Here is a 113,414-nt window from a genome sequence, read left to right as displayed (position 1 = left end):
TGGTTTGATATGGTCTGGGAAAATCCTAGTCTCAAACTGCAAAAAAAACAATAATAAGCTAGAAAATCCTACTCTTATTGCATTTATCTGACTTTTAAGATATAATGTTAGGGATTATGATGAAGGAGGTCAAATTTTTGACTGAAAAATCACAAGACAAAGAGAAGAATCTGAGCTTTAAAGAGCAGATTTTGAAAGATTTAGCTGGAGAAAAGGAAGAACAAACTCCCTCTTCAACTAGCCAGTCAGAAGCGGACTCTGCTTCTGCAAAAGAAACAGCAGCTGCGGACGACTTTGAAGCTAGACCGGCTTCGGTAGATGTTTCCTACAAGGTTGCAGAGAATGAAAAGGCTCATCCTCAGGTCTATGGCCGATTGGATGAGGAAGATAAGAAGCCCAATGAGGTCCTATCTCGGGCTAATCGGGCCAACAACACGGTCAAGAAAAAACGTCAAAACACCTTAGCCCGCAGGATTATGACAACGGTTCTGCTGATTGTCCTACTGGGACTTGTGGTTACAGGAGTTGTCGGCTATACTTATGTATCTTCAGCTCTTAAACCTGTTGATGCAAACGCAACAGAATATGTGACGGTTGAAGTACCAGAAGGTTCAAGCTCTAAGCAGATTGGAGAAATCCTTGAGAAAAAGGGGCTGATTAAAAATGCCCAAGTTTTTAGTCTGTATTCCAAGATTAAAAGCTTTAACAATTACCAGTCTGGCTATTACAATCTCCAGAAGAGTATGGATCTAGATACCATTGCTCGGCAGCTTCAGGAAGGTGGAACGGATACGCCACAACCACCAGTTGTTGGTAAGGTTACTATTCCTGAAGGCTATACGCTGGAGCAGATTGCAGAGGCTGTGACGGTTAATGCAGCTGCAACTTCTAAGAAGACTAGTAAGACACCTTTTAGTAAGGACGATTTCCTAGCTAAGGCGCAGGATGAAGCTTTCATTTCCAAGATGGCGGCTAAATATCCACAGCTGCTGGGCACATTGCCAAGCAAGGACAGCGGAGTCAAGTATCGCTTAGAAGGTTACCTCTTCCCTGCCACTTATAACTATGGTGAGGATGCGGATCTGGAAAGCTTGATTGATCAAATGTTGGGCGCAATGAATACCAATCTGTCTTCTTATTACTCTACTATCGAAGCGAAGAACCTAACGGTTAATGAAGTTCTGACTCTTGCTTCTCTAGTGGAAAAAGAAGGTTCAACAGACCAGGACCGCAAAGATATTGCCAGCGTATTTTACAACCGTCTCAATCAAGCGATGCCGCTTCAGAGTAATATCGCTATCCTTTATGCTCAAGGCAAGCTAGGAAAGAAAACGACTCTGAAAGAGGACGCTGAAATTGATACCAATATCGATTCGCCTTTCAATGTCTATAAAAAAGAAGGGCTTATGCCTGGACCAGTTGATAGTCCGAGCCTATCTGCTCTGGATGCTACCATTAATCCAAGTAAGACGGACTACCTCTACTTTGTGGCAAATGTTGAAACAGGCGCTGTTTACTTCGCCAATACTTATGAGGAACACGCCAAAAATGTTGAGGAGCATGTCAACAGCAAGCTCACTCAATCCAGCAGCAGTTCTAATTAGACTGCTATCATTGCAGACGAGAGAAAGCTAGTGCATTTAGTTCTAGCTTTCTCGGTCCTGCTATATAAAAAAGGGACTGATACAGACTTGTCTCAGCCTCTTGTTTTAGTTTAAAAATAAAAGAAAATAAAAGAAAAGAGAAAAAATGGCTGAAAAAACTTATCCTATGACCCTAGAGGAAAAGGAAAAACTAGAAAAAGAATTAGAAGAATTGAAATTGGTGCGTCGTCCAGAAGTGGTAGAACGTATTAAGATTGCCCGCTCATACGGCGATTTGTCAGAAAACAGTGAATACGAAGCTGCTAAGGACGAGCAGGCTTTTGTGGAAGGACAGATTTCTAGTCTGGAAACCAAGATCCGCTACGCTGAGATTGTAAACAGTGACGCTGTAGCCAAGGACGAGGTAGCTATCGGCAAAACAGTTACCATCCAAGAAGTAGGCGAAAGCGAAGAGGAAGTTTACATTATCGTTGGTTCTGCTGGTGCAGATGCTTTCGCAGGCAAGGTATCCAATGAAAGCCCGATTGGACAAGCTTTGATTGGCAAGAAAACAGGTGATACTGCAACAGTCGAAACACCAGTTGGCAGCTACGACGTTAAAATTCTCAAGGTTGAAAAAACCGTTTAATCGATACCAAAAGGAACTGGCTAGAAGACTGGTTCTTTTTTCGTTTCTTTTAAGACAGAGAGTGTAGGCTAGATAAGAAGAGCAGGGGAAAAATAGAGAAAAGACAGATGGTTATGCTATAATGAGAATAAGCTAGAAAAGTAGGAGAACTGTATGCAAGAGCAAGATATTTATGGGAAATACGGCGTCTATCTGCCCAAGATTTTAGATGATCTTAGTCAGCGTATTCAAGAGGCTAATGATCGAGTCAAGCAGGAAACAGGGCAGAAGCTTTTTGAGCATTTTAATGCACGGGTCAAGCAGGCAGCCAGTATGGAAGAGAAATGTCAACGCAAGAATCTGCCTAGGACGCCAGAGTCAGCCCTAAAAGAAATTCGTGATGCGATTGGGATTCGGATTGTTTGCGGTTTTATCGAGGACATCTATCAGACTATTGAGGTGCTTCGTCAGCTGGAGGGCTGTGAGATTGTTCTGGAAAAGGACTATATCCGAGCTGCCAAGCCCAATGGGTATCGCTCCTACCACTTGATATTAGAGGTGGAGACTCCTTATGAGGATTGTCATGGTCAAAATCCCGGCCGCTATTTTGTAGAAATCCAACTTCGGACCATTGCCATGGACTCTTGGGCCAGCTTAGAGCATCAGATGAAGTACAAGCACGAGATAAAAGACAGCAAGCGGATTGTTCGTGAGCTGAAACGCTGTGCAGATGAGCTGGCGTCCTGTGATGTGACCATGCAGACCATCCGCAATTTGATTCGAGAAAGTGAGTGAGATGATGAAGATTTTATTAGCTGAAGATGAGCAGCAGCTGTCTCGTGTCTTGGAAACAGCGATGACCCATGAAGGCTATCAGGTTGATACAGCCTTTGATGGGCAGGAGGCTGTGGACTTGGCCAAGGAAAATGCCTATGATTTGATGATTCTGGATATCATGATGCCGGTCAAGACAGGCATTGAAGCGCTGAAAGAAATCCGCCAAACCGGCAATACGACCCACGTCATCATGCTGACAGCTATGTCAGAGGTGGATGACAAGGTCACAGGGTTGGATGCCGGTGCAGATGATTATCTGACCAAGCCCTTCTCTCTGAAAGAGCTTCTGGCTCGCCTGCGCTCTATGTCCAGACGGGTAGCGACGTTCACCCCCAATTTGCTGCAGATTGGCCAAACCAGCCTCAATGTCGGAGAACATGAGCTCATTAGCTCCAATTCTATTCGCTTAGCTGGTAAGGAATCTAAAATGATGGAATTTCTCATGCTTAATGCCCAGAAGAGTCTTTCTACTCAGGAAATCTTCCGTCATGTTTGGGCTAATGACGAGGATGAGGATTTGGACGAAGGCTTCGTCTGGATTTATATTTCCTATTTGCGTCAGAAGCTGAAGGCTATTCATGCTGATCTTGCTATCTTGGGTGAGGAAGGCGGTAGTTTCACTCTGGTGCCGCTGGAAGGAGATAGCTATGTTTCGGAAGCTTAAAATTCGGTTCATTCTGCTGGCTTCGGCGGCTATTGTCTGTATTTTGCTGACCATGATTGCTGTCTTAAACTCCGTTCGCTTTCTGCAGACCAACGGAGAAATCCAAGCCGTTCTCAATATTCTATCTGCCAATAATGGAGATTTTCCCAGCGTAGAAGAAACAGCAGAGAGCTTGCAAAACGACCGTATCACCATTGATACCATCTACCAATACCGCTATTTCAGTGTGGTCTATAAGGAAGACAAAACACTTTACTCCACCAACTTAGACCATCTTTCCAATCTATCTAAGGAGCAGGCGCTTAGCTACGCTAACAAAGTGATTAAGGACAGTCGTAGCAGTGGAGTTTTTAAGGTAGGCAGTCAATTTTATTCTTACCAGATAACGCAGGATTCCAAGACCAAGCGCTATTTACTGGTGGTCTTAGATTCGACCAATTATCTCGAAAGCCGCAATGACTTTTTCTGGCTGTCTATCCAGTTGTGCTTCTATAGCTTTATTTTCTTTGTCTTGGTCGTGTCTGGATTTTCCAACTTTGCCATCCGTCCCTATATCAAAAACTATGAAAATCAGAAGCGTTTTATTACTAATGCGGGACATGAACTGAAGACGCCATTGGCAATCATTTCAGCCAATACGGAGCTGCAAGAGCTGATGACTGGCGAAAATGAATGGACAGAAAGCACCAAGGACCAGGTCAAGCGCCTCAGTAATCTAATCAATCAAATGGTCGTTCTGGCCCGTCTGGAAGAGCAGCCAGATGTTACCTTGGTGGATGTGAATTTTTCAGAAGTTGTCAAAAAAGTGGCTGGGAACTTCAAGTCTGTCATTGAGAAGGCAGGCAAGAAGTACGAGATCAAGCTGCAGGAAGACATCCATGTCAAGGCAACTGAAGATGAACTTTATGAATTGGTTAGTATCTTGATTGACAATGCCTGCAAGTATTGTGACGAAGATGGGCAAATTTTTGTCACTCTGACCAAGGCCAAGCGCGGGAAACGAGCCCGTTTGACGGTAGCCAATAGCTATGCGGACGGTAAAAATGTTGATTACAGTCGTTTCTTTGACCGTTTCTATCGCGAAGACGAATCGCACAATCAGAAGCAGCCTGGCTACGGGATTGGCCTATCCATGGCAGAAAGTCTGGTTCGGATTTTCAAGGGCAGGATTTGGGTTTCGTATAAGAAAGGCTTGATTGGCTTTACCGTTTTACTGTGATAGAGTTACCTCGTTCATCAGTTATTGCTTTGTTTGCTGAACTTTTTGCATCAGTTACGCTGATTCTTACTCGAGATCGAGATTAAAAAAATTCTTCTAGTATTAGCTAGAAGAATTTTTCTTTATCTTGACCGTTGCTTACCAGCATTGCGGTTCTTTTTCTTTTTGTTCTTTTGCTCAATACCCGGCTGGGCTTTTGGAGTGACATCTTTAGCCCGGCTAGCTTTTTTCAAGCCTTTAGGAGGATTTTTTTCAAATTCCTCTGCTACCTGTTTTCTCAGGCGAGGTCGAATGATGTAGTTGATGATAAATTGCTGGATGATTTGGATAAATCCACCGACTACCCAGTAGAGAGTAACTGCGGCAGGAGAGAGGAACGAGAAACCAACAATCATAATAGGACTCATATAAGAAGCCTGTTTCATGCTGTTTCTTTGAGTTTCATCTTCGATACCATGCAGAGAGAGCACCGACTGGATATAGTAGAGGATACCGACAATGGCAGTCAAAGCCAAGTCGCTTTTGGCTAGGTCTTTAATCCAGAGGAAAGAACTGCCTGCAACCCCTTGAGTATACTGGGCTGCAAAGAAGAGGGCTGAGAAGAAAGGCATTTGGATGAGCAGAGGCAGACAGCCTATACCGCCAAACATGCTGAGTCCATTTTCTTTTTGGGCAGCCATCAGTTCTTGCTGAGCCTGCATCTTCTCTTCCTGAGTTTCAGCATTTTTGATTCGCTCTTGGATTGGGGCAAAAATTGGCTTAAAGTAGTTCATCTTTTCAGACTGAAGCGTTGCCTTCCAAGACTGATAGATTCCCAGCGGCAGAATGATAATCCGCACGATGAGCGTAACAATGATAATCGCCAGACCATAACCCAGACCTGAATTCTTGGCAAAGAATTGGATACCATCCGCCATAGGCTGACCAATCACGTCCCAGATCAGACCAGAAGGATTACCGGCCTTGTCGCGGCCTACACAGCCAGACAGGAAAAGAAGCGCAGCCAGTCCCATACCGGAGAATAAAAAGCGTTTGAAATGTTTCACGAGTTCATATCCTTTGTTTCTAAAAAATAATACCTATCTATTCTACTGTTTTTTTGCAAAATATACAATAGTTCTGCAGACCTAATTTGAAATTTTAAAGTCAGGATAGGAGTCGAAATTAGCCATAGTCACATCCAAATAGCTGACCTTAGAAAAAGGGGTCGGTCCCTTGCGGATTTCTTGGATAAATTTGGCCATCAGAGCTGGGTCATCAGCCTGAGCCAGAATGCCAACAGTACCGTCGTCGTTGTTCCAGACCCTGCCGGTAATACCTCCGATTTCCAGCGCTAGAGAATAAACTCCCCAGCGGAATCCGACCCCTTGTACTCGTCCTTGGGCTATCATTTTTACTTTCTGCATGGCATCCTCCTTTAGTGAGCGGACCGAGGGGATTTAAGCCCTCAGTATGAGTGCAAGTCTGCTAAATTGTGGTATAATGTTCTTATGAATATTATAACCTCAAAAGCCAATAATGTGGTAAAAAAAGCTAAAAAACTTCATCACAAAAAATACCGCAAGGATTCTTATTTGATCGAAGGCTGGCATTTATTTGAGGAAGCTGTCAGCAGCGGGGCAGAGCTGATTCGGATTTTTGCTTTAGCGGAATACGCAGAGCGATTAGCTGATTTTTCTCAGGTGATCTTTGTCAGTCCGGAGATTTTAGCAGATTTGGCTGATAGTAAGACGCCGCAGGGGATTGTCGCGGAAGTGGCTTTTGAAAGGGAAGAGATACCGGCGGAGTTAAGTGGACGTTATCTTTTCTTGGAGGACGTTCAGGATCCAGGTAATGTCGGCACCATCATTCGGACTGCGGATGCAGCTGGTTTTGACGGGGTTTTCATCTCTCGTTTGTCAGCAGATATCTATAACCTAAAAACGCTGCGCTCTATGCAGGGGAGCCATTTTCATCTGCCTGTTTATCGGATAGATACAGCTGATTTTATTAGGCTGGCTCAGTCTTCCAGTCTGCCAATTTTAGCTTCAACCTTGTCGTCAACATCTATCGATTACAGAGAGGTAGACAGCAAAGAGAGCTTTGCCCTAGTTATGGGCAATGAAGGGCAGGGGATTAGTCCAGAAATGACGGCAGCAGCTGATATTCTGGTCCATATTTCCATGAAGGGGCAGGCAGAAAGTCTCAATGTTGCTGTCGCTGCTGGTATTTTAATCTTTCATTTAAGCTAAAAATCAGAAAAAGAGATATAATAGTTGGCAAGGGAGGTGATTCTATGCCTTACAAAAAGGACGAGGAGTTTATGGCCTATGTTGGGCACTTGATTGAAAAGCCCAGTGTGCAGCGCCTGAAAGAAATTCCCCATCATATTCATTCCAATAGACTTGAACATTCCATCAATGTAAGTTATACTAGTTACAGAATTGCCAAAAAATTTGGCTGGAATGCCCGCAGCACGGCACGCGGTGCCCTACTTCATGACTTATTCTACTATGATTGGCGTGTAACCAAGTTTAAGAAGAGTCATGCTTGGGTTCATCCGAGGCTGGCAGTTCGCAATGCTCGTAAGATTACCAAGCTTAATAAAGTCGAAGAGGACATTATCGTCAAGCATATGTGGGGCCTGACTTTGGCACCGCCTCGCTACAAAGAATCATTCGTTGTGACGATGGTGGACAAGTATTGGGCCGTCAAAGAAGCGACGGCACCTTGGAGACGCAAGGGCAGTAATCGCAAGCTCTTTCATCGAAAGATGCTGAAACCGTAAATGTTTTATTATAAAAGGAGTAACTATGAACCATTCTATTATTCAAGATCAATCAGATATTAATTCTTTCTATGCCAAGATTTATTCTATCGTTGGTGTCGGTATTGGAATCTCAGCAATCGTGTCTCTCTTGATGCTATTTGTCTTTCAAGATGCTATTTATACTATTTTGACAAGATCTGTCTGGATCTATTATGCAGCTATTGCAGTTGAGTTTATCCTTGTGTTGGTAGCATCTGGAACTGCTCGGAGCAATAGCCCAGCGGCGTTGCCTATGTTTTTAGCTTATTCAGCCATCAATGGTTTTACCTTAAGTATTATTATGGCGCTGTATCTTCAGTCAGAGGTTCTCTTAGCCTTTCTGACAACGACCGTTATGTTCTTTGCTATGGGCTTCATCGGCAAGGTGACCAAGAAGGATCTTTCTGGAATGGGCAGAGCTTGTATGGCTGGTTTGATTGGTATTATTGCTGCTAGCTTCCTTAATATCTTCTTGAGAAGCAGTGGCTTGGACTTTATTGTAAGTATCGTTGGTGTCATTATTTTCTCAGGACTTATCGCTTGGGACAATCAGAAGATCCGCTATGTTTATGAGCAGACCAATGGCAATCCAGGGAATGGCTGGGCAATTTCTCTGGCTCTGCATCTATATCTGGACTTCATTAATCTCTTCCTCAGCTTGCTGCGTATTTTTGGAAGAAACAAATAATTAGGCTAAATAAGACTAAAGCATTGGGCGCTTGCCCAGTGCTTTTTGTTTCTCCTATGGATTTATGGTATAATAAAGCCAGCAAATAGAAAGCGAGAATAGTATGAAAACTCCTTTTGTCAGTCGTGAAAAGTTAGCTGAGATTACGGATCAGTTTCCAACACCTTTCCATCTTTATGATGAGAAGGGGATTCGGGAAAGAGCGCGTGCCCTGCATGAGGCCTTTTCTTGGAATCCAGGTTTTAAAGAATATTTTGCCGTCAAGGCCACTCCCAATCCTGCTATTTTAAAAATCCTCAAAGAAGAAGGCTGTGGGGTGGATTGTGCCAGCTATGTTGAGCTGCTCATGAGCCAAAAGCTGGGCTTTGCTGGACAGGATATTATGTTTTCGTCCAATAACACACCAGCTGAGGAATTTCAGTTTGCGCGTGACCTTGGAGCGACTATCAATCTGGATGCCTATGAAGATGTTGCTTTTTTGAAGGAGTCAGCGGGTATTCCAAAGATTATTTCCTGCCGTTACAACCCTGGCGGTGTCTTTGAGCTGGGAACCAGCATCATGGATAATCCAGAAGAAGCCAAGTTTGGTATGACCAAGGACCAGCTGATTCAAGCTTTCAAAGAGCTCAAGGAGTTGGGAGCTGAGAAATTTGGGATTCATGCCTTCTTGGCCTCAAATACTGTCATCAATGACTACTATCCTGAACTGGCCCGTCAGCTTTTTGAACTGGCTGTGGAAGTAGTTGCTGAGACAGGAGTTGAGCTGGACTTTATCAATCTATCTGGCGGTGTCGGCATTAATTATCAGCCTGAAGGTGAGGAAAATGACATTGCGGTCATCGGTCAAGGAGTTCGTCAGGCCTATGAAGCTATTCTAACTCCGGCTGGCCTAGGACAGGTCAAGATTTATACGGAGCTGGGCCGCTTTATGCTGGCGCCTTATGGCCTTCTGGTCACCAAGGTTACCCATAAGAAGCAGACATACAGAACCTATCTGGGAGTGGACGCCTCAGCGGTCAATCTGCTGCGTCCGGCTATGTATGGCTCTTATCACCACATTACCAATATGGTTCGACCTGAGGGTGAGACAGAGATTGTGGATGTTGTCGGCAGCCTCTGTGAGAATAACGACAAATTTGCTATTAATCGCGCGCTGCCCGTCAGCCAAATTGGGGATACACTAGTGATTCACGATACAGGTGCGCATGGTTTCTCTATGGGTTATCAGTACAATGCCAAGCTCCGTTCCAGCGAAATTCTCTTGGAGCAAGATGGCAATGTTCGCATGATTCGCAGAGCCGAAAAACCAGAAGATTATTTTGCGACACTGTATGGCTTTGATTTTGAAAAATAGAGAAAATTTGATATAATGAAGAGCAATGTAAAAATGGAAATAGAGGAGTTCTTGATATGAATGTATTTTTAGAGATTATCTTGATTTTAGCGGCATTTGCTGGAGGCGTGATCTTGGGTATGTATCTGCTTCGTCGGCAAGTTGAGAAAGAATTTGCAGAAAATCCGCGTCTGAATGTAGAAGCAGTTCGGACCTTGCTTAGCGCTAGCGGACAACGGCCAAATGAAGCGAAAGTACAGCAAGTTTACCGTCAAATTATCAGCCAGCAGAAAGCTGCGCTTGCTAAGAGCAAAAAGAAAAAATAATTTTCTAGAGGCTGGCTTTTAATACCAGTAGAGAAAATCTATAAAAAAATGGGGATTTGGAATCGGCTTCCAGTCCCTTGTTTTAGAAAGAAGACCTTATGGATAATCGACCAATCGGTTTTTTAGACTCAGGAGTGGGCGGTTTGACTGTAGTCCGTGAGCTCATGCGGCAGCTCCCCCACGAAGAGGTCATTTATATCGGAGATTCAGCGCGGGCTCCTTACGGTCCTAGACCTGCTGAGCAGATTCGCGCTTATACCTGGCAATTGGTCAACTTCCTCCTGACCAAGGATGTTAAGATGATTGTCATTGCCTGCAATACAGCGACTGCTGTTGTCTGGGAAGAAGTGAAGGAAAAGCTGGATATTCCAGTACTGGGCGTGATTCTGCCGGGAGCCAGTGCAGCTATTAAGTCAACTGCCAGCGGCCGTATCGGTGTTATTGGAACGCCAATGACTGTTTCTTCTGATATCTATCGTCAAAAGATTGAAGCGCTCTCGCCGGAGATGAAGGTGGAAAGTTTGGCCTGCCCTAAGTTTGTACCTCTGGTAGAGTCCAATGAACTTCATTCCAGCCTTACCAAAAAAGTGGTCTATGAAACCCTGCAGCCTTTGGCTAGTCGGGTAGATACCCTTGTCTTGGGCTGTACCCACTATCCCTTGCTCCGGCCTATTATTCAAAATAGGATGGGACCAAATGTGAAGCTGATTGATAGCGGGGCAGAGTGCGTACGGGATATTTCTGTCCTGCTCAATTACTTTGAAATCAACCGCAGTCGGGAAAAACAGGAGCTCAATCACCAATTTTACACAACTGCCAATGCCAAAAGCTTTTCGGAGATTGCAGAAAGCTGGCTGGACCTGAAAGTGAATGTGGAGCATGTAAGCTTATGACAAATAAAATTTATGAATACATTGACGAGAACAATTGGTATATCGGAGAATGGACCCGCTTTCGCAAGGCTGGCTACCATTTCAACGACATCCCATACAGGCTCTTGGAGCATATAGATGCAGAGTTGAGTGAGCTGATTGAGCGGGATTTGGATGAAGAATACAACGCCTTTACCACAGTTGTGGTCAAATACGGCTCACCCATGTCCTATATCCAGTTTGTCCTCAATATGATTAACGACCGCCAGGAGCGGGATTTTAAGGCGACCAGTCATAAGGGGGCTATTCTGATTACAGAAAAGGACTTGCTGCGCAAGGTCTTCTTCCTGTCTAAAGATGGAGTTAAGATGACCGACTTTTTTGGTCAGGGGCAGGAGACCGAGATGGCTGTCGGAGATACCATCTTGATTGCGACTCGCAACGAAGGTAAGACAGCAGAGTTTCGCAAACTCTTTGAGAAGTTGGGCTATAAGGTTGAAAATCTCAATGATTATCCTGATTTGCCAGAAGTGGAAGAGACTGGAACTACCTTTGAAGAAAATGCGCGGCTCAAGGCGGAGACAATCAGTAAACTGACCGGTAAAATGGTGCTAGCTGACGACTCGGGTCTGCAGGTCGATGTTTTAGGCGGCTTGCCTGGTGTCTGGTCGGCTCGCTTCGCTGGAGTAGGCGCGACAGACGATGAAAACAACATCAAGCTCCTGCATGAGTTGGCTATGGTTTTTGATGTCAAGGACCGCTCGGCCCATTTTCATACGACCCTTGTGGTGGCTAGTCCTGACAGGGAGTCTCTGGTAGTTGAAGCGGATTGGCCGGGCTACATTGCCCATGAGCCAAAAGGGGAAAATGGCTTTGGCTATGATCCCTTGTTCTTAGTGGGAGAAACAGGAAAAACGTCTGCTGAGCTGACGATGGAAGAAAAAAATGCGCAATCCCATCGGGCTCAGGCAGTTAAGAAATTAGTGGAGGTATTTCCAGCATGGCAAAGCAAACCATTATAGTCATGAGTGATTCTCATGGCGACCGTGCTATTGTAGAAGAAATTAGGAATCATTATATTGGAAAGGTAGATGCGATTTTCCATAACGGAGACTCTGAGCTTCCTTCTGATGATGAGGTGTGGCAAGGGATTCAGGTTGTTGCAGGGAATATGGACTTTTACGACGGCTATCCAGAACGCTTGGTGACGGATTTGGCGGGGACCATTATTGCCCAGACTCATGGACATCTCTTTCATATCAACTTTTCCTTTCAAAAGCTGGATTTGTGGGCGCAAGAGGTTAATGCAGACATCTGCCTCTACGGCCATCTGCATATCCCAGATGCTCGAATGGAGGGCAAAACGCTCTTTCTGAATCCGGGCTCCATCAGCCAGCCACGCGGCCTGATCAACGAACGTCTCTACGCTAAGGTAGAGATTGATAAGGACCGCTTTAAAGTTGATTTCTATACACGAAATCATGAACTTTATCCAAGCTTGTCCAAGGAGTTTAGCCGATGATTGCTAAGGAATTTGAAGACTATCTGCTGCAACATGAAGAAACTTTTTTGACGCCTGGAGAAAATCTGGCGGTTATGATTGACACCCACAATGTGGATCATGCTATCTTATTGCTTAGCCAGATGACATACTCACGTGTACCAGTCGTGACGGCAGATAAAAAGTTTGTTGGCACGATTTCCCTGACAGACATCATGTCCTATCGCATGCGCCATGATTTGCCAGAAGAGGAATTCATGATGACAGACATCGTCCACATGACTAAAATGGACGACTTGACAGTTGGACCAGATTATACTGTATCAGATGTGCTTCATAAGCTGGTCGACGAGTCATTCCTGCCGGTTGTGGGCGAGGATCAGCATTTTTACGGAATTATTACTAGAAAGTCTATTTTGAAAGCTGTCAATTCCTTGTTGCACGGCTTTAGCAAAAAGTACGAAATTCGCAAAAAATGAAAGAATACATTAGACCGTTTTTAAATCAAAAAAACATCTCAGAAAATTCTAAAATTGCCTATTCTTATGATTTGGAGCAGTTTATTGAGGAAGTGCATGGTCGGATTACCGAGACCAATCTGCGGATTTATCAGGCCTCCATCAAGGATTTTAAGGCGGCTGTTCAGAAGCGGAAGCTCTCAGCAGTCAATCAATTTCTCTACTTCCTTTATCAGCAGCAGCTTATTGAGGAGTTCCACCGTTTGGTCCTGCCCAAGGTGTCCGTATCGAAGGAGCAGGAAAATGAACTGCTGGACCTGTCTGCTTTTTGGCAGGAATCAAGCGTTCCCAGGGGACGGCTGATGGCTCTTCTTATCTTGGAAATGGGCTTGCTGCCTAGCGAGATTCTGCAGGTCAGAGTGGCTGATGTCAATCTTGACTTTCAGGTTTTGAAGATTGAAAAGGCCGGTCAGAAGCGGGTCATCAAGATTCCTGAGAGCCTGACGGTTGAGTTAGAAGACTATCTGACAGGGACATATTTATTTGAGAAAAACGGCAAATCCTATTCTCGTCAATGGGGCTTCCGTCAGCTAGAGGCCTTCTTGATTGAGCAGGGACAAGCCAGTCTATCTGCCCAAAGCCTGCGTGAGCAGTTTATTTTGCGCCAGCGGGAGAAGGGGATTGGTCTCTATGATATTGCCCAAGATTTGGGCTTGAAAACCATGATTACACTAGAAAAATACAGATAAAAATGGATATCAAACTAAAAGATTTTGAAGGCCCGCTGGACCTGCTGCTCCACCTTGTTTCTAAGTACCAGGTGGATATTTATGATGTGCCCATTACGGAGGTCATTGAGCAGTATCTGGCTTATGTGGCCACCTTGCAGGCCATGAAGCTGGAAGTGACGGGCGAGTACATGGTCATGGCAAGCCAGCTCATGCTGATTAAGAGTCGCAAGCTCCTGCCTAAGGTGGCGGATAATGCTGAGCTGGAAGATGATTTGGAGCAAGACCTCTTGAGTCAGATTGAGGAATACCGCAGGTTCAAGCTCTTAGGTGAGAAAATGTCGCTCCAACATGATGACCGAGCGCTTTATTATTCTAAGCCCAAGCTAGAGCTGGTTTATGAAGATGCTGAGCTCCTACATGACAAGTCAACGATAGATCTTTTCTTGGCTTTTTCCAAGGTTATGGCCAAGAAGCAAGAGGAGTTTTCTAAGAGCCATACAACCATTGTGCGAGATGAGTACAAGATTGAGGACATGATGGATGTGGTGCGCCAGCGCTGTGCTGGTAAGAGCCGTCTGGCTCTGCAGGAGATTTTTGCAGAGACCAAGGACATGAATGAAGTTATTACTCTCTTTCTGGCGACATTGGAATTGGTCAAGGTGCAGGAAGTGCAAGTCATTCAGGAAGAAAATTTTGGAAATATTTATTTAGTAGGAAGAGGAAATGAGTAAGTTAGCAGAGATTGAAGCCCTGCTTTTTGTGGCGGGAGAAGATGGACTCAAGGTTCATCAATTGGCAGAAATCCTTTCTTTGCCGCCGACCGGAGTTATTCAGAGTTTGGAGAAGTTAGCTGAGCAATATGAAGCCAATCCAGACTCCAGTCTGACCCTACTGGAAACCTCAAAGACATACAAGCTGGTCACTAAACCAGAGTTTGCTGAGATTCTACGGGCCTATTCACGGGCGCCAATCAATCAAAGTCTGTCGCGGGCAGCGCTGGAGACCTTGTCTATCATTGCCTATAAGCAGCCGATTACAAGGGTAGAAATAGATGACATTCGCGGGGTTAATTCCAGCGGTGCTTTGGCCAAGCTCCTGGCTTTTGAACTGGTTCGAGAGGATGGTAAAAAGGAAGTCATTGGCCGGCCAAATCTCTATGTGACAACGGATTATTTCTTAGATTATATGGGAATCAATCACTTAGATGAGCTACCGATTGTCGAAGAAACAGAGCTAGTTGCTGAAGAAAGCCAGCTCTTTATTGAAAGGACAGATATCGATGAGAATCAATAAATACATCGCTCATGCTGGGATAGCCAGCCGCCGTAAGGCAGAAGAGCTAATCAGGCAGGGGAAGGTCAGTATAAACGGCCAAGTGGTGCGAGAGCTGGCGACGAACGTCAAGTCTGGCGACCGTGTGGAAGTAGAAGGCCAACCTATCTACAATGAGGAGAAGGTTTATTATCTCCTCAATAAGCCGCGCGGGGTCATTTCCTCTGTCAGTGATGACAAGGGACGTAAGACGGTCGTGGATCTTTTGCCTCAGGTCAAGGAGCGGATTTATCCGGTCGGTCGTTTGGACTGGGATACTTCTGGCATTCTCATTCTGACCAATGACGGAGACTTTACGGATGAGATGATTCATCCCCGCAATGAGATTGATAAGGTCTATGTGGCGCGTGTCAAAGGATTGGCTAATAAAGAAGTTCTTCGTCCTCTGACTCGAGGTATTGAAATCGAGGGGCGCAAAACCAAGCCAGCAGTTTATGAGATTATTAAGGTTGATCCGGCGAAAAATCGCTCGGTCGTTCAGCTGACCATCCATGAAGGCCGTAACCATCAGGTTAAGAAGATGTTCCAAGCTGTCGGACTGCAAGTGGATAAGCTTTCACGGACTCGCTTTGGTCATCTGGACCTGACGGGCCTCAAGCCTGGTGAGTATCGTAAGCTCAGTAAAAAAGAAGTCAGCCAGCTGCATACACTGGCTGTAACCAAGACCAAGAAATGATAAAGAAACTGCTCATTGCTCCTGTCCGCTTTTATCAGCGCTTCATATCGCCCGCTTTTCCTCCATCTTGCCGCTTTCGGCCCACCTGCTCTAACTACATGATAGAGGCTATCCAGAGGCATGGTGCTAAGGGAGTTTTGATGGGTTTGGCACGAATTCTCCGCTGTCATCCCTGGTCCCAACCAGGAGAGGATCCCGTACCAGACCATTTCAGTTTGAGAAGAAATAATTCAAGAAAAAAGTCACACTAGATAAGTATCTAGTGTGACTTTTTTATACCTATATTCTCCGAATATTTCCTACCTTCTAGACCAAGTCTTAGGTAAGAAGAGCAGGAGAATTGGGTAAATTTCCAAGCGACCGCCAATCATGGCAAAGGACAGCAATAGCTTAGAAAAAGGACTGAAGATAGAAAAAGTATCCGTCGTCCCAATCATAGGACCGATATTGTTGAAGCAGGATAGAACACCACTGACAACTGTCATGAGATTGTTGTTATCCAGGCTGACGATGAAAATCAGTGCCAGCACGATCAAAACATAGGTTGCTAAATATTTGAGGACCTTGTGCTGGGTATCCTTATCTAAGACTGCACCATTAACATGCATGGTTAGGACCCGATTGGGTGATAGGGTAGAGAGAATTTGATTTTTTGCAATGCGGGAAATGATAATCCCCCGAATAACCTTGAATCCCCCAGCTGTTGATCCGGCCGAGCCCCCGATACACATGAGCAGAAGCAGGATGACCTGAGAAAAGAGGGGCCACTTGACCGTATCACCATAGCCGAATCCAGTCGTTGTGATGATATTGGAGACCTGGAAGAAGGAAATCTCCACACTCTTGGCAAAGCCTTGATAGAGATGGAAGACATTAAAGGCAATCAAGGCAGTGGAAAGAAAGACAATCCAGAGATAGCCCTTAAGCTCTTCATCGCCAAAGCAGGCCTTAAACTTGCGAATCAGCAAGTAATAGTAGAGATTGAAGTTGACCCCGAAAGCCAAGACACCAAAGCTGACCAGATAAGTAATCAGTGAGCTATTGTAGTGAGCGATACCGTCATTGTATACGGTGAATCCTCCTGTACCAGCTGTTCCCATGGCAATCACAAGGCTGTCAAAGAGCGGCATACCCGCTAGGAAATAAAGCAGCGCAAAGATAGCAAAGAGAGCCAGATAGATGATATAGAGGATCTGGGCCGTACTCTTGAGCTTGGACACAACCTTGCCAAAGACTGGGCCAGGAACTTCTGCTTTCATGACTTCCAAGTGGCCATTTTTAGCATTGTCCATAATAGCTAGGGCAAAGACCAGTACTCCCATCCCTCCGATTAAGTGGGTAAAGCTGCGCCAGAAGAGCAGCGAATGAGAGAGAACGCCGACATCGTTGAGAATAGTCGCTCCCGTGGTTGTAAAGCCGGAGCTGACCTCAAAGAAGGCATCGATGATGTCCGGTATCTGACCAGAGAAGACAAAGGGTAGGGCTCCGAAGAAGGACCAGAGAATCCAGCAAAGGGCTACAATCAGTACACCTTCCTTGGCGTAGATATGCAGGTCCTTGGGCTTGAAATAAGAGCCTATGCCACCTAAAACTAGCAGGATAGCCATGGTCGCCCCGATAGAGAGAAAGACTTTTAAAGGCTCACCGTAGATTAGAGCGACGATAATGGGTACAATCAGCAGAGCCGCCTCAATCAGTAGTAATTTTGCCAGCAGGTAGCGAATCATAGATCTATTCATGTGGCCTACCTCGCTAACAGATCGTAAATCTGCGTGATATTTTGCAGCAGAGTGGTCACGACAATTTTATCTCCAACTTGCAGATTGTCATCGCCTGTAGGGAAGATAGCTTTACCTTGGCGGATAATGGCCGCTATCAGTACATCTTTCTTTAGATGAAGCTGAGATAGAGGAATACCAGTCATCTTGTTTTCTTCCTTGATTTGGAACTGCAGTGTCTCGATTTGGCCGTTGGCTACATGGTGCAGAGCTTCTAAGTTAGAGAACTGAGCATTGTAGCGACCACGGATAAAGTGCATAACCGTATCAACAGCGATACCTTTAGGAGTCACGATGCTGGCAAAGTCTTGGTTATCAATGATTTCCAACAAACTAGTCCGGTTAACCTTGGTGATGTTTTTCTGCACACCCAGATTATTAAGAAACATGGAAGTAATGATATTTTCTTCATCTACACCAGTCAGGGTAGCGATGGCATCAAAGTTATTGGCGCGTTCCTCCAGTAGGATATCCTTGGCAGTACCATCTCCATGGACGACGTAGAGATCAGGAAATTCCTGACTGAAAAAGGTTGCCCGTTCATGGTTAGATTCAATGACTTTGAGCTCGATTTTACTATTCTTGAGAATATTGAGCAGGTAGTAGGCAATCTTTCCTGCTCCGATAATCATCAGGCTCTTAACAACTCTAGGACGCACCATATTGTGGAATTGAACGATGTCCAGGCGGTTACCTGTGACATAGATCTTGTCGCCGGCATCCAGAGTGAAATCACCGTCAGGGATTTCTAAGTGCCCTTTTCTCTCAATAGCGCAGACAATGATATTTCCAAATTTCTTACGGAATTGGGAAATACTCATCTGGCAGAGATTGCTGTCTTCCTTGAGTTTGAACTCCATCAGTGCCACCCGGCCATTGGCAAAGTGCTCTACTGACAGGGCGTTAGGGAAGTCAATGATATTAGCGATGTAGCGAGCAGTTAGGAGCTCAGGATTGACCACCAGCGAGAAGCCTAGGATGTTCTTCTCCTTAAAGTAAGGGTTGGAGTATTCAGGATTACGCACCCGAACGACGGTTTCCTTAGCGCCCATCCGTTTGGCCAGAACAGCTGAAACCATGTTGACCTCATCATGCTCGGTCATAGAGATGAAGATGTCACAGTGACTAACATCCGCTTGTTCTAAGATTTTGAAGTTAGCTCCATTGCCAGCAATACCGATAATGTCATAGCGCTTGGTAATCTGGTTGAGAACAGCCTCATCCTGCTCAATCAGGATAACATCATGTTTTTCAGCCACTAAGGAGCGACAGAGGGCCGTTCCGACCTTCCCGCCGCCAACAACGATAATTTTCATAAGTTTAGATTCCTCCAAAGTATGTATCTATCATACTCTTTTTTCATTTAAATTTCATCTATAAAATACAGAATAGCTTGCTTATTTATAGAATTGCCAATATTTTTTTACCAAAATGGTATCTTCCTGTGATATTTTTAAAAAAAGTACAACTTTTTGAGCATTTTTTATTGACTTGTAGGCTGAAAGTGTTATACTAAATGAGTACCTTCATTGGTTTACCTCAAACCTGTTGTGATGTAAGTTAATGAAGCCTTAACCACGCTGTTTGCTGAGCTTGACTCCGGGCAGTGTGGCTATTTTTTTATCTAAAGAAAAATACTAGGAAAAATATTCTTATTATGAAAAATCATATCGTTCTTTTTGAGCCTCAGATTCCGCAGAATACCGGAAATATTGCCCGTACTTGCGCCGCGACTAATTCGCCGCTTCACATCATCAAGCCCATGGGCTTTCCCATTGATGACCGCAAGATGAAACGGGCGGGGCTGGACTATTGGGATAAGCTGGACATCACCTATTATGAGAGTTTAGACGATTTTATGGAGCAGATGGACGGCAAACTTTATCTGATTTCTAAGTTTGCAGAGAAGGTCTATTCTGAGGAATATTTTGCAGCAGAAGGTTCGCACTATTTTATGTTTGGTCGTGAGGACAAGGGGTTGCCAGAGGAATTTATGCGTCGTCATCCAGAAAAGGCCCTGCGTATTCCCATGAATGACCAGCATGTCAGAAGTCTTAATGTTTCAAATACAGTCTGCATGATTGTTTACGAGGCCCTGCGTCAGCAGAATTTTGCTGGCCTTGAACTGGTACATGAGTATGAAGCGGACAAGCTGAAGTAGCGGAATGAATGTATCTAAGCAGTTAATTTTCCTAATAGATAGAATACTATTGTTGAAACATTTTTAATTACATCAATCAAATTGCTTGCTCTGGCAGGCTTTTTTTGTTATGATAATGATGTCTTCAGGGCAGGGTGAGATTCCCGACCGGCGGTAATTTTTGGCTTGGAAATGTTTTTTCCTTAATGCAAAATCAAGTCCGCGAGCGCAAGCTGATGTGGTGAGATTCCACAACCGACAGTATAGTCTGGATGGGAGAAGACGAGAGGCAGTGAAGCATTCTTGCCGTTTAATCTTTATTTAAGGGCTGAGCCTTATACTAAATAATCATTAGCTGACAAGCTTTTTTCAGTGGCCTTTCCGGCTTCTCTAATTTTTATAAATTGGAGGAACCTGTGATGACAAATACTCGTAAGTTGGCGATTGTAGCAGTTTTATCTGCTCTATCATTTCTACTCATGCTTTATGAGATTCCTTTGATAACTGAGTTTCTAAAGTTGGATTTTTCAATTATTCCGATTTTACTGGCTTTGGTAGTCTTGGATCTAAAAAGCTCTCTAGCAGTGCTCTTGATTCGCTCTGTCTTAAAGCTAGCTTTGAATAATAATGGCGTAGGCACTCTAATCGGTCTACCCATGAATATACTAGCGGTAGCTGTCTTTGTTTGTGCTTTTTCCCTCTTGTGGAAAAAAAGAAATAGCTTATCTAGCTATGTGAAGGCTTCCTTAGCAGCAACACTTGGTCTAACGATTACTATGATCATTCTAAATGTCATTTATGCTGTGCCTCTCTATGCGAGGTTTGCTGGTTTTGATATTAATAAGGCATTTGGTCTTTCCAAGTATCTGCTGACTATGATTGTCCCTTTTAACCTATTAGAAGGAGTAATCTGGGCTCTCGTCTTTTGGCTAATATACAAACTCTTACAGCCCGTCCTAAAACGCTATGAAAAATAAACAATCTTATCTAACAAAGGGCTCTTTTGCCCTTTTACTTTTCGTCATTCTAGGCTACATGGTCAAGTTTTATCCTGAGCAGCTGACCAGCTTTGACACCCCGATTCAGACCTGGTTGCGGGGAGACTTGCCTGCAGCTTTGACGACTTTTTTCAAACTTGTAACCAGTGTGATTGATCCGATGGGGATTATCATCTGGGTTTCAGCTCTTGTCCTTTTTTTCCTTTACAAAAAATGGAAGCTGGAGGCTGCCTTGCTGGCGGGAAATCTGGTCTTACACGGGATTTTGATTAAGCTGATTAAACTCGTTTACCAAAGAAGTCGGCCTAGTATTTCGCATTTGGTCAAAGAAGGTGGTTACTCTTTCCCGAGCGGACATGCCATGGCGACAGCCATTGTTGTTGGGACCTTGATTATTATCGCTCAGCAACGAATTCAGAACCAAAAAATCAAGCGCTTGGTACAAGGTTTGCTCCTGGTCTATATCTTCACTGTTATGGCATCCAGAGTCTATCTGGGCGTGCATTATCCGACAGATGTTATCGGAGGGGCCTTGATGGGCTTTGCCATTCTCAATATCGAATTTCCCTTTTATGACAAGCTGCGCTTTCAGTGGCGTTTCAAGGGAAAGCAGAAATAGCGTTTACTTTGATAAGAATAATCAATAAGAACAGAGTTACAGAGTCGAAAAATCATTTATGGCATAATTCTTGAGTTTTAGAATTCAAACTTAGTTTTGGATTTACAGTTATCATACACTGGCCGTTAAAAAATGACTTATAATTGAATTGTTGAAAAACACCAAATGGACATGGTAAGTAGTTCATTTGGTGTTTTTTTAAGTTTTAAGCATTTTGAATAATATCTTGAATAGATAGCTTGCAAAGTGATTTGAATTTTTTAGAAAAGACTTCAGGAGATTCTGGAATTGCTTGTGTAATCCATGACTTTATAATTGATAGAGTATAATTAACAAGTAATTCTTCGGTAAACTCTTTAGATAAACCCATTTTACTAGACAGTTGAATGTTTTGGCTGATCCAAGTCTTATATTGTTTCTTTAAAAAAAGTTCCCAATTAGGATCAGCTGCAGTTGAATAAAGATATTTTAGCCAGATTCTATTCTCATAAATTAATGGTATTATTTCAGAAGCAAGGTAGTTAATAAAAAGAGCATTATCGGATTCATTTGAACCTGGTACAAAATCTAGCATTTTTGACATTATTCGTTCGTCGATGTCATGATGAATAGCTTCAATTATTTCGTTAGGAGAGTTGAAATGATTTTTATAGATTGTTTGTCTCGCTATGCCTGCTTCTTCTGCAATCTCAGAAAAAGAAAAGTTAGATTTATCAGGATATTTTTCAGAAAGTCGAAAGAAAGCAGTGATAATATTTTCTCGCGTATCTTTGGTCATTGCCGTTATTCTCCTTGTCAGTCAATATGTAGCCTAGTACTTCTAATGTTATTAGTAAAAAATTATTTTAGTCTAAGTATAATTAATTAGATTCAATACTAACAAAAAAATTACAGTTTGTAAAAAATTTTCTAAATTGCTTTTGATTATTCTGTAAAAGCGAGATATTTTGGCTACATTTTGTAAATTTTTGGTACTGGAAGCAGTATAATGAAAATGTTATTATGTAATTTGTATTGTGTCTATGCTCTTTATCAAAATGGGAAATGTTTTCTAAAAGAGTATATGACTGGAAGAATCTTTAGGAATAGAAAGAGCTTTGAACAAATGAGACATAGTCATGAATAAATTAGAAAATATATCTGTAAAAAAACTGTTAGTTCAACTAATTATTCCCTCATTAGTTACAGCAATAGTAAGTGGGTCTTATAATTTAGTTGATGGCATATTCATTGGACAGACCTTAGGGCTTGAGGGAAATTCCGCTAATACATATACATTTATGATATACGCTTTGGTCTATGCTTTTTCAGCTCTAGCGAGTGAAGGAACAGCATCCTTGTTGACAATCTCACTTGGCAAAAAGGATTACAAAAATGCCCGATTAATTTTAGATTCCTCTATCCAAGTTTCTTTAATTTTATCAATTCTACAGTCGATACTTTTGTGGTTTTCCTTAGAAGGCTTATTGATTATTTTTGGGGCACCACAAGAACTGTATCATTATGTTAAGGAATTTTGCCTTACATTTCTTATTGGAGCGCCTATATATTTTGTCTCACACACTCTTTTGTACTGTTTGCGGGCTCAAGGTAAGATTAAAGAAGTTTTACATATCAATGCTATTTCATTTCTTGTGAATGCAGGGACTGGTGCAGTTCTAATTCTTGTACTTCATACTGGTTTTTTTGGATCAGCTTTATCTACAGTTCTGGCTAATCTTGCTGCACTTATCTTGACATTCAGAGAGTACAATGGAAAATCTAACGATTTAAAAATGGATTTGAAGAGCTTATTATTTATTGATAAAAAACTTATCAATAAAATTATTGCAATGGGGCTGCCATTCTTTCTCACAACTGTCATATCTGTGATATTACTGATATTATATAATAGGGTTGCTTTTGATTATGCTGGTACTTATGGTCTTGCTGCTTTATCTATAACTTCTTCAATCTATCGCTATATTATTTCTTTGATGAATGCTATTACAAATGGAGTTCAGCCTGTAATTAGTTTTAATTATGGTGCAAAAAATTATAGTAGAATAAAGCAATCACTTAGTCTTTCACTAATAATCAGCACAATTTTTTCTCTGTGCTTGTTCCTTGTAATTCAAATTTTTGCAGTGCAAATAGCTACACTTTTTAACTCAAGCGATCCGAAATTTATAAAGTTTTCTAGTACAGCCATAAGACTTGTTATGATTTCGTTACCTGTACAAGGAATCATCAATATCGGAACTAACTATTTTCAATATATTTCTTTCTCGCGGATATCTACTTTTTTAGTTATTCTGAGACAGATCATTTTTCAAATACCTTTAGCGTTATTTTTACCAATTTTGTTTGGAATAACTGGCCTATGGTCCTCTTATTTTATTTCAGATTTTTTGATACTTGTGATTATAATGTTTTGGCTAAAATTTATGATGACTAAATTAAGAAAAATTATGGAGGCATAAAATGACCTATATAGAGATGTGTAATTCTTTTAAACGATATAAATCAGGAGACAGCGAGATTGTCGCTAATAATATAAATTTCAAAATAGATAAGAGAGACGATGTATATCTATAAAGAGATAATTTAATTTTATCTATTCTAGGTTCAGTAGTAAATTTTTGTTTAAAAAACATAAAAATGTTAGAAGCATTAAAATCTGTAGATTGATTATATTTTGTTTTATATATTTTTTGAGTATAATTATATCCCTTTTTCTTTATGGAAGAAGGGATTTTTCGAGTCACTGCCGGATTTTGTGGTAGAATGGAATGTATAAAAACTTATAACCTCTTAAACCTTCATTATTGGAAGTTTTTAGAGAGTTAGCTAATCAATAAAGCTGTAGAAGTAAGTTTCGATTACTACCATCGTAGGAACAATCTTGCCATGGAGTGGAGGTTAAGGAGGCTTTACATCTATAAGTGGAATGGAAGTTGCTCGGAAATGATATGAGTACATCATCAATGAAATAGGTTTAATACTATAGCTTCTAAAACGAAGGGTAGTGTTCCGGCCTTTCTGATCAACTTTGTAAAAAGGAGGGCCATTTCCGTTTTGAATCAAGAACTCATTAATGCTGTTTTGGCATTAGTAGATAGCATTCCCTCTGGGCGCGTGGCGACCTATGGTCAGATTGCTCGTTTGATTGGTCGGCCAAAAAATGCCCGCTTGGTAGGGAAGATTCTCAGTCAGTCTGAGCTTTATGGCGGTAAGCATCCTTGCCATCGGGTGGTCAATGCAGCAGGGCGCCTCACACCTGGCTGGGAAGACCAGAGACACTTGCTCTGGGCGGAGGGAGTGGACTTGAAGGCCAATGGCTGTGTGGATTTGAAAGTCTATTTGTGGGAGCGGTGATTTCCTTCTTTCTTTGTGAAAGAGGGAATTTTTGTTTCTAAGCTATTTTTTGTGGTAGAATGAAAGGTATGAAATCTTACAATTCTTTGAATGATTATTATCGAAAACTTTTTGGTGAAAAAACTTTTAAGGTGCCTATTGATGTGGGCTTTGACTGTCCCAATCGGGATGGTACGGTAGCGCATGGAGGCTGTACTTTTTGTACCGTTTCGGGTTCAGGTGATGCCATTGTGGCGCCGGATGCGCCCATTCGCGAGCAGTTCTATAAGGAAATTGATTTTATGCACCGCAAGTGGCCGGATGTTCGCAAGTATCTGGTCTATTTCCAGAACTTCACCAATACTCATGAGAAGCTTGAAGTGATTCGTGAGCGGTATGAGCAAGCCATTAACGAGCCAGGTGTCGTTGGACTTAATATCGGAACTCGGCCGGATTGTTTGCCTGATGAGACTATTGCCTACTTGGCTGACTTGTCCGAGCGTATGCATGTGACTGTGGAGCTGGGGCTTCAGACTACCTACGAGGAGACCTCAGACCTCATCAACCGTGCCCATTCTTATGAGCTCTATGTGGAGACGGTCCAGCGAGTTCGTAGGCTGGCTCCCAAGGCGGAGATTGTCTCTCACTTGATCAATGGTCTGCCGGGCGAAACCCATGAGATGATGCTGGAGAATGTCCGTCGCTGTGTGACGGACAATGACATTCAGGGAATTAAACTTCACTTGCTTCACTTGATGACTAATACCCGCATGCAGCGGGATTATCATGAGGGGCGACTGCAGCTGCTCAGTCAGGAGGAGTATGTCTCCATCGTCTGCGACCAACTGGAGATTATCCCCGAGCATATCGTCATCCACCGTATCACAGGCGATGCCCCGCGAGATATGTTGATTGGCCCCATGTGGAGCCTCAATAAATGGGAAGTTCTCAATGCCATTGAGGCAGAAATGCGTCGTCGTGGCAGCAAGCAAGGCTGTAAAGCAAAGGAGCAGAGATTCGTATGTTAAGACCCTTACAGATGGCCCATGCCTTTTTGGCAGAAGTCGTGACCAAGGAAGATGTCGTAGTGGATGCTACTATGGGCAACGGGCATGATACCCTCTTTCTAGCTCAGTTGGCTAAGCAAGTCTATGCCTTTGACATTCAGGAGCAGGCTGTGGAAAAGACCCGCCAGCGCTTGGCAGAAGCAGGCTTGGACAATGCTCAGCTAATCTTGGATGGTCATGAGACTATGGACCAATACACGGAACATTTCAAGGCTGCTATTTTTAATCTTGGCTACCTGCCTTCGGCGGACAAGTCAGTCATTACCCGACCTGATACGACGCTGGAAGCTCTGGAAAAGGTCTGTCGAGGCTTGGAAAAAGGTGGCCGTGCAGCGATCATGATTTATTACGGGCATGAAGGTGGTGAAGTTGAAAAAGATGCGGTGCTAGACTTCGTCAGTCAGCTGCCTCAGCAGGACTTTACCGTTGCCCTCTATAAGACTATCAATCAGATTAACAACCCGCCTTTCTTGGTCATGATTGAGAAATTGAGAGAAGGAACTTGAGATACAATAAGGATACAGAGAGAAAAGCCAGACAATAGGAGCTTTCAGTACTGTATCCTTATTTTTTAAATTGTGACACTCAAATAAATAGGTCTAAAAGAAGAGAATTATGATGTGTGTAAATTTAAAGTCTTATATTTTCTTACAAAGAAGATATAAGACTTTTGACATCTTTTAGTTTATATGATAAGCTATGACTGTAAAACCAAAAAACGTCACAGAGTTTTCAGGAGGAAGTTATGGCTACTGCTTTTACTACTGAAGAAAAGGAAGTAATTAGAAAGAAATTACATAAAGTTGCAAAGGAATGCCTTCAAAGATATGGGGTTAAGAAAACCACAGTTGACCAAATGGCAGCAATGGTAGATATTTCCAAAGGTTCTTTTTATAATTTTTATTCCTCAAAAGAAATGTTATTTTTTACGGTCTTAGAAGAATATCAAATAGATGTTATGAATCGCCTGACAGAACAATTAGATATGGAAACCAAGATAGATACAAATCGTCTGGTAGAGTTACTTTATGATTTTTATCAAGATTTTCGCTATTCATTTATGTATACTATATTTAAAAATCATGAAATGGAATTACTCGTAAGAAAATTGCCAAAAGAGGCGATAACAAATCATCATCTGATAGATGATAGGATGGTTAAAAAAATTGTATCCCGAATCAACATTAGAGAAAATGTATCAGTAGAAATCGTCTCTGCTTTATTTAGAACGATTGCTATGACTATATTACACATCGAGGAAATCGGTGAAGAACAATTTGATACTACATTGAAGTTAGTCATACAAGGAGTTGTGGAACAAATTACTAAGGAGGATAGGTAATGGTGAAAGAAGCAATTAGAACCGCAAAGCTTTCTAAAAGATATGGAACAAAAAATGTTGTCAACAACTTGAATCTATCAATAAAACCTGGTGAAATAGTAGGGTTTTTAGGACTGAATGGTGCAGGGAAAACAACGACGATGAGAATGATGCTAGGATTGATAAAATCTACATCAGGAGAATGCTATATTCAAGGAAAAAAGTTAGATCTGAATAATTTAGAACTTCGAAACGAAATAGGTTATATTATTGAGACGCCTTATTCTTATCCGGATTTAACGGTGAGAGAAAATTTAGAAATCGTTGGTAAATTAAGAGGGGTTAATAAAGATAATATTGACTGGGTAATTGAAAAATTAAAACTAAAGCAATATGAACATAAACAGGAGAAGCATCTTTCTTTAGGAAATGTTGCGCGTTTAGGAATTGCAAAAGCGATTATTCATAAACCTAAAATTCTAATTCTTGATGAGCCGACAAATGGATTAGATCCTTTTGGAGTTATTGAAGTGAGAGAACTGTTAAAGGAATTGGCGAATCATCTAGGTACAACTGTTCTTATTTCAAGTCATAATCTAGAGGAAATATCTAAAATTGCTACTAGGATAGTCATTATACATGAGGGCAGACTTATAAGAGAAGTTGAAAGCAATGAATTAGAGCAGTACTTAGAAAAGAAGTTACTAGTAAGTGGTTCTAATAATAAGGCTATGAAAGAAGTATTATCTAACCAGGGCTATCATGTAAACATTCAATCAGACACAGAAAATAATATCAATTTCTTAGAACTAATTGATACAAAATCTGTGGAATGCCCGGAAGATATTGCCACATTGCTAGTCCATGCAGGTTATCCACCTAAAACACTGATTGTTGAAAAAGAAGATTTAGAGCATTATTTCTTAAGAATACTGAATGACTATAATGGAGGTGTTTCGAATGAAAAAGCTTAGTTCCTGTATTTTAATTGAATGGAAAAAGTTAATAAAATCAAAACTTTCCATCGTAACTGCTTGTTCTATCTGTTTAGTTCCTTTTATTGTTGGGCTGTTTGCAACTATGATGAAATATCCAGAGAATTTCAAAAATCTTAGTTTGATTTCTGCAAAAATGGAAATGATGAGGATAACAGACTGGTCGTCGTACTTAATGACCGTATCACAAGTCATTTCTGTTGGGGGATTGCTCATTTTTGGATTTACAGCATCTTGGGTTTTTGGTAGAGAATATTCTGATAAAACGATGATAGACCTATTAGCACTCCCGATAAGAAGAGATACAATCGTATTATCCAAGTTTATCGTTATCGCTCTATGGAGCTATATTCTATCAATTTTTGCACTTTTATTGGGATTATTAGCTGGCAATCTGATTGGACTTGAAGGCGGTAGCTTAACGGTGATTTTCAAAGGTGTACTTACTTTTGGTTTTTGTACTACTCTTACAATCATACTCTCTACTCCAGTAGCTCTTTTTGCTTGTTTAGGCCGGGGATATTTGTCACCATTGGCATTTATCATTTTTACTATTATTTTTTCTCAGCTTGGTTCTGCTCTTAACTTTGGGAAATACATTCCATGGGCAATTCCTGCACTCGCAAGTGGTATTGCAGGAAAAGCACTATTGAATTTTGGGAGCATTGTCAGTTTATTTGGGGTAAGTATTCTAGGTCTTATCGCAACAATAGCTTGGTGGAGGTATGCTGATTACGATTAAAATGAAGTGATGAAAATGCTAATAACACAAAACTAAGTCTTATTCATTTCCATTCAAAACAACCCCTCCTGTTCAGATTGAAAAACAAGAGGGGTTATATTATGACAATCGAAAGTTTTGGGGGAGAGGGGACTATGTGAATATCGTTGGCCTAAATGAAAAGATAGTTTCTAATATACGTGATTGGGAAAAAATGACCTTGTCTTTGATAAGTTAAGTGTCAAACCGTTCTCAGATGGCAGTTTTAGAATAAGATAAAAGCCTGTTTTTACGGGCATTAGTCAAACGAACATAGCATTGCCCCGAGCAATGTTCAGCGAACTTCTTTAGACGTCGCTGGAGGGAAATTGCATATAGCCGGTGTACAAGTTACCTGTTTTCACGGGTGGTTATGACTTCTCAAAATAAGCAAAAAAGCAGTAAACCTTTGTGATTTACTGTTTCTCAAATCGTTATATTCAATTATACAAACTGAGATTTAGATTTTAACCCTTAAGGAAAATAAAATGAGCTATTCTCCTGAAGCATGTTCTATAATATTATGGTTTAATGCAGAGTGTAGCTATATAGTCATTTCCATAACGTGATAATCTATGTCTTTTGTCACACGATTCATAAAAATCTATCATAGCGAGACCATTTTTAAGTTGTCCTCTAATCTGACTTTCTAAGGTATGGCTAAATTCATATCCATATTCTGGATTTATGATTATCTTGCCTTCCTCTTCAAGCTCTTTTGAATTAAAAGGTATTGAAAACTTTAAAAGTAATTCCTCATCAGGCTTGTCCCATACAATGTCAGCATCATACATGTATATCCAAGGGTTCATAAATCCGACCATTAACAGTCCTCCCTTTTTCAATACTCGAGAGGCTTCTTTATACATATTTTCTAAATCTTCTATATATACATTTGAAACTGGATTAAAAATAATATCAAAGGTTTCATTTTCAAATGGAAATGATTTTGTCATATCGCCTTGAATTGTATTGATTTTTAATCCTTCTCTTTTAGCAACCAACTCATCTCTTTCTAATTGTGATTTAGAAAAATCCATTATGGTGACATCATAACCTTTTGCAGCAAAAACGGGTCCCTGCTGTCCACCACCACAAGCTAAACCTAATATCCTTTTTCCGTTGGCTTTTTCAAACCATTCTGTTGGAACTTTTTTCCCAACAGTTAATGCAACAGAAATTGGATTATTTTTAACTTCTTCTAATTCTTCATGTGTCAATGGCTCAGTATAGTCATTTTTTACATTATTCCATCTATCTTCATTTAATTTTATATAATTGTTCATCTTATAATTTCCACGTAATTTTATATTATTTCGATTTAAGTTGAATAGGTTGCCATTACATTTTTCTCACCTCTACAAATTTCTAATTTCTTGAACTATTTTAATCTTGCTTTAATTTTTAATTTTTATTTTATTTGAAACTTTAATTTGTTATGTTTCAAATACAGCACTTTTATAAATTTACAATCTCTTTTCATGTATCAATTTATGTTCTTTGCTGTTCATATAATCTTTATGTTTATGATTATGATTATGCTTTTCCTCTAATATAAAATGACTATGCTCATGTTCATGCGTGATAATATGAGTATGTGTTTTCCCATCATGCGTGTGAACAATTATGTGAGAATGACTATGACTGTGACGTTTAACCATTGTATCATATGCAACAATTACGCTGCCGATTATCATAAAAACAAGACCAATGAAATATACCAAAGTAAGTTTTTCTCCATTTACTATAAATGCTAAAAAAGTTCCTACAAACGGAGCTACAGCATAATATGCACTAGTTTTTGTAGCACCTAAATCTCTTTGTGCTCTGATATACATAAAAATACTGAGCCCATATGCCACAAATCCAAGTAGCAAAGCAGCCATTATATATTTCATTTCAGGAATTCTTTCTCCCAAAATAAGGGCGACTATAAATGCACCGCTACCAGAGAAAAAACCTTTTAGTAAAACAATCTCATAAGTACTTTTATCTGAAATTTTTCTAGTGCAGTTATTTTCAAGTCCCCAACAGCAAGTTGCCAGTATAACAAACAATGAACCTAATGAAAACTTGAAACTTTCAGCCCCTTCAAATGAAAGAACTATACTTGATATTGTGATAAATCCAATAGCAATCCACAACTTTGATGTTACTTTCTCCTTAAATATCAAAAGAGCAATAATTGTTGTTGCTACAATTTCAAAGTTACCTAGCAGTGAAGCATTTGAGGCTGAACCAATATTTATACCAATCATAAGGGATATAGGTGCCGCAATATCAAGGACAATCATTCCAACAGTATAAGGTAAATCTGCCTTATTTAACTTTTCATACTTTTCTTCGACTTTCCTATGAAACAAGTACATAATACCTACACCTGTTCCAGCTCCCAAATATAGAAAAGATGCCATCAATGTCGGTGGAATCTTATTTAAAAGCACTTTAGAAAATGGTGTATTTATTGCATAAAAAATAGCCGCAAGCAATGCTAAAATTACCGCTATAAATTTTCTGCTTTTATCCATATTTAATAAATCAACTCCTTTTAGATAAATTCTCAATTTAACGCACTGTAGATGATCCTCATTTCACATGCTACATCTGAAATGCTGTTATCCAAAAACATATTCCGGCTATAAGTGAAATCGGAGTCATAACATATTTTTCTTTCTTACTTTTTGAAATCATGTTCATAATCGTATTCAAGGATAGGTAAGCGGCAAAGAAGAAACAAATATATTTAGTAACCTTGAAAGACAGCCACAGGGGAATAAAACCTCCGGATTGCAAAATAATGATCACGGCAAAAATTTGAATAGCTACCGAAATGACTGCCGCAAGTCTAAATTTCTTAGGTAAGATTTTATGTTGTCCACCCATTGTAAATTCGCCCAAAGGCAGACCGCAAGCAACAAGAACTGTCATAATTGCTATAATTCCAAATAATACTGCACCTAATATTGAAAACATAAATCACTATTCTCCTTTCGTAAAATACAAAATATTTCAGTTACAAATTCAACTTTGTTTCACTTAATATTCCTATAAAATTATAAGGAATTCTTGTCAAGTGTTCAAGTTTTATAGGTCTTTCTCAAGTTGGTCTTTTGGCTCACCTTTTCCTTTGTTCTTCCACCAATCGCTCAGGTCGACTAAGGATTGAGCGGCGGAAGGGATGAGAAGGAGGACATAGATATAGACATACTGGCTCTTGGTTTCCCAGAAGAAGTGGAAGAGGCCGCCCCCTAATAGAAAGATGAAGGGATAGAGGTCAAAAGGCGTCAGCTTTTCCTCGGCGACGAAAAATTTATGCAGGATAAAGAAACAGGAGAGCAGATAGATGCTGGCTAGCAGGGTCAAGAGCAGGAAATTAACAATCTGATAACCTTTTCTTTCCTCATAAATGCTGCGTAGGATAGTTGGTTTCATGTATTGTTGGCGCTCAATCTGAGGTCCAGTCCAAATAGACTGAAAAGTTGGCTCAGTCCAGGTCGACTTGACCTTTTCGTAGAAGAATTTCAGCGCATAAGCCGGATGCTTACTGAAGTGAATCAAAATGTCCTTCAAATCCCGAGTGGCCATTTCTGTAGCCAATTTTTCATCGTATTTGTTGCGCTTGAGAATCTTGGTATTGTAGGCATCGTACCAGCCTCCCAAGGTCTGCCGATTGGGATCATCCCGCAGGCCCATAGTGATGTAGGCGATTTTTGGGGTACCGACACCAATCTTGCCCCCAATCAGCTGCTCATAGTAGGCCGTCAGACCCTTGTTTGAAAGGACGATACCGGCTAAAATCAGGATGATGGCTAAGGGTTTCTTCCAAGACCATTTATAAAAGATGGACAGGAAGAAGACTCCAATCAGCATGATGGCAAAGATGATGTAGTTGTTGCGCAGGAGGCAGGCCAGACTAATACTGGCCGCTCCCAGCAAGGCATAGAGTAAATTTCCTTTCTGATCCAGCTTGATAAAAGCATAGAGACTGAGCAGACAGAAGAAGAGCCCGGGAATGGTACCGTAGACAAAGAGGATGAAAAAGAGTTGTGGTAGAAAGAGAAAGGTCAGCAGAATCGTGTATTTCTGGATCATTTCTCTGGCATTGAGGAGAGCTGTAATCTTATAAATCAAGAAATGACTGAGTAAAGTCCAGCCGACATTCATGCTAAAGGCAAATTGAGTCGTCGGAGAAATAAAAGTATAAAGTCGCTCCAGAGTCATCAGTCCTAGCTGATGGGGATTACGATACATGTAGCTTCCGACGGTTGTCAGCGAGCTGTAATCTCCTCGGTTAAAGGCTAGGGCTGCATTGAAAACGTGCTTGGCGTCAGCTCGGATGCGGCCATCGTAGGCCGTTATCAGAAAAATCGCTGCTGCTATAAAGATGAGGGACAGAAACCAAAAAAGATGCTTGGTCTGAACCTTTTCCAACAGAGGCCGGATTAAAAAGAGGCTGAGGAGAAAGAGCAGGAGAATAGGGTAGAAATACCAAGGATTACTGACGAATTGGACTCCTTCAGAAATTCTCAAAGGTATGTAAGTATGGGACAGCAGAATCTGCCCTGACAGGAAAAGCAAGGCAATCGCAGTCATGGTCAGAATCAGGAAGTAGCCTAGGTTGAAGATGGTATTAGAAAATTGCTTCATGAGGACCTGCCCTCCACCTTGACGAAATAGCGGTCTTCTCCCAGCTCAATCAGCTCGACTGGCTGGGGATAAAATTGATTCATGACCTCTTTTTGAAGAATGTCTTCTTTAGGACCTTGGGCTATGATTTCTCCTTCTTTTAGGAGCAGGACATGATCCATAGCAGCAGTGATTTCCTCTACATGGTGGGTGACATAGAGGATGGTTGGAGCTTGGTCCATCTGTGTAATCTTACCAATCTGATCCAGCAGGCGCTCGCGGGCAAAGAGATCCAGACCGCTGGTCGCTTCGTCTAAGATAAGCAGTTCTGGTTTTTCCATGAGACTGCGCGCAATCAGCAAGAGCTGCTTTTCCCCTTGAGACAGACTGATGTAGCTTCGGCCAATCAATTCTTGCCCGCCAATGGAAGCCAGCATTTCCCTAGCTTGGTTCAGCTCAGTTTGCCCGTAAGGAGCGTAGAGAATACTGCTTTTATACTTGCCTGTCAGGACGATTTCTTCAGATGTGAGACGGCTGGGCAGGCGTTCAGCAATGAAGGAGCCAACTACTCCAATCCTAGTTCGCAGCTGAGGAATGTCGCCGGCACCAAATTCCGTACCGAGAACCGTCACCTTGCCCTTAGTCTTCCAATGCTCAGCCATGAGCAAGCGCAGGAGAGTAGACTTTCCAGAACCGTTGAGACCGAGGATGGCCCAATGCTCCCCTTTTTTTACCTGCCAGTTGAGATCTTTTAAGATGGTTCGGCCTTGTTTAGCCAAGCTCACATTTTCCAGTTTGATAATCTTTTCCATTTTTACTCTTTCTTTCGTTAAATCTCCTTTATTATAACAAAATTTATGGTAAAATAACTGATAGGAGGAGTCAAATGTTTCATAAAAGTAAGCTGATGTTTTGGACCAGTGAGGTCCTTTTGCTAACGATTATTTTCTTTATCTGGCGCCAAATGGGGGATATGATAACCCCGATTGTTAGCGTTGTGAATACCATCTTGATTCCCTTTCTTGTGGGAGGATTTCTTTACTATATTACGAATCCGCTGGTGAAATTTCTCCAGGAAAAGCTCAAAATCAACCGAATGATTGGGATTCTAATTACGCTCAGCCTTTTATTTGGTTTGATTGCTTTGGGTGTTATTTATCTCTTGCCGATTTTGATTAATCAGCTGAGCAGCTTGATTAATTCAACGCAAGGCCTTTATTGGGAAATTCAAAGTTTTGTCAACCAATTATCTAAAAATCCGCTCTTTCGAAATCTGAATATCCAGTCCACCATCCAGCAGCTCAACCTGTCTTATGTGGACATTCTGCAAAATATTCTCAATAGTGTGACCAACAGTCTGGGCAGTGTTCTGTCAGCAGTTGTCAATACGCTGATGATTTTGATTATGACGCCGATTTTCTTGGTTTACTTCCTCATGGACGGCCATAAGCTTTTGCCCATGCTGGAGCGGACAGTCCTCAAGCGCGATAAGCTCAATATCTCCAGCTTGCTGACCAATCTCAATGCTACTGTTGCCCGCTATATCAGCGGGATTTCAATCGATGCCCTGATTATCGGTGCTCTGGCCTATATTGGCTATAGCGTGATTGGGCTCAAGTACGCTTTGGTCTTTGCTATTTTCTCCAGTCTGGCTAATCTGATTCCTTATGTAGGACCGAGCATCGGCTTGATTCCCATGGTCATTACGTATGCCTTTACCGATCCTCAGAAGATGGTGGCAGCCTTGATTTACATGCTGATTATCCAGCAGGTAGATGGCAATATCCTCTATCCCCGTATCGTTGGCGGTGTGATGAAGGTCCATCCTATTACCATCATGGTGCTCTTGCTCTTATCCAGCAATATCTATGGTGTACTGGGGATGATTGTGGCAATCCCGACCTATTCTATCCTTAAAGAAATCGCCAAATTCCTAGCAAATCTCTATGACAATCACAAGGAAGCCCAGCAGCAGAAGAAGAACGAAGAGTTTGGGATTATTAATAAATAAGTATGAGTTTGGAAATCGATTGATTCCAGAGTCTCAAGACCAGAAAATAAGACGGAAGAAGGGCCTCCCGTCTTATTTTCATTTCCTGTGCACTAAATTTAAAAATATGATATAATCAGATTTACTTATACATTTCGAGGAGAAAGAATCAATGGAAGACCCTGGCAGTCAGAATATTTTATGGCAAGCCTTACTACTGTTTATATTGACTTTGTTAAATGCCTTTTTCTCAGCAGCTGAGATGGCAATGGTATCGCTCAATCGGGCGCGTGTGGAGCAAAAGGCTGAAGAGGGTGACCTCAAGTATATCCGGCTCTTAGCTGTCTTAGAAAGCCCCAATAACTTCTTATCAACTATTCAGGTTGGGATTACTGTTATCAATATCCTGTCTGGGGCCAGTTTTGCGGATAATCTGGGGAAACTGTTCTCTTCTTGGATGGGAAATTCCGAAACAGCACGTGCTATCGGAACTTTCTTGGCTTTGGTCTTATTGACCTATATTTCTATTGTTTTGGGTGAGCTTTATCCCAAGCGCATTGCCATGAACCTGAAAGACAATCTAGCTGTGCGGGCTGCTCCGGTTATTATTTTTCTTGGCAAGATTGTCAGCCCCTTCGTTTGGTTGCTGTCAGCGTCGACTAATCTGCTGAGTCGGATAACCCCGATGAAGTTTGATGATGCAGACGAAAAAATGACTCGGGATGAGATTGAATATATGCTGACCAATAGTGAGGAGACCTTGGATGCAGATGAAATTGAGATGCTGCAGGGGATTTTCTCTCTGGATGAGCTGATGGCGCGTGAACTGATGGTGCCGCGGACGGATGCCTTTATGGTGGACATTCAGGACGATACCAAAGAAATTATCGAAAGCATTCTCAAACAGAGCTTCTCGCGGATTCCCGTTTATGATGGGGATAAGGACAATGTCATCGGTCTGATTCATACCAAGCGACTGCTTAATGAAGGATTCGTCAATGGTTTTGACAATATCGTTCTGCGTAAGATTCTGCAGGAGCCACTCTTTGTACCGGAAACCATGTTTGTCGATGATTTGCTCAAGGAGCTACGTAATACGCAAAACCAAATGGCAATTCTCTTGGATGAGTATGGCGGAATGGCTGGTCTGGTCACACTTGAAGACCTCTTGGAGGAGATTGTCGGTGAGATCGACGATGAGACAGACAAGGCTGAAATCGAAGTCCATGAAATCGGCGAGAATACCTACATCGTATTAGGAACCATGACCCTCAATGACTTTAATGAATACTTTGAAGTCGAAATCGAAAGCGACGATGTGGATACGATTGCTGGTTATTACTTGACTTGTGTGGGGACTATTCCAGATCCGAAAGAACGCATTAGCTATGAAGTCGAAAGTCAGAATAAGCAACTCATTTTAACCAATGACAAGGTAAAAAATGGCCGTGTTACGAAGGTTAAGGTTGAAATTTCAGAAATTGTTGAAGAAGCAGAAAAGGCTGAGAAATAAACTCAGCCTTTTAAGTTTCCTTCAAGTTTTTTATAAGTCTGTCTTAAGTTTCTGGGATTATACTAATAGCATCAAAATAGAAATGAGGACAGTCCAATGACATCTAAAGTTACTCTATATGATAAGCAAGTATTGACATCCTCACAGGCGCAAAAGTAAGAAAGGAAGTAATAAGAATCAGTAACGTTTAAAAAGCAGCAGAAGCCCTTAACTAATTTTTTCATATAAATCTCCTAAAACAAGTAAAAAGAATTTTGAGGCTCTTTGTCGCTCCAAAACAAAGCAGCCTTAGACTACTCATAAAAGAAACCACCTCTGCCAACTGGAAGGCAGAGGTGGTTTTGTGGTCTGGATGGAAATCAAGGTTATTCTTTCTGACGCTTAGCGAAATCCACAAAGCGAAATTTGTCAAGCTTGTGGCGGCTCTCGGTATATTGAAACTGGCGGCCGTCTGCCAGATAGACCTGAGACTTGACAGAGACGACCTGCTGGTCCTTGCCTAGGTCCATGAGAATCTTGTCTCGGTCATTGGCGTGGTCAATGGTAAATTCCTTCTTGGCATAGGCGATGTTGAGCTTTAAGTCATTTTCCAAATAGGCATAAATGGACTGCTCAGCGATTTCCCTTGTCAAGTCAGGGACGATGCCCTTGTCTAAATAGTCAATATCTAAGACAGAGGCGACTTGGTCTACAACACGCTGACGGACGATTCGCCAAACCAGTCGGTAGGGCGGGAAACCAGTGATGTCGGACAGTTTCTGATCCACGGTAATCTTTTCCAAGCTGACAACATTGGTTTTGGACTGCATATTATTCAGCTTGACTACCTCTTGATAGCTGGTCAGCTTAGACACTGGAAAGTCGAACTGTTCCTGCTTGATGATTTTGGAACCCTGTCCGCGAACCTTTTCAATCAATCCTTCTTCCTGCAGCAGAGCCAGAGCCTTGCGCACAGTGTCGCGGCTGACCTGGTAGTCTTCTGTCAGCTGGTGTTCGCTGGGCAAGAAGTCTCCGACTGCATAACGTTCGTCTAAAATATCTTTCTCAATCTGTTTGAACAATTGTTTGTATTTTTTCATCATAAACTCCACTTGTTTTCTTTTTCGCATACAACCTAGAAAATTTTATCAAAAATGAGGGCTTTTTTCAACAAACAACTTGCCTACATCTTTGAAATCGATTACAATAATTTGTAGAGATGTGTTGAAAAACTAACTCGTAAAAAATATAAGGAGAGTGCTGGATTCTCATTCAGCCAGTAGTCAAATGGGAAAATTTGAGAAGGAAGCCAAAGATCTGCTAGACGCAATCGGCGGCAAAGAGAATGTCACAGCAGTTAGCCACTGTGCAACGCGGATGCGCTTTGTACTTGGCGATGATAAAAAGGCAAATGTCAAGGCCATTGAGGCAATCCCAGTGGTCAAGGGAACTTTCACAAATGCTGGGCAATTCCAAGTTATCATTGGAAATGATGTGCCAATCTTTTACAATGACTTCACTGCTGTATCAGGTATTGAAGGAGTATCAAAAGAAGCAGCCAAGTCTGCTGCCAAGAGCAAGCAAAATCCCCTTCAGCGGGTTATGGCCACTCTGGCGGAAATTTTTACACCCTTGATTCCAGCCTTGATTGTCGGAGGGTTAATCCTTGGCTTCCGCAATGTTCTTGAGGGCGTGCATATTGAAGCTTTGGGTAGAAAGATTGTTGACGGAGTTGCACAAGTAAAAAATGGACAGCCGGTTTATAATACAATTGTTGATGTATCTAAATTCTGGAGCAATGTCAACGACTTTCTTTGGCTGCCGGCACAAGCAGTCTTCCACTTCTTACCAGTGGGGATTACTTGGTCTATCTCCCGTAAGATGGGAACCAGTCAGATTCTTGGGATTGTCTTAGGGATTTGTTTGGTTTCTCCACATTTGCTGAATGCTTATGATGTAGCCAATACCTCTAAAGCTGTGATTACTAAAGACTTCACTTGGTATTTTGGGATACTTGAGTTTCACAAATATGGTTACCAAGGTCAGGTCATTCCGGCTCTCTTGTCTGGTCTGTCTCTCTCATACTTAGAAATTTTCTGGCGTAAACGGATTCCGGAAGTGATTTCTATGATTTTTGTTCCTTTGCTTTCTCTGCTTCCAGCTCTGATTTTGGCCCACACGATTTTAGGTCCTTTTGGCTGGTGGGTTGGACAAGGCATGTCTAAGTTTGTATTTCTTGGTTTGACAGGATCGTTCAAATGGTTGTTTGGTGCAGTATTTGGTGCTCTTTATGCTCCGTTTGTGATTACAGGTCTTCACCATATGACCAATGCCATTGATACACAGTTAGCCAATGATTATGGTGGAACAGCTCTTTGGCCTATGATTGCTCTGTCTAATATTGCTCAAGGTTCAGCTGTATTTGCCTACTATCTCATGCATCGTCGTGATGAAAGAGAGGCACAAATTTCGCTTCCAGCAACCATTTCTGCTTACCTAGGAGTTACTGAGCCAGCTCTCTTCGGGGTCAACGTCAAGTACGTTTACCCATTTGTTGCGGGGATGATTGGTTCGTCTATTGCCGGAGTCTTGTCCCTTAGCTTTAATGTTACAGCAACTGGTATTGGTGTCGGAGGCTTACCAGCTATCCTTTCTATTCAAGCAAACTATTGGCTTCCTTTCCTTCTAGTTATGCTTGTAGCAATCCTTGTACCAATGTTCCTGACTTTCTTCTTCCACAAGATAGGCTTCTTGACGAAGACAGAGGAAGATCCAGAATTGCAGGCAGAGTTTGCAGCTCAGGAGGAGGCAGAATTTGCCGGGCCATCCAAAGCCGAGTCATCTCCAGAGGTGCAAGCAGCTGATTCATTGACCCCTGTAACAATCACCAGTCCGCTGGCAGGAGAAGTCAAAGAATTGAGTCAGGCAACGGATCCAGTCTTTGCACAAGGTTTGATGGGGCGTGGAGTTGTCATTGTACCTAGCCAAGGTGAGTTGGTTTCACCAGTTAATGGTAGAGTAACAGTCTTCTTCCCAACCAAGCATGCCATCGGTATCTTGTCAGATGAAGGGGTTGAAATCCTGATGCATATCGGAATGGACACTGTTAATCTGGAGGGCAAAGGCTTTGAAGGTTATGTGTCTCAGGGAGATAAGGTCAAGGTTGGCGACAAACTCATTTCCTTTGATATAGACATGATCAAGAAAGCAGGCTATGTAACAGAAACACCAGTCATCATTACGAACTCAGACAAGTATCAGGTGGAGGTGCTTGAACAACTTCCTCGGGTAGTTGAGCGAGGAAGTCAGTTGATGGCAGCTAATCCACTTTAAAGAAAAATGAAATGACTTATAGAAAGGGACGGTGCTTTAAAATCTGTCCCTTTTCTCAAAAAAGGAGAAAATATGACACTTGATAAAACAAAGGTTGTCTACCAAATTTATCCAAAATCTTTTAAAGACACAACTGGCAACGGTTTGGGAGATTTTCGCGGGATTATTGAAAAACTTCCTTACCTGAAAGAGCTGGGAGTGGATATGATCTGGCTCAATCCTTTCTATCCGAGTCCGCAACGGGACAATGGTTATGATATTTCTGACTATACTGCGGTTGATCCTATCTTTGGAGATATGGCGGATTTTGAAGAGATGGTCAAGGTCGGCCAGCAGCATGGTATTGACTTTATGCTGGATATGGTTCTCAATCATTGCTCGATTGAGCATGATTGGTTCCAAAAGGCACTGGCTGGGGATTCCTACTATCAGGACTTCTTTATCCTGCGAGATGAGCCAACGGACTGGCTGTCCAAGTTTGGCGGCAGTGCCTGGGCGCCATTTGGCGATACGGGCAAATATTATCTGCATCTCTATGATGTGACTCAAGCTGATCTTAACTGGCGCAATCCCAATGTTCGTCAAGAGCTCTTTAAAGTGGTGAATTTTTGGCGGGACAAAGGAGTCAAGGGCTTCCGCTTTGATGTCATCAATGTCATCGGAAAAGATGAGGTGCTGTTGGACTGTCCAGAGCAGGAGGGCAAGCCAGCCTATACTGATAAGCCAATCGTCCATGACTATCTGCGTATGATGAACGAAGCAACCTTTGGTCAGGACGATTCCGTTATGACGGTTGGCGAAATGAGTGCTACGACGATTGAAAATTGCATTCTTTACACGGCACCAGACCGGCAGGAGCTGTCCATGGCTTTTAATTTCCATCATCTCAAGGTGGACTATGAAGCTGGACAGAAGTGGACCCTTAAGGCCTTCGACTTTGAAGAGTTAAAACGCCTCTTCCATACTTGGGGCAAGGAAATGAGTAATCATGAAGGCTGGTCAGCTCTCTTTTGGAACAACCATGATCAGCCGCGAGCTCTCAACCGCTTTGTCGATGTAGAAAATTTCCGCAATGAAGGAGCGACCATGCTGGCAGCCAGTATTCATCTGTCGCGCGGGACGCCTTATATCTACATGGGGGAGGAGATTGGTATGGTGGACCCTGACTACGACTCCATGGAAGATTATGTAGATGTCGAGTCTCTCAATGCTTACCAGACTCTGCTTGCCGAAGGGCAATCGCCAGAGGCGGCCTTCAGGATTATCAAGGCTAAATCTCGTGATAATTCTCGGACGCCTATGCAGTGGGATGATTCGGTCAATGCAGGTTTTACAACAGGAACTCCATGGCTGAAGGTAGGCAAATCCTATCCTCTTATCAATATGGAAAATGAAATCAAGGGACCAATCTTTACCTTTTATCAGAAATTGATTGCCCTGCGTAAGGAACTGCCTATCATCGCAGAGGGCAGCTATCAGCCAGCCTATGAGGACAGTCCTCAGGTCTATGCCTTTGAGCGGGAGTGGCAAGGACAAAAACTTTTAGTCCTTAACAACTTCTATGCTGATCCGATTACGGTGGACATCCTACCAGACTATCAAAGCGGTCAGGTTCTCCTATCCAATTACGGCAAGACTCGGATTGACCATGTGATGACCCTGCAGCCATACGAAACCTTGGCAATCTTAGTAGGGGAAAACTAAAGTCTCGAAAGAATCTGGAAATGTTTCCAGATTCTTTTTTCTGTGTTTGGCCAGCCTAGACAAGTATTTTTGTGAAGAGAGAGAAACTAATACAGAATTTTAAGAAAGCCTTTGCAAATTCTGTGTCTTTTCTTTATAATAAAAATTAAATAGGATAATATACATTTATACAGAAAAGGAGAAGTTCATGAAAAAACAAGTTTCTTACAGGCAGCTCTTTCCCATAGCGGTCTTGCTAGCTGCTTTTCTATCTCTGCTTTTTTCTGTCCAACCAGTCGGAGCAGAAGAAGCGGTAAGTTCGTCGACTTCTGAGGCGGCTGCTCTTACAGAGAATCCGGCTGTAAGTGATGCGTCGGTTGCCAGTCAAGCAGAAAGCTCTCCTGCAGAATCGGGAGAGTCAAGGGCAACTTCTGAAGAGGCAGTGGAAAAGGCAGACCAAGCTCCTGCTGCAGCACAGGCCGCGGTTAGCGGACCTGAAGTTGTACCCAATGTGGGAACAATTCAAGGAGAATCACAAGCCTCTCCCTATGAGGACAAAGAGGTTCAAGTCTCCAATGTAGTTGTGACGAAAACAGACCGTTATGGTTTTTATGTTCAAGACCTGACTCCTGATGGAAATAGCAGGACTTCTGATGCTCTTTATGTTGTTTCTAAAGAAAAAGTTGATGTTGGAGACAAACTTAGTCTTGAAGGACGCGTCAAAGAGGGCTATATGGAAGAGCTCAGCGTTCGTCAGGGGCAAACCTTCAACAAGCCCATTGATAGTTTGACTGTCACCATGCTGATGGCTTCTAAAGTGACCAAGGAAGGGAAAGCTGATTTGCCTGCTCCAGTAGACATCGTGTCTAATATGCCTCAGGATACGGTCGATAAGGATATTAATAATTATCAGCCTCAAAGTGAAGCGTTGGACTACTGGGAAAGTTTGGAAGGAATGTTGACGACGGTGAAGAAACCGCATATTCTGGGACCTCAGTACCGAGGCGATGTTTATGTCTTGCCTGAAGGCTACCAAGCCTTGCCATTAAACAATATCGGCGGTCTCAATCTTCGTCCAAACGCTCAAAATACCGCAACCATTCCAGTCTATGTTGGCAATAAATTCATTGCCAAGGCCAAGGATTATTTCAATGGTGATGTGGTCGGAGTCGTGACCTATCGTGGGAAGATTTATAAGTTGGAGTCAACTCAGCTGCCTGATTTGGTGGACGGTGGCTTGCAGAGACAGGTTTCTCCTATCTATCCAAGCGAGGACAAGCTGACCATTGCTTCCTACAATATCGAGAATTTTTCTGCTAATGCTAAAAAAGGTGAAACACCTGAGGAAAAAGTGACTAGAATCGCTAATTCCTTCATCAATGAAATCCATAGTCCAGATATCATCACGCTCATCGAGGTTCAAGATGAGAATGGCAGTGTCAATGACGGAACGACCAGTGGTGTCAAAAGTGGCGAGAAACTAGCGGCTCGCATCAAAGAACTGGGAGGTAAAACTTACAAGTACACTGAAGTTGCCCCACTTGACGGTCAAGATGGCGGCAAGCCTGGCTCTAATATCCGCGTGGCCTTTCTCTACGATCCAAATCGGGTGAAGTTAGTCGAAAAAGAAGCCGGTATGAGTGACGAAGCAGCTAGCTTCTCCGGTGGCCATTTGGTTAAGAATCCTGCCCGGATTGCTCCAACAAATCCAGCCTTTACCAAGGTCCGTAAATCCTTGGCAACTGAGTTTGAATTTAAGGGACAGCATATCGTTATTATCGCCAATCATTTGAAGTCCAAGATTGGGGATGACGCCGTTTATGGCTCCGCTCAGCCAGCAGTTCAGCATACGCAGGCTGCTCGGATAGAGCAGGCTAAAATTTTAAATAGCTTTGTTCAGGAAGGACTGAGACAAAATCCTAACCTTAAGTTTGTGCTGACTGGTGATTTCAATGATTTTGAATTTTCCGAAACAGCTAAAGCACTGGCGGGCAATGAACTGATTAATCTCATGCAGGAGCATGATGCGGCTGACCGTTATTCCTACTTCTACCGCGGAAGCAACCAAAGCTTAGATAACATTTTCATTTCGAAGAACTTGGCAGGCAAGGCGGTCTTTGCGCCTGTCCATATCAATGCCTCTTTCATGGAGGAACATGGCAGAGCTTCAGACCATGATCCAGTAGTGGTGCAGCTGGACTTTTCTAAGGATGTTGCAGCTTCGTCTTCTGACAGCTCCCAACCGTCTCAATCAACTGGACAATCCTCTGTAGCAGCAGAACAAGGAGCTCCGTCTCAGACCAATCCTCCATCGTCCAATCAAACTGGACAAGGTCAGACTGCTGGCAGCAAGAAGAAGGGACTCCCGCAGACCGGCCAAAATAACAGTGGCTGGGCAGTTTTGGGATTGACCCTGCTAATGTTTGTTTTTACTCTCAAACAGAGAAGCAGAAATTAACTAAAATCAATTTAAAAAGTGAGATCAGGGTGGAATAAAGATTCTGCCCTGATTTTTTGCTTGCCTACAGCTTTCGCCCTAAAGTTTTATCTGTTGTAAAACACTGAAAATGAAACTGAAAAACAGTTTGTTTTCTAAAAAATAGGCAAATTAAGTCTATTTTTGCTTTAATCATGTTATAATATAGTTAGTTATAAAACGTTTTCAGAGTTAAGAGGTTGCGCGATGGTTGAAGAGAAAATTGAAGAAGCAGTTGATTATGGAAAGGTAACGGGCATGGTCCACTCCACCGAAAGTTTTGGAGCTGTTGATGGACCGGGTATCCGTTTTATTGTTTTTTTGCAGGGATGCCACATGCGCTGCCAGTACTGCCATAATCCGGACACATGGGAGATGGAGACCAACAAATCTCAGCTGCGGACAGTGGATGATGTCTTGCAAGAGGCTCTCCGTTATAAGGGCTTCTGGGGCAACAAAGGCGGCATCACTGTCAGCGGAGGAGAAGCCTTGCTGCAGATTGATTTTCTAATTGCCCTCTTTACCAAGGCTAAGGAACTGGGCATCCACTGTACATTGGATACCTGTGCCCTACCTTTTAGAAATACGCCTCGCTATCTGAAAAAATTTGACAAGCTTATGGCAGTGACGGATTTAGTCCTGCTTGATATCAAGGAGATTAATGAAGAACAGCACAAAATTGTGACCAGCCAGACCAACAAGAATATCTTGGCTTGTGCCAAGTACTTGTCTGACATTGGAAAGCCAGTCTGGATCCGCCATGTCTTGGTGCCAGGATTAACTGACCGAGATGATGACTTGATTGAGCTAGGTAAATTTGTAAAGACGCTGAAGAATGTTGATAAGTTTGAAATTCTACCTTACCATACCATGGGAGAATTCAAATGGCGGGAGTTGGGCATTCCTTACAAGCTGGAAGGAGTTAAGCCTCCAACGGCTGATCGGGTCAAGAATGCCAAGGAACTCATGCAGACTGAGTCCTATACAGAGTATATGAATCGGGTGCATAATAGCTAATCTACTTTGAGTATGAATTAATGGGCTGGTGAGCTAACCAGTCCATTTTTCTTAAGAAAATGCCCTTCTGTTTTTGTGAAATGCCTGTAATTGTGGTAAAATAAATGCAATAAACATTATATAAAAGAAGAGGTTTATCATGTCTAAAATTTTAGTTTTCGGTCACCAAAATCCTGATTCTGATGCTATTGGTTCATCCTACGCCTTTGCTTACTTAGCTCGCGAAGCTTATGGCTTGGATACAGAAGCTGTTGCTCTGGGTGAGCCTAATGAAGAAACAGCCTTTGTATTGGATTATTTTGGCGTGGCTGCACCGCGCGTGATTACATCTGCCAAGGCAGAAGGGGCTGAGCAAGTCATCTTGACAGACCACAATGAATTCCAGCAGTCTGTGGCAGATATTGCTGAAGTTGAAGTTTATGGCGTGGTGGACCACCACCGTGTTGCTAACTTTGAAACAGCTAGTCCACTTTACATGCGCTTGGAGCCAGTTGGTTCAGCTTCCTCTATTGTTTACCGTATGTTCAAGGAGCACGGAGTAGAAGTTCCAAAAGAAATTGCAGGATTGATGCTGTCTGGTTTGATCTCTGATACTCTCTTGCTTAAGTCACCAACAACTCATCCAACTGACAAGGTCATTGCACCAGAATTGGCTGAGCTGGCTGGTGTCAACTTGGAAGAGTATGGTTTGGCAATGCTTAAGGCAGGTACAAACTTGGCTAGCAAGTCTGCAGAAGAATTGATTGACATCGATGCGAAAACATTTGAGCTCAACGGAAACAATGTCCGTGTGGCACAGGTCAACACAGTTGACATTGCTGAAGTTTTGGAGCGTCAAGCAGAAATCGAAGCTGCTATTGAAAAAGCAATCGCTGATAATGGCTACTCTGACTTTGTCTTGATGATTACAGATATTATTAACTCAAACTCAGAAATTTTGGCTATCGGAAGCAATATGGACAAGGTCGAAGCAGCCTTCAACTTTGTTCTTGAAAACAACCATGCTTTCCTTGCAGGCGCTGTTTCTCGTAAGAAACAAGTGGTGCCTCAACTGACAGAAAGTTTTAATGCTTAAAGAGCTCATTTGAGGAAATAAGTTACTAGAAGGGGCTATTCCCCTCATACCTAAAAGGAGTCTTGACTCCTTTTTTGATGGGTGAGAAAAATGAAGATTCAAGATTTACAAGATGGAGATTTGATTTTTACAGTCGGATCTTCAGAAATTGTAGCAGCCATCCGAGCAGCAACTGGTTCATATAGCCACGTGGCCATCTTTTTTAATGGTGAGATTTATCATGCAACCCATGAGAATGGTGTTGTCAATCAAGATTTGTCTGATTTTTTACAAGATGAGGATGTTTATGACGTGTACTGCTATCCAGCTATTGAAGCAGAAGCAGTCTTTAAAAGAGCCAAATTACATTTAGGAAAGCCATACAATTTCAGCTTCTATCCGCAGTCCGATGGTTTTTACTGTTCGGAGTATATTGCAGAGATTTTGCCGATTTTTGATACGATTCCCATGCAGTTTGGCGATGAGAAAAATATGATTTCTGATTTTTGGCAGAAATATTATCGGGACTTGGGCTTAGCGGTTCCCCTAGATCAGCCTGGGACGAATCCTAGCCAGTTGGCTCAGTCAAGAACACTCATCTACAAAGGAGAACTCCATGATTAAAATTATCAATCCCAGCCGTTTGACGCACCAGCCTTTTTTTCAGGAGCTGATTGATTATTTGGATCAGCATGAGGAAGTGATTCTGCGGGAGATTAAGCGAGAGTTTGAGGGCGTGGCTAATATTGACCGCTCAATAGAGGACTATATCAAGGCTGGCTACATCAAGCGGGAGAACAAGCGATATTACCTGACGCTGCCTCTTTTGGAAAGTTTGGAGGATGTGCGTTTGGATCAGGAAGTCTTTATTCGTGATGATAGTCCCCTCTATCAGGAACTTTTGGAGCTGCGCTTTGAGACCCAGCTTTCCAATCAGACCAATGCGGCTGTTTTGCTGGAAGAGACAGATTTTCTGCGGGATAAGCTGACCTTGGCTAATTATTTTTACAAGATGCAGCGCCAATATCCGCTGTCTGAGACACAAAAGCCTCTCTATGCTGTTTTGGGCGATGTCAATCCAGAGTATGCACTCAAGTACATGACGACCTTTCTTCTCAAGTATGTCCGCAAGGATGAGCTCATGCAGAAGCGGCGGGACATTTTTGTCGATAGCCTAGTAATCTTGGGCTATATCCGGCAAAACGAAGCAGGCAAGTATGAGTTACAGGCCAGCTTTGATAAGGAGAGATTGACTTTCCAGCTGCACTGATTTTCTCATAGAATGAGCAGAATATTTGACCTTTGAAAAGAAAAAACTTATACTACTGTAAACGGTATCAAATACTGTAAAAAAGAACGGAGGCAATCATATGTCACTAGAAAATAAATTCGATCAAGCTAAGGGCGCTGTTAAAGAAGGCCTAGGAAAAGTTACCGGCGATAACAAGACAAAAGCAGAGGGCGTTGTTGAAAAAACAGTTGCTAAAGCAAAAGAAGTTGCTGAAGATGCTAAAGAAGCTGTAGAAGGTGCTGTAGAAGGAATCAAAAACAGCTTGGATAAATAAAAAACAATCAGTCGATTATTCGGCTGATTATTTTTTTTGCTGATACATAAGGTAGAGGAAGTAGGGGGCTCCAATAATGGAAATCAAAATGCCTGTCGGGACGGAGCTTCCGATGAGGAAGGTTCTTGTGATCGTATCTGCCCCTGTCATGATAAAGGCACCTAGCAGCATGGCGGCTGGAAAGAGTAAGCGATGATCGCTAGGCAGGAATCGTTTGCTGATATGGCTAGCCAACATACCGATAAAGACAATATTTCCAGCTAGGGATAGACTAAAAGCGACGAGAGCACTGGCTAATAACAAGGTTATCTGACGCTCTCTTTTTAGATGAAGCCCTAGGCCTAGAGCTGTTTCATCATTTAGGCTGAGGATATTGAGCTTGTGGGAGCGCAGATAGGTCAGCAACCAGAATAAAAGCAAGAAGGGGCCAGCAATAGCTAGACTTTCCCAGTTATTACCCGTAATCTTACCAGCTAGCCAGCTAACTACATAGGTCAGTTTGTTCTGATTGACACGGCCGGTGATGGCAATCATACTGGAAGACAGAATGGTTGACAAGGTCACACCAGCGATAATGAGCTTGACGGGGCTGATAGCTTGGCCTTTTTGATGTGAGATCAGGTAAATAAGAGCTACTGTCATCATACCGCCAAAGGTTGCGATAAAGGGAAGATAGCGGATATAGAAAGGATCAGTCACTTCTAGCTTGCTGATAGCAAGAGTAATGATAACACCAGCTCCGGCATTTATTCCCAAGGTTCCTGAATCGGCAAGTGGGTTTCGAGTAAAGGTCTGCAGCAGTACACCGCTCATCCCTAGCGAAGCTCCTGCTAGAAGGCAGACCAGAATTCGAGGCAGGCGGATCTGCTCCATGATAAAGGTGCTGCCATCATCTCCTTGCCCCAGCAGATATCGAAAAGCTTCACCGATATTAAATTCCTGATCGCCTGATGATAGAGACAGTAGGAAAATTAGGAAAGTCAGGAGGCTGAGACTTACTAGAACCAAAAGAATTCGTTTTTTATCTCTCATAGAAGGCCCCCTTTCTCATCAGCCATAGGAAGACTGGCAGCGTAACGAGACTGATAATAGAGCTAAGAGGCAGACCGACCATATGACTCGCAGCGAAATCACAGATCAATAGAAAGAGCGCTCCTGTTAGCATCGTCAGTGGCAAGATTTTTTGGTAATTCTTTCCGCTGATGGTTTTGACAAAGTGTGGAATAATCAGTCCGACAAGAGCCAGGCTTCCTACTAGGGCAACGGCTGCCGCTGATAACAGTAGAACAATACTCAGAAAGAACAGGGTTATCTGAGTCGTTCGCTGGCCTAAGCCCTTGGCTACTGTTTCATTGAGGCTGAGAATGGTTAGTTGGTGAGAAAATAGCTGAGCCAGTAAGAGGCCTAATAAGATAAAGGGAGCAATGATTTGCAGCATTTTCCAATTGGTTCCTAGAAGCCCTCCAGCTTGCCAACCGATGACAGCATTGGTCAGGTTGAGGTAAATGGTCAAGCCTTGTCCGATAGCAGTCAGGAGTGTTGTTACCATGGCACCGGATAAGACGAGTCGTAGTTGCCCAAAACCTTTTCTAGGATGGTAGGAGAGACTGAAAACCAGAATACTGGCTAGACAGGCTCCTGCAAGTGAGAGCAGGAGGATGCTACTGTAGTGTATACTCTTAGAAAAGGCATAACCGCAGATGAGCGCTAGACCAGCTCCAGAGTTGATGCCCAAAAGTCCCGGATCAGCAATAGCATTGCGGGTTATCCCCTGCATGATGGCACCTGAAACGGCCAAGCTAGCTCCGACTAGCAGAGCTGCTATTCCTCTAGGTAAGCGCAGATCTATGATGATGTTCTGGGCTGGACTTTCCTTGAAAGGATGGCTCAGCGTTTCTATCAGTTGCCGATGGGAGTAGCTGGGAATGCCAAAGCGCAGGTAGAGATAGAGTCCGCCAATCAGCAGGAGAATGAGGGCGAAAAAAACAAGCCAAAAGATGTTTGGCCTATTTTTTTGAGTAAAGAGTGAATGAAGCGTCATCTGGTATCCTTTATATAGTCGAAAATCAAATAGCTGTCATGAGATATATCGCTTACTAGCAATGTTTTTTACTAGTCTAAGTTCCTGCAAGAAATGGCCTAGTTCATTTTTTCAAGGCCATCTTGAATGGTTTTGAGTTCGTATTCAAGTGTCAATGGATCGTTGAAATAAAAGGCGTTGGCATCCACTTTTAAGACATGGTTCTGTTGGACAGCGGGAATAGATTTCCAAACATCGCTTTCGTAAAGAGCACTGCCTGTTTTATCATCTTCAGCTGCAACCAGGACATAATCGCCAATGTACTCACTCACCGTTTCTTGGCTGACTTGCAAGTAGCCACTTGGGAATACTTCATCCTTCACCTTTTGTGGGGCATCAAATCCCAGAGACTTGTAGATAACTTCTCCGCCTCGTCCCCAGTTGTTACCGAAGAGATAGATTTCCTTTTCATATAGCCCGACAACCGTGAAAGTGACATTTTGTCCCAGCTTTTCTTTTAACTGCTTGCCAATATCAGCTGTTTTGCTCTTCCAATCGGCAATCCATTGATCAGCTTCTTTTTCCTTACCAAAGATTTGGCCAAAGCGATTCAGGATTTCTAAATAGTCATTTTTTCCATAATCGATGGCAATAGTTGGAGCGATTTTCTTTAGTTCATCGATATTTTTGTCACTGGCATCTACCACGATAAGGTCTGGCTTTTGCTTGGCGATAGACTCCAAATCTTCCGGCATCAGGACCTTGGCATTTTTGACTTTTTCTTTGAGGACAGGATTTTTGGCATCATAGGATGTTACAGTGACAGGGTCGAAACCTAGTTGCAGCAAATAGCCTGTGTAGGTAGAGGAGAGGCTGGCGATGCGTTTTGGATTTTTGGGAATATCGCCGTAGTAGTGAAATCCGTCAATTTTTGGCTTGCTGGATAGCTCGACCTTGTCTGAAGAGGCAGAGTTTTCAGATTTAGATGAGCTGCCGCAGGCAACTAAAAGGAAGATGGTGACAGTAAGGGTGGCAAATGATAAAAACTTTTTCATTTTTTCCTCCAATTCTATAAAAAGTTTAGAAGCTGTATTCATGAAGCAATATGGAAAACATATCTATGAATACATGACTTATTTAACGAGCTGATAGCTGAGGCAGAGTGGCTTATCTTGAATAGGATCCCGAATAATCTGGGCTTCAATCTGAAAAATGTCTCTCAGAATATCCGAAGTCATGACCTGCTCAACACTTCCTTGATATCGGATATGCCCATTTTTCATAGCGATCAGCTGATGGGAGAAGCGGGCAGCCAAGTTGATGTCATGCAGAACCATGATAATGGTTTTTCCGCTGAGTCGGTTTAGGTCATTCAGCAACTCCAAGATTTCCAGCTGATGATTCATATCCAGATAGGTGGTCGGCTCGTCCAGAAAAATAGTCTCTGTATCTTGAGCTAAAGCCATAGCAATCCAGACGCGCTGGCGCTGACCTCCAGACAAATCATCCACCTGCCAGTCCGAAAATTCGCTGACCTGAGTTGCTTCCATAGCCCAGCAGATTTTTTCCCGGTCTTCTGTACTGAGCCGCCCCAAGCCAGTTTGATGTGGAAAGCGGCCATAAGAGACCAGATCATAGACGGTGATGCCATCGGTTGCCTCCATGGTTTGGGGCAGCAAGGCAATCTTTTGCGCCACCTCCTTGGTCGGCAGTAGGGCGATGGACTGTCCATCCAGAGTTATGCTGCCGGCTTTTGTCGGCAAAATACGGGTAAAAGCCTTGAGAAGCGTGGATTTACCGCAGCCATTGCTACCGATAATAGTTGTAATCTTTCCCTCGGCGAGTTGGCAGTCCAGTCCGTCAATAATAACCTTTTGATTGTAGGCGACCTGGATACTTGCTGCAGAGATAGTGGACATAGACTTCCTTTCTGGCTGATTCTTCTATCAGAATTACATCTTTTATTATACCATAAAAATTTTTCTAAAAAAGAGTTTTCTGACAATTTAATAAAAATAAAATAAAAAAGTTTTATAAAATTGTAAATAATAAAAATTTAAGCTTTTCATGCTAAGATAGAAATATAAAAAAGAACCTGCAATGATGATATAAATTTACAGGTGGTGAAAGGAGAAATGATGAAATTATTGACAAACCTACGCCCCTCTACGCCTTTGAAAGAGCTGAGGTGGTTTGATATTGCTGTGATTACCCTGCTCATGTTTGGGCAGTTTATTTACCGCTCAACGGAGCTTTATTTAGCTAGCTTTGCACCAGCTTCCAGCACAGGAGCGACTGAAACGGTGACCAATACAGCCACTGAAGGAGCGGCTTTTTCTAGCAATTTCAATTTTCAGCTGCTGATGCTGGTCTTGACCATTCTTTATCTATTGCTCCGGCGCTTTGACTTTAAGCAGCTTCCCATACGTCTGAGCTGGTCGGTTCTCCTCTGGACTCCTCTTATTTTTGTAGCAGTAGGGTTCTTTGGTGACATTGTGACGACGCTGAGCGGCGAGTATAATTACTTTGATCCAACTCTCTGGTCTTATGTAGATGTTCTAGAAATCTTCCGGAAATTTGCTGAACTGACACCTATGGCCATTCTCTACGGACTTCTAAATGGCTTCTATGAGGAATTCTTCTTTCTGGGGCTTATGACCTCTGTTAAGGATAAGTATAAGTGGTGGGCTCTGGCCTACTCTACTATCATTCGGATTTCTTTCCACACCTATCAGGGCATGCTGTGGGCCTTGGTTATCGGAGTGGTGTACGGTCTCTTTTACTATTTCCTTTACAAGTACAAGGTCAAGAACCTCTTGCCTTTCTTTCTCATGCACGCCTTGGCGGATATGTTTGGCTCCAGCTTGATGTACGTTCTGATTAAATGGCGTTAATCTCTACTAAACAAGAATAAAAAGGCGATATGCTCGCCTTTTTTCTTATAAATACTTTTCAGCAAGAGCATAGTCTCCTGGATAGGCTACTTTTTCTCCTTCTACGATTTGGTAAGCATCTGCTCCTTTACCAGCCAGAATGACGGCATCTCCCTCTCGCTCAGTCAGACTGAGAGCTTTTTTGATGGCTTCTTCTCGGTCGGCTATTTTGTCCACTGGATAGGAGATGTAGGATGCGATTTCCTCCGCAATGGCTAGAGGATCTTCATAGTTAGGATCGTCTGCGGTTAAGATAACGGTCAGCTCAGGATGCTGATTAAGTAGGCGACCGAAGTCTTTGCGGCGGCTTTCACCCTTGTTGCCTGTAGCACCTAAGAGGAGGATAATCTTGCCCTTTTGGTGTTCCTCTACCACAGACAGCAGGTTGCTTAGGCTAACACCATTGTGAGCGTAGTCAACGAAGACCTTGGCGCCGTTTTTCTGAGTCAGAACTTCCATACGGCCTGGGACTCGGGTTGCGGCAATTCCTTTTTTGATGTCTTTGAGGCTAGCACCCAGACGCAGACAGGCAAGACCAGCCGCTACTGCATTTTCTTGATTGAAGTGGCCAATGAGCTGGATATCGTAGTGGCCAGCTAACTTACCAGTCGCTTCAAAGCTGAAAGCCCGAGAATCCGTGATAGTGTTACTAGAGCCTGCTCCATAGAAATCGTGTTCCATAGAAGCGACTTGCTCTTTCACGATTTGGAAATGGTCCATGCCGCTATTCACAATAACTGCTCGGCTATTGTCCATCAAAAGCCGTTTATTGTAGAAGTAATCTTCAAAGGTTGGATGCTCAATAGGGCCGATATGGTCTGGGCTGATATTAAGAAAGACACCCACATCAAAGGTTAGGCCATAGACCCGTTTCTTGAGATAAGCCTGACTGGAAACTTCCATGATGAGATGAGTCCGATCATTAGCAAGGGCTTGGGCCATCATTTTAATAAGATCCAGACTCTCTGGTGTGGTCAGAGTTGACTTGAAGAAAGTCTCGCCATCCAAAGTAGTGTTCATAGTCGAGAGCAAAGCAGGCCGATGGCTTTGGGAAAGGATTTGATAGGCAAAATAAGCTGTAGTTGTCTTGCCCTTGGTGCCAGTAAAGGCTAGCAGTTTGAGCTTTTTCTCAGGATGGCCGTAAAATTCCATAGCTAAGAGACTCATGGCCTGCTTGACATCGTTGACCAAGAGGACCGGAATGCCCACTTGAAAGTCTGTCTCGCTGATATAAAAGCGCAGGCCAGCTGAGACGGCTTTTTCTAGAAATTCTTTCTTAAAAGCCTCACCCTTGACAAAAAAGAGGGTAGAGGCATCCGCTTGCCTGCTGTCATAGCTGATACTATCGAAAGTCAAGCCGCTGTAAGAGAAGAAGTATTCTCCGTCTTTGACAATATCACGAAAATTATGGTCTTCTTTTAAAATATCTAATACGGTTTCAATTTTAATCATAAATCTATTGTAAACCTTATGGCTGGGTTTTACAAGAGGCAAGGAAAAGTTTATAATAAAAGAAGAATAAATAGAAGAGGTTTTCTATGAGCCAAGAAACAACAAGCCAGCAGCAGCAGATGCTGCGGGGAACTGCCTGGCTAACTGCCAGCAATTTTATCAGTCGTCTTCTGGGTGCCATCTATATCATTCCTTGGTATATCTGGATGGGCAAGCACGGCGCTGAGGCCAACGGCCTTTTTACTATGGGCTACAATATCTATGCCTGGTTTTTACTGATTTCTACAGCCGGTGTGCCAGTGGCAGTGGCCAAGCAGGTAGCTAAGTACAATACCATTGACAAGGAAGAGCACAGTTTCACTCTCATTCGAGAGTTCCTCAAGTTTATGCTGCTTTTAGGAGCTGTCTTTGCAGTGATTATGTATCTGCTCTCACCAGTTTTCGCTTCTATGTCTGGCGGTGGTTCAGACTTGGTGCCAGTCATGCAGAGTCTGTCTTTGGCTGTTTTGATATTCCCATCAATGAGCGTTATCCGAGGTTTTTTCCAAGGGTTTAACAATCTCAAGCCCTATGCCATCAGTCAGATTGCGGAGCAGGTCATTCGGGTTATCTGGATGCTCCTGACAGCCTTTTTCATCATGAAAATCGGTTCTGGCAACTATGTAGAAGCGGTTACCCAGTCTACCTTCGCCGCTTTTATCGGTATGCTGGCTAGCATGGCTGTCTTAGCCTTCTATCTCTGGAAGACAGGGATGCTGACTTCTATCCTTCATAAGCCTGCTAATGCCGGCGAGATTAACGGCCGTGCCCTGCTCTGGGATACCATTCGGGAGGCCATTCCTTTCATTATCACAGGATCTGCCATTCAGCTTTTTCAGATTATTGACCAAGCTACCTTTATCCATGTCATGGGTTGGATTAGCAAGTACAGCAAATCCGAGCTGCTGGTTCAGTTTGCCTATTTCTCAGCCAATCCTAATAAAATTACCATGATTTTAATTGCAGTGGCTACTTCTATCGGTGGTGTTGGGATTCCGCTTTTGACCGAGAACTATGTCAAAGGTGATTTCCGATCGGCTGCCCGCTTGGTGCAGGATAATCTCAGCATGCTGATTTTCTTTATCTTGCCAGCAACCATTGGTGCTGTTTTGGTAGCGGAACCTCTGTATACTGTCTTCTATGGCAAGCCAGACGGCTTAGCTCTGGGACTTTTCATCTTTGCTATGCTGCAGACCATTATCCTTAGTCTATATACGGTGTTGGCTCCGATGATTCAGGCCCTCTTCCAAAATCGAAAAGCTATTATTTACTTCCTCTATGGAGTAGGAGTCAAGCTGGTGCTGCAAGTACCCTTGATTTATATTTTCAAAGCTTATGGTCCTCTTCTTGCGACGACAGTTGGCTTGATTATCCCAATCCTGCTCATGTATCAGGAAATTCGCAAGGTAACAGGTCTGAATCCTAAGAATCTCTTTAAGCGGAGCCTCCTGTCAGTGATTCTGACAGTTCTGATGATCATCTTTGTCTTGGTGGCAGAGCTGCTCATTGGACTCTTCCTACATCCAAGTGGTCGGATTTCCAGCTTTGTCTATATCGCTCTGATTGGCGGTATCGGTCTTGCTGTCTATGGCGGTCTGGCGCTCAAAGTTCGCCTTATGGATCGCTTTATCGGTTCAAAAGCGGCTAGTCTGCGACGACGCTTTCACATCTATTAAAAAGCCGCAGGGCTTTTTAATTTTTAGATTTGTTTTTCTAAAACTTTAACATTATAGTTTCAAACTATAGCTAGCTCTTGAAAAGAAAAAAGAAAAATGTTTTCAAAAGATGTTACAATAGAGGGTGAAATATTAGCGAAGGATTGGAAGGTTAATATGAGTAAGGACGTAAAATTAAATACACTACTGGCTCAGGCTGGGGTTAAAAAAGATGAAACAACCGGTGCTTTAACAACACCCCTGCATTTTTCAACGACCTACCAGCACCCTGAGTTTGGCCAGTCAACAGGTTATGACTATACTCGAACCAAGAATCCAACAAGGGTTAGCTTGGAAGAGACTCTGGCAGCTATCGAAAGTGCAAATTATGCCCTAGCGACTAGCTCTGGTATGTCGGCTATTGTGCTGGCCTTTAGTGCCTTTCCGGTCGGCAGCAAGGTTTTGGCTGTTCGGGATCTCTATGGCGGCTCTTTCCGCTGGTTTGCTCAGGCTGAAGCGGAAGGGCGCTTTGCTTTTACCTATGCCAATACAGAAGAAGAACTTCTGAATAGTCTAACAGAGGATATAGATATTGTCTATATCGAGACACCGACCAATCCTCTTATGGTAGAGTTTGACATTGCCCGCATTTCCCAAGCGGCTCACGAGCGAGGAGCAGCTGTCATTGTGGACAATACCTTCTACAGTCCTATTTATCAGAGACCGCTGGAGGATGGAGCTGATATTGTTCTGCACTCTGCGACCAAGTATCTGGGTGGACACAATGATGTCTTGGCTGGAGCCATCATGACTAATGATGCTGCTATTTATGACAAGCTATTCTATAACCTCAATACAACTGGGCCGGTCCTGTCTCCTTTTGACAGCTATCTGCTTTTGCGCGGTCTCAAGACATTGGCTCTCCGTATGGAGCGCTCTACTCAGAATGCGCAAGAAGTAGTCGTTTTTCTGAAGCAATCTCCTGCGGTAAAAGAGGTTCTCTATCCAGGCAAGGGTGGTATGATTTCCTTTAAAGTTGTGGACGAAGGGAAGATTCCTCATCTCTTAAATAGCCTGAAAGTCTTTACCTTTGCGGAAAGTTTGGGTGGAGTGGAGAGCCTGATTACCTATCCGACGACCCAGACTCACGCAGACATTCCAATTGAAGTGCGTCATTCTTATGGCTTGACAGATGATTTGCTGCGCCTGTCAATTGGAATTGAGGATAGTCGAGATTTGGTAGACGATTTACGAGCAGCCTTGGAGAATGAATAATATGGGAAGATATAATTTTGAAAAAGCCCCCTGTCGTGTAGGGCATCATACTTATAAATGGAAAGAAGCGGAGAAGGACAAAGAAGTCCTGCCAGCCTGGATTGCAGATATGGATTTTGAAGTCCTGCCTGAAATCCAGCAAACCGTTCATGACTACGCTAATCAGTTGGTCTATGGCTATACCTATGCCAGTGAAGACCTAATCAATGCCGTTCTAGATTGGGAGCGGGATGAGCACGACTATACCTTTGATAGGGAAGCCTTGGTATTTATAGAAGGAGTTGTTCCTGCTATTTCGACAGCTATCCAAGCCTTTACCAAGGAAGGTGATGCCGTTCTAATCAACACTCCTGTTTACCCACCTTTTGCCCGCAGTGTCAAGCTCAATAATCGTCAGCTTATTACCAATTCTCTGATAGAGCAGGACGACCTTTTTCAGATTGACTTTGAGCAGTTGGAGCGGGACATTGCAGACAATGAAGTCAAGATTTATGTTTTATGTAATCCTCATAATCCCGGAGGTCGAGTTTGGGAACGGGAAGTGTTAGAGAAAATTGGCCGCCTCTGCCAAAAGTACGGCGTCCTCCTGGTCTCAGACGAAATCCACCAAGACTTGACGCTGTTTGGCCATGAACATCAGTCTTTCAATACTGTTTCGCCTGACTTTAAGGACTTTAGCTTGATTTTAGCTAGTGCAACTAAGACCTTTAATATTGCTGGAACTAAAAATTCCTATGCAGTGATTGAGAATCCTAGCTTGCGGCATCAGTTTAAAAAACGCCAGCTGGCCAACAACCAGCATGAAATTCCTGGTCTTGGATTTTTAGCGACAGAAGCAGCCTATCGTTACGGTTGGTCTTGGTTGCTGGAGCTCAAGGAAGTTCTTGAGAAGAATGTGAATTTTGTGGTTGATTATTTTGCCAAGGAAGCGCCGCGTCTGCGGGTCATGAAGCCTCAAGGGACTTATCTGATTTGGCTGGACTTTTCAGATTATGGCCTGACAGATGACCAGCTTTTTCAGCTGCTACGAGAAGAGGCAAAGGTCGTCCTGAATAGAGGAAGTGATTTTGGTCAAGAAGGCAAAGGTCATGCCCGCTTAAATGTTGCTGCTCCAGAGACGATGGTTGAAGAAATCTGCTCCCGTATTGCAGAGGTATTGCCAAAATAAATCAAAATATTTTTGAAATTTATCTCAAGCGATAAAAAAAGATTGACAATCCTTCCAAAGAGGAGTATAGTAATAGTGGAAAATCGGTAGGTGAGGCTACCATAAGGATACGGATGACTACCGCAAAGCAGTGGAGACACTACTCGTTGGTCAACAGTCTTGATCGCCAAGGTCAAGACTAAGCTCATTTCATCGCCTTATGGAGTTAAAGCTTGAACGGTAAATGCTTGCTTTATCTGTGCATAAAACAATGAAGCGAATAACCTGACATGCAAACAACTCTGCCGAGAAATTGGCAGGGTATTCTTTTTTGCTGAAAATATTTCAAGAGTGCAAATAGTTGATTGCCTGCCTCTCAAGAAAAAAGAAGGAGGAATAGTGATGAAATTTTGGTATTCTAGTACCAGTCCTTTTGCGCGTAAAGTATATGTTACAATTTTACATCATCATTTAGAGGAGCAAGTGGATATTCAGAAAGTTCAGGTGGCTTTTGATAGAAATTCACCGCACAATCAAGATAATCCTTTAGGTAGAATTCCTGCTTTTCAAGCTTCCAGTGGAGAATGGTTATATGGTAGTGATTTAATTTCTCAATATTTAGACGAACTAGGTCAGGAAGTCTCACTTTTCCCCAATGGAATGGATAAATGGCATGTTTTAAATATACTGTCCATTGCTGAAGGAATTTTGGAAAATACAATGCCGATTGTTGCGGAGAAATTTTTCCATGAAAAAGAACATTGGTGGAAAGACAGACATCAGCAAATTGAAGAGAGAAATATACGGAGTTTGTCTTTGTTAGAGAAACTGGCTACTGAGCAAGGGCTCTCTTTAAATATTGCAACAATCCAAGTAGTTGCTCTTGTAGATTGGTGGAATTTACGTGAAGAAGTTATTGGATTTTCTTTAAAAGAAAATTTTCCAGAATTACAAGATTGGACACAGAAGATGAATGCCACCTTTGATGTCTTGCAGGCATCTTGGGACTTTTAATTGTTTTTATAAATTAAGAAAGGAGACACGCGATGCAAATTGACGATTATCCGGAACCGCACATACACAGCCAATCGCTGATTTGTGTCGTTCTGTCCTTATAAAGTGATTGGTTCCTGTGTATGAAATTTATCAATCATACATCAAGGAGAAACCAATGAAAACAGTAAAAGAAAGATTAGTTGCTGCTCTGCAGCTTCCTGTAAAAGAAACTCTGGCTTTTTACAAGAGTTCTTTTCGTGGCCTGACAGAAGAGCAGGTCGAAGAAAATCGTAACCTCTATGGTGAAAATATCATCACAAAGGGTCAGGAAGACTCTATTCTAAAGAAAATTTACGAGTCTATCATTAACCCCTTTACAGTCATCTTATTGGTGATTGCCCTAGTGTCTTTAGTGACCAATGTTTGGCTGGCTAAGCCTGGTGAGGAAGATCCGACGACTTCCATCATCATTGTTGTTCTGGTGCTGATTTCTGGAGGTATTCGTTTTGTTCAGGAATTGCGGAGCGACCGCGCTGCTAGTAATTTGTCTCGGCTGATTGTCAACACGGCTACGGTTATCCGTGAAGGAGTAGAGCAGGAACTGCCGATTGATGAGCTTGTTGTGGGAGACATCATCAAACTTAGTGCTGGAGACATGATTCCTGCAGATGTGCTGCTACTGGACTCACGTGATTTCTTTGTTCAGCAGTCCGGCCTGACAGGCGAAAGCGATGCGGTAGAAAAGGTCTGTCTGGCCAAGTCAGATGAACAAAAACTTGATAGCCTTTTAGAAACAGAGTCGCTGGCCTTTATGGGAACAAACGTTATTTCCGGAAGAGCTACAGCTCTGGTGCTGGTGGTTGGAGATGAGACCATGATGGGAGCCATTGAGCAGACGCTGAACACCTACGATGAGCCGACCTCTTTTGAGCGCGAGATGAATAGCATTTCCTGGCTCTTGATTCGTCTGATGCTCGTCATGGTTCCAGTCGTGTTCTTCATCAACGGTCTGACAGACGGCGACTGGCTGGAAGCAGGTGTCTTTGCCCTCAGTGTTGGGGTCGGCCTGACTCCAGAAATGCTGCCTATGATTATCACAGCGAGCCTGGCTAAAGGTTCTATTATCATGGCTCAGGAAAAGGTCGTGATTAAGAAGCTGAATGCCATCCAAGACCTAGGAGCTATTGATATCCTTTGTACGGATAAGACGGGCACACTGACCCAAGACGAGATTGTGTTAGAATACCCGCTGGATATTCATGGAGATTTGGACTTAGCAGTGCTCCGTCGTGCTTTTCTCAATTCCTACTATCAAACTGGTCTCAAAAATCTTATGGACCGGGCCATTATCAATCGGACGGAGAAAGAAGCAGAAAAGCATGAGATTGTCCGTAATCTAGACCAAACCTTTAAGAAAATTGATGAACTGCCCTTTGATTTCGAGCGTCGTCGTATGAGTGTCATCGTCAAGGATGATGAGGATGTTATCAGCATGGTGACCAAGGGGGCCTTGGAGGAAATGCTGGCTATCTCTAGCCATGTAGAATACAAGAAACGCATTACGGAATTGACTGAGGAGATTCGTCAGGAAATCCTTGCGGAAGTGGCTCAACTCAATGAGCAAGGGCTGCGCGTGCTTGGTGTTAGCTACAAGTCAGACTTAGAAGAAGATTACGACTATGAAGTCAAGGATGAATCTAACATGATTTTGACGGGCTATCTGGCCTTTCTAGATCCACCTAAGTCATCTGCGGCTCCAGCTATTGAAACCTTGGCTGAGTACGGAGTTGCCACTAAGATTTTGACCGGTGATAATGATAAGGTGACCCAGGCAGTTTGTGAAAAGGTTGGGTTAGATGTAGATAATATCTTACTAGGCTTAGAGGTAGATGCTTTATCAGATGAGGAATTGAGCCAAGCAGTAGAGCATACAACGGTTTTTGCCAAGCTCTCACCTGACCAAAAAGCTCGGATCATTCTCCAACTCAAGGCCAATGGCCACAAGGTTGGCTACATGGGTGATGGTATCAATGATGCACCTTCTATGAAGGTAGCAGATGTGGGTATTTCTGTTGATACAGCTGTCGATATTGCCAAGGAAACAGCAGATGTCATTCTGCTGGACAAGGACCTCATGGTTCTGGAGAAGGGGTTGGTAGAGGGACGCAAGGTCTATGCCAACATGACCAAGTACATTAAGATGACGGTCAGTTCCAATTTTGGGAATATCTTTTCTCTCCTCTTTGCCAGTATCTTTCTGCCTTTTCTGCCTATGGCACCAGTTCATCTGATTGTCCTCAATCTGGTTTATGACTTGTCTTGTATCGCTCTGCCCTTTGATAACGTAGACAGTGAATTTCTCAAGAGACCACGGATTTGGTCTGCTAACTCTATTACCCGCTTTATGGCTTGGATTGGGCCTATCTCATCCGTTTTTGATGTTTTGACCTATCTGGTGCTCTACTTTATTATCGTGCCTATGATAACAGGAGGTAGCTATCAAGCTGGTAGTGGGCAAGCAGAAATCTTTATCACTCTTTTTCAAACAGGCTGGTTCATTGAGTCCATGTGGACCCAGACCATGGTCATCTACATGCTGCGCTCACCTAAGCTGCCATTTGTGCAAAGTCGTCCTGCTTTGTCTGTCATTGTGACGACCATGGCAGCAGCTCTCTTTGTTACTTCCTTGCCATACAGCCTCTTTGCGTCAGTTCTGAAAACTGCCCCGCTGAATGGCACTTATTTCCTTTTTCTTTTCTTGATTATTGTGCTTTATATGGTTAGTGTAACTCTTGTTAAACACCTTTATATCAAGCGCTATAGAGAATGGCTGTAAGGTGTAGAAAATCTTTGAAAAGGCTTGCTTATGGCAAGCCTTTTCACACTTTTTTTGATATAATAAGAAGAATAAATTGAAAGAAGGAAATCCAATCATGGGAAAACTTGAAGTTATCGCTCATCCGCTTATTCAGCATAAATTGTCTATCTTGCGTCGTACAGATACCTCTACCAAGGCTTTTCGTGAATTAGTTGATGAAATCGCAATGCTCATGGGATATGAAGTTTTGCGCGATTTACCACTTGAAGATGTAGAAATTGAAACACCAATTACAAAAACAGTCCAAAAGCAGATTGCAGGGAAAAAATTAGCTATTGTTCCAATCTTGCGGGCTGGTATTGGCATGGTGGATGGACTTCTGAGCTTGGTTCCAGCAGCCAAAGTTGGGCATATTGGAATGTACCGTGATGAAGAAACTCTGAAGCCGGTTGAGTATCTGGTCAAGTTGCCAGAAGATATCGACCAACGTCAAATTTTCGTTGTAGATCCAATGCTAGCTACGGGTGGTTCTGCTATCTTGGCTGTGGATTCTCTGAAGAAACGTGGTGCTAGCCACATTACATTTGTCTGCTTGGTTTCTGCGCCTGAAGGAGTAAAAGCCTTGCAGGAAGCTCATCCAGATGTTGATATTTTCACAGCGGCTCTGGATGACCATCTCAATGATCATGGTTATATCGTACCAGGACTGGGAGATGCAGGAGATCGTCTTTTTGGAACTAAATAAAATGAAAGTAGGAATTTGATATGGCAATTGATTGGGAAGAAATTTTGGGCGAAGAGGAAAACATTGCTGACGCTTACAATAGCCACGTAAGCGAATATATGGATATTTATTTCGATAGCTCGGATTCAAGAAATTATGCTGTTAAAGGAGAGTATATAATTGGTATATGGAACGGTGAAGAGGTGCGCTTTAAGCGTATATGGGGGGGATATGAATTCTCTGAACAAGAAATAACTGATTTATTAAATGGGAAAGAGATTCGTTTTCGATATACTATTAATAAAAACGAACAGGATATTATTGGGAAATTAGCTTATTTAGAATATAAGAACAACTCATATATCGGTTTTTCTCCCTCAAACTGGAAAAAATAAATTTTTAATTTGTGTATAGGACAAATTAAAATGTTGACAATTTGTGAAGAGATTCTGGGAAAAGGAGTTTCTATTTGACCTTTTTTGACCAAAAGGATATAATAGTCTCGTAATTTGAAATTCTATTTTCTAGTTTGATAGAAAATTTTAAAAAGAGAAAGAGAGAAAACTATGATTCCTGTAGTTATTGAACAAACCAGCCGAGGAGAACGCTCCTATGATATTTACTCCCGGCTATTAAAAGACCGCATTATCATGCTGACTGGTCCAGTGGAGGACAATATGGCTAATTCTGTCATTGCCCAGCTTCTTTTCTTGGATGCACAGGACAATACTAAAGATATTTACCTCTATGTAAATACGCCGGGTGGATCTGTCTCAGCAGGTTTGGCAATTGTGGATACTATGAACTTCATCAAGTCTGATGTTCAGACCATTGTTATGGGTGTAGCTGCCAGCATGGGAACAATCATTGCTTCCAGTGGTGCTAAGGGCAAACGCTTCATGCTGCCAAATGCGGAATATTTGATTCACCAGCCAATGGGAGGAGCTGGAAGTGGTACTCAGCAAACGGATATGGCTATTGTAGCTGAGCACTTGCTTAGAACTCGTAATACCTTGGAAAAAATCTTGGCCGAAAACTCTGGCAAGTCCGTTGAGCAAATCCATAAGGATGCGGAACGCGATTACTGGATGAGTGCTCAGGAAACCTTGGAATACGGCTTTATTGATGAAATCATGGAAAATAGCAATCTGAGCTAACAGAGGAGGAGCCAAAAGCGGCTCCTTTTTTGCTTTGAGTCTGACAAGTTACCAAGTTCAGGTGATTTAAGCAGGCCATAAAGCTTTTCAGGGCTAGTTTTTTTGCCCTATCTTTGCTATAATCATCTAAGAACTACATGGACCGGAAAGGAGTTTTATGATAGAAAGAGAAGAAAGAGTGGGCTTGATTGTCTATCTTTACTATAATCGAGATGCCAAAAAGCTGGCTAACTTCGGTGATATCATTTATCATTCTAAGAAGCATCGTTATCTGCATCTCTATGTCAATCAAGAGGACGCCCAGAACTTACAGGAGAATCTGCCCAAGGAACGCTATGTTAAGCAAGTTCGGATATCTCACATAAAAGAACTAGATCAAAACTTTGTTGGAAGCCTGTATAGAGAGCAAGAAAACGTTATCATTTGATAAAATTTCTATAAAGGGTTGACAATTGTCAGATAATTCGATATATTCTTACTATATCATCAAATAAATCACTTAAGGAGATTTCCGAATGAAGAAAAAATTTGCACTATCCCTAGTAGCTTTTGCTAGTGCAGCCCTTCTCGCAGCTTGTGGAGAAGTATCCAATAACAACTCAACAGCAACTGGTACAGAAATTGGCGATACGATTAAATTTGGTTTTAACTTTGAAGAATCAGGTGAAGTAGCAGCCTACGGTACAGCTGAACAACATGGTGCTCAGTTGGCCGTTGATGAAATCAACGCTGCTGGTGGCGTAGATGGCAAGAAGATTGAAGTTACTGATAAGGATAACAAATCAGAAACAGCTGAAGCATCTACCATCACTACTAGCTTGGTTACCCAAAGCAAGGTAAATGCAATCATTGGCCCTGCGACTTCTGGAGCTACAGCTTCAGCTACTGCAAATGCTGCTAAAGCAGGTGTACCAATCATTACACCAAGTGCGACACAGGATGATCTGACCAACAAGCAAGATTATCTTTACCGAGCAACTTTCATTGATAGCTACCAAGGTAAAATCATTTCTAAGTATGTTACTGATAACTTGAAAGCTAAGAAAGTCGTTCTTTACTACGACCAATCTAGTGACTACGCTAAAGGAATGGCGGATGCCTTCAAGAAGGAATTCAAGGGTGAGATTGTAGCAACAGAAACCTTCCAATCCAAGGATACAGACTTCCAAGCTGCTTTGACAAAGATTAAGGGTAAAGAATTTGACGCTCTGGTTGTTCCAGGTTACTATACTGAAGCTGGTAAAATTGTCAATCAAGCGCGTGGTTTAGGTATTGACCAAACAATCGTTGGTCCTGATGGCTTTGGTGATGCTAAGTTCGTTGAGCAAGCAACTCCTGCTGCAGCTACAAATGTTTACTATGTATCTGGCTTTACAACTTCTGGTGAAATGTCAGAAAAAGCTAAGAAGTTTATTGAAGCATACAAAGCTAAGTACAAAGAAGAGCCTTCTATGTTTGCAGCTCTGGCATATGACTCTGTTTATATGGCAGCAGAAGCAGCCAAAGGTGCTAAAACTTCTGTAGATATCAAAGACAACTTGGCTAAGCTTAAAGATTTCGATGGAGTAACTGGTTCAATCACTATTGATAAAGATCACAATCCAGTGAAAACAGCTCTGATGATTGGCTTGAAAGACGGTCAAGTAGATACTGTAGAAACAGTTAAAGCGGAATAATAGTTACGAGGCTGGGGCTATCCCAGTCTTTGACTTGTTTTCTATTTCTAGTTGCTTGAGCAAGTTAGTAGATGATTTCTTTCTTTATAAATCTACGGATTTGAAAGAGTATTGTTTTATAATCTATTCTTCTTCGTTTCTCAATCAACTATTATTCGTATTTTGGGAGTGGGATGATAAAATCACGACCTAGTCTGCTGATTTTTGTCCCATTCCTTATTTTATTATAGAAAGAGTGGTGTCTAATGCTCCAACAATTAGTCAACGGTCTAATCCTGGGTAGTGTTTATGCGCTTCTGGCTTTGGGTTATACCATGGTTTATGGGATTATTAAGCTGATTAACTTTGCCCACGGTGATATCTATATGATTGGTGCCTTTATGGGTTATTACTTGATTAATATCCTGAAGTTTAATTTCTTCCTTTCTCTCATTTTAGCGATGATTGGGACAGCGATTCTCGGTGTGGTTATTGAGTTTTTAGCCTATCGTCCTCTGCGAAATTCGACTCGGATTGCGGCTTTGATTACAGCCATTGGGGTTTCTTTTCTCCTTGAGTATGGCATGATTTTCTTTGTCGGTGCCAATACTCGTTCCTTCCCGCAGGTTATAAAGACGGTACGCTTTAACTTAGGGCCGATTTCTATCTCAAATATTCAGCTGCTGATTTTGGGAATTTCGATTTTCCTCATGGTGGCTCTGCAGTTTATCGTGCAGAAGACAAAGATGGGTAAGGCTATGCGTGCTGTGTCTGTAGATAGTGATGCTGCTCAGCTGATGGGAATCAATGTCAATCGGACAATCAGCTTCACCTTTGCTTTGGGGTCAGCTCTTGCAGGAGCTGCTGGTGTTCTAATTGCCCTTTACTATAATTCATTAGAGCCTTTAATGGGGATGACTCCAGGTATTAAGTCCTTTGTAGCGGCCGTTCTCGGTGGTATTGGAATCATTCCTGGTGCAGCGCTTGGCGGTTTTGTTATCGGTCTTTTGGAAACTTTTGCGACAGCGCTTGGACTATCTGATTTCCGAGATGCCATTGTCTATGCGATTTTGATTGTCATTCTTCTGATCCGTCCAGCTGGTATCCTCGGCAAAAATGTGAAAGAGAAGGTGTAAGGTATGAAAAAGAATTTAAAGATAAATATTTTCTGGCTTGGCCTTGTCTTAATTGGCTACTTGTTGATGACAGTATTGGTTAGTGCCGGTGTTCTCAATGCTTTTTATATTCAAATCTTAGAGCAGATCGGGATTAATATTATTCTGGCTGTGGGGCTTAATCTCATCGTCGGATTCTCAGGTCAATTTTCTCTTGGCCATGCTGGTTTTATGGCAATCGGTGCCTACGCAGTAGCCATTATTGGCTCTAAATCGCCAACTTATGGAGCTTTCTTCATTGCTATGCTGCTAGGAGCTGTCATTGCTGGTATTGTGGCTTTGGCAGTTGGTTTGCCTACGCTTCGTCTTAAAGGGGACTATCTCGCGATTGCGACTCTTGGTGTCTCAGAGATTATCCGTATTCTGATTATTAATGGGGGTACTTTGACTAATGGGGCAGCTGGTATCCTATCCATTCCGCCCTTTACCTCTTGGCAGATGGTCTATATCTTTGTTGTTATCACAACTATTTTGACCTTGAATTTCCTGCGCAGTCCTATCGGTCGCAGCACTCTGTCTGTTCGTGAGGATGAGATTGCTGCCGAGTCTGTTGGGGTTAATACTACTAGAATCAAAGTGACAGCCTTTGTCTTGGGAGCTATCACGGCTTCGATTGCTGGCTCTCTTCAAGCTGGCTTCGTTGGTTCAGTTGTTCCTAAGGACTATTCCTTTACCAACACTATCAATATCTTGATTATTGTCGTTTTTGGTGGTCTAGGCTCTATGACTGGAACCATTGTGGCTGCAGTAGTATTGGGAATTCTCAATATGTTGCTGCAGGATGTATCCAGCATTCGGATGATTGTCTATTCTTTGGCCCTGATCTTGGTCATGATTTTCCGTCCAGGCGGACTTTTAGGAACTTGGGAGCTCAGCCTGTCTAAGCTCTTCAAAAAGAATAAGGAGGTCAAAGAATAATGGCACTTCTTGATGTGAAAAATCTAACTAAAAACTTTGGTGGTTTGACTGCTGTCAGCGATGTGACCTTGGAACTCAACGAGGGCGAGCTGGTTGGTCTGATTGGCCCTAATGGTGCAGGAAAAACGACCCTTTTTAACCTCTTGACTGGTGTTTATGAGCCTAGTGAAGGAACAGTGACACTAGATGGTCATTTGCTCAATGGTAAGGTACCTTACAAGATTGCTTCTTTAGGTCTAGGGCGGACTTTCCAGAACATCCGGCTCTTTAAGGACCTTAGTGTTTTGGATAATGTTTTGATTGCCTTTGGTAATCATCATAAGGCTCATGTGTTGGCTTCTTTCCTCCGCTTGCCAGCCTACTACAAAAACGAAGAAGAACTCAAAGACAAGGCTTTGGAGTTGCTGAAAATTTTTGACTTGGATAAGGAAGCAGAAACCTTGGCTAAGAACTTAGCTTATGGTCAGCAGCGCCGCTTGGAGATTGTTCGGGCCTTGGCAACGGAGCCAAAGATCCTTTTCTTGGATGAGCCTGCTGCAGGGATGAACCCTCAGGAGACAGCAGAGCTGACTGCATTGATTCGACGGATTAAAAACGAATTTAATATTACTATCATGCTGATTGAGCATGACATGAGTTTGGTAATGGAAGTTACTGAGCGAATCTATGTGTTGGAGTACGGCCGCTTGATTGCGCACGGAACACCTGATGAAATCAAGAATGACAAACGCGTTATTGAAGCATATCTAGGAGGTGAAGCCTAATGTCCATGCTTAAAGTTGAGAATCTCTCTGTCCATTATGGCATGATTCAGGCTGTCCGTGATGTCAGCTTTGAAGTAAACGAAGGAGAAGTCGTTTCCCTGATTGGCGCCAATGGTGCTGGAAAAACGACTATTCTCCGGACTATTTCAGGCTTGGTTCGTCCAAGTGCTGGTAAAATTGAATTTGTCGGCAATGAAATTCAAAAAGTTCCTGCTCAAAAAATTGTAGCAGCTGGGCTTTCGCAAGTACCAGAAGGACGTCATGTCTTTCCGGGTTTGACAGTTTTGGAAAATTTGGAAATGGGCGCCTTTCTCAAAACAAACCGCGAAGAAAATCAAGCCAATCTCAAAAAGGTCTTCTCTCGTTTCCCACGCTTGGAAGAGCGTAAAAACCAAGATGCTGCAACCCTTTCAGGTGGTGAGCAGCAGATGCTGGCGATGGGACGGGCTCTGATGTCTACTCCTAAGCTTTTGCTTCTGGATGAGCCCTCTATGGGCTTGGCGCCAATCTTTATCCAGGAAATCTTCGATATTATCCAAGATATCCAGCGGCAAGGGACAACAGTTCTTTTGATTGAGCAAAATGCAAATAAGGCTCTCTCTATCGCTGACCGAGGTTATGTCCTTGAAACAGGTAAAATTGTTCTGTCCGGAACAGGCCAAGAGCTCCTCGCTTCTGACGAAGTCCGCAAAGCATATCTAGGTGGCTAAAAATGTCTGGGAGACATTTTTAGGTTGTTGATAGAAAGTTACGGTAGTAACTTAACAGTTAGAAAAGGTCCAATGGACCTTTTTAAGTTGCAGATAAAGAAAACAAGGTTTTCGTCAAGATGCCCGGGGGATTGTTTCAGGTTGCAGATGGGAACTCGCGAGAGCGAGTTTTCTTTAAAATGTCTGGGAGACATTTTTAGGTTGTTGATAGAAAGTTACGATAGTAACTTAACAGTTAGAAAAGGTCCATTGGACCTTTTTTCTTCTCTTAGATGCTTAAAATAGTATATCTAGCCATTGTCCATCTTCAATTTTTCCAATCGCGGGATTTTTCTAAATTTTGAAAACTTAGGTAAAGGACTTGGAAGCGTTTGAAATCAGCTGCAAAATAAAGTATAATAAGTATAAGAATTATGGATAGGAAGTAGAGGGAACTTTTATGGCAGTTAAAGATTTTATGACGCGTAAGGTGGTTTATATCAGCCCAAATACAACGATTGCTCATGCGGCAGATATGATGCGTGAGCAGAAACTCCACCGTCTGCCGGTGATTGAGAATGACCAACTAGTGGGACTGGTGACAGAAGGAACGATTGCAGAAGCTAGTCCATCTAAGGCAACGAGCCTGTCCATTTATGAGATGAACTATCTTCTCAACAAAACAAAAGTTGGTGATGTTATGATTCGTGATGTGGTCACGATCTCTCAGTTTGCCAGTCTGGAAGATGCGACCTATCTGATGCTGAAAAATAAGATTGGTATCCTGCCTGTTGTAGACAATGAGCAGCTTTACGGGGTTATTACTGACCGTGATATTTTCAAAGCCTTCTTAGAAGTATCTGGCTATGGTGAAGAGGGAGTCCGTCTGCGCTTTGTCACTGAGAATAAGGTGGGGGTTCTTGAGCAGATAATCCGTCTTCTAGTGGAAGAAAATCTCAACATCTCCAATACCGTCAATATCCCACGCAAGGATGGCAAAGTTGTCATTGAAGTACAGTTAGCTGGTAATATAGATACGGCGCTTCTCAAGAAAAAATTTGAGGAGCATGCTATTGAGCTGGCTGAGATTACACATACTTCAGCAAAAGCTTTATAAGCGATAAAAAAAGCCTCATCATTGGATGAGGTTTTTAACGTACAATAGGTTGTTTGTTGGCATCTAAAGTGAAGCCTTCGCCCAAGATCTCATGGGCTTCGGTAATAGTAGTAAAGGCAAATGGATCGACTTGGTTAATGAGTTTCTTCATTTGCTGCATTTCGTTACGGGAAACAACACAATAGACAATCTGGAGATCCTGCTTGCTATAGAAGCCTTGGCCCTTGAGGAAGGTCACTCCACGATCCAGCTTGTTATTGATAGCTTCAGCCAGTTCTGCCGGTTTGCTGGTAACGATAAGGAATCCTTTGCCGGCAAAGCCTCCTTCTGCAATCAGGTCAATGACGCGCGAGGTGATAAAGACAAACATCAGGGTATAAGATACCATGCGTAGGTCTTTGAAAACAAGGAGAACCAAGGTAATGACTACAAAATCAACAGTCAGCATGAGTTTGCCCATGGAAATGCTCGTATATTTATTAAAGATGCGGGCCACAATGTCAGTACCGCCCGTCGTTCCGCCAGCATTGAAGATGATGCCCAGTCCAATCCCCAAAACAATCCCTGTTCCAAGACAGGCCAGTAAGACATCCCCGTCCAGAGCTGAGAGAAAATAGTTTTGCAGGTGTTTGGAGGCAGGTAGGATTTCAAAAATCTTGAGCCAAGCAGATACGGAGAAGGTCCCTAGAATGCTGAGGTAGAGGGTTCGCGAACCCAGTAGCTTCCATGCAATAATAAAGAGAGGAATGTTAATCACTAGGTTGGTCGTCGAGACAGGGATTTTAAATAGATAGTAGGTAATCAAGGTCAGACCCGTTGCTCCACCCTCATACAAATGAAAGGGAATGACCAAATAATGAATCCCAAAAGAAAAAATTCCAGCCCCAAAAATGATGGCCAGTACGTTTTTTAATTTAAACATAAGATCCTCCTAAATCTATTTCCAGAAATTTCTTCTGAATATATTTTACCAAAAATTTAGCCTTTATGAAAGACTTTGAAAAAATTTTTAAAGTCTTTTCTTATGATGGGCTTTTAGCTTTTTTTTTGGTAAAATAAACAATAGATAAAAAAGAGTGGGATGAAAATAATGAGCTGACGAATTCGGCTCTTATCAGGCTGCTCAGCCGTTTGGACATGCTGTAAAAGTAGCTTATATCAAGCTTTAGGGCAAGTCTTATCTGCATTTTCTTATAAAGAACGAAAAATAGAAGTTAGAGATTCAAGGTAAAGATGAAAAATGGTATTTTGATTTCGCTGGAAGGTCCAGAAGGGGCTGGAAAGTCAAGTGTGTTGGAAGCCTTGCTTCCTTTTTTGAAAAATTATGGTACTGGCCTGATTACGACGCGGGAGCCGGGTGGCGTCCAGATTGCTGAGGCTATCCGCGAAGTGATTTTGGAACCTAGTCATACTGCGATGGATGCTAAGACTGAGCTTTTGCTGTACATTGCCAGCCGCCGTCAGCACTTGGCTGAACGGGTTTTGCCAGCTTTAACGCAAGGGAAGCTTGTCTTGATGGATCGTTTTATTGATAGTTCAGTGGCCTATCAGGGATACGGACGGGGTCTGGATGTAGCAGACATTGAATGGCTCAATCAGTTTGCGACAGATGGACTCAAGCCTGATTTGACCCTCTATTTTGATATTGATGTGGAAGAAGGGCTGGCGCGAATTGCTAAGAGTGAAAGCCGAGAGGTGAATCGGCTTGATCTGGAAGGTTTGGACTTGCACCAGCGGGTTCGGCAGGGCTATTTGGCGATTCTTGACAAGGAGCCTGAGCGCTTTGTCAAGGTAGATGCCAGCCAACCTTTGGATAAGGTAGTGGCTGATAGTTTGGCCATCATTCAGGAACGATTTGGGAATCCGTCATGAAGATAAAAGATTTACAGCAAATCCAGCCCAGCTTGTTTGAGCAGTTTCAGCATATTTTGGAACAGGGACGGCTTAGTCACGCCTACTTGTTTACCGGAGCTTTTGGCAGTTTTGAAATGGCCCAAATCCTGTCTCAGAGTCTCTTTTGTGAGAATAAGCAGGGCGTCTGGCCTTGTCAGTCCTGTCGTTCTTGTCGTTTGATTGCAGAAGAAGATTTTTCTGATGTAACGGTGGTGCGACCAGCTAATAACATTATCAAAACAGACCGAGTTCGGGAGCTGGTCCGAAACTTCTCTCAAAGTGGTTTAGAAGGCAGTCGGCAGGTTTTCATTATCTGCGATGCGGATCGGATGCACGTCAATGCAGCCAATTCCTTGCTCAAAGTCATTGAGGAGCCGCAGAGCGAGATTTATATCTTTCTCCTGACTGCTGATGAACAGCTGATTCTGCCGACGATTCGGAGTCGGACTCAGGTTTATCATTTCTTGAAAAATACAGCTGCTCTGCAGCATAGTTTGGAACAGGTTGGCTTGATTAAAAGTCGAGCGGAGCTGATAGCTGCCTATAGTCAGACTCAGTCAGAAGCGGAAAGCTTGGCTCATAATAACGCCTTTTTTGAGCTGGTCAGCGAATGCGAGCGCTTTGTCAAGGATTTTCAGACTCGCTCCAGTCAGGCTTTTCTGCAGGTTTCGCGTCTGGTAAAGCTGGCTGATGATAAGGAGAAGCAGGAACAGGTCTTCAAGCTCTTGGAAGTGTTATTTTATAAGGGCATAGCAACAGAAAACGGTCGACAGGCCTTGGAGCAGCTTTTGCTGGCTCGGACGATGTGGCGGGCCAATGTATCTTTTCAAAATGCTTTAGAATATATGACTTTGAAGGGAAAGTAAAAAGAGGCAGCACAGGAGTATAAAATGGATAAAAAAGACTTATTTGACGCCTTGGATGATTTTTCACAGACGCTTTTAGTGACCCTTGCTGAGGTGGAGGCTGTCAAGAAAAATCTCAAGAGTGTGGTAGAGGAAAATATTGCTCTGCATCTGGAAAATGACAAGCTGAGGGAGCGCTTGGGAGAGGTGGAGAAGGAAGCTCCGACCAAGACCAAGAAAAACCGGGATAATCTGCGTAAGCTTTACTATGACGGCTTTCATGTTTGTACGGATTTCTATGGCCAGCGCCGGGAGAATGACGCAGAGTGTATGTTCTGTGATGAATTGTTATTTAGGGAGTAGCGATGCAGGTTCAAAAAAGTTTTAAGGGCGAAACTGCCTACGGCAAGCTTTATCTGGTCGCGACTCCTATCGGAAATCTGGATGATATGAGCATCCGTATGGTCAATACCCTGAAAGAGGTTGACAGGATTGCGGCTGAAGATACGAGAAATACGGGCCTTCTGCTTAAGCATTTTGAGATTGAGACCAAACAGATCAGTTTTCATGAGCACAATGCTAAGGAGAAAATCCCAGTTCTCTTGGACATGCTTCAAAGTGGAAGTGATATAGCCCAGGTTTCGGATGCTGGTCTGCCCAGTATTTCTGATCCTGGACATGATTTGGTTCAGGCAGCGCTAGAAGCTGGAATTACTGTAGTACCGATTCCTGGTCCTAGTGCTGGAATAACAGCCTTGATTGCCAGCGGATTGGCTCCCCAACCGCATATTTTCTATGGTTTTCTGCCTAGAAAGGCTGGACAGCAGAAGGAATTTTTTACTAGCAAAAAATCCTATCCTGAGACTCAGATTTTCTACGAATCCCCTCATCGGGTTCGGTCTACGATGGAAAATATGCTGGCAGTTTATGGTGACCGCCAAGTCGTCTTGGTGCGCGAGCTGACTAAGATTCACGAAGAGTATCAACGAGGGCTGATTTCAGAGTTGCTGGCCTATACGGCTGAACATCCGCCTAAAGGAGAGTGTCTCTTGATTGTAGCTGGGGCGGCAGAAGATGCTCCACAAGAAATTTCTCAAGAGCAGATCCTAGCTGAGATTGATCTTTTAGTTGAAGCTGGCAGCAAAAAAAATCAGGCCATCAAGGAAGTGGCCAAGAAATACGGCAGGAACAAGAGCGAGCTCTATGCGGTTTATCATGAAAATAAGGATTGATAGAAGCTCAGAAATTTCTCAATACAATCAGTTGTCTGTTTAAAAATTGGAAAAAGCGTAACTCAGCTTTTTAGTAAGACTATCTAATCCTGACCTAAACTCAGGATTTTTTTGTTATCTGGATTAGACGGTTGGTTTCGCTTATCTATATTTCAACAATGTTCGGGAATTGGCTAAAAAAGTGCTAGATTTCTGAAATAAAATAGATATTTTCTAAACTTTGTGATATGATATACAAAATAAATTTTGGAGGTAGGATATGACGATTTACAATTTTTCTGCTGGACCGGCAGTATTGCCCAAGGAAGTCTTGAAAAAAGCTCAGGCTGAGTTTTTAGACTATGCCCAAAGTGGCATGAGTGTGATGGAGCTGTCCCACCGATCCAAGGAATTTGACGATATTATCAAAGAAGCTGAGAGCTTGCTGCGTGAGCTCATGGATATTCCAGACAATTACCGCGTGCTATTTCTGCAGGGTGGGGCTTCTACCCAGTTTAGCATGATTCCCCTTAATCTAGCCCAAGGCGGCAAGGCCTATTACCTAGTGGCTGGATCTTGGGGAAAGAAAGCTTACACCGAAGCAGTCAAACTGTCTAAGTTCATTCCTTTTGAGCCCATTCTCTTGGCTTCATCAGAGGATTTAAATTACACGGAAATTCCTTCTTTTGATGAAAAGGAGATTGATCCGCAGGCGGCTTATGTGCATCTGACAACCAATAATACTATCGAAGGAACGGCTGTTTATGACCTTCCTGCGACTAATGGCGTGCCGATTGTGGCGGACATGTCTTCTAATATCCTTGCTGCTCAATACCGAGTAGAGGATTTTGGTTTGATTTATGCTGGGGCTCAGAAGAATATCGGACCTGCCGGCGTGACAGTTGTCATCATCAGAGAAGACTTGCTGGATGACGAACCAGTTCTATCTAGCATGTTGGATTACCGCATTCAGGCGGACAATGGCTCTCTTTACAATACACCACCGACTTTTGCCATCTATATGGCCAAACTGGTCTTTGAGTGGGTCAAGGAGCTAGGTGGCGTAGCAGAAATGGAAAAGCGCAATCGTGAAAAATCTGGCCTTTTGTACGACTTCATTGAGCAGTCTGACTTTTATCGCAGTCCAGTCCGTTATAAGGAGCAACGCTCAGTCGCCAATATTCCCTTTGTATCACCAACTCCAGAGCTGGATGCCAAGTTTAACAAAGAGGCTGTTGCAGCGGGATTCAAGAATATCAAGGGGCACCGCAGCGTAGGCGGCATGAGAGCCAGTCTCTACAATGCCTTTCCGCTCCAAGGAGTCAAGGACTTGATTGCCTTTATGCAGAAATTTGAAGAAGAAAATTCTTAAGGGAGGGAATCTATGGTCTTTAGTGTTAAAACCTTTAACAACATCAATCAAATCGGGCTTAAGGAGCTGGGCAATGCTTTTCAGATTGACGGAGACAAATCTGACAATCCGGATGCTTATATCCTGCGCAGTCAAAACCTGCATGGACAGGAATTTCCAAGCAAGCTCAAAGCCATTGCGCGGGCAGGCGCAGGAACCAATAATATTCCTGTCGACCAGGCAACAGCTCAAGGAATCGTGGTCTTCAACACACCAGGAGCTAATGCTAATGCGGTAAAAGAAGCAGTCTTGGCTTCTATTCTCCTATCTGCACGTGACTATATCGCAGCTAACAGCTGGGCTAATGGTCTTTCTGGTGCTGATGTTCCCAAGCAAGTGGAAGCTGGTAAGAAGCAGTTTGCTGGGACAGAGATTGCAGAGAAGACTTTGGGAGTCATTGGGCTAGGAGCAATTGGTGGCCGTATTGCTAACGATGCCTATCGTCTGGGAATGAATGTCCTGGGCTATGACCCTTATGTATCCATTGAAACAGCTTGGAATATCTCTAGTCATGTCAAGCGGGTAGCAGACATTAAGGAAATCTTTGAGAAGAGTGATTATATCACTATTCATGTGCCCCTGACTGAGGATACACGCGCTACTTTTGATCAAGCTGCTTTTGGTCTCATGCAAAAGGAAACAACCCTTATCAACTTTGCCCGTGGCGAGCTGGTGGACAATGCTGCCCTCTTTGAAGCTATAGAAGCTGGTGTTATCAAGCGTTATATCACAGACTTTGGTGTAGATGAGCTGCTCCGTCATCCGCAGATTACAGTCTTTCCGCATCTGGGCGGATCGACAGAGGAAGCTGAGCTCAACTGTGCCATTATGGCTGGGAAAACCATCCGCCGCTTCATGGAAACGGGCGAGATTATCAACTCTGTGAATTTCCCTAATGTCCGTCAGGCTCTCTCAGCCCCTTATCGGATTACCCTGATTAACAAAAATGTACCGAATATCGTAGCTCGGATTTCAACAGCGGTTAGTGATTTAAATATCAATATCGACAATATCATCAATCGTTCCAAGGGTGATTATGCCTATACTTTGCTGGATCTGGATGAGTCAGACGAAAGCAAGATTCAGGAGTTGGTTGATAAATTTGAGAATAGCGACAATATTGTGCGCGTGCGTTTGATTAAGAAATGATAAAAAACAGACTATACTTCCCTAGGGGATAAGTCTGTATCAGCCGATAAGCCTTTCGCTTGTCGGCTTTTTCTAATAAGTCTCGGCTTGACAAGAAGGAGCTAGCTGGGCTATTATAGGGACGGAGGAAAAATAATGTTACAATTTATCGAATACCCAAAATGCTCTACCTGCCGCAAGGCCAAGGCTGAGCTCAATCAATTAGGAGTGGACTTTGAAGCAGTAGATATTGTCCAAAATACACCTAGCCGGGACCAGCTCCTAGACTGGATCCAGAACTCGAGCTTTGAGCTCAAGACTTTTTTCAATACTAGCGGTCTCAAATACCGTGAGCTAGGTCTCAAAGAAAAAGTTCCGCATTTGACAGCCCAGGAAGCTGCTGATTTATTATCGACAGACGGCATGCTGATTAAACGACCGCTTCTGGTTCGAGATAACCAAATCTTGCAGATTGGTTACCGGAAGGCGTATGAAGAGTTGGGGCTGTGAGAAGATAAGGCTTGATAAAAAGGCTTTATATTCATCTGTAGTCGAATAAAACGACAAAACGAAATAGGGATAAGCCAATTGTGTTAGAGAATAAAAAAACAGACTGAAATCAAGAAGATAGGAAAGATTTAGTCACGGGCAAAGAGGCGAAAGGATTGAAAGCCTCTTTTTTCTAAGATAGAATTTCTTCCCATTTTTTTGAAGCTGTGGATGAGGTGACATATACAACAAAATTAGCAGATAAAGTAGATGTTGCTAAAAATGGAACAAAGGTTGTTGTTAGACCTGGAAGTACAAGTGAACTAGGACCAACACTGGAATTTCAAATAAAGCAAGGAAAAGGAGGAGTTTCATATGAAATTAGATATGGAGACTAAAAATGAAGAATGGATAGAAATCTTTAAAGATATGATTCCCAGAGATAACTATAAGATAAAAGTTTTATTGACAACTTTAGCAGATGAGCAAGAAATTAGGCTTATTGGAGAAAAGAACTGTTTTAAATTATCATGTTTTTGTTATGATGAAGCACGATTTTTTAGCAGGGAATTGTATTTATCTGCAATTCTAGATAAAGAAATGTTTAAAAAATTTGAAAAAAATAATTTCCAAAATGTCATTTATGAAGTCAAGAATAGTCAATTAGTGAAGAAACTCAGATATACAGCCTATGGTGGTGCAAGAACTCTGTATTCACAACATTATATAATCATAACTCAAGATAGTGTAGTGGAGATTCTTGTGTCCGCAAATTCTGATTTGAGTATCAGTCAATACTAGAAAATTTGCTAATCAAATATGTACATGACTTTAGTTACAATTATCGGAAAATAGAACTTGGAGAAATGATATGGAAAAATGGACGAAAATTAAACCGGGCTTCATTCCTTTTGGAGATTATGGTATTGAGATAAATATAGATGGAGATACTCTAATTGCCTACTTGGAAGATTCAGAGAAGTTTAAATTTACCTTTACAAAGGTCTGGGCTTTCCGCTCAGTCTACGAAAGCCTAGAATTAATAGATAGTTACTGGGAGCAAGGATTGGCAGAGAACAGACCACTTTATCTGACCAATTATATCTATGAAGTCGAGAATGCAGAGTTTGGGGACTTGGTCGCTTCTGCAAATGTAGCTAATAAAAAGCTCCATCACTACAAATTAATGTCGACGGATTTTTTAGTGGACGTTGTATCTGAAAACGATGTAAAAGTTGAGAAAGTATAAATTATTTCTATTAAGATAATTGATCATTATATATCAAAATCTGATTTTGGCAAGATGGATTTGGATGGTTTTGCAGCCATTTTTGACGGGAAACAAATCCCTAATAAAGTAGCGCTATTTCGCTTTTTTGAACAAGGTACGTATTTCGCTGTGACGAATATTTGGCCCTCTATTACGAATTGGTTGACAGCTTTGTCAAGGATGGAGGCAGATAGTTATACTTTTATTTTTAAAGACTATGATTTCTTTTTGATTGATGATGAGGAAGAATAGTAAACCTTTAAATGGTGAGGAACTCCTTCCTATTGGAATTAGGTATAAGGAGTACTAAGTGGGAAGGAAAGAATAAGTTTCAGTCTCTTCAATAGGAAATCTGAATTTGGAATTATGGAAAGAATATACAAGATGTCATGATTTTTCTTTTAGAGAATGTGGTTCAAGTAGATTGTATGATCGAATCTGGGTTAGAAAGCGTGTCAGTAGAAGCTCCTAATGACATTAAAAAGCTTTTCATGATATAATAAATCTATCTCAATCTTAGAAAGAAGAATCATGGTTTTATCAAAAAAACGGGCTCGACATGTCATTGAAGAGATTATTGCTCTTTTTCCTGATGCCAAGCCCAGTCTGGATTTTCGCAATCACTTTGAGCTTTTGGTAGCGGTCATGCTGTCGGCTCAGACGACAGATGCTGCGGTCAATAAGGCAACGCCGGCTTTATTTGAAGCCTATCCAAGTCCTCAAGACATGGCTACGGCTGGTGAAGCAGACATTGCTAAATACATCTCCCGCCTAGGGCTCTATCGCAACAAGGCCAAGTTTTTGAAGAAATGTGCCCAGCAGCTTTTGGATGACTTTGACGGTCAAGTACCACAAACGCGGACAGAATTGGAAAGTCTAGCTGGTGTTGGTCGCAAAACGGCCAATGTAGTCATGAGTGTGGGCTTTGGTATTCCAGCCTTTGCTGTTGATACTCATGTGGAGCGCATTTGCAAGCACCATGATATCGTTAAAAAGTCGGCAACGCCACTAGAAGTAGAAAAGCGAGTTATGGATGTCCTTCCACCGGAACGTTGGCTGCCAGCTCATCAAGCCATGATTTACTTTGGCCGGGCTATCTGTCATCCTAAAAATCCCGAGTGCGATCACTATCCGCAACTCTATAACTTTAAGGACATATAAAAAGCGAGGTCTGATGACTTCGCTTTCTTATTCACTAAATCTTAAAAAATAACCATCTGGATCCAAAATCGCAAATTCATGAGGGTAAATAAAGCTATTCCCCACTCGAAATTCTCTTTTTGTCAGCGGACGATGGATGGGATAGTCAGCTTCCAGCAGTTTTTGGTGGAGCTGAGGGACATCTTCAATGCCAAAGGAAATATTGACACCGCGCCCGAAAGGATAGGTCAGCTGAGCTAATTCTTCCGTGCTGCCTTCTTCTAGCATAAGTTGGCAGTCTTCAAGCGAGAGGAAGAGAAATTTCTCCTCTGGACGCTCGTATTCGACAGAGAATCCCAGCAGGTCGCAGTAGAAGTGGCGTGATTTTTCGATGTCAGAAACCACAAATTCAGGAATGACAGCTTGATAGTCCATTCGTTTTCTCCTTAGAGTTCAATCTCCATGACAATGGGTGTGTGGTCTTGGCGCGCACCGGAGTCAATCATATCAGACTTGGTCACCTTGTCAGCCACGCGGTTGCTGGTCAGCCAGTAGTCGATTCTCCAGCCTGTATTGTTGATTTTAGAAGTCTTGCTGCGCTGCGCCCACCAAGTGTATTGGTTAGGGATATCGCCGTGCAAGTGGCGGAAGGTATCGGTAAATCCTTTAGCCAGCAGGTTGGTGAAGCCAGCACGTTCTTCGTCGGTAAAGCCTGGTGAACGGCGGTTGCTGGCTGGATTGGCCAAGTCGATTTCCTTGTGGGCCACATTATAGTCACCAGTTGCAAGTACTGGTTTTTGTTTATCTAGTGTTCCCAAGTATTCAGCGTATTTGGCATCCCAGACTTGACGGTCATCCAAACGTTTAAGTCCATCGCCAGCATTGGGCGTATAAACTTGAGTGACAAAGAAACCGTCAAATTCAAGCGTAATGATGCGGCCTTCGACATCCATGGTTGACGGAGCGCCGATTTCAGGGAAGGTTACGGTTGGCGTCAGTTCTTTTTTGTAGAGGAACATGGTTCCTGCATAGCCCTTACGTGCTGGCTCTTGGGAGGAGCGCCAGGTGTTTTCATAGTCTGGGAAAAGATTTGTCAAAATCTCCAGGTGCTTTTTAGTCGGACCTGTCGCAGACAGTTTTGTTTCCTGAATGGCGATAATATCAGCATTTTCCGCTTGCAAGGTTTGAAGGACAGCCTGAGAGAGCTGAGCTCGGGCAGAATCACTGGTCAATGCAGCGTTGAGAGAGTCAATGTTCCAAGAGATGAGTTTCATAAAATTTCCTTTTCTAGTAGAAGTTTGCTGAGTTTATTATAACAAAATTTAGAACTGATTTATAGCAAAGAGATTGTAAGAGACTTGAAAAAGTAGGAAAGATTTTCTATAATAGAGCGAGAAAATAGGGGGAAGCCATGAAATTCTATTCTTATGATTATGTTTTGAGTCAGATTAGTCAGCAAAACTGGGTGACAGTTGCACTTTCTGTCTTGCTGCTGCTTGTGACAGGATTTTTTGCTTTTAAGGCCTATCGCAATAAGCGTGATTCAAAATTCCGGGAACTAGCCATCATTTCTGTTTTGGCTTTGGTGGCCATGGTCTTGATTGGCATTAGCAATTTTCAGACTGACCAAGACTCTAACAACCAGTTTCAAACCTCTCTGCATTTTATTGAGGTCATTTCAGAAGACTTGGGTGTAGATAAGTCGGAGGTCTATGTCAATACTTCAGCCGCGACGGATGGAGCGATTTTGAAGGTCGGAAAGAACTTTTATCGGGCTATGAGCGGTAGTGAGCCGGATAAATATCTGCTTGAAAAAATTGACTTGCATAAGACGACAGATATCGAAATAGTGGAGGTTGAAAAATGACATTGAATTTTCTTGAAATCCTAATTAAACTAGCGCTGGGGCTTTTCTCACTAGTTTTTGTCATCAACGTGACGGGAAAAGGCAATCTGGCGCCTAATTCAGCAATCGACCAGATTCAAAACTATGTTCTTGGTGGTATTATCGGTGGGGTGATTTACAATAGCTCCATTAACATCCTCCAGTATGCGGTCATTCTCATCATGTGGACCATCTTGGTCTTGACCCTAAAGTGGCTCAATAACAATGTTCGTGCGGTTAAGCATTTGATTGATGGCAAGCCGACAACGTTGATTCAGCACGGGAAATTGAGTCCCGAAGCCTGCCGTTCTGTTGGTCTTTCAGCAGCAGATGTAGCTTTGAAGCTACGCAGCCAAGGTATTTTCCAGCTCAAGCAGGTCAAACGGGCGGTTATAGAGCAAAACGGCCAGCTGATTATTGTACAAGCTGGTGAAGAGAATCCTAAATATCCCCTTATCACAGATGGTGTTGTCCAGATTGATATTTTAGAGTCTATTGACAAAACAGAAGAGTGGCTGGTGGAGAGACTGGCTAAAGACGGATACACCGATATTTCGAATATCTTCATCGCAGAGTATGAAAGTGGCAACTTGAATGTTGTGACGTATTGAGAAAATCTTGCAAAGAGAAAGCCATTCCAGAAGCGGAATGGCTTTTGCTTTATTCAAATGGACTTTGCTCGTTTTCAGCTGATGCAAAATTTTGTTGAGGATTGGGCTGATTTTGATAGGAGTTCTGATCAAATTGCTGCCCTTGGTAATTTTGCTGATTTTGATAAGAATTTTGGACAAATTGTTGTTCTTGGTAATTCTGATTATTATAGTAATTATTTATAACGGGTTCATATTTTGTAGGTTGGCAATAAAGAATAGTCAAAACCAAGCGGCCAAATGGAACAATGGATAAAAAGATAAGTGCCCAATGAAAGCCAGCGTCCCGCAGACGTCGAATCTGAATAGCGAGATAGGGAAGCAGAATCGAAATAAAATAGATAACTAACAGGCCAGCAAAGATGGTAGATAAGACTCCTCCAGTCTCGGAATTTAAGGCTGTTTCAATCACAAGAGCAAAACTAGGAAGTAGTATCATCACCAAGATATGGCACAGAACGGGCCACCAATATTCTGAACGAGTTGAGCGACCAGTAAAGTCTACATAGCCCTTCCAAAACTTTTTATATGCATCAATCATATTAAAAATCCTTTTATTATTTTTTTATTTAGTGTACTATATTTGGCTTATATTTGCAAGTTTTCAGAAAATACAGGGCGTTTTAGTGAAATAGTGTAACATAAAAACCAACCTGTTTGCAATACCCCCAAAAAAGTTAGATACAAAAAATCTAACTTTTGGGGGCAGTACAGTTTGGGTTGGTCTGATTATCAGAAAGTGATTAATGTTAATTTTTTAGTATTCTGAAGGTTGACAGTGGAGGAAGAGTAGAATGAAATTACCAATAACTGGAATAAAAGATACGAAGATAAAAGCCCAATGGTAACCCGCATCTCTCAGACGGCGAATGGACAGAGATAGATTTGGAATGATAGTAAAGAAACCATAAATCTGAATTAGTGATAGAAGAGGAGCTGCTTCCTCTCCAACCATAAGTAAGAAAATTAAAGATAAGACAGCTATCAACATATTGGCAAATACAGCCCACCAATAATCTGGGCGATCTGACCGCCCAGCGAAGTCAAAAGCTCTCCGCCAAAAATCAAGATATGCATAAATCATAATAATCTCCTAAATAATTTTATTTATCTTATTATATTATAAATCACTAAATATTGCAATTTAATTTTTGTTTTTAGAAATACATCCATTTTCACCTTTGCTTAGCAGATACATCCAGGTTAGCAATCAATTGTTTTATTTTTCAAATGGTGATAAAATAAAGTGTTGAAGTTTGTGGTTTATCTGCGTGATAAATGGCAATTTCCGAATAAAAAGAGGTCTCATTTGCCTCGTAAGGAGAAATCATGTCTGAAAAGAACTTTTATATTACAACCCCTATCTACTATCCGAGCGGTAAACTCCACATCGGGTCTGCCTATACGACCATTGCTTGTGATGTTCTGGCTCGCTACAAGCGTCTCATGGGCTACGATGTTTTCTATCTGACTGGCCTTGACGAGCATGGACAGAAGATTCAGCAAAAAGCTGAAGAAGCTGGTATCAGTCCTCAAGCTTATGTCAATGGGATGGCAGTTGGGGTCAAGGAACTCTGGAAACTGCTGGATATTTCTTATGATAAGTTTATCCGGACGACCGATGACTACCATGAAAAGGTTGTAGCCGATGTCTTTGAACGACTCTTAGCCCAAGATGATATCTACTTGGGTGAATATTCAGGCTGGTATTCTGTATCAGATGAGGAATTCTTCACAGAAAGCCAGCTGGCAGAAGTCTTCCGTGATGAAAATGGGAAAGTAACTGGCGGAATTGCGCCATCTGGACATGAAGTGGAGTGGGTATCAGAAGAGTCTTACTTCCTGCGCCTCAGCAAGTACCAAGACCGCTTGGTAGAATTTTTCAAATCTCATCCAGACTTTATCACACCAGACGGACGTCTTAATGAAATGCTGAAAAACTTCATTGAGCCAGGTCTGGAAGACCTAGCTGTATCTCGGACGACCTTTACTTGGGGCGTGCCAGTGCCATCTAATCCTAAACACGTAATTTATGTCTGGATTGATGCCCTGCTTAACTATGCGACTGCTCTTGGCTACGGTCAGGATGATCACGCTAACTACGATAAATTCTGGAATGGGACAGTCTTCCACATGGTGGGCAAGGACATTCTGCGTTTCCATTCTATCTACTGGCCAATCCTGCTCATGATGCTGGATATTAAGCTACCTGACCGCTTGATTGCCCACGGTTGGTTTGTCATGAAAGATGGCAAGATGTCCAAGTCTAAGGGCAATGTGGTCTATCCTGAAATGCTGGTAGAACGCTATGGTTTGGATGCATTGCGTTATTACCTTATGCGCAGTCTTCCTGTTGGTTCAGACGGAACCTTCACTCCTGAGGACTATATAGGTCGTATCAACTATGAGTTAGCTAATGACCTTGGGAACCTGCTTAACCGTACTGTTTCCATGGTTAACAAGTACTTTGACGGTCAAATACCAGTCTACGAAGAAAATGTAACGGATTTTGACGGAGCTTTGGCTCAGGTAGCAGCACAATCCATCGCTGACTACTACAGACACATGGATGCAGTAGACTACCCACGCGCCCTAGAAGCAGTCTGGATGCTCATCTCCCGCACCAATAAATACATTGATGAAACTGCTCCTTGGGTCTTGGCTAAGGATGAAGCCCTCCGCAATCAACTTGCAAGTGTCATGAGCCACTTAGCAGCTAGCCTTCGTGTTGTGGCCCACATGATTGAGCCTTTCATGATGGAAACCAGCAAGTCTGTCCTCAGCCAACTTGGCTTGCCTCAAGCAGCTTCGCTGGAAAACCTAGCAATTGAGCAGCTCCCAGCAGGCCTGACAGTTGTAGAGAAAGGGACACCAATCTTCCCACGTCTGGATATGGAAGAAGAAATTGCCTATATCAAGGGACAAATGGAAGGCAACAAACCTGCGGTTGAAAAAGAATGGAATCCAGAAGAAGTCGAGCTCAAACTTAACCGCAAGGAAATCAAGTTTGACGACTTCGATAAGGTGGAAATCCGTGTCGCAGAAGTCAAAGAGGTGTTTAAAGTTGAAGGCTCGGATAAACTTCTTCAGTTCCGCCTGGATGCTGGTGATGGTGAAGACCGTCAAATCCTCTCAGGAATTGCGAAATACTATCCAAACGAGCAAGAACTGGTCGGTAAGAAAGTTCAAATCGTTGCCAACCTCAAACCACGTAAGATGATGAAAAAATATATCAGCCAAGGGATGATTCTCTCAGCTGAACACGGTGACCAACTGACTCTCCTTACTGTGGATGAAAAACTCCCAAATGGAAGTTTGATTGGATAACAAGTTTTTATCTAATGACAATCCCCCAGCAGGAGGCTGCTGGGGGATTTTTGATGTAATATTCTTTTTGAAACCGCTTGACAAAAGGTATATATATTTATATAATTTTTATTGAAAAAGTTTTAGGAGTTATATTATGAAAATAGTAAAAATTGCATCACTTGTTTTGTTGTTGCTTTTAATTGTCATTCTCTTTCCGCTGAATCCTTATTTGGCAGCTTTTCTGGCTATCATCAGTCTTGGAGTAGCATTTTTGATTCGGAGGAAGTAATATAATGAAAATAGTTAAGGATTTCATAAAAAAAGTTTTGGGGGCTAAAGTTTACATATGGATTGTGGTAGCCGTTCTTGCTATCTTTTTTGTTGTTGCGAAAACTTATAATATCATTGGATATTTTCAAGGGAAAAATGCTTCAGATGAGCGAAGTCAAATCTATACTCAAATAACTCGCTTAGAGAAAGTCAACGAAAGTGTTTTTTTGGATATAGGGATTCAAAAGGTTGAAACGATTGAGAAAGATAAGAAGATTCCTGGTACCAATATCAGTATTCCACTGTCTGTTAAGAAAGCTATTATCATTCTTAATTATACGGCTAAATTTGGGATTAAGGAAGGAGTCAAGGTTAGGAAAATCTCTGAACATGAGTACGAGCTAACTATACCTAAATATGAAGTCATAGGTGTAGAGGTCTCAGATAATCCAAAAGATCGATATAAACTCTATGATATGAGTGGACAGCTGTTGAGCGGTTCAACAGAAAATATTGATACTGGAGAGCATGTTGCGAAATCTCTTAGCAATAAAGAACAAGAAGCATACATTAAACAGTATAAAAATCTTATTACAGAATCAGCGGAAGCCTATTATACAAATATCGTGACTAGTATTGACTCAGAGGCTAAAGTAACTTTTAAAAATATGAATAAATAGGAATCATAACTTTTTGAGTATTGTTACAGTTTAGCTGATAGTGAAATGTGTCGTTCTATCAACTGGGGAAAGCATCTTGCACATCATTGCAAGGTGTTTTTTATGTCCCATACCATATCGCAAACCCTCATTTTTGTTTAAAACAAACAAATAATATGGAAAAAAACAGAGAAATGAGTTATAATAAACAAAACTAGAGTGTAGAGAGGGAATAGTATGGGTAAAAATCAGAGACAGGACGAAATAGTTAAGCTGGTGGATCGAACTGGGACAGTGACGGTTGCTGAGATTGTAGAGAGTATGAAGGTCTCAGATATGACGGTTCGGCGGGACTTGATTGAGCTGGAAAGTAAAGGGTTGCTGACTCGTGTTCACGGTGGGGCCAAAAGTAATCAGCACCTCAAGTACAGAGAAATCCCTCATGAAGAGAAACTTTATCAGAATATTGAGGCCAAGCGGACTGTTGCCAAGAAGGCTGTGGAGCTGATTGAAGATGGAGATACTATTTTTCTTGGACCGGGGACTTCTGTGGAAGTGCTGGCTGAGGAAATCAGCAATCATCATCTGCGCGTGATTACCAACTGCCTTCCGATCTTTCATGATCTTCTGAAGAAGAAGTCGGATACCTTCAAAGTCTTTCTCCTTGGTGGGGAGATGCGGGAAGCGACTCAAGCCTTTGTCGGCGAGATGACCAATGCCATCATGGATAAGATGTACTTTACTAAGATGTTTTTCAGTGGCAATGGTATCAAAAACGGGCAGATTATGACCTCTTCTTTTGAAGAAGCCTATACTCAGAAGCTAGCTTTGGAGCGCTCGACAGAGACTTACCTATTGATTGATTCTTCTAAGATTGGCAAGGAAGACTTCACTTCTATCTGTCCTTTGGCTGATATTACAGCTGTTATCACAGACCAGATGTCTGAAAATGCTCAAGAAGAACTGGAGGTTTATACCAAGATTATTTCTTAGTTTATTTTAAATGGATGAAAAAATTATCAGAAAGCTCTTTTTAGGGCTTTTTTTGTTTATTTTAATCATCTTTAAAAATATTTTGATTAAAATAAACAAAAATCTGTTGACAAATAACTTTTAAAGGAGTATAGTATGCTTATAGGAAACGGAAAGTGTTTTTTATAAACAATATTCTGTGCAAAAAATCAAACAAAGGAGAATGCTCATGGCAATTATTATTGGAGCAGATGCTGCTGGAAGCAAGCTGAAAGATGTGGTCAAGGATTTTCTCGTCGGAGAAAACTTTGAAGTGGTGGATGTGACGAAAGAAGGTCAGGATTTTGTTGATGTGACTCTTGCAGTTGCGGCTGAAGTGAATAAGCAAGAGGAAAATCTTGGTATTGTCATTGACGCTTATGGGGCTGGTCCATTCATGGTAGCGACTAAAATCAAAGGCATGGTCGCAGCGGAAGTTTCAGACGAACGCTCTGCCTACATGACTCGCGGCCATAACAACTCTCGCATGATTACAATGGGAGCTGAAATCGTTGGTGAAGGTCTGGCTAAGAATATTGCCAAAGGCTTTGTCAATGGGAAATACGACGGCGGCCGCCATCAAATCCGGGTCGACATGCTCAACAAGATGTGCTAAGAAAAGGAGAAATCAAATGAAAATTGCAATTGGATGTGACCATATCGTTACCAATGAAAAAATGGCAGTCTCAGATTTTCTAAAATCAAAAGGCTATGAAGTTCTTGATTTTGGTACTTATGACCATACACGTACTCACTACCCAATCTTTGGTAAAAAAGTAGGGGAAGCAGTTGTTAGCGGACAAGCTGATCTTGGTGTTTGTATTTGCGGTACAGGTGTTGGTATCAACAACGCTGTAAATAAGGTGCCTGGTGTTCGTTCAGCTTTGGTACGTGACATGACTTCAGCTCTCTATGCTAAGGAAGAACTCAACGCCAATGTTATCGGTTTTGGTGGAAAAATCACTGGTGAGCTCCTTATGTGTGACATCATCGAAGCTTTCATTCATGCGGAGTACAAGCCAACTGAAGAAAATAAAAAATTGATCGCAAAAATTGAGCACGTTGAGACTCACAATGCTCATCAGGCAGATGATAATTTCTTTACAGAATTTCTTGAAAAATGGGATCGTGGAGAGTACCACGACTAGTGAGGTAGCCAGATGATTCTTACAGTGACCATGAATCCTTCTATCGATATTTCCTATCCTTTAGAAGAATTGAAAATAGATACTGTTAATCGTGTTGTGGAAGTCAGTAAAACAGCGGGCGGCAAGGGTCTCAACGTAACCAGGGTCTTGGCAGAAATTGGAGACAATGTCGCTGCGACAGGACTGATTGGTGGGACTAATGGAGAGTTCTTATTACAAAACCTCCATCCTAATGTTAGACAATGCTTTTATAATATTTCAGGGGATACGAGGAATTGCATTGCAATCTTACACGAAGGCAAGCAAACAGAAATCCTAGAAGCCGGTCCGACTATTACAGCAGATGAGGCAAATGGTTTTTTACATCATTTTAAATCATTAATGGAATCAGCTGAGGTAGTTAGTATCTCGGGAAGTCTACCAAATGGTTTACCTGTTGAATATTATATTCAATTGGTTGAAATTGCTAATCAAGCTGGCAATAAGGTGGTGCTGGATTGCTCTGGAGCAGCTCTGGAAGCTGTGCTCAAATCAGATGTCAAACCAACTGCCATCAAACCTAATAATGAGGAACTTTCTCAGTTATTGGGTCGCGAAGTTTCAAAAGATTTGGATGAATTAAAAGCTGTCCTTTCAGAACCGCTCTTTGATGGAATCGAGTGGATCATCGTATCACTCGGTGCAGATGGCGCATTTGCCAAACACTGGGACACTTTCTATAAAGTGGATATTCCTAAAATCCAAGTGGTCAATCCAGTTGGCTCTGGGGACTCAACTGTTGCAGGAATTTCTTCGGGTTTGAGTCTTCGGTTAGATGATGCTTCTTTATTGAAGAAAGCAAATGTTCTGGGCATGCTCAATGCCCAAGAAAAAATGACTGGACATGTCAATGTTGAAAACTACGACGTCCTATACAATCAAATCACAGTAAAAGAGGTATAAAGAATGGTATTAACAGAACAAAAACGCAAGTACATGGAAAAACTTTCTGACGAGAATGGCATCATTTCTGCCTTGGCATTTGACCAACGCGGTGCTTTGAAACGCCTCATGGCTCAACACCAGGAAGCAGAACCAACAGTAGCTCAAATGGAAGAACTGAAAGTTTTGGTTGCAGAAGAGCTGACTCCTTACGCTTCGTCTATGCTGCTGGATCCTGAGTATGGCCTGCCTGCTACTAAAGCTTTGGCTAAGAATGCTGGGCTCTTGTTGGCTTATGAGAAGACAGGTTATGATACTTCTAACACTAAGCGCTTGCCTGACTGTCTGGATGTTTGGTCTGCAAAACGCATCAAAGAACAAGGTGCGGACGCGGTGAAATTCCTCCTTTACTATGACGTGGATAGCTCAGACGAGCTCAACCAACAAAAACAGGCTTATATCGAGCGTGTAGGTTCAGAGTGTGTGGCAGAAGATATTCCTTTCTTCCTTGAAATCTTGGCTTACGATGAAAAGATTACGGATGCTTCCAGCGCTGAGTACGCGAAAGTGAAACCACAGAAAGTTATCGGTGCCATGAAGGTCTTCTCAGATCCACGTTTCAATATTGATGTCTTGAAAGTGGAAGTACCAGTCAATGTTAAATACGTTGAAGGATTTGGCGATGGCGAAGTGGTGCATACAAAAGCTGAAGCAGCTGCTTTCTTCAAGGAACAAGATGAGGCAACCAACCTGCCATACATCTACTTGAGTGCGGGTGTATCTGCGAAACTTTTCCAAGAAACACTTGTGTTCGCTCATGAGTCAGGTGCTAACTTCAACGGTGTTCTTTGCGGACGTGCGACTTGGGCTGGCAGTGTCAAAGACTACATTGAGCAAGGTGAAGAAGCAGCTCGCAAGTGGCTTCGTACAACAGGATTTGAAAATATTGATGAACTCAACAAGGTTCTTCAAAAAACAGCTACGTCTTGGAAAGAAAGAGCCTAAAATTTGTTAAAAAATAAATAAAGTAAGGGTTTACATTCTGCGGCTGATATGCTATAATGAAATCATAAATTGAATAGGGTGAGCGTTACTAAGTTGGATTAGGCGTGACCGCAAATAAATTGAGGGAAGATAGTAGCCTCGGTTTGTTTGTGGTCTTTTTGTTTTGCCAGAACCCTAGAAAATGAAAAGGAGGAGATATGTATCGAATCATACATCCTATGAACAACAATGTTGCTCTAGCCAAACATGAAAATGGTGAAGAGGTTGTTCTGATTGGCAGTGGCATAGCTTTTAATAAAAAGAAGGGTGACATCGTTCTGGAAAGTAAGATTGAGAAAATCTTTCGCCTAAGAACGGAAGAGTCTAAAGAAAACTTTGTGGCCTTGCTCAAAGATGTTCCACTAGACTTTATCACAGTGACTTATGATGTGATTGACACCCTTTCTAAGAAGTATGATTACCCTGTCCAGGAGTATATCTATGTCACGCTGACGGATCACATCTACTGTTCTTATCAGGCTGTGCAGCAGGGGCGGTACAAGGAGAGTGACCTGCCGGATGCTTCTGACAAATACCCTGTTCCTTATCAGATTGCTCAGGAAGCGGTAGCCATATACCGCGAGCGGTTGTTGGATCATTTCCCTAGCGACGAGGTCAATCGTATTGCCTATCACTTTATCAATGCTGAAGGGGAGACCAATTCTGAGGGACAAAGCCATTTGGGCAGGCGAAAAGATATTCTGGCTGCTGTTGAGGCAGAGATGAAGAAAAATGGCATTAAAAGAAGTGCAGAAAACAGCAACTTTTATGACCGTTTTATGATTCACCTGAACTATCTTTTGGACTATCTGGACAGAAGCCGTGATGACAATGTTTCCCTGTTGGAAATGGAGAGTCAGATTCAGATGACCTACCCTCAAGCCTATCAGGTCGGAAGCGATATTTACCAAATCATTGCCCAGAAGACGGGAATTGATCTCTACCGCAGCGAACGGGTCTACCTGGTGTTGCATATTCAACGTCTTTTATAAATAGAAAACAATAATAACATTTTACATAAGAATACAAGGAGGAACTCTCATGAATAGAGAAGAAGTAACATTGCTCGGTTTTGAAATTGTAGCCTACGCTGGTGACGCTCGCTCCAAACTTCTGGAAGCTTTGAAAGCCGCAGAGGCTGGGGATTTTGCTAAGGCAGATGCCTTGGTAGAAGAAGCAAATGGCTGCATCGCTGAGGCTCACCACGCTCAGACCAGTCTCTTGACAAAAGAAGCGGCTGGTGAGGACTTAGCTTACAGTGTGACCATGATGCACGGCCAGGATCACTTAATGACTACCATCTTGCTCAAAGACATGATGCACCATTTGATTGAACTATACAAAAGAGGAGTAAAATAATGAACAAACTCATCGGACTTATTGAGAAAGGGAAGCCTTTCTTTGAGAAGATTTCTCGGAATATCTATCTCCGTGCTATTCGGGATGGCTTTATCGCTGGCATGCCAGTCATCCTCTTCTCATCTATCTTTATCTTGATTGCCTATGTGCCAAATGCTTGGGGCTTCCATTGGTCTAAGGACATTGAAACTTTCCTAATGACTCCTTATAGCTATTCGATGGGGATTCTGGCTTTCTTTGTGGGTGGGACCACTGCAAAGGCGCTGACAGATTCTGTCAACCGCGACCTGCCTGCGACAAACCAGATTAATTTCTTGTCTACTATGCTGGCTTCTATGGTCGGCTTCCTTCTCATGGCGGCTGAACCTGCCAAGGAAGGTGGCTTCCTAACTGCCTTCATGGGAACGAAAGGTCTTTTGACAGCTTTCATCGCAGCCTTTGTTACGGTTAATGTCTACAAGGTTTGTGTGAAAAATAATGTCACCATTCGCATGCCAGAAGAAGTTCCACCAAATATTTCGCAAGTATTTAAAGACTTGATTCCATTTACTGTATCAGTTGTTCTGCTCTACGGTTTGGAACTGCTTGTTAAAGCAAGTCTAGGAGTAACCGTTGCAGAATCCATCGGAACGCTTCTTGCTCCGCTTTTCTCAGCAGCTGATGGCTATCTAGGAATCACTCTTATCTTTGGTGCTTATGCTTTCTTCTGGTTCGTAGGAATTCATGGTCCATCTATCGTTGAGCCTGCCATTGCTGCCATTACTTATGCCAATATCGATGCTAACTTGGCTCTGGTTCAAGCTGGTCAGCATGCGGATAAGGTCATCACTTCTGGTACTCAAATGTTCATCGTTACCATGGGTGGTACTGGTGCTACCTTGATTGTTCCATTCCTCTTCATGTGGATCTGTAAGTCCGAGCGTAACCGTGCAATTGGTCGAGCATCTGTTGTCCCAACTTTCTTTGGTGTCAATGAGCCTATTCTCTTTGGAGCACCAATCGTACTGAATCCTATTTTCTTCATTCCATTTATCTTTGCACCTATCGCAAACGTATGGATTTTCAAATTCTTTATTGATACTTTGAACATGAACTCCTTCTCAGCCAACCTTCCTTGGGTGACACCTGGACCTCTGGGAATTGTGCTGGGTACCAACTTCCAGCTTCTGTCCTTTGTTCTTGCAGCCCTTCTTGTCGTAGTAGATGTGATTATTTACTATCCATTTGTCAAGGTTTATGATGAACAAATCCTAGAAGAAGAACGTTCTGGCAAAGCTAACGATGCTCTTAAAGAAAAAGTAGCAGCTAACTTTAACACTGCTAAAGCGGATGCTATCCTTGAAAAAGCAGGAGTGGATGAAGAAGCTCCGGCGCAAAACAATATTAGCGAAGAAACCAATGTTCTGGTGCTCTGTGCAGGTGGTGGTACTAGCGGATTGCTGGCCAACGCTTTGAATAAAGCAGCAGCTGAATACAATGTTCCTGTCAAAGCAGCAGCGGGTGGATACGGTGCTCACCGTGAAATGCTGCCTGAGTTTGACCTAGTTATCCTGGCTCCTCAAGTTGCCTCCAACTTTGAAGATATGAAGGCCGAAACTGATAAATTGGGTATCAAGCTGGCTAAGACTGAAGGTGCCCAATACATCAAACTAACCCGTGATGGTAAAGGAGCACTGGCCTTCGTTCAGGAGCAATTCAACAACTAATTTGTTAGTTCATTTGAGGTGAAGCAAAGTTCAATTCCCCTGTTATTCACCTATTTACTTACTTGTTTCACCTCAAAGGCTATTGAAAGGAAAATAAGATGACAAAAAGCTTACCTAAAGATTTTATTTTCGGTGGTGCAACAGCAGCCTATCAAGCTGAGGGAGCAACCCACACAGATGGAAAAGGACCTGTTGCCTGGGATAAGTACCTAGAGGATAACTACTGGTACACGGCAGAACCTGCCAGTGACTTTTACCATAAATACCCAGTGGATCTGAAATTGGCTGAGGAGTATGGCGTCAATGGTATTCGAATTTCCATTGCTTGGTCACGGATTTTCCCGACAGGCTTTGGCGAGGTCAATCCAAAAGGTGTGGAATTTTACCATAATCTTTTCGCAGAATGTCACAAGCGTCATGTAGAACCTTTTGTGACCCTTCACCACTTTGATACACCAGAGGCTCTTCATTCAAATGGCGATTTCCTCAATCGGGAAAATATTGAGCACTTTGTAGACTATGCGGCTTTCTGTTTTGAAGAATTTCCAGAAGTTCGCTATTGGACGACTTTCAATGAAATTGGCCCTATTGGCGATGGCCAGTACTTAGTTGGAAAATTCCCTCCGGGTATCCAGTATGACTTGGCCAAGGTTTTCCAATCCCATCACAACATGATGGTCTCCCATGCTCGTGCTGTTAAGCTCTATAAGGACAAGGGATACAAGGGTGAAATCGGTGTCGTTCATGCACTTCCGACAAAATATCCTTATGATCCAGAAAATCCAGCAGATGTCAGAGCGGCAGAGTTGGAAGATATTATTCATAACAAGTTCATCTTAGATGCGACTTATCTGGGACACTATTCAGATGTAACTCTGGCAGGAGTGAATCATATCCTTAAGGTCAATGGTGGCCAGCTGGATCTGCGAGATGAAGACTTCGCGGCTCTAGAAGCGGCTAAAGACCTCAATGACTTCCTTGGCATCAACTACTATATGAGTGACTGGATGCGCGACTTTGACGGTGAAACAGAAATTATCCATAACGGAAAAGGCGAAAAGGGAAGCTCCAAGTACCAGATTAAGGGTGTAGGGCGCAGAGAATCTCCAACCCATATACCAAAAACTGATTGGGATTGGATTATCTATCCGCAAGGTCTCTATGACCAAATCATGCGGATTAAGAAAGATTATTCCAACTACAAGAAGATCTATATCACAGAAAATGGTCTGGGTTATAAGGATGAATTTGTGGACAATACGGTTTACGACGATGCTCGTATTGACTACGTCAAGCAGCATTTGGAAGTTTTATCTGATGCGATTGTGGATGGGGCTAATGTCAAGGGCTACTTTATCTGGTCTCTGATGGATGTCTTTTCTTGGTCTAACGGTTATGAAAAACGCTACGGCTTATTCTACGTAGACTTCGAAACGCAGGAACGCTATCCGAAGAAATCCGCTCGCTGGTATAAGAAACTAGCTGAAACACAAATGATTGAATAGAAAAGCAAAACTCCCATTCTTAGCTAAATAAAATCGGCTAGGACGGGAGTTTTTTTATTCTTCATCATCTGTAAATTCTAGGATGTCTCCGGGCTGGCAATCAAGGGCTTTACAGATAGCATTGAGGGTGCTAAAGCGGATAGCCTTAGCCTTGCCTGTTTTGAGGATGGAAAGGTTGGCGTTTGTGATGCCGATGATATCGGCTAGTTCTCCCAGTTTCATCTTTTTCTTGGCCAGCTGAACATCAAGATTAACGATAATCATGATAGCAGCCTCCTAGATAGTAAATTCATTTTCTTCAGCTATATCAATCCCTTTTTCCAGAATTTTCATCATCAGCCAAATAATCAGAGCACCCAAGAGAGGTGTAAAGCTCATACTGGCGTTAAAAGAGAAGGGGAGGGCGATGGGATTGCCTGATGCAGCAACCTTAACGGAAAGAAAGGTCAGAGCCAGAAAGACTTTCCATGCCCTATCAGCTAGTTGCGTGTTTGATGAATCAAAAATCTTTCCACCAATCAAATTTTTGATGAAATTACGAGCAAGATAGATGAGATAAATAGTCAAAGAAGCTGTGAGAAGATTTATAACAAAGGTTAGAATACTCCACAAATTTGAAAAATCAACTGAGGGCAGAAATTGAACATTGAGCTTTATTCCCAACCTGTCGGAAAGACCGGTGTAAGAAATCACACTTAGGATAGTAAGAAACACCAAAATAGCAGCATAACCCACTATGATAAGATTCAGAAGAGTAACGATATCTTTGAGCAAAAAATTATTTTTTAATTCAATCTTTTTCATGATGCTTACCTCTATCGAAAATCAGCCGGCAGTAGATTTTCTTTTCCTTTTATTATAATCTATTTTTTATTGTGTTTCAAGAAAAATATATCGAAAAACGATAATTTTTTTGAGACCAAAAGGATATCTTATAGAGGATTTGGTATCGATGACAATTTTGATACAATATGTATTGAATATCAAAGTAACGAAGGAGATAGTAATGAATCCTATGTTTATGATTGTGGTGCTTGGGCTACTCTTAGAAGTAAATCTACATCTTTAGTATCAGGCAAAGTAGTAGGATATAACAGTACTATCTATAGTCGCCATGGTAAGCCACCTCAGGTAGCCTTGCCTATTGTAGAGTATACCGTTCGCGGCAAACAATATCGAAAAAGTCTTAAGTATAAACAGTTTATCCCTGCATCTTCAGGAAAAATCCAAAAAGATGTCTTTTCAAGTGACTATGTTTACGGCTCGGATAGGAGTCTAGACTTGAAAAAAATATTTCCCGTCGGCTCAGGTATGACGGTCTATTATAATCCTAAGAATCCAGAAGAGGCATATGTTGAGCGCTACATCAGCAATGAAAAGTATTTTAAATATTTGTTTATCGGATTTTCTATTTTCTTTCTCATTCTGATTGGAATTAATCTTTTCCGTATATTTTTGTAGTTTGAAAAGTCTATTTTTGGATATTGAGTGATAGAAATTTTATCTTTTTCAAAATTAGTTAAATTCAAATAGAGTAAAAAAGAGGATTGAACTCCTCTTTTTGCCTTCTTTATTTAAATTTAAAGCCTTCATAGACCAGATCTGCTTTAGGATTGGTCTTTTTAAATTCGTTGGCTAGTTTATCCATCATCTTGACAGGTCCGCACATGAAGACCGTAGTTTTGTCGTCCAGAGGATAATTCTTGAAGTCCAAATAGCCGGAGACCTTGCTATCGACCAAATGAAGGTCAAACTGCGGATTCTTGGCTGCGTAGTCTTTGAGTAGGTCTAGGTAAACAGCGTTTTCTGCTCCGGTATAAGCATAGTAGAAGCTGACTGGACGATTCAGATTAGGATTTTCTCGGATATAGGAGATGAAGGGCGTAATGCCAATCCCACCAGCAATCCAAATCTGCTTTTCCTGCCCTTGGTCAAGTATCATGTGGCCATAAGCTCGGTCAATGGTGACCTTGGTTCCCTCTTGGATCTTGTCATAAAGTTTTTTAGTATGGTCACCAGAGTTCTTGATAGTAAAGTAAACAATGTTGTCATGACCGCCAGAGATAGAGAAAGGATGTGGCGCTTTTTCAAATCCCTCTTGGAAAATCTTGACAAAGGCAAACTGCCCATACTGGTAGTCTAGCTTTTGACTAAGCTGGATCTTCAACTCCACGGTATCGTGGTTCAGGCGTTTGACCTGAATGATTTTTCCCAGATGGCGAAAGGCCAAACTTTGATAGAGGAAGATGATATAAAAGCCAGAAGCTAAACCGATGATAGCGTAGAATCCGACTACGAAGCCTAGCAAGGTCGGTGTCAGGAGTCGACCGCCCATCAGCATATAGGCGTGGAAGAGACCAAAGATATAGGCCAGATAGACAAAGCGGTGAATCCAGCGCCAAGCCTCATACTTGATGTGCTTGCCAAGATAGGCCACCAGAACAATACTGACAAAGAGATAGATGCCGACATTTCCAAGCTGGGCTGCTAGATGAGAGCCCCAGAGACTGCCACCCATGGCAACATTGTGGAGAGCAAGCAGGACGACGGAAAAGATAGCTGTAAACTTATGATAGGCGTACATCTTTTCGATGCCATGGAACCATTTTTCCAATAGGGAGTTCCGAGTCGCAAGTAAAAAAGTTAGCGAGAGGGTAGTCAAGGCTAGACCAGGTACGATAAAGTTGGTCATCCCAGCTGAAGCCCAAGCATAGATAGTCAGGATTATGCTGACGGCGATAAGGGCGATTCCTTTGATAGATTTCATGATGGTATCCTTTCTGTTTTTATCACTACTTAGTTGTAAATGTTTTTGTTACATTTTAACAAAGAAAAAACAAGCTGTCAAGATAAGAGCCTGTTTTGTTTTTGGTATGGATAGGTCAATTCTTCCGTTAGCCAAGCTATAGAAGAGATTTGTGATTTTACTCGTGAACTTCTGTAGCAGTCTCTTCCACTTTATCAGTCTCAGACTGGCCGAAAGGTAGCTGCTTGCTCCAGCGTGATAGGTTTTCTCGGATATCTTTGCCAATTTCAGAAAGATTAGGTATGCTAATGTCATCTTTCCAGCTTTGGACACGCATATTCAGTAGAAGCTTGGACAAGCGCAGCAGCATGTCACGTTCTTGGTCTGATAGAGATTGAGCATTTTTCAGGATATCGAGAACTTTGTTAAAGTTTTCAACATTGGACAGTTCGTCGACAGACTGGATACCAGCATCTAAAATCAGTCCGAAAAAGAAGTCGAAAAAGTCTTTAAGTTCTTCATCTGAAACGGTACTTACCCAATTTTTAAACGTTTTGTCAATCTGCAGGCTCTCTGCATCTAGTGTATCCAGCAATAGGAAAGAGTCTCCCTTGGTTTTCCACGAAAAGGTATCGTGCTGGGCAAAGCCGCCGATGGCACTGCTTTTAACAATCCTAGCTTCCTTAGGTGTTTCCAGCATCATGCCGACGATGGAGTTCTGAGGCAGGTAGCGTTTCATCCTTTCAACCATGGCCTGATAGCCATTACTTTCGGTGACAGAGTGATTGAGACCGGGAGAGTCATAGCTGTAGATGGCTTCAATACGGTCTTGAAGCGATGCTTCCATCTGACTGGCTGCATAAGAAGCTAGGTTTCCCCCTTTGGAATGGCCAGTTAGGATAAAGTTACCGGGCAGGTTTTCTAAGGCTCTCTGCAGGTAGCGGGCGGCCATTTTCTGAGCAGGGATTTGAGCCATATAGGTCATGTGGAAGTCTTCCTTCCAGCCGACGATAGAGTCGTCCGTTCCGCGAAAGACCAGGACATAGGTATCGGGCTTGATTTTGAAAATCAAGGCAGCGAATTGCTTCTGGATATCTTGGTCAACGTCATTGACATAGCCCATCAGTTTTAGATTTTTAAAGCGGGTAGAGGCTGCGGCCAAATCCAGCAGTTTTAGTCGGTTTTTGCTGACCATCATGGAGAGGTCACGCGGTACTTGATCGGCCAAATCCAGCAACCGGCAGTCGCAGTAGGGGGACATGTCTTCATGCACTAGTTGGTCAAAAGGCAAGTAGGTCATCTCTGTTAGAATTAGCAAATCCAGTTCATTGAAAGGTTTATCATAAATGCTGTCATGCTGGACTTCTTCAAGGTAAGTAAAAATATTGCTCATGTTTTATCTCCAATTTCTACTAGTTAGTATAGCATATTTTTCTGATAGAATTTCTTTTTTCCAGAAAAATCCTACCTTAGACTGAGGATGATAAACAAGCAGTCGCATTTTTTGGTATAATGTTACTAGCAAGCAATCGGGAGGGAAAGATGCACAAGATTTTACTAGTAGAAGATGATCCAGTCATCCGTCAGATGATTAAGAAAATGCTGGAACAATGGGGCTTTCAGGTAGTGGCAGTCGAGGACTTTATGGATGTGCTGACTGTCTTTGTCCGAGAGGAGCCGCATCTGGTGCTGATGGATATCGGCTTGCCCTTGTTTAACGGCTATCACTGGTGTCAGGAAATCCGTAAGATTTCAACGGTGCCCATCATGTTTCTGTCTTCCCGTGATCAGTCCATGGACATTGTCATGGCTATCAATATGGGGGCAGATGACTATGTGACCAAGCCTTTTGACAATAATGTCTTTCTGGCTAAGGTTCAGGGCTTGCTGCGCCGTTCCTATGAGTTTGGAAACGACCAGAGTCTCTTGGAGCACCAGGGTGTCATTCTTAATCTCAAGTCGACAGATCTGGTCTTTGATGGCAAAGTGGTGACCTTGACCAAGAACGAATTTCAGATTTTGCGGGTCCTCTTTGAGCACGCAGATGGTATCGTAGCGCGTGATGATCTGATGAAGGAACTCTGGAACAGCGATTTTTTCATCGATGACAATACCCTATCGGTCAATGTGGCTCGCCTGCGTAAGAAGCTTGAAGAGCACGGACTGAAAAACTTCATCGAAACCAAAAAAGGAATAGGATACGGTCTCATCAATGGACACACAGGATAAATTTTTCTTTCTTAAGTCTTACCTTTATTCGCGGCGATTTTTTCTAGCTCTGTTGATTTTGCTGCTAGGCTTTATTCTGCTCTTTGCCTTTGTCTTCGATGCTTACCGCAGTCTGCTGGAATACGTTGCGCTCTTGCTGGCTTTTCTGTCTTTCTTGTTTATCGGAGCAGATGCTTGGACGTCCTATAAGGCTTATCGCAGCCAGAAGCTGCAGGCATCTGCTCAGGCGCAGACTCCTCTAGAAAAGCTTTTGCAGGAAAGAGTGGAAGAGTTGGAGTATGAACAGAAGAATCAGCTCTTGGTTGAGCAGGAAAAATACAATGATTTGCTGGACTACTATACTCTTTGGGTTCATCAAGTCAAGACACCTATTGCAGCCAGCTCACTTTTGATTGGAGACTTGAAGGATAAGGAAGCCAAGTCTCAGTTGGAGCAGGAGCTCTTCAAGATCGAATCCTACGTTCATCTGGTGCTTCAGTACCTCCGTCTGGAAAGCTTCCACGACGATCTAGTGCTGAAGCAGGAAAATCTGGCTGATTTGGTCAGAGAAGTAGTCAAGAAATATGCCCTTTTCTTTATTCAGCAAGGACTCAGTCTCAATCTTCATGACCTAGACCACACGATTGTCACTGATAAAAAGTGGTTTCTAGTGATTTTGGAGCAGGTCCTGTCTAATAGTCTTAAATACACCAAAGAAGGCAGCATAGAGATTTATTTTCATGAGGACAGACTCTACATCAAGGACACGGGTCTGGGCATTCAAAATGCTGATTTGCTGCGGGTTTTTGAGCGTGGTTTCTCAGGCTACAATGGTCGTCTGACCCAGCAGTCATCAGGCTTAGGTCTTTATCTGTCCAAGAAAATTGCTGACCAGTTGGGACACAAGATTTCTATAGACTCTCAAGTTGGTCAGGGAACGACGGTTTCCATCGCCTTTCCTGAGAAGAAATTGATCTTTGAGTAGGAGGAAGAAAGTTGCTAGTAGTGGTTTATGATAGTCTGACTGGTTTGGGCAAGAAATTTGCTAAAAGTCTGGGACTGCCTAGCCAGTCAGTCTGGAAATGATGAAGATAAGAAAGCAGTAAAAGAATTTTTATATAAGATTTAGAGAATAATAAACACTAGTTTATCTAGTTTTAGAGATAGTAAGTACTGTGAGAAATCATGTTGAAATGGAGAAAATCATTGCTTTAAATAAGAGGAGATAAAATGGTTAATAAGAATAGTGATTTAGGATTACAAGAGAATAATGCAATTTATCATAATCTAAGAGAGTTGGAAAAGGAACTTGAGAGTGATTTAGATAGAATATTAGGGGATTTGACATCAATTGATATAGAACGAGATAATTTACAAAATAATCGTTATCTTGAAGAAGCTATACAAGATATCATTTGGGAACAAGTACAAAATCAACTAGCTGTTCAATTGGGCGAGGAATTTATAAAGGAAAATCGAGGTCAGACATTAGATTTAAGAAAATCAGCGCACATACAAACATCGAAAAATTTTGAGAAAGCTAAATTTGCAACTCATAATCAGGATGTAGATTATAAAGAAAGGTATAATGTATGGCAAAGTAATTTTACTTTTAATAAAAAAGGCGATAGAGTTCTCAAGAAAAGTGCTCGTAAATTTTTTGATAAGAATAGAGAAAAGGGTTCAGCTTCTATTCATAAAGATCACACAATTTCTATAAAAGAGCAGTTGAATGATATTGAACTTGCTACATATTTTTCTAAAGAAGAAGTTAAAGATTTTGCAAATAGTTCTCAAAATTTGCATGATTTAGATGCTTCCGCAAATATGTCAAAAGGTGATAAGACTATGACAGAGTTCTTAAACTCTGAAAGAAATAGACAAAGACCTGAAGAAAGATTCAATATTGATAGAAAACAATTAGAAAAAGATGAGGTAGAAGCTAGAGAAGAACTAAAGAATAGAAAAAAAGAAGCAAAAGAAAAAGCGATAAAATCTGGCAAATTATCACGGCGCAAAGAAGCTTTTAAAGTAACTGGTAAAGCATTAAAAGCAGCAATTTTCCAGCTTTTATCTGAGTTTTTGAAAGAAATTATCAAGAAGTTTATCATTTGGTTTAGTGAAAAAGAAAAGAACTTCAATACATTTATTGGAAAAGCCAAAGAAGCCATTAGTTCCTTTGTCTCTAAACTATCTCAACATATTATAAGTGTTGGGGAATCAATGATTGCAGTATTAGCAACTTCAATTATCGGTCCAGTTGTAGGAACTTTTATGAGAATCTGGACGTTTGTCCAACAAGGTTGGTCATCTTTGAAAGATGTAATAGACTACCTTAGGAATCCTGAAAATAATACTAAAAACATAAATACTATTATGTTGGAGCTTGGAAAAATTATTATAGCTGGAGTAACAACAACTAGTGCTATTGTTTTAAGTGATACAATTGCAGCAAGTATAGCTGGGGCTGTTCCAACACTCGCTATAGAAATTCCGTTGTTGGGGAGTCTGGCAAGTATTATTGGAACCTTTATGGGAGCAACAGTAGCAGGTGTTTCAGGAGCTTTTGTGTTAAAATTAATTGATCAAACTATAATATTAAGACAAATAAATGAGTTAAATAATAAAAAAATTGATGGAAATAATGATAAATTAATTCTTCAGGCTCGTTTGACAGATTTAGGAATGTTAATGTCACAATCTGATAAATTATCTGCTTTGAGTACGATAGAAGAAAGACATCAATTTGCTGTAAGCAAAATGGAAGAAAGCTTTACTAAATTGACCTCGGATTGTGCTGAAAAATCGGAGGATGAATTTGCAGATATTGATGCATTATTAGATGAATTATCAAATTAGGAGTTATTATGGAAAATAGATTGGGTCTACAAATCACTAATCATGATTTTGAAGTAGCTAAGGAACAATTAAAGAAATTTGCTGAGCAAGATACAGAAAATTTGAAGTTCGAGAAAGTTCGTACTCATGAAAAAATTTTCGATTTAGAATTTTCAGAGCATGGTGTGACGGGGACAGAGTTTAATAAGTTAATCGAACAAATACAAAATTATTTTGCTAATTTTTATGATAGACAACAAGACTTAATTAAGGAGTTTGGACAAGTTTATCAAGCACTTGAGATCCTGGATAAAGATTATATTCAAGCTATTTTGAGTACTGTAAAAGCAATAGAAAAAACAAATCAGAATATTCAAATAGAGCAAAAAAGGCTGGATAATAGTATTAAGAGACAAGAGTCTACTCTTCAAGTTTTGAAAAAATTCAAAGATGATATTAATGATTTTAACTCTAAAATTAATACAAATGAATCTATTAATTTAATTAAACAAGTGGAGACTCAGGTGAAGCAGTTAGAAAAAAGTGTCATTTTAAATAATGAATATAAAGTGAGTAAAGATAATCAAATTTTTAAATTACAATTAGAGTTGACAAATACTCATCAACAGTTTCAAAATGTTTCTAATAAGTTGACAACTGTCTTTATATTATTAGGATTTACAATTGCTACTTTAATATTTATATTATTTTTTAGTTTATTGAGGTAGTCACTATGAATAGTTATCAAACTGAATTGATGGATTTAACTATAAAATTAGATGCAATTACTGGCTCGCACGGTTCCCTTATTTCTCTAGTGCAAAAGGTTATCTCAAATTACTCTGATAATAATGCGACAATTTTTTTAAGAGAGATTTCTAAAATATATAAAAATGAAGCAACAGGGAGAGAAACTAGAAAGCTTGCAAAAATTGTATCGGATGATTTGTTGAAGTTTGTTGGATATTCTTATATACGAGATTCCAAAAATAAAATACAGCCAAAACTAGATGAAAATATTTCTTTAGAAGATTTGCAAAAAGAGTTAAATCAATTAATTGGATTAGAGAATGTTAAGAAAGAAATTAATAATTTAGTTGCTTATCAAAAGGTTCAGTCTTTAAGAAAAATAGAAGGTTTAAAAATACCTTTCCGTACTTTACATATGGCCTTTACAGGAAATCCGGGAACAGGAAAGACAACTGTTGCTAGAATCATAGGAAGAATGTACAAACAATTAGGTTTATTATCGAAAGGTCATTTTATTGAGGCTTCGAGAACAGATTTGATTGCTGGTTATCAAGGTCAGACAGCTTTAAAAGTAAAAAAAGTAATTGAACAAGCTAAAGGTGGAGTATTATTTATTGATGAAGCGTACAGTATAACTGAAAATGAAAATAGTGATTCGTACGGGCGTGAATGTTTAACCGAACTCACGAAAGCTTTGGAAGACTTTCGTGAAGATTTGGTTGTTATTGTTGCAGGTTACACAAAACCGATGTGTACTTTTTTTGAATTAAACGCCGGGTTAAAGTCTCGCTTTAATCGATTTATAGAATTTAATGACTATACTGCTTTAGAATTATTGGAAATTTTAGATGTTCTATGTTTAAAAGATGATTATAAAATAAGCGAAGACTTGAGGAGAGTTTTATTATCTTTCTTTTCAGATGAACTTGGTTTGTCAAACGATAATTTTTCGAATGGAAGATTTGTTAGGAATATATATGATAATTTAGTCATGCAACAATCTATTCGCTTAAGTAGAAAAGAAGGAATTACTTTAGACGAACTCTCCTTACTAGAGTTAGATGATTTTCAACAAAAGAATTAAATCTTACAATTTTGTAAGGTTTTTTGTTTGAAATGAAAGGTTAGGTTATGGTACCGGCCTTTCTTTTTTATTATCATAGAGGCAAGAAATAAGAAGGAGACAGAAAAATGAAATCAAAAGGTATAAATGCTTTTCAGTTGAAGCTCTTCATGGCATTTCTTATGGTTTTTGACCATATCAGTCAGATACCGGGGCTAGTGCCGGACGGCTGGGATGGCGTCTTGCATGCCCTAACCCGCTGTGTCGGAGTCGCATTTGCCTTCATGGCAGTGGAAGGCTTTCTCCACACTCGCAACCGCCTGGCTTACAATATGCGGCTCTTCTTTTGGGCAGCCCTGATGCAAACAGGAAACTGTATCCTGACGCTTCTCTTTCAGGAGAAGGGCATTTACCTCACTCACAACATCTTCCTGACCTTGGCCTGCGGGGTCCTCATGCTGAGTCTTTTCTTTGGCTTTTCTGAAAATGGCGGAGCTGCTAAGGATAGGAAGTCTGGTTTGCGGATAGCAGCAGGAGTATTAGTCTTGCTGGCTGGGCTTCTCTTTAGCGAAGGTGGCATGGCTCTGCTTCCTTTCATGCTCTTGACCTACCTTTTTAGAAATCAAGTCTTTTTCAGAAACTTGACCTATGTAGTTTGGGCGGGAATTCTCTTTGCCATGAGTATTCAAATTTATCCAACTCTGCAGGACACGCTATCAATGCTGCTCTATAATTCAGACTGGCTCTTTATCACTGTTCTTCCTCTCTTGCACTTCTACAATGGTGAGCGAGGATCCAGCAGCAAGTGGAGCAAATATTTCTTCTATATTTTCTATCCAGCCCACCTTTGGCTAATTGCTTTGATTGCCTTTTGGGTAAAATGAAGCTCATCTCATCTTACAAAAGTGTAAGATTGCACTTTAAAATGTAAGCTTAGGTTATGGCAGGGCGGTTGGTATTGAGATAAAATAGACTTATCAATTAGGATGCAGTTTATAAATATTGTTAAAAGCGGGGCTTTGATAGGTGCCTGCTAGACAGAAAGGAAACAAGATGACATTATTAGACGTACAGCACGTGAAAAAAATTTATAAAACCCGTTTTCAGGGTAGTCAAGTAGAGGCACTTAAGGACATTCACTTTACGGTAGAAAAGGGCGAATATGTCGCCATCATGGGGGAGTCGGGCTCCGGTAAGTCCACCCTGCTCAACATCCTGGCCATGCTGGACAAGCCGACTGAGGGCCGCGTCTTTCTCAACGGAACTGACACAGCAACCATTAAAAACAGCCAGGCTTCCAGCTTCCGTAGGGAGAAATTAGGTTTTGTCTTTCAGGATTTCAATCTGCTGGATACCCTGTCGGTCAAGGATAATATTCTCCTGCCTCTGGTTCTCTCGCGTCGTCCCATTACCGAGATGATGCAAATGCTGGTCACCACCTGCAATGAGCTGGGGATAAATAAACTCCAAGAGAAGTTTCCTTATGAGATTTCTGGTGGCCAGAAGCAGCGGGTTGCAGTAGCTCGAGCTATCATCACAGATCCTGAGATTCTGCTGGCGGACGAGCCGACGGGAGCCTTGGATTCCAAGTCTTCAGCAGCCCTGCTAGATGTCTTTGATGATATCAATGCCCGCGGTCAAACTATTCTCATGGTAACTCACTCAACGGCAGCTGCTAGCCGCGCTAAGCGGGTGCTCTTTATCAAGGATGGGATCCTTTATAATCAAATCTTCCGAGGTGAGAAGACCGAGCGGCAGATGTTCCAAGAGATTTCTGACACTCTGACAGTTATGGCAAGTGAGGTGGGCAATTATGTTCAAACTAACGAGTAAACTGGCTTTGTCCAATCTGGTTAAAAATCGCAGTTTGTATTATCCATTTGCTCTGGCGACGGTACTGGCAACAGCGATTTTGTATAGTTTTGTCTCACTAGCTCATAGCCCCAATATGGAGGCCTCTTATGGCGGTGCAGCTGCTCGCATGACCTTGCAGTTTGGTATCCATGTCATTCAGATTGCCGTCCTTATCCTCATTACCTATGCTAATAGCTTCGTCATGAAAAACCGATCCCGAGAGTTGGGAGTCTATAGTCTGCTAGGCATGGAGAAAAAGCATCTGCTAGTCATGACCTTCTTTGAACTCTGTGTCTTTTATCTGACTACAGTCGGTCTGGGAGTCTTGTCTGGCTTGGCTTTGGACAAGATGCTTTACGCAGTCCTTTTGAAATTGATGGGAATGCCGGCAGTTCTTGACTCGACCTTCCAATGGCAGAACGTCGGGATGACTCTAATCAGTCTAGGTGTCGCTTTTGCGGTGATTTTGTTGCTCAACTCTACGCGCCTTCTACGCTATAGCTCTCTTAATCTAATGAAAGAAAAGAAAGCAGGCGAGAAGAAAGGACGCTTCCTTTTTCTGCAAACCTTGCTGGGGCTCCTGCTCATGGGTGTGGCTTATTATATGGCTTTGACCGTTACCAAGCCTGTCGCTGCTATCGGCAATTTCTTTATAGCTGTGATCATGGTTATCCTAGCAACTTATCTGCTTTTTAATGCAGGTTCAATTACACTATTGCAATTTCTCAAAAAGCGCAAAGGCTACTACTACAAAACGCAGAATTTCATTTCTGTTTCCAATCTCATCTCGCGGATGCGTAAAAATGCAGCAGGATTGGCAACTATCTCCATTCTATCTACCATGCTCTTAGTGACTCTGGTTGGTACAATCAATATCTATGTTGGGGGTCAGGATTATATTACAACCTTGCATCCAAAGGATTACAATGTCAGCGTGGTCTTGCCGAAATCGACCGATCAGAAGGAGGCTCTGTTAGACAAGGTCCAGCAAGTCGCTCAGGACACAGATCTGAAGAAGCCAAGCTATACTACCTATCTCTACCAATCAGCCTTCATTACGAAACTGGCTGGTAATGATGTGACAGTTCCAATGCAAAGAGAGATGGAGTCGGATACAAGTATCTTGACTAAGTCTGCTGGCACGATTACGGTCATCAATCGTCAGGATTATGAAAAAATGACTGGGGAAAAGATAGACATGGCAGACGATGAAACTCTTGTCTATGGAAAAAATATTTCCTTAAATAAGGACAATCCTCTCCGAGTGAATGGTAAGGACTGGAAGATTAAGCAGTTTTTATCGTCGAATTTCACGCATGGGGAAATTCCTAATCCAAACGATGTGACCATGGAGCAGGGTCTCTATATGGTGGTCAATGATAGCAAAGAGGTTAATCTCGATGTGGATCATTACTACTACATTGGAGTTGCTTCAGAGACTAAGGGCAGTAAAAAGTTTGTCGAGCAAGTCCAGCTGGGGTTGAGGGACACTTTGGATCAGGAACAGGGTCAAGATGGTAGCTTCGCAATGGCTAGTGACCGTTACAGCGCAGAAAAGAGCTATCAAGAACTTACTGGAACCTTACTCTTCATCGGTGTCTTCCTCTCCGTTATCTTCCTTCTAGGAGCTGTTCTCGTGATTTACTACAAGCAAATCTCTGAAGGATATGAAGATCGCGATGGCTTTATCATCTTGCAAAAAGTTGGTTTAGATGAAAAGCAGACTAGAAGTACCATTCGAAAGCAAATCTTGACTGTCTTCTTCTTACCTCTCATCTTTGCTTTTCTACATGTAGCAGCGGTCTTTCACATGTTGCGCTTGATAGTTGCCCTATTGGGTGTGACCAATCTTCCTCTTTTGATTCAGACAACACTTGCAACTTGCGGAGTCTTCCTCCTGACCTATATTTTAGTTTTCTTACTGACTTCACGCAGTTACCGCAAGATTGTCGCACGCTAATAAACTTCCCTGACCGAATGGTCGGGGATTTTTTGATGTCTGGATTTTCACCTCTCATCTCCCTCATTTTACCGCTTGTCCAAAAAGATGAGATTTTTCAAAAAAGACTTGCTATCATAGTCTCAGAAGTAAAGAAAAGGAGAAAAGATCATGTTAGTAGAAACGAAAAATCTTAGCAAGGTTTATGGCGATAAGGTGGCAGTTAATGATCTGAATATTCAGATTGAGAGAGGCAGTTTTACAGCTATTCTAGGCCCTAATGGTGCAGGAAAATCGACAACTATTCAGATGCTGATAGGTCTCTTGCGGCCGACATCCGGGCAGATTTGCTATGCTGAAAAGCCTAGACTGGGTGCGGTTTTCCAAAACAGTGTGTTGGATGCCCGGCTGACAGTTTTGGAAAATCTGACCATCAGAGCCAAGCAGTACAAGGAGATGCCGGCAGGTAGAATTGAGCACTTGGTGTCTCAGCTAGGTTTATCAGCCTTTGTCAAGCAGCCTTATGGGACACTGTCTGGCGGACAAAAGCGTCGGGTGGACATTGCGCGAGCCCTGCTCAATAGTCCCGACCTGCTCTTCCTGGATGAGCCAACAACAGGCCTGGACATTCAGACTCGGGAGAGTATTTGGAGTTTGCTCAAGCAAATTCAGAAAGAAGAGCAGATGACCATTGTCTTGACAACCCACTATCTCAATGAAGCTGACGACGCAGATAAGATTTATATCGTAGATCATGGTCAGGTCATTGCCCAAGGCTCCGCAGACCAGATTAAGGGAAACTACGCCCGTAATGTCTTACGGATTTTGAGTCAAGACTCAGTAGGTTTAGAGAAAAGTTTGCCCAGAGGCTGCGCTTGGGAGCAAGTCAAGGAAGGGGAATTTATCCTTCACCCTAAAACGACTCAAGAAGCACTGACCTTATTGGCTCAGGCAGCTCCCTATATCGAACAATTTGAATTCCAACCCGGAACCATGGACGATGCCTTTATGGCACTGACAGGAAGAGAGGTACGCTAATATGCTCGCTTTGATAAAACGTAATTTTTTACTTTATTTCCGCAACCGCAGTGGGGTAATTTTATCCCTCTTCGGAGCGATTATTCCCTTTGTGCTTTATATCGTTTTTTTGAAAAATAATTACAAAGCTCATTCCAGCCAGCTGATGGACTTGTGGCTGATTGGCGGCGTGTTGGCAGTTACAGGATTAACGACCACATTGGCAGCTTTCTCTCGGCAGGTCGAAGACCGGGAGCGGAAGGTGACAGACGACCTCTTTATCACAGACTTGGGACCATGGGGCTTGCATCTTAGTTATCTTGTCAGCTCTGTTATTATCGGCTTTGTAATGCAGGTCATTATGTTTGCCTTTATGCTCAGCTATTTTACGCTGGCGGATAAAATTTCTTTTGAATGGGGGAGTCTTCTTTACCTGATGCTTCTGATGCTTTTGAACAGCCTCTTAGCTACACTGATAAACGCTCTGATTGTTCAATGTTTCAAATCAGTGGATAGTCTAGGTAAATTAGCGACAGTAGTCGGAGCGACTTCTGGTTTTCTAGTGGGAACCTATATACCCATTGGAACCTTGCCGAAAATGGCGCAAAATCTAATGAAGATTACGCCTTCTAACTACATGACATCTCTATTCAGACAGGTTCTCATGAAGGAAAGTCTAGCAGATACTTTTGCCAATAACAGCCAGCCTCAAGCAGCTTTTGAAAAAACAATGGGAATTCGCATTGAATGGCAGGAGCTCTTGACAAGGACAGAAACTTTCTATATAGTTGGAATAGTTTTAGTTGCAATAGCGCTTATTTGGATAGTGCAAAATATGATTGCCATCCGCCGGCTGAAACTACAATAGAATGTGAATAGGGAGCTTCCTCTTGCAAGCAAAATTTGAAACAGATCCAACCATTTCATCTCAGGAACCGCTGGTTGTGGTCAAGGCAGACCAGCTAGGGGCAGAAGCCAAGGCCATCTTAGATTATTTAGAGCAGTACAAGGCAGGGCCAAGTGGCGTCCTGCCTATCAAGTCGGACGATAAGCTTATCATGCTGAAGACTGAAGATATTATCCTAGCAGACATCAACCAGACAACGTTGATGATTTACAGCAGAGAAGGCATTTACCAGACGACAGAGACCTTGACTCGCTTTCAGCAGCGGATTAGTAGCTCGAACTTTATCCAGGTTTCTCGGCATGCTGTCATCAATATTGACCATCTGGAGTCTTTGTCTGACAGCTTTTCTGGCAATATGACGGCCAAGCTGACTAATCAAATCAAAACCGAAGTCAGCCGTCGTTATGTCAAGCTCTTGATGGAATATCTGGGAATCTAGGAGGTAAGTGATGAGTATTAAAAAATGTCTACATGCTATATTAATGGGCATCCAGACAGGGAGTGCAGTCTATCTGATTGTCCTTGCTCTCTCTATTCAAAAAAATCCGCCCACAACAAGTAATATCTTCAGTGTCATGGTGATGAGCGGCTTGATTGGGATTATCAGTTCAATGTTAAAAACTCTTGAAGACCGATTCTCTTTTTTAGTCTCGATTTTACTGCATTTCGCCGCTGTCGCAGTCTTAGTATGCTGTTTCATGGTCTATAATAACTGGGGATTTTTAATTGCTAACTGGCATTTTTGGCTGGATTTTATTCTGATTTACCTCTTTGTATGGCTCTTTCTTTACTTGGATACAAATCTTAAGACCAAGAAGATTAACAGCGCCTTGGCCAAGCGCAGAAAGGAAAAAGAAGGCAAGTAACTTGCTGAAAAACGTTCTGACAAGCATATCATAAAAATAAATGGAGCTGGATCGTATCCTGCTCCTGTCTTTTTGTATCTAAAAAACTCAAGCTAGATTTTCTAGCTTGAGTCTTATGTGATATTACACTCCCAATCGGATATGAGGGAAGTGGTTGTAGAGGTAGTCAAAGGTTGACTGAAGTTTAGTGTCTGTTGTTTTACCAATATTCTTAAAAGGCATTTGGTATTTCTTTTGATTGTTCCGAATAGCAACTAAGGTTGAGTTTCTGTTTGAAGCAACGAAGCCGCGCTGCATGGTGAGAATGTGGTGGTAGAGATGGACGACCTGTTTGAGATCAATCGCCTTGAAACCTCTATAGTAGGTAATGAGATGGTCTTTATAGACAGCAATTTTTAGCACATCGTCGTGGAAAGAAGCTTGCTCAAGCAGGATATTGAGATTGTTCTTGGCCTCTGGATAGGCTGCATAGATTTCTTCGTAGGCAGCGATATTTTTCTTGCGGCCGATAATTCCTATAACGACAAAGAGAACACTGAGTCCAATCAAAAACAGAATGTAGAACATGAATGCAAGATTGTCAGATTCAAATTCAGTGATAGAGATATAGGAGCTGCTTGACATTACTGTGATGACTTCGGGATTGTCTGCTAAGAGACCGCGAACGAGGCTGCCATAATTAGAGATATATCCCTGATTTTTTTTAGGGGAGTTAGCATTAACATAGGAGCCAACGATTCGGACAGGATTTTTTTCCAGCTCGCCCTTTTTCTCTTTTTCCAAGAGCTGGGCAATCTGCTTGTCCCCTTTTTTAGCCTGCAGACCAACATATCCGTCTTGATAGGCAACCAGCCAAACTTGAGTATTATCTTCTACTTCAATCAGGGCCTCTGGAAAAATATATGACACTTCAGCATAGACTGCTGAATCTGCTCCCGACTCGCTATTTCGGTCATAGGCGGTCTTGGTGTTGACCTTTTGGTATTGGATAAAGCCCATTACTGCAGCAACAACTAGAAAAATAAGAGAAATTACCAGTAGGGCGATGGTACCCTGGTTTCGTCTTTCCTTGAGCATAGCTCAACCTCCAAAATATAATCTAAAAAAATAATTTGATTAGCAAACTATCTTTTTTTGTATAGTATAACATAAATGCTTGACAAGTGGCAAGATTGTGTTAAAATATGAATGAACACAAAATATAATTCATTCATAAAAGAGGCATGGAAATGGATAAAAAAAATGAGCTCCTGGCTGCGGCTAGAGAAGTCTTTGCGGAAAAAGGCTATAAGGCAGCTGGAATTTCTGATATTGCTAAGAGAAGTCAGATGGCTGTCGGATCCTTTTACAAGTATTATGAGTCCAAGGAAGCTATCTTCTTGGAGGTTTATGTAGCTGAAAATAGCCGTATACGTGAGGAAATCATGCAACGCGTAGACTGGCAGGGCGAGCCCGAGGCAATCGTTGAACAGCTTTTTGCAGTCACTTTTGAATTGATTTCACCCAATAAAATTCTGGCTGAGTGGAACAAACCAGGCATTTCTCAGATTCTGCATGATTACTATAATCAGGATTCTGGACGAGCGTCCAACGCTTTTCATCAGTTTCTGATTCAGACCTTCAGCCAGCGCTTGCAGGAAGAGGGCTTTTCGAAAGAGAAAATAGCTGAGATCATGAAGGTTTATGACTTGATTTACTACATAGACATGCATGTCACGGAGCAGGAATTTTCAGGCTACTTCGATAGTCTTGAGACTTTAGTGAAATATTTTGTTAAGGGGATTTTTTCCAAATAGAGGAAATTCCTTTTCTTAGAAGCGTCAGTGAATGAATTTACAAAATTATTCATTCACAAACAAAGGAGGTGATGTCTTATGTCCTGTGATTCGGAAATGGAAAGGAACGTAATTAGATAAAGTATATTATTTTTTATCATGATATGAATGAATATT

121 protein-coding genes, 2 pseudogenes and 2 riboswitches (1 of these 125 running past the window's edge) are annotated in these 113,414 nt (G+C 42.1%); of the genes and pseudogenes, 97 read left to right on the top strand and 26 right to left on the bottom strand.

From position 1 onward, the window contains the following. The 6 genes from PCY71_RS09845 to PCY71_RS09820 form a co-directional block, all read left to right on the top strand. A protein-coding gene (locus PCY71_RS09845; RefSeq protein WP_048772938.1) for a GNAT family N-acetyltransferase crosses the window boundary here: on the top strand, positions 1-54 show its 3' end. Its footprint begins 462 nt before the window's first position; 54 of the gene's 516 nt are visible here — the last part of the coding sequence; its start codon lies beyond the left edge, outside the window; its stop codon occupies positions 52-54. A gap of 50 nt (positions 55-104) precedes the next feature. Further along, positions 105-1,604: an endolytic transglycosylase MltG gene (gene mltG / locus PCY71_RS09840; protein WP_002909073.1), complete on the top strand. Its 1,500-nt coding sequence runs from the start codon at positions 105-107 to the stop codon at positions 1,602-1,604. A gap of 145 nt (positions 1,605-1,749) precedes the next feature. Then, positions 1,750-2,232, top strand: coding sequence for a transcription elongation factor GreA (gene greA / locus PCY71_RS09835; protein ID WP_002894584.1), 483 nt, complete (start codon positions 1,750-1,752; stop codon positions 2,230-2,232). A 153-nt stretch (positions 2,233-2,385) separates the two neighbouring features. Continuing rightward, positions 2,386-3,006: a GTP pyrophosphokinase family protein gene (locus tag PCY71_RS09830; protein WP_002909074.1), complete on the top strand. Its 621-nt coding sequence runs from the start codon at positions 2,386-2,388 to the stop codon at positions 3,004-3,006. 4 nt (positions 3,007-3,010) lie between these two features. Then, positions 3,011-3,712 carry a response regulator transcription factor gene (locus tag PCY71_RS09825; protein WP_032913455.1) on the top strand — a complete coding sequence of 234 codons (702 nt, stop codon included), beginning with the start codon at positions 3,011-3,013 and terminating at the stop codon, positions 3,710-3,712. Continuing rightward, entirely contained in the window at positions 3,696-4,931 is a 1,236-nt protein-coding gene (locus tag PCY71_RS09820; protein ID WP_002913140.1) for a cell wall metabolism sensor histidine kinase WalK, read from the top strand. The genes PCY71_RS09825 and PCY71_RS09820 overlap by 17 nt, the downstream gene beginning before the upstream one ends. Before the next feature lie 122 nt (positions 4,932-5,053). Here PCY71_RS09820 and yidC read toward each other — a convergent pair whose 3' ends face one another. Both yidC and PCY71_RS09810 read right to left on the bottom strand, forming a co-directional pair. Beyond that, the gene (yidC, locus tag PCY71_RS09815) at positions 5,054-5,977 is read right to left on the bottom strand and encodes a membrane protein insertase YidC (protein WP_048772942.1); all 924 of its coding nucleotides are present in this window, start codon (positions 5,975-5,977) and stop codon (positions 5,054-5,056) included. 81 nt (positions 5,978-6,058) lie between these two features. Further along, a complete protein-coding gene (locus PCY71_RS09810; RefSeq protein WP_002897016.1) occupies positions 6,059-6,337 on the bottom strand; it encodes an acylphosphatase in 279 nt (92 codons plus the stop codon). Positions 6,338-6,421: 84 nt separating this feature from the next. Here PCY71_RS09810 and PCY71_RS09805 point away from each other — a divergent pair, with 84 nt between their 5' ends. The 14 genes from PCY71_RS09805 (at position 6,422) to yidD (ending at position 15,887) form a co-directional block, all read left to right on the top strand. Next, positions 6,422-7,162: an RNA methyltransferase gene (locus PCY71_RS09805; protein ID WP_048772947.1), complete on the top strand. Its 741-nt coding sequence runs from the start codon at positions 6,422-6,424 to the stop codon at positions 7,160-7,162. Between the two features lie 44 nt (positions 7,163-7,206). Further along, entirely contained in the window at positions 7,207-7,698 is a 492-nt protein-coding gene (locus PCY71_RS09800) for an HD domain-containing protein (RefSeq protein WP_002899728.1), read from the top strand. 25 nt (positions 7,699-7,723) lie between these two features. After that, positions 7,724-8,407 (top strand): Bax inhibitor-1/YccA family protein, encoded by a 684-nt coding sequence (locus PCY71_RS09795; protein WP_004190568.1) that lies wholly within the window; start codon positions 7,724-7,726, stop codon positions 8,405-8,407. 103 nt (positions 8,408-8,510) lie between these two features. Next, positions 8,511-9,761 carry a diaminopimelate decarboxylase gene (locus tag PCY71_RS09790; RefSeq protein WP_048772955.1) on the top strand — a complete coding sequence of 417 codons (1,251 nt, stop codon included), beginning with the start codon at positions 8,511-8,513 and terminating at the stop codon, positions 9,759-9,761. 56 nt (positions 9,762-9,817) lie between these two features. Beyond that, entirely contained in the window at positions 9,818-10,066 is a 249-nt protein-coding gene (locus PCY71_RS09785; protein WP_002918462.1) for a YneF family protein, read from the top strand. Between the two features lie 98 nt (positions 10,067-10,164). Then, positions 10,165-10,959, top strand: coding sequence for a glutamate racemase (racE, locus tag PCY71_RS09780; protein WP_125342699.1), 795 nt, complete (start codon positions 10,165-10,167; stop codon positions 10,957-10,959). Beyond that, a complete protein-coding gene (locus PCY71_RS09775; protein ID WP_048772960.1) occupies positions 10,956-11,960 on the top strand; it encodes a nucleoside-triphosphate diphosphatase in 1,005 nt (334 codons plus the stop codon). Before racE ends, PCY71_RS09775 begins: the two co-directional genes overlap by 4 nt. Beyond that, positions 11,939-12,460, top strand: a complete 522-nt coding sequence (locus PCY71_RS09770; protein WP_002894605.1) for a metallophosphoesterase — start codon at positions 11,939-11,941, stop codon at positions 12,458-12,460. Before PCY71_RS09775 ends, PCY71_RS09770 begins: the two co-directional genes overlap by 22 nt. Beyond that, complete coding sequence (gene cbpB, locus PCY71_RS09765; RefSeq protein ID WP_002897025.1) at positions 12,457-12,918, top strand: cyclic-di-AMP-binding protein CbpB; 462 nt, start codon at positions 12,457-12,459, stop codon at positions 12,916-12,918. The genes PCY71_RS09770 and cbpB overlap by 4 nt, the downstream gene beginning before the upstream one ends. Next, positions 12,915-13,646, top strand: a complete 732-nt coding sequence (gene xerD, locus PCY71_RS09760) for a site-specific tyrosine recombinase XerD (RefSeq protein ID WP_048772963.1) — start codon at positions 12,915-12,917, stop codon at positions 13,644-13,646. Before cbpB ends, xerD begins: the two co-directional genes overlap by 4 nt. Positions 13,647-13,648: 2 nt before the next feature. Further along, entirely contained in the window at positions 13,649-14,359 is a 711-nt protein-coding gene (locus PCY71_RS09755; protein WP_048772965.1) for a segregation/condensation protein A, read from the top strand. Continuing rightward, a complete protein-coding gene (scpB, locus tag PCY71_RS09750) occupies positions 14,352-14,921 on the top strand; it encodes an SMC-Scp complex subunit ScpB (RefSeq protein ID WP_002894610.1) in 570 nt (189 codons plus the stop codon). The genes PCY71_RS09755 and scpB overlap by 8 nt, the downstream gene beginning before the upstream one ends. Continuing rightward, on the top strand, positions 14,908-15,636 hold the full coding sequence (locus PCY71_RS09745) for a pseudouridine synthase (RefSeq protein WP_002894611.1): 729 nt from the start codon (positions 14,908-14,910) through the stop codon (positions 15,634-15,636). The genes scpB and PCY71_RS09745 overlap by 14 nt, the downstream gene beginning before the upstream one ends. Beyond that, positions 15,633-15,887: a membrane protein insertion efficiency factor YidD gene (gene yidD / locus PCY71_RS09740; RefSeq protein WP_075202668.1), complete on the top strand. Its 255-nt coding sequence runs from the start codon at positions 15,633-15,635 to the stop codon at positions 15,885-15,887. The genes PCY71_RS09745 and yidD overlap by 4 nt, the downstream gene beginning before the upstream one ends. 48 nt (positions 15,888-15,935) lie before the next feature. Here yidD and PCY71_RS09735 read toward each other — a convergent pair whose 3' ends face one another. Beyond that, a complete protein-coding gene (locus PCY71_RS09735; RefSeq protein WP_048772968.1) occupies positions 15,936-17,375 on the bottom strand; it encodes a TrkH family potassium uptake protein in 1,440 nt (479 codons plus the stop codon). Positions 17,376-17,380: 5 nt separating this feature from the next. Further along, a complete protein-coding gene (trkA, locus tag PCY71_RS09730; RefSeq protein ID WP_004193141.1) occupies positions 17,381-18,730 on the bottom strand; it encodes a Trk system potassium transporter TrkA in 1,350 nt (449 codons plus the stop codon). Between the two features lie 341 nt (positions 18,731-19,071). Here trkA and PCY71_RS09725 point away from each other — a divergent pair, with 341 nt between their 5' ends. From PCY71_RS09725 to PCY71_RS09715, 3 genes are all read left to right on the top strand, one after another. After that, positions 19,072-19,575 carry a tRNA (cytidine(34)-2'-O)-methyltransferase gene (locus PCY71_RS09725; RefSeq protein ID WP_032908092.1) on the top strand — a complete coding sequence of 168 codons (504 nt, stop codon included), beginning with the start codon at positions 19,072-19,074 and terminating at the stop codon, positions 19,573-19,575. Between the two features lie 116 nt (positions 19,576-19,691). Continuing rightward, positions 19,692-19,842, top strand: a riboswitch (FMN riboswitch). Positions 19,843-19,973: 131 nt separating this feature from the next. Next, a complete protein-coding gene (locus PCY71_RS09720) occupies positions 19,974-20,531 on the top strand; it encodes an ECF transporter S component (RefSeq protein ID WP_002923560.1) in 558 nt (185 codons plus the stop codon). Further along, positions 20,521-21,171 carry a phosphatase PAP2 family protein gene (locus PCY71_RS09715; protein WP_048772978.1) on the top strand — a complete coding sequence of 217 codons (651 nt, stop codon included), beginning with the start codon at positions 20,521-20,523 and terminating at the stop codon, positions 21,169-21,171. Before PCY71_RS09720 ends, PCY71_RS09715 begins: the two co-directional genes overlap by 11 nt. A gap of 205 nt (positions 21,172-21,376) precedes the next feature. Here PCY71_RS09715 and PCY71_RS09710 read toward each other — a convergent pair whose 3' ends face one another. Further along, positions 21,377-21,949, bottom strand: a complete 573-nt coding sequence (locus tag PCY71_RS09710) for a TetR/AcrR family transcriptional regulator (RefSeq protein ID WP_002923562.1) — start codon at positions 21,947-21,949, stop codon at positions 21,377-21,379. Positions 21,950-22,289: 340 nt separating this feature from the next. Between PCY71_RS09710 and PCY71_RS09705 the strand changes: the two genes are divergently transcribed. The 7 genes and pseudogenes from PCY71_RS09705 to PCY71_RS09675 all read left to right on the top strand — a co-directional run bounded on the left by PCY71_RS09705 (position 22,290) and on the right by PCY71_RS09675 (position 28,632). Beyond that, positions 22,290-23,633, top strand: coding sequence for an MATE family efflux transporter (locus tag PCY71_RS09705; RefSeq protein WP_048772982.1), 1,344 nt, complete (start codon positions 22,290-22,292; stop codon positions 23,631-23,633). 595 nt (positions 23,634-24,228) lie between these two features. Further along, positions 24,229-24,528, top strand: a complete 300-nt coding sequence (locus tag PCY71_RS09700) for an MGMT family protein (RefSeq protein WP_048772985.1) — start codon at positions 24,229-24,231, stop codon at positions 24,526-24,528. A 59-nt stretch (positions 24,529-24,587) separates the two neighbouring features. After that, complete coding sequence (locus tag PCY71_RS09695; protein ID WP_301412543.1) at positions 24,588-25,535, top strand: TIGR01212 family radical SAM protein; 948 nt, start codon at positions 24,588-24,590, stop codon at positions 25,533-25,535. Next, positions 25,529-26,080: a class I SAM-dependent methyltransferase gene (locus PCY71_RS09690; RefSeq protein WP_048772988.1), complete on the top strand. Its 552-nt coding sequence runs from the start codon at positions 25,529-25,531 to the stop codon at positions 26,078-26,080. The genes PCY71_RS09695 and PCY71_RS09690 overlap by 7 nt, the downstream gene beginning before the upstream one ends. A gap of 239 nt (positions 26,081-26,319) precedes the next feature. Continuing rightward, positions 26,320-26,935: pseudogene (locus PCY71_RS09685) on the top strand (TetR/AcrR family transcriptional regulator). After that, entirely contained in the window at positions 26,916-27,869 is a 954-nt protein-coding gene (locus PCY71_RS09680) for an ABC transporter ATP-binding protein (protein ID WP_048772997.1), read from the top strand. The pseudogene PCY71_RS09685 and the gene PCY71_RS09680 overlap by 20 nt, the downstream one beginning before the upstream one ends. Next, positions 27,856-28,632, top strand: coding sequence for an ABC transporter permease (locus PCY71_RS09675; protein ID WP_048772999.1), 777 nt, complete (start codon positions 27,856-27,858; stop codon positions 28,630-28,632). Before PCY71_RS09680 ends, PCY71_RS09675 begins: the two co-directional genes overlap by 14 nt. Positions 28,633-29,171: 539 nt before the next feature. On the opposite strand, the gene PCY71_RS09670 is transcribed toward PCY71_RS09675, so the two are convergent. The 5 genes from PCY71_RS09670 to PCY71_RS09650 form a co-directional block, all read right to left on the bottom strand. After that, a complete protein-coding gene (locus PCY71_RS09670; RefSeq protein WP_002909119.1) occupies positions 29,172-29,936 on the bottom strand; it encodes a class I SAM-dependent methyltransferase in 765 nt (254 codons plus the stop codon). 180 nt (positions 29,937-30,116) lie between these two features. Continuing rightward, positions 30,117-31,178 carry a DMT family transporter gene (locus PCY71_RS09665; protein ID WP_002909120.1) on the bottom strand — a complete coding sequence of 354 codons (1,062 nt, stop codon included), beginning with the start codon at positions 31,176-31,178 and terminating at the stop codon, positions 30,117-30,119. 70 nt (positions 31,179-31,248) lie between these two features. Then, positions 31,249-31,623, bottom strand: coding sequence for a hypothetical protein (locus PCY71_RS09660; RefSeq protein ID WP_002909121.1), 375 nt, complete (start codon positions 31,621-31,623; stop codon positions 31,249-31,251). A gap of 111 nt (positions 31,624-31,734) precedes the next feature. Next, positions 31,735-33,297: a beta-carotene 15,15'-monooxygenase gene (locus PCY71_RS09655; protein ID WP_048773004.1), complete on the bottom strand. Its 1,563-nt coding sequence runs from the start codon at positions 33,295-33,297 to the stop codon at positions 31,735-31,737. Further along, a complete protein-coding gene (locus PCY71_RS09650) occupies positions 33,294-34,088 on the bottom strand; it encodes an ABC transporter ATP-binding protein (protein ID WP_048773009.1) in 795 nt (264 codons plus the stop codon). Before PCY71_RS09650 ends, PCY71_RS09655 begins: the two co-directional genes overlap by 4 nt. 74 nt (positions 34,089-34,162) lie before the next feature. On the opposite strand from PCY71_RS09650, the gene PCY71_RS09645 reads away from it, so the two are divergent. Continuing rightward, positions 34,163-35,287, top strand: a complete 1,125-nt coding sequence (locus PCY71_RS09645) for an AI-2E family transporter (protein WP_002897049.1) — start codon at positions 34,163-34,165, stop codon at positions 35,285-35,287. Between the two features lie 151 nt (positions 35,288-35,438). After that, positions 35,439-36,779 (top strand): hemolysin family protein, encoded by a 1,341-nt coding sequence (locus PCY71_RS09640; protein WP_048773013.1) that lies wholly within the window; start codon positions 35,439-35,441, stop codon positions 36,777-36,779. Between the two features lie 365 nt (positions 36,780-37,144). Here PCY71_RS09640 and treR read toward each other — a convergent pair whose 3' ends face one another. Continuing rightward, positions 37,145-37,858: a trehalose operon repressor gene (gene treR, locus PCY71_RS09635; protein WP_048773017.1), complete on the bottom strand. Its 714-nt coding sequence runs from the start codon at positions 37,856-37,858 to the stop codon at positions 37,145-37,147. 187 nt (positions 37,859-38,045) lie between these two features. On the opposite strand from treR, the gene treP reads away from it, so the two are divergent. The 8 genes from treP (at position 38,046) to PCY71_RS09595 (ending at position 47,886) form a co-directional block, all read left to right on the top strand. Continuing rightward, a complete protein-coding gene (gene treP, locus PCY71_RS09630) occupies positions 38,046-40,091 on the top strand; it encodes a PTS system trehalose-specific EIIBC component (protein WP_048773020.1) in 2,046 nt (681 codons plus the stop codon). Between the two features lie 72 nt (positions 40,092-40,163). Further along, a complete protein-coding gene (gene treC / locus PCY71_RS09625) occupies positions 40,164-41,795 on the top strand; it encodes an alpha,alpha-phosphotrehalase (protein ID WP_048773023.1) in 1,632 nt (543 codons plus the stop codon). Positions 41,796-41,982: 187 nt separating this feature from the next. Continuing rightward, the gene (locus PCY71_RS09620; protein WP_048773025.1) at positions 41,983-44,232 is read left to right on the top strand and encodes an endonuclease/exonuclease/phosphatase family protein; all 2,250 of its coding nucleotides are present in this window, start codon (positions 41,983-41,985) and stop codon (positions 44,230-44,232) included. Positions 44,233-44,457: 225 nt separating this feature from the next. Next, on the top strand, positions 44,458-45,267 hold the full coding sequence (gene pflA / locus PCY71_RS09615; protein ID WP_002905907.1) for a pyruvate formate-lyase-activating protein: 810 nt from the start codon (positions 44,458-44,460) through the stop codon (positions 45,265-45,267). Positions 45,268-45,406: 139 nt separating this feature from the next. Continuing rightward, positions 45,407-46,342 (top strand): manganese-dependent inorganic pyrophosphatase, encoded by a 936-nt coding sequence (locus PCY71_RS09610; RefSeq protein ID WP_002909135.1) that lies wholly within the window; start codon positions 45,407-45,409, stop codon positions 46,340-46,342. Between the two features lie 90 nt (positions 46,343-46,432). Continuing rightward, positions 46,433-46,945 (top strand): YiiX/YebB-like N1pC/P60 family cysteine hydrolase, encoded by a 513-nt coding sequence (locus PCY71_RS09605; RefSeq protein ID WP_002909136.1) that lies wholly within the window; start codon positions 46,433-46,435, stop codon positions 46,943-46,945. Beyond that, a complete protein-coding gene (locus PCY71_RS09600; RefSeq protein ID WP_002909137.1) occupies positions 46,938-47,591 on the top strand; it encodes a DUF1803 domain-containing protein in 654 nt (217 codons plus the stop codon). Before PCY71_RS09605 ends, PCY71_RS09600 begins: the two co-directional genes overlap by 8 nt. A gap of 100 nt (positions 47,592-47,691) precedes the next feature. Further along, the gene (locus tag PCY71_RS09595) at positions 47,692-47,886 is read left to right on the top strand and encodes a CsbD family protein (RefSeq protein ID WP_002909139.1); all 195 of its coding nucleotides are present in this window, start codon (positions 47,692-47,694) and stop codon (positions 47,884-47,886) included. A 27-nt stretch (positions 47,887-47,913) separates the two neighbouring features. On the opposite strand, the gene PCY71_RS09590 is transcribed toward PCY71_RS09595, so the two are convergent. The 4 genes from PCY71_RS09590 to PCY71_RS09575 form a co-directional block, all read right to left on the bottom strand. Next, positions 47,914-48,918, bottom strand: a complete 1,005-nt coding sequence (locus PCY71_RS09590; RefSeq protein WP_002909140.1) for an iron ABC transporter permease — start codon at positions 48,916-48,918, stop codon at positions 47,914-47,916. Continuing rightward, positions 48,908-49,927, bottom strand: a complete 1,020-nt coding sequence (locus tag PCY71_RS09585; RefSeq protein WP_002909142.1) for an iron ABC transporter permease — start codon at positions 49,925-49,927, stop codon at positions 48,908-48,910. The genes PCY71_RS09590 and PCY71_RS09585 overlap by 11 nt, the downstream gene beginning before the upstream one ends. Before the next feature lie 98 nt (positions 49,928-50,025). After that, positions 50,026-50,961: an iron-hydroxamate ABC transporter substrate-binding protein gene (locus tag PCY71_RS09580; protein ID WP_032912395.1), complete on the bottom strand. Its 936-nt coding sequence runs from the start codon at positions 50,959-50,961 to the stop codon at positions 50,026-50,028. 78 nt (positions 50,962-51,039) lie between these two features. Beyond that, entirely contained in the window at positions 51,040-51,825 is a 786-nt protein-coding gene (locus tag PCY71_RS09575; protein ID WP_002909150.1) for an ABC transporter ATP-binding protein, read from the bottom strand. Between the two features lie 216 nt (positions 51,826-52,041). On the opposite strand from PCY71_RS09575, the gene PCY71_RS09570 reads away from it, so the two are divergent. Next, the gene (locus PCY71_RS09570; RefSeq protein WP_172633374.1) at positions 52,042-52,800 is read left to right on the top strand and encodes a CPBP family intramembrane glutamic endopeptidase; all 759 of its coding nucleotides are present in this window, start codon (positions 52,042-52,044) and stop codon (positions 52,798-52,800) included. Positions 52,801-52,845: 45 nt separating this feature from the next. Here PCY71_RS09570 and PCY71_RS09565 read toward each other — a convergent pair whose 3' ends face one another. Then, entirely contained in the window at positions 52,846-54,291 is a 1,446-nt protein-coding gene (locus PCY71_RS09565) for a UDP-N-acetylmuramoyl-L-alanyl-D-glutamate--L-lysine ligase (protein ID WP_002909152.1), read from the bottom strand. Positions 54,292-54,377: 86 nt separating this feature from the next. Here PCY71_RS09565 and PCY71_RS09560 point away from each other — a divergent pair, with 86 nt between their 5' ends. From PCY71_RS09560 to PCY71_RS09490, 15 genes are all read left to right on the top strand, one after another. Then, positions 54,378-56,006 carry a polysaccharide biosynthesis protein gene (locus tag PCY71_RS09560; RefSeq protein WP_002909153.1) on the top strand — a complete coding sequence of 543 codons (1,629 nt, stop codon included), beginning with the start codon at positions 54,378-54,380 and terminating at the stop codon, positions 56,004-56,006. A 96-nt stretch (positions 56,007-56,102) separates the two neighbouring features. Further along, complete coding sequence (locus tag PCY71_RS09555; protein ID WP_002909154.1) at positions 56,103-57,260, top strand: cystathionine gamma-synthase; 1,158 nt, start codon at positions 56,103-56,105, stop codon at positions 57,258-57,260. Beyond that, positions 57,253-58,428: a MalY/PatB family protein gene (locus PCY71_RS09550; protein WP_002909155.1), complete on the top strand. Its 1,176-nt coding sequence runs from the start codon at positions 57,253-57,255 to the stop codon at positions 58,426-58,428. Before PCY71_RS09555 ends, PCY71_RS09550 begins: the two co-directional genes overlap by 8 nt. Before the next feature lie 75 nt (positions 58,429-58,503). Continuing rightward, a riboswitch (M-box (ykoK) riboswitch) is annotated at positions 58,504-58,660 on the top strand. A gap of 149 nt (positions 58,661-58,809) precedes the next feature. Then, positions 58,810-59,421 carry a glutathione S-transferase family protein gene (locus tag PCY71_RS09545; protein ID WP_032912400.1) on the top strand — a complete coding sequence of 204 codons (612 nt, stop codon included), beginning with the start codon at positions 58,810-58,812 and terminating at the stop codon, positions 59,419-59,421. Between the two features lie 157 nt (positions 59,422-59,578). Then, a complete protein-coding gene (gene mgtA, locus PCY71_RS09540) occupies positions 59,579-62,239 on the top strand; it encodes a magnesium-translocating P-type ATPase (RefSeq protein ID WP_032912401.1) in 2,661 nt (886 codons plus the stop codon). Positions 62,240-62,336: 97 nt separating this feature from the next. Further along, positions 62,337-62,966: a uracil phosphoribosyltransferase gene (gene upp / locus PCY71_RS09535; RefSeq protein WP_002894672.1), complete on the top strand. Its 630-nt coding sequence runs from the start codon at positions 62,337-62,339 to the stop codon at positions 62,964-62,966. Positions 62,967-62,986: 20 nt separating this feature from the next. Next, positions 62,987-63,340: a DNA topoisomerase I gene (locus tag PCY71_RS09530; RefSeq protein ID WP_301412542.1), complete on the top strand. Its 354-nt coding sequence runs from the start codon at positions 62,987-62,989 to the stop codon at positions 63,338-63,340. Positions 63,341-63,484: 144 nt separating this feature from the next. Then, on the top strand, positions 63,485-64,102 hold the full coding sequence (locus tag PCY71_RS09525; protein ID WP_223310285.1) for an ATP-dependent Clp protease proteolytic subunit: 618 nt from the start codon (positions 63,485-63,487) through the stop codon (positions 64,100-64,102). Between the two features lie 157 nt (positions 64,103-64,259). Next, positions 64,260-64,529 carry a YlbG family protein gene (locus tag PCY71_RS09520; protein WP_002894676.1) on the top strand — a complete coding sequence of 90 codons (270 nt, stop codon included), beginning with the start codon at positions 64,260-64,262 and terminating at the stop codon, positions 64,527-64,529. A gap of 88 nt (positions 64,530-64,617) precedes the next feature. Beyond that, positions 64,618-65,778: an ABC transporter substrate-binding protein gene (locus PCY71_RS09515; protein WP_002894677.1), complete on the top strand. Its 1,161-nt coding sequence runs from the start codon at positions 64,618-64,620 to the stop codon at positions 65,776-65,778. A gap of 245 nt (positions 65,779-66,023) precedes the next feature. Continuing rightward, the gene (locus PCY71_RS09510) at positions 66,024-66,893 is read left to right on the top strand and encodes a branched-chain amino acid ABC transporter permease (protein WP_002897070.1); all 870 of its coding nucleotides are present in this window, start codon (positions 66,024-66,026) and stop codon (positions 66,891-66,893) included. A gap of 3 nt (positions 66,894-66,896) precedes the next feature. After that, the gene (locus PCY71_RS09505) at positions 66,897-67,850 is read left to right on the top strand and encodes a branched-chain amino acid ABC transporter permease (protein ID WP_002909159.1); all 954 of its coding nucleotides are present in this window, start codon (positions 66,897-66,899) and stop codon (positions 67,848-67,850) included. Then, positions 67,850-68,614, top strand: a complete 765-nt coding sequence (locus PCY71_RS09500; protein WP_002909160.1) for an ABC transporter ATP-binding protein — start codon at positions 67,850-67,852, stop codon at positions 68,612-68,614. Before PCY71_RS09505 ends, PCY71_RS09500 begins: the two co-directional genes overlap by 1 nt. After that, positions 68,614-69,324: an ABC transporter ATP-binding protein gene (locus PCY71_RS09495; protein ID WP_002894681.1), complete on the top strand. Its 711-nt coding sequence runs from the start codon at positions 68,614-68,616 to the stop codon at positions 69,322-69,324. The genes PCY71_RS09500 and PCY71_RS09495 overlap by 1 nt, the downstream gene beginning before the upstream one ends. Positions 69,325-69,763: 439 nt before the next feature. Then, complete coding sequence (locus PCY71_RS09490) at positions 69,764-70,420, top strand: CBS domain-containing protein (RefSeq protein WP_002905931.1); 657 nt, start codon at positions 69,764-69,766, stop codon at positions 70,418-70,420. A gap of 34 nt (positions 70,421-70,454) precedes the next feature. On the opposite strand, the gene PCY71_RS09485 is transcribed toward PCY71_RS09490, so the two are convergent. Further along, positions 70,455-71,342, bottom strand: coding sequence for a YitT family protein (locus PCY71_RS09485; protein WP_002909161.1), 888 nt, complete (start codon positions 71,340-71,342; stop codon positions 70,455-70,457). Between the two features lie 311 nt (positions 71,343-71,653). Here PCY71_RS09485 and tmk point away from each other — a divergent pair, with 311 nt between their 5' ends. The 12 genes from tmk to nth all read left to right on the top strand — a co-directional run bounded on the left by tmk (position 71,654) and on the right by nth (position 79,828). Continuing rightward, a complete protein-coding gene (gene tmk, locus PCY71_RS09480) occupies positions 71,654-72,292 on the top strand; it encodes a dTMP kinase (RefSeq protein ID WP_048773035.1) in 639 nt (212 codons plus the stop codon). Further along, positions 72,289-73,179: a DNA polymerase III subunit delta' gene (locus PCY71_RS09475; RefSeq protein ID WP_048773039.1), complete on the top strand. Its 891-nt coding sequence runs from the start codon at positions 72,289-72,291 to the stop codon at positions 73,177-73,179. Before tmk ends, PCY71_RS09475 begins: the two co-directional genes overlap by 4 nt. A gap of 24 nt (positions 73,180-73,203) precedes the next feature. Beyond that, positions 73,204-73,521, top strand: a complete 318-nt coding sequence (gene yabA, locus PCY71_RS09470) for a DNA replication initiation control protein YabA (RefSeq protein WP_002894690.1) — start codon at positions 73,204-73,206, stop codon at positions 73,519-73,521. A 2-nt stretch (positions 73,522-73,523) separates the two neighbouring features. Further along, positions 73,524-74,390 carry a 16S rRNA (cytidine(1402)-2'-O)-methyltransferase gene (rsmI, locus tag PCY71_RS09465; RefSeq protein WP_048773044.1) on the top strand — a complete coding sequence of 289 codons (867 nt, stop codon included), beginning with the start codon at positions 73,524-73,526 and terminating at the stop codon, positions 74,388-74,390. Positions 74,391-74,649: 259 nt separating this feature from the next. Continuing rightward, positions 74,650-75,741 (top strand): 3-phosphoserine/phosphohydroxythreonine transaminase, encoded by a 1,092-nt coding sequence (serC, locus tag PCY71_RS09460; RefSeq protein WP_048773047.1) that lies wholly within the window; start codon positions 74,650-74,652, stop codon positions 75,739-75,741. Positions 75,742-75,753: 12 nt separating this feature from the next. Continuing rightward, on the top strand, positions 75,754-76,929 hold the full coding sequence (locus tag PCY71_RS09455; protein WP_048773051.1) for a 3-phosphoglycerate dehydrogenase family protein: 1,176 nt from the start codon (positions 75,754-75,756) through the stop codon (positions 76,927-76,929). 135 nt (positions 76,930-77,064) lie between these two features. Further along, complete coding sequence (locus PCY71_RS09450) at positions 77,065-77,418, top strand: arsenate reductase family protein (RefSeq protein WP_048773055.1); 354 nt, start codon at positions 77,065-77,067, stop codon at positions 77,416-77,418. 215 nt (positions 77,419-77,633) lie between these two features. Further along, positions 77,634-77,795: a hypothetical protein gene (locus PCY71_RS09445; protein ID WP_158002080.1), complete on the top strand. Its 162-nt coding sequence runs from the start codon at positions 77,634-77,636 to the stop codon at positions 77,793-77,795. Next, positions 77,773-78,198 carry a hypothetical protein gene (locus PCY71_RS09440; RefSeq protein WP_048773059.1) on the top strand — a complete coding sequence of 142 codons (426 nt, stop codon included), beginning with the start codon at positions 77,773-77,775 and terminating at the stop codon, positions 78,196-78,198. The genes PCY71_RS09445 and PCY71_RS09440 overlap by 23 nt, the downstream gene beginning before the upstream one ends. 70 nt (positions 78,199-78,268) lie before the next feature. Beyond that, complete coding sequence (locus PCY71_RS09435; protein ID WP_048773061.1) at positions 78,269-78,646, top strand: hypothetical protein; 378 nt, start codon at positions 78,269-78,271, stop codon at positions 78,644-78,646. 54 nt (positions 78,647-78,700) lie between these two features. Further along, a complete protein-coding gene (locus tag PCY71_RS09430; RefSeq protein ID WP_053092381.1) occupies positions 78,701-78,919 on the top strand; it encodes a hypothetical protein in 219 nt (72 codons plus the stop codon). Between the two features lie 279 nt (positions 78,920-79,198). Then, positions 79,199-79,828 carry an endonuclease III gene (gene nth / locus PCY71_RS09425; protein WP_002909167.1) on the top strand — a complete coding sequence of 210 codons (630 nt, stop codon included), beginning with the start codon at positions 79,199-79,201 and terminating at the stop codon, positions 79,826-79,828. Between the two features lie 27 nt (positions 79,829-79,855). On the opposite strand, the gene PCY71_RS09420 is transcribed toward nth, so the two are convergent. Both PCY71_RS09420 and PCY71_RS09415 read right to left on the bottom strand, forming a co-directional pair. After that, the gene (locus PCY71_RS09420) at positions 79,856-80,242 is read right to left on the bottom strand and encodes a VOC family protein (protein ID WP_002909168.1); all 387 of its coding nucleotides are present in this window, start codon (positions 80,240-80,242) and stop codon (positions 79,856-79,858) included. 11 nt (positions 80,243-80,253) lie between these two features. Further along, positions 80,254-81,081 carry an exodeoxyribonuclease III gene (locus tag PCY71_RS09415; protein WP_002909169.1) on the bottom strand — a complete coding sequence of 276 codons (828 nt, stop codon included), beginning with the start codon at positions 81,079-81,081 and terminating at the stop codon, positions 80,254-80,256. A 137-nt stretch (positions 81,082-81,218) separates the two neighbouring features. Between PCY71_RS09415 and PCY71_RS09410 the strand changes: the two genes are divergently transcribed. Together PCY71_RS09410 and PCY71_RS09405 are read left to right on the top strand one after the other, a co-directional pair. Continuing rightward, on the top strand, positions 81,219-81,674 hold the full coding sequence (locus tag PCY71_RS09410) for a DUF3290 family protein (RefSeq protein WP_002897090.1): 456 nt from the start codon (positions 81,219-81,221) through the stop codon (positions 81,672-81,674). After that, the gene (locus tag PCY71_RS09405; RefSeq protein WP_002909170.1) at positions 81,671-82,303 is read left to right on the top strand and encodes a DUF421 domain-containing protein; all 633 of its coding nucleotides are present in this window, start codon (positions 81,671-81,673) and stop codon (positions 82,301-82,303) included. The genes PCY71_RS09410 and PCY71_RS09405 overlap by 4 nt, the downstream gene beginning before the upstream one ends. Positions 82,304-82,352: 49 nt before the next feature. Here the strand turns inward: PCY71_RS09405 and PCY71_RS09400 are convergent, their stop codons facing one another. Further along, complete coding sequence (locus tag PCY71_RS09400) at positions 82,353-82,883, bottom strand: DUF805 domain-containing protein (protein WP_002909171.1); 531 nt, start codon at positions 82,881-82,883, stop codon at positions 82,353-82,355. A 216-nt stretch (positions 82,884-83,099) separates the two neighbouring features. Continuing rightward, positions 83,100-83,426: a DUF805 domain-containing protein gene (locus tag PCY71_RS09395; protein WP_002909172.1), complete on the bottom strand. Its 327-nt coding sequence runs from the start codon at positions 83,424-83,426 to the stop codon at positions 83,100-83,102. A 245-nt stretch (positions 83,427-83,671) separates the two neighbouring features. Here PCY71_RS09395 and metG point away from each other — a divergent pair, with 245 nt between their 5' ends. The 12 genes from metG to lacG all read left to right on the top strand — a co-directional run bounded on the left by metG (position 83,672) and on the right by lacG (position 95,274). Next, positions 83,672-85,669 carry a methionine--tRNA ligase gene (gene metG / locus PCY71_RS09390; protein WP_048773065.1) on the top strand — a complete coding sequence of 666 codons (1,998 nt, stop codon included), beginning with the start codon at positions 83,672-83,674 and terminating at the stop codon, positions 85,667-85,669. A gap of 136 nt (positions 85,670-85,805) precedes the next feature. Continuing rightward, positions 85,806-85,940 carry a hypothetical protein gene (locus PCY71_RS09385; protein ID WP_002909174.1) on the top strand — a complete coding sequence of 45 codons (135 nt, stop codon included), beginning with the start codon at positions 85,806-85,808 and terminating at the stop codon, positions 85,938-85,940. A 4-nt stretch (positions 85,941-85,944) separates the two neighbouring features. Continuing rightward, complete coding sequence (locus tag PCY71_RS09380; protein ID WP_002909176.1) at positions 85,945-86,601, top strand: DUF4230 domain-containing protein; 657 nt, start codon at positions 85,945-85,947, stop codon at positions 86,599-86,601. A gap of 216 nt (positions 86,602-86,817) precedes the next feature. Then, positions 86,818-87,573, top strand: coding sequence for a DeoR/GlpR family DNA-binding transcription regulator (locus PCY71_RS09375; RefSeq protein WP_048773068.1), 756 nt, complete (start codon positions 86,818-86,820; stop codon positions 87,571-87,573). Between the two features lie 208 nt (positions 87,574-87,781). Continuing rightward, a complete protein-coding gene (gene lacA, locus PCY71_RS09370) occupies positions 87,782-88,207 on the top strand; it encodes a galactose-6-phosphate isomerase subunit LacA (RefSeq protein ID WP_009659075.1) in 426 nt (141 codons plus the stop codon). A gap of 16 nt (positions 88,208-88,223) precedes the next feature. After that, on the top strand, positions 88,224-88,739 hold the full coding sequence (gene lacB, locus PCY71_RS09365) for a galactose-6-phosphate isomerase subunit LacB (protein WP_048773071.1): 516 nt from the start codon (positions 88,224-88,226) through the stop codon (positions 88,737-88,739). Between the two features lie 12 nt (positions 88,740-88,751). Further along, on the top strand, positions 88,752-89,681 hold the full coding sequence (locus PCY71_RS09360; RefSeq protein ID WP_048773074.1) for a tagatose-6-phosphate kinase: 930 nt from the start codon (positions 88,752-88,754) through the stop codon (positions 89,679-89,681). 3 nt (positions 89,682-89,684) lie between these two features. Next, a complete protein-coding gene (gene lacD / locus PCY71_RS09355; RefSeq protein ID WP_048773077.1) occupies positions 89,685-90,665 on the top strand; it encodes a tagatose-bisphosphate aldolase in 981 nt (326 codons plus the stop codon). Between the two features lie 197 nt (positions 90,666-90,862). After that, the gene (locus PCY71_RS09350) at positions 90,863-91,696 is read left to right on the top strand and encodes a PRD domain-containing protein (protein ID WP_048773079.1); all 834 of its coding nucleotides are present in this window, start codon (positions 90,863-90,865) and stop codon (positions 91,694-91,696) included. Between the two features lie 49 nt (positions 91,697-91,745). Then, positions 91,746-92,063, top strand: a complete 318-nt coding sequence (locus PCY71_RS09345) for a PTS lactose/cellobiose transporter subunit IIA (RefSeq protein WP_002894735.1) — start codon at positions 91,746-91,748, stop codon at positions 92,061-92,063. Next, positions 92,063-93,769, top strand: coding sequence for a lactose-specific PTS transporter subunit EIIC (locus PCY71_RS09340; protein WP_002909183.1), 1,707 nt, complete (start codon positions 92,063-92,065; stop codon positions 93,767-93,769). The genes PCY71_RS09345 and PCY71_RS09340 overlap by 1 nt, the downstream gene beginning before the upstream one ends. A 98-nt stretch (positions 93,770-93,867) precedes the next feature. Next, the gene (gene lacG, locus PCY71_RS09335; protein WP_002909184.1) at positions 93,868-95,274 is read left to right on the top strand and encodes a 6-phospho-beta-galactosidase; all 1,407 of its coding nucleotides are present in this window, start codon (positions 93,868-93,870) and stop codon (positions 95,272-95,274) included. A gap of 54 nt (positions 95,275-95,328) precedes the next feature. On the opposite strand, the gene PCY71_RS09330 is transcribed toward lacG, so the two are convergent. Beyond that, positions 95,329-95,538: a helix-turn-helix transcriptional regulator gene (locus PCY71_RS09330; RefSeq protein ID WP_002905070.1), complete on the bottom strand. Its 210-nt coding sequence runs from the start codon at positions 95,536-95,538 to the stop codon at positions 95,329-95,331. A 12-nt stretch (positions 95,539-95,550) separates the two neighbouring features. Beyond that, positions 95,551-96,078, bottom strand: a complete 528-nt coding sequence (locus PCY71_RS09325) for a DUF2975 domain-containing protein (RefSeq protein WP_002909185.1) — start codon at positions 96,076-96,078, stop codon at positions 95,551-95,553. Positions 96,079-96,147: 69 nt separating this feature from the next. Here PCY71_RS09325 and PCY71_RS09320 point away from each other — a divergent pair, with 69 nt between their 5' ends. Beyond that, the gene (locus tag PCY71_RS09320) at positions 96,148-96,735 is read left to right on the top strand and encodes a DUF3592 domain-containing protein (RefSeq protein ID WP_032912402.1); all 588 of its coding nucleotides are present in this window, start codon (positions 96,148-96,150) and stop codon (positions 96,733-96,735) included. A gap of 109 nt (positions 96,736-96,844) precedes the next feature. On the opposite strand, the gene PCY71_RS09315 is transcribed toward PCY71_RS09320, so the two are convergent. Further along, positions 96,845-98,041 carry a ferric reductase-like transmembrane domain-containing protein gene (locus tag PCY71_RS09315; protein WP_002909194.1) on the bottom strand — a complete coding sequence of 399 codons (1,197 nt, stop codon included), beginning with the start codon at positions 98,039-98,041 and terminating at the stop codon, positions 96,845-96,847. A gap of 157 nt (positions 98,042-98,198) precedes the next feature. Beyond that, positions 98,199-99,413, bottom strand: a complete 1,215-nt coding sequence (locus PCY71_RS09310; RefSeq protein WP_301412541.1) for a DUF2974 domain-containing protein — start codon at positions 99,411-99,413, stop codon at positions 98,199-98,201. A gap of 149 nt (positions 99,414-99,562) precedes the next feature. Between PCY71_RS09310 and PCY71_RS09305 the strand changes: the two genes are divergently transcribed. The 13 genes and pseudogenes from PCY71_RS09305 to PCY71_RS09245 all read left to right on the top strand — a co-directional run bounded on the left by PCY71_RS09305 (position 99,563) and on the right by PCY71_RS09245 (position 111,462). Continuing rightward, positions 99,563-100,249, top strand: a complete 687-nt coding sequence (locus PCY71_RS09305; protein ID WP_023916543.1) for a response regulator transcription factor — start codon at positions 99,563-99,565, stop codon at positions 100,247-100,249. After that, positions 100,233-101,213, top strand: coding sequence for a sensor histidine kinase (locus PCY71_RS09300; RefSeq protein WP_301412540.1), 981 nt, complete (start codon positions 100,233-100,235; stop codon positions 101,211-101,213). The genes PCY71_RS09305 and PCY71_RS09300 overlap by 17 nt, the downstream gene beginning before the upstream one ends. Before the next feature lie 11 nt (positions 101,214-101,224). Beyond that, a pseudogene (locus PCY71_RS09295) lies at positions 101,225-101,311 on the top strand (NrdI protein); the annotation flags it as partial. A 147-nt stretch (positions 101,312-101,458) separates the two neighbouring features. Then, on the top strand, positions 101,459-103,087 hold the full coding sequence (locus tag PCY71_RS09290; RefSeq protein WP_002905964.1) for a hypothetical protein: 1,629 nt from the start codon (positions 101,459-101,461) through the stop codon (positions 103,085-103,087). Between the two features lie 8 nt (positions 103,088-103,095). Beyond that, complete coding sequence (locus tag PCY71_RS09285; protein ID WP_268690694.1) at positions 103,096-103,794, top strand: hypothetical protein; 699 nt, start codon at positions 103,096-103,098, stop codon at positions 103,792-103,794. A 5-nt stretch (positions 103,795-103,799) separates the two neighbouring features. Continuing rightward, complete coding sequence (locus PCY71_RS09280; RefSeq protein WP_002905966.1) at positions 103,800-104,900, top strand: AAA family ATPase; 1,101 nt, start codon at positions 103,800-103,802, stop codon at positions 104,898-104,900. 107 nt (positions 104,901-105,007) lie between these two features. Further along, entirely contained in the window at positions 105,008-105,763 is a 756-nt protein-coding gene (locus PCY71_RS09275; protein ID WP_301412539.1) for a TraX family protein, read from the top strand. A gap of 169 nt (positions 105,764-105,932) precedes the next feature. Next, positions 105,933-106,712, top strand: a complete 780-nt coding sequence (locus PCY71_RS09270) for an ABC transporter ATP-binding protein (RefSeq protein WP_301412538.1) — start codon at positions 105,933-105,935, stop codon at positions 106,710-106,712. Beyond that, complete coding sequence (locus PCY71_RS09265) at positions 106,693-108,693, top strand: ABC transporter permease (protein WP_125353251.1); 2,001 nt, start codon at positions 106,693-106,695, stop codon at positions 108,691-108,693. Before PCY71_RS09270 ends, PCY71_RS09265 begins: the two co-directional genes overlap by 20 nt. A 150-nt stretch (positions 108,694-108,843) precedes the next feature. Continuing rightward, a complete protein-coding gene (locus PCY71_RS09260) occupies positions 108,844-109,710 on the top strand; it encodes an ABC transporter ATP-binding protein (RefSeq protein ID WP_125353249.1) in 867 nt (288 codons plus the stop codon). A gap of 1 nt (position 109,711) precedes the next feature. Beyond that, positions 109,712-110,557: an ABC transporter permease gene (locus PCY71_RS09255; RefSeq protein ID WP_125353247.1), complete on the top strand. Its 846-nt coding sequence runs from the start codon at positions 109,712-109,714 to the stop codon at positions 110,555-110,557. 22 nt (positions 110,558-110,579) lie between these two features. Then, complete coding sequence (locus PCY71_RS09250) at positions 110,580-111,035, top strand: LytTR family DNA-binding domain-containing protein (protein ID WP_125353245.1); 456 nt, start codon at positions 110,580-110,582, stop codon at positions 111,033-111,035. A 10-nt stretch (positions 111,036-111,045) separates the two neighbouring features. After that, entirely contained in the window at positions 111,046-111,462 is a 417-nt protein-coding gene (locus tag PCY71_RS09245) for a DUF3021 domain-containing protein (RefSeq protein WP_301412537.1), read from the top strand. Between the two features lie 123 nt (positions 111,463-111,585). Here the strand turns inward: PCY71_RS09245 and PCY71_RS09240 are convergent, their stop codons facing one another. Further along, entirely contained in the window at positions 111,586-112,539 is a 954-nt protein-coding gene (locus PCY71_RS09240; RefSeq protein WP_125352948.1) for a hypothetical protein, read from the bottom strand. A gap of 152 nt (positions 112,540-112,691) precedes the next feature. Between PCY71_RS09240 and PCY71_RS09235 the strand changes: the two genes are divergently transcribed. Continuing rightward, positions 112,692-113,258, top strand: a complete 567-nt coding sequence (locus tag PCY71_RS09235; RefSeq protein ID WP_125352946.1) for a TetR/AcrR family transcriptional regulator — start codon at positions 112,692-112,694, stop codon at positions 113,256-113,258. The last annotated feature ends 156 nt before the right edge of the window (positions 113,259-113,414 follow it).

This window comes from Streptococcus sp. SN3, assembly GCF_030439905.1.
This window is presented reverse-complemented; position numbering and strand designations above follow the sequence as displayed.

Excerpts from the sequence above, each read along its gene's own strand:
- PCY71_RS09695 (WP_301412543.1), top strand. The coding sequence starts at position 24,588 with ATGAAAGGTATGAAATCTTACAATTCTTTGAATGATTATTATCGAAAA.
- PCY71_RS09805 (WP_048772947.1), top strand. The coding sequence starts at position 6,422 with ATGAATATTATAACCTCAAAAGCCAATAATGTGGTAAAAAAAGCTAAA.
- PCY71_RS09655 (WP_048773004.1), bottom strand. The coding sequence starts at position 33,297 with ATGAAGCAATTTTCTAATACCATCTTCAACCTAGGCTACTTCCTGATT.
- PCY71_RS09675 (WP_048772999.1), top strand. The coding sequence starts at position 27,856 with ATGAAAAAGCTTAGTTCCTGTATTTTAATTGAATGGAAAAAGTTAATA.
- lacD (WP_048773077.1), top strand. The coding sequence starts at position 89,685 with ATGGTATTAACAGAACAAAAACGCAAGTACATGGAAAAACTTTCTGAC.
- racE (WP_125342699.1), top strand. The coding sequence starts at position 10,165 with ATGGATAATCGACCAATCGGTTTTTTAGACTCAGGAGTGGGCGGTTTG.
- cbpB (WP_002897025.1), top strand. The coding sequence starts at position 12,457 with ATGATTGCTAAGGAATTTGAAGACTATCTGCTGCAACATGAAGAAACT.
- tmk (WP_048773035.1), top strand. The coding sequence starts at position 71,654 with ATGAAAAATGGTATTTTGATTTCGCTGGAAGGTCCAGAAGGGGCTGGA.
- PCY71_RS09790 (WP_048772955.1), top strand. The coding sequence starts at position 8,511 with ATGAAAACTCCTTTTGTCAGTCGTGAAAAGTTAGCTGAGATTACGGAT.
- PCY71_RS09495 (WP_002894681.1), top strand. The coding sequence starts at position 68,614 with ATGTCCATGCTTAAAGTTGAGAATCTCTCTGTCCATTATGGCATGATT.
- PCY71_RS09830 (WP_002909074.1), top strand. The coding sequence starts at position 2,386 with ATGCAAGAGCAAGATATTTATGGGAAATACGGCGTCTATCTGCCCAAG.
- PCY71_RS09770 (WP_002894605.1), top strand. The coding sequence starts at position 11,939 with ATGGCAAAGCAAACCATTATAGTCATGAGTGATTCTCATGGCGACCGT.
- PCY71_RS09410 (WP_002897090.1), top strand. The coding sequence starts at position 81,219 with ATGAAATTCTATTCTTATGATTATGTTTTGAGTCAGATTAGTCAGCAA.
- PCY71_RS09510 (WP_002897070.1), top strand. The coding sequence starts at position 66,024 with ATGCTCCAACAATTAGTCAACGGTCTAATCCTGGGTAGTGTTTATGCG.
- PCY71_RS09810 (WP_002897016.1), bottom strand. The coding sequence starts at position 6,337 with ATGCAGAAAGTAAAAATGATAGCCCAAGGACGAGTACAAGGGGTCGGA.
- PCY71_RS09240 (WP_125352948.1), bottom strand. The coding sequence starts at position 112,539 with ATGCTCAAGGAAAGACGAAACCAGGGTACCATCGCCCTACTGGTAATT.
- PCY71_RS09825 (WP_032913455.1), top strand. The coding sequence starts at position 3,011 with ATGAAGATTTTATTAGCTGAAGATGAGCAGCAGCTGTCTCGTGTCTTG.
- PCY71_RS09590 (WP_002909140.1), bottom strand. The coding sequence starts at position 48,918 with ATGAGAGATAAAAAACGAATTCTTTTGGTTCTAGTAAGTCTCAGCCTC.
- xerD (WP_048772963.1), top strand. The coding sequence starts at position 12,915 with ATGAAAGAATACATTAGACCGTTTTTAAATCAAAAAAACATCTCAGAA.
- mgtA (WP_032912401.1), top strand. The coding sequence starts at position 59,579 with ATGAAAACAGTAAAAGAAAGATTAGTTGCTGCTCTGCAGCTTCCTGTA.
- PCY71_RS09660 (WP_002909121.1), bottom strand. The coding sequence starts at position 31,623 with ATGTTTTCAATATTAGGTGCAGTATTATTTGGAATTATAGCAATTATG.
- PCY71_RS09795 (WP_004190568.1), top strand. The coding sequence starts at position 7,724 with ATGAACCATTCTATTATTCAAGATCAATCAGATATTAATTCTTTCTAT.
- PCY71_RS09520 (WP_002894676.1), top strand. The coding sequence starts at position 64,260 with ATGATAGAAAGAGAAGAAAGAGTGGGCTTGATTGTCTATCTTTACTAT.
- PCY71_RS09530 (WP_301412542.1), top strand. The coding sequence starts at position 62,987 with ATGGCAATTGATTGGGAAGAAATTTTGGGCGAAGAGGAAAACATTGCT.
- PCY71_RS09725 (WP_032908092.1), top strand. The coding sequence starts at position 19,072 with ATGAAAAATCATATCGTTCTTTTTGAGCCTCAGATTCCGCAGAATACC.
- pflA (WP_002905907.1), top strand. The coding sequence starts at position 44,458 with ATGGTTGAAGAGAAAATTGAAGAAGCAGTTGATTATGGAAAGGTAACG.
- PCY71_RS09325 (WP_002909185.1), bottom strand. The coding sequence starts at position 96,078 with ATGAAAAAGATTGAATTAAAAAATAATTTTTTGCTCAAAGATATCGTT.
- PCY71_RS09610 (WP_002909135.1), top strand. The coding sequence starts at position 45,407 with ATGTCTAAAATTTTAGTTTTCGGTCACCAAAATCCTGATTCTGATGCT.
- PCY71_RS09605 (WP_002909136.1), top strand. The coding sequence starts at position 46,433 with ATGAAGATTCAAGATTTACAAGATGGAGATTTGATTTTTACAGTCGGA.
- PCY71_RS09820 (WP_002913140.1), top strand. The coding sequence starts at position 3,696 with ATGTTTCGGAAGCTTAAAATTCGGTTCATTCTGCTGGCTTCGGCGGCT.
- yidD (WP_075202668.1), top strand. The coding sequence starts at position 15,633 with ATGATAAAGAAACTGCTCATTGCTCCTGTCCGCTTTTATCAGCGCTTC.
- PCY71_RS09745 (WP_002894611.1), top strand. The coding sequence starts at position 14,908 with ATGAGAATCAATAAATACATCGCTCATGCTGGGATAGCCAGCCGCCGT.
- PCY71_RS09785 (WP_002918462.1), top strand. The coding sequence starts at position 9,818 with ATGAATGTATTTTTAGAGATTATCTTGATTTTAGCGGCATTTGCTGGA.
- nth (WP_002909167.1), top strand. The coding sequence starts at position 79,199 with ATGGTTTTATCAAAAAAACGGGCTCGACATGTCATTGAAGAGATTATT.
- PCY71_RS09400 (WP_002909171.1), bottom strand. The coding sequence starts at position 82,883 with ATGATTGATGCATATAAAAAGTTTTGGAAGGGCTATGTAGACTTTACT.
- lacG (WP_002909184.1), top strand. The coding sequence starts at position 93,868 with ATGACAAAAAGCTTACCTAAAGATTTTATTTTCGGTGGTGCAACAGCA.
- PCY71_RS09600 (WP_002909137.1), top strand. The coding sequence starts at position 46,938 with ATGATTAAAATTATCAATCCCAGCCGTTTGACGCACCAGCCTTTTTTT.
- PCY71_RS09485 (WP_002909161.1), bottom strand. The coding sequence starts at position 71,342 with ATGTTTAAATTAAAAAACGTACTGGCCATCATTTTTGGGGCTGGAATT.
- PCY71_RS09435 (WP_048773061.1), top strand. The coding sequence starts at position 78,269 with ATGGAAAAATGGACGAAAATTAAACCGGGCTTCATTCCTTTTGGAGAT.
- scpB (WP_002894610.1), top strand. The coding sequence starts at position 14,352 with ATGAGTAAGTTAGCAGAGATTGAAGCCCTGCTTTTTGTGGCGGGAGAA.
- PCY71_RS09345 (WP_002894735.1), top strand. The coding sequence starts at position 91,746 with ATGAATAGAGAAGAAGTAACATTGCTCGGTTTTGAAATTGTAGCCTAC.
- PCY71_RS09505 (WP_002909159.1), top strand. The coding sequence starts at position 66,897 with ATGAAAAAGAATTTAAAGATAAATATTTTCTGGCTTGGCCTTGTCTTA.
- PCY71_RS09620 (WP_048773025.1), top strand. The coding sequence starts at position 41,983 with ATGAAAAAACAAGTTTCTTACAGGCAGCTCTTTCCCATAGCGGTCTTG.
- PCY71_RS09585 (WP_002909142.1), bottom strand. The coding sequence starts at position 49,927 with ATGACGCTTCATTCACTCTTTACTCAAAAAAATAGGCCAAACATCTTT.
- PCY71_RS09235 (WP_125352946.1), top strand. The coding sequence starts at position 112,692 with ATGGATAAAAAAAATGAGCTCCTGGCTGCGGCTAGAGAAGTCTTTGCG.
- mltG (WP_002909073.1), top strand. The coding sequence starts at position 105 with ATGTTAGGGATTATGATGAAGGAGGTCAAATTTTTGACTGAAAAATCA.
- PCY71_RS09475 (WP_048773039.1), top strand. The coding sequence starts at position 72,289 with ATGAAGATAAAAGATTTACAGCAAATCCAGCCCAGCTTGTTTGAGCAG.
- rsmI (WP_048773044.1), top strand. The coding sequence starts at position 73,524 with ATGCAGGTTCAAAAAAGTTTTAAGGGCGAAACTGCCTACGGCAAGCTT.
- PCY71_RS09300 (WP_301412540.1), top strand. The coding sequence starts at position 100,233 with ATGGACACACAGGATAAATTTTTCTTTCTTAAGTCTTACCTTTATTCG.
- PCY71_RS09265 (WP_125353251.1), top strand. The coding sequence starts at position 106,693 with ATGTTCAAACTAACGAGTAAACTGGCTTTGTCCAATCTGGTTAAAAAT.
- PCY71_RS09395 (WP_002909172.1), bottom strand. The coding sequence starts at position 83,426 with ATGATTTATGCATATCTTGATTTTTGGCGGAGAGCTTTTGACTTCGCT.
- lacA (WP_009659075.1), top strand. The coding sequence starts at position 87,782 with ATGGCAATTATTATTGGAGCAGATGCTGCTGGAAGCAAGCTGAAAGAT.
- PCY71_RS09420 (WP_002909168.1), bottom strand. The coding sequence starts at position 80,242 with ATGGACTATCAAGCTGTCATTCCTGAATTTGTGGTTTCTGACATCGAA.
- PCY71_RS09360 (WP_048773074.1), top strand. The coding sequence starts at position 88,752 with ATGATTCTTACAGTGACCATGAATCCTTCTATCGATATTTCCTATCCT.
- PCY71_RS09330 (WP_002905070.1), bottom strand. The coding sequence starts at position 95,538 with ATGATTATCGTTAATCTTGATGTTCAGCTGGCCAAGAAAAAGATGAAA.
- PCY71_RS09705 (WP_048772982.1), top strand. The coding sequence starts at position 22,290 with ATGAATAAATTAGAAAATATATCTGTAAAAAAACTGTTAGTTCAACTA.
- lacB (WP_048773071.1), top strand. The coding sequence starts at position 88,224 with ATGAAAATTGCAATTGGATGTGACCATATCGTTACCAATGAAAAAATG.
- PCY71_RS09670 (WP_002909119.1), bottom strand. The coding sequence starts at position 29,936 with ATGAACAATTATATAAAATTAAATGAAGATAGATGGAATAATGTAAAA.
- PCY71_RS09755 (WP_048772965.1), top strand. The coding sequence starts at position 13,649 with ATGGATATCAAACTAAAAGATTTTGAAGGCCCGCTGGACCTGCTGCTC.
- PCY71_RS09735 (WP_048772968.1), bottom strand. The coding sequence starts at position 17,375 with ATGAATAGATCTATGATTCGCTACCTGCTGGCAAAATTACTACTGATT.
- PCY71_RS09550 (WP_002909155.1), top strand. The coding sequence starts at position 57,253 with ATGAATAATATGGGAAGATATAATTTTGAAAAAGCCCCCTGTCGTGTA.
- PCY71_RS09570 (WP_172633374.1), top strand. The coding sequence starts at position 52,042 with ATGATGAAATTATTGACAAACCTACGCCCCTCTACGCCTTTGAAAGAG.
- PCY71_RS09710 (WP_002923562.1), bottom strand. The coding sequence starts at position 21,949 with ATGACCAAAGATACGCGAGAAAATATTATCACTGCTTTCTTTCGACTT.
- treC (WP_048773023.1), top strand. The coding sequence starts at position 40,164 with ATGACACTTGATAAAACAAAGGTTGTCTACCAAATTTATCCAAAATCT.
- PCY71_RS09490 (WP_002905931.1), top strand. The coding sequence starts at position 69,764 with ATGGCAGTTAAAGATTTTATGACGCGTAAGGTGGTTTATATCAGCCCA.
- greA (WP_002894584.1), top strand. The coding sequence starts at position 1,750 with ATGGCTGAAAAAACTTATCCTATGACCCTAGAGGAAAAGGAAAAACTA.
- PCY71_RS09305 (WP_023916543.1), top strand. The coding sequence starts at position 99,563 with ATGCACAAGATTTTACTAGTAGAAGATGATCCAGTCATCCGTCAGATG.
- PCY71_RS09560 (WP_002909153.1), top strand. The coding sequence starts at position 54,378 with ATGAGCCAAGAAACAACAAGCCAGCAGCAGCAGATGCTGCGGGGAACT.
- PCY71_RS09380 (WP_002909176.1), top strand. The coding sequence starts at position 85,945 with ATGAAAATAGTTAAGGATTTCATAAAAAAAGTTTTGGGGGCTAAAGTT.
- PCY71_RS09385 (WP_002909174.1), top strand. The coding sequence starts at position 85,806 with ATGAAAATAGTAAAAATTGCATCACTTGTTTTGTTGTTGCTTTTAATT.
- PCY71_RS09715 (WP_048772978.1), top strand. The coding sequence starts at position 20,521 with ATGAAAAATAAACAATCTTATCTAACAAAGGGCTCTTTTGCCCTTTTA.
- PCY71_RS09640 (WP_048773013.1), top strand. The coding sequence starts at position 35,439 with ATGGAAGACCCTGGCAGTCAGAATATTTTATGGCAAGCCTTACTACTG.
- PCY71_RS09575 (WP_002909150.1), bottom strand. The coding sequence starts at position 51,825 with ATGTCCACTATCTCTGCAGCAAGTATCCAGGTCGCCTACAATCAAAAG.
- PCY71_RS09565 (WP_002909152.1), bottom strand. The coding sequence starts at position 54,291 with ATGATTAAAATTGAAACCGTATTAGATATTTTAAAAGAAGACCATAAT.
- PCY71_RS09270 (WP_301412538.1), top strand. The coding sequence starts at position 105,933 with ATGACATTATTAGACGTACAGCACGTGAAAAAAATTTATAAAACCCGT.
- PCY71_RS09340 (WP_002909183.1), top strand. The coding sequence starts at position 92,063 with ATGAACAAACTCATCGGACTTATTGAGAAAGGGAAGCCTTTCTTTGAG.
- PCY71_RS09650 (WP_048773009.1), bottom strand. The coding sequence starts at position 34,088 with ATGGAAAAGATTATCAAACTGGAAAATGTGAGCTTGGCTAAACAAGGC.
- PCY71_RS09260 (WP_125353249.1), top strand. The coding sequence starts at position 108,844 with ATGTTAGTAGAAACGAAAAATCTTAGCAAGGTTTATGGCGATAAGGTG.
- upp (WP_002894672.1), top strand. The coding sequence starts at position 62,337 with ATGGGAAAACTTGAAGTTATCGCTCATCCGCTTATTCAGCATAAATTG.
- PCY71_RS09440 (WP_048773059.1), top strand. The coding sequence starts at position 77,773 with ATGAAATTAGATATGGAGACTAAAAATGAAGAATGGATAGAAATCTTT.
- PCY71_RS09580 (WP_032912395.1), bottom strand. The coding sequence starts at position 50,961 with ATGAAAAAGTTTTTATCATTTGCCACCCTTACTGTCACCATCTTCCTT.
- serC (WP_048773047.1), top strand. The coding sequence starts at position 74,650 with ATGACGATTTACAATTTTTCTGCTGGACCGGCAGTATTGCCCAAGGAA.
- metG (WP_048773065.1), top strand. The coding sequence starts at position 83,672 with ATGTCTGAAAAGAACTTTTATATTACAACCCCTATCTACTATCCGAGC.
- PCY71_RS09310 (WP_301412541.1), bottom strand. The coding sequence starts at position 99,413 with ATGAGCAATATTTTTACTTACCTTGAAGAAGTCCAGCATGACAGCATT.
- PCY71_RS09285 (WP_268690694.1), top strand. The coding sequence starts at position 103,096 with ATGGAAAATAGATTGGGTCTACAAATCACTAATCATGATTTTGAAGTA.
- PCY71_RS09500 (WP_002909160.1), top strand. The coding sequence starts at position 67,850 with ATGGCACTTCTTGATGTGAAAAATCTAACTAAAAACTTTGGTGGTTTG.
- PCY71_RS09690 (WP_048772988.1), top strand. The coding sequence starts at position 25,529 with ATGTTAAGACCCTTACAGATGGCCCATGCCTTTTTGGCAGAAGTCGTG.
- PCY71_RS09515 (WP_002894677.1), top strand. The coding sequence starts at position 64,618 with ATGAAGAAAAAATTTGCACTATCCCTAGTAGCTTTTGCTAGTGCAGCC.
- PCY71_RS09375 (WP_048773068.1), top strand. The coding sequence starts at position 86,818 with ATGGGTAAAAATCAGAGACAGGACGAAATAGTTAAGCTGGTGGATCGA.
- PCY71_RS09245 (WP_301412537.1), top strand. The coding sequence starts at position 111,046 with ATGAGTATTAAAAAATGTCTACATGCTATATTAATGGGCATCCAGACA.
- PCY71_RS09350 (WP_048773079.1), top strand. The coding sequence starts at position 90,863 with ATGTATCGAATCATACATCCTATGAACAACAATGTTGCTCTAGCCAAA.
- PCY71_RS09430 (WP_053092381.1), top strand. The coding sequence starts at position 78,701 with ATGGATTTGGATGGTTTTGCAGCCATTTTTGACGGGAAACAAATCCCT.
- PCY71_RS09645 (WP_002897049.1), top strand. The coding sequence starts at position 34,163 with ATGTTTCATAAAAGTAAGCTGATGTTTTGGACCAGTGAGGTCCTTTTG.
- PCY71_RS09680 (WP_048772997.1), top strand. The coding sequence starts at position 26,916 with ATGGTGAAAGAAGCAATTAGAACCGCAAAGCTTTCTAAAAGATATGGA.
- PCY71_RS09665 (WP_002909120.1), bottom strand. The coding sequence starts at position 31,178 with ATGGATAAAAGCAGAAAATTTATAGCGGTAATTTTAGCATTGCTTGCG.
- PCY71_RS09415 (WP_002909169.1), bottom strand. The coding sequence starts at position 81,081 with ATGAAACTCATCTCTTGGAACATTGACTCTCTCAACGCTGCATTGACC.
- PCY71_RS09405 (WP_002909170.1), top strand. The coding sequence starts at position 81,671 with ATGACATTGAATTTTCTTGAAATCCTAATTAAACTAGCGCTGGGGCTT.
- PCY71_RS09290 (WP_002905964.1), top strand. The coding sequence starts at position 101,459 with ATGGTTAATAAGAATAGTGATTTAGGATTACAAGAGAATAATGCAATT.
- PCY71_RS09450 (WP_048773055.1), top strand. The coding sequence starts at position 77,065 with ATGTTACAATTTATCGAATACCCAAAATGCTCTACCTGCCGCAAGGCC.
- PCY71_RS09800 (WP_002899728.1), top strand. The coding sequence starts at position 7,207 with ATGCCTTACAAAAAGGACGAGGAGTTTATGGCCTATGTTGGGCACTTG.
- treR (WP_048773017.1), bottom strand. The coding sequence starts at position 37,858 with ATGAAAAAATACAAACAATTGTTCAAACAGATTGAGAAAGATATTTTA.
- trkA (WP_004193141.1), bottom strand. The coding sequence starts at position 18,730 with ATGAAAATTATCGTTGTTGGCGGCGGGAAGGTCGGAACGGCCCTCTGT.
- PCY71_RS09555 (WP_002909154.1), top strand. The coding sequence starts at position 56,103 with ATGTTTTCAAAAGATGTTACAATAGAGGGTGAAATATTAGCGAAGGAT.
- PCY71_RS09595 (WP_002909139.1), top strand. The coding sequence starts at position 47,692 with ATGTCACTAGAAAATAAATTCGATCAAGCTAAGGGCGCTGTTAAAGAA.
- treP (WP_048773020.1), top strand. The coding sequence starts at position 38,046 with ATGGGAAAATTTGAGAAGGAAGCCAAAGATCTGCTAGACGCAATCGGC.
- PCY71_RS09255 (WP_125353247.1), top strand. The coding sequence starts at position 109,712 with ATGCTCGCTTTGATAAAACGTAATTTTTTACTTTATTTCCGCAACCGC.
- PCY71_RS09455 (WP_048773051.1), top strand. The coding sequence starts at position 75,754 with ATGGTCTTTAGTGTTAAAACCTTTAACAACATCAATCAAATCGGGCTT.
- PCY71_RS09280 (WP_002905966.1), top strand. The coding sequence starts at position 103,800 with ATGAATAGTTATCAAACTGAATTGATGGATTTAACTATAAAATTAGAT.
- PCY71_RS09315 (WP_002909194.1), bottom strand. The coding sequence starts at position 98,041 with ATGAAATCTATCAAAGGAATCGCCCTTATCGCCGTCAGCATAATCCTG.
- PCY71_RS09720 (WP_002923560.1), top strand. The coding sequence starts at position 19,974 with ATGACAAATACTCGTAAGTTGGCGATTGTAGCAGTTTTATCTGCTCTA.
- yabA (WP_002894690.1), top strand. The coding sequence starts at position 73,204 with ATGGATAAAAAAGACTTATTTGACGCCTTGGATGATTTTTCACAGACG.
- PCY71_RS09545 (WP_032912400.1), top strand. The coding sequence starts at position 58,810 with ATGAAATTTTGGTATTCTAGTACCAGTCCTTTTGCGCGTAAAGTATAT.
- PCY71_RS09775 (WP_048772960.1), top strand. The coding sequence starts at position 10,956 with ATGACAAATAAAATTTATGAATACATTGACGAGAACAATTGGTATATC.
- PCY71_RS09275 (WP_301412539.1), top strand. The coding sequence starts at position 105,008 with ATGAAATCAAAAGGTATAAATGCTTTTCAGTTGAAGCTCTTCATGGCA.